93 protein-coding genes and 1 pseudogene (1 of these 94 running past the window's edge) are annotated in these 114,533 nt (G+C 64.1%); 57 read left to right on the forward strand and 37 right to left on the reverse strand.

Annotation, left to right across the window (positions count from 1 at the left end; all coding sequences use genetic code 11):
* Positions 1–61: 61 nt before the first annotated feature.
* Positions 62–703 carry a TetR/AcrR family transcriptional regulator gene (locus ACODS9_RS11535; RefSeq protein ID WP_102690704.1) on the reverse strand — a complete coding sequence of 214 codons (642 nt, stop codon included), beginning with the start codon at positions 701–703 and terminating at the stop codon, positions 62–64.
* A 172-nt stretch (positions 704–875) separates the two neighbouring features.
* Between ACODS9_RS11535 and ACODS9_RS11540 the strand changes: the two genes are divergently transcribed.
* Both ACODS9_RS11540 and ACODS9_RS11545 read left to right on the forward strand, forming a co-directional pair.
* Entirely contained in the window at positions 876–1,976 is a 1,101-nt protein-coding gene (locus ACODS9_RS11540; protein WP_489093932.1) for an efflux RND transporter periplasmic adaptor subunit, read from the forward strand.
* 6 nt (positions 1,977–1,982) lie between these two features.
* A complete protein-coding gene (locus ACODS9_RS11545) occupies positions 1,983–5,048 on the forward strand; it encodes an efflux RND transporter permease subunit (RefSeq protein ID WP_489093933.1) in 3,066 nt (1,021 codons plus the stop codon).
* A 130-nt stretch (positions 5,049–5,178) separates the two neighbouring features.
* Here ACODS9_RS11545 and ACODS9_RS11550 read toward each other — a convergent pair whose 3' ends face one another.
* Both ACODS9_RS11550 and plsB read right to left on the reverse strand, forming a co-directional pair.
* Entirely contained in the window at positions 5,179–5,865 is a 687-nt protein-coding gene (locus ACODS9_RS11550; protein WP_489093934.1) for a DUF4197 domain-containing protein, read from the reverse strand.
* Positions 5,866–5,929: 64 nt separating this feature from the next.
* Positions 5,930–8,419: a glycerol-3-phosphate 1-O-acyltransferase PlsB gene (plsB, locus tag ACODS9_RS11555; RefSeq protein ID WP_489093935.1), complete on the reverse strand. Its 2,490-nt coding sequence runs from the start codon at positions 8,417–8,419 to the stop codon at positions 5,930–5,932.
* 228 nt (positions 8,420–8,647) lie between these two features.
* Between plsB and ACODS9_RS11560 the strand changes: the two genes are divergently transcribed.
* The gene (locus ACODS9_RS11560) at positions 8,648–8,857 is read left to right on the forward strand and encodes a cold-shock protein (RefSeq protein ID WP_011535295.1); all 210 of its coding nucleotides are present in this window, start codon (positions 8,648–8,650) and stop codon (positions 8,855–8,857) included.
* Positions 8,858–8,921: 64 nt separating this feature from the next.
* Here ACODS9_RS11560 and ACODS9_RS11565 read toward each other — a convergent pair whose 3' ends face one another.
* From ACODS9_RS11565 to ACODS9_RS11580, 4 genes and pseudogenes are all read right to left on the reverse strand, one after another.
* Positions 8,922–9,299 (reverse strand): hypothetical protein, encoded by a 378-nt coding sequence (locus ACODS9_RS11565; RefSeq protein ID WP_367858073.1) that lies wholly within the window; start codon positions 9,297–9,299, stop codon positions 8,922–8,924.
* A 17-nt stretch (positions 9,300–9,316) separates the two neighbouring features.
* Positions 9,317–10,129, reverse strand: coding sequence for a putative RNA methyltransferase (locus ACODS9_RS11570; RefSeq protein WP_401110986.1), 813 nt, complete (start codon positions 10,127–10,129; stop codon positions 9,317–9,319).
* Positions 10,129–11,280, reverse strand: a complete 1,152-nt coding sequence (gene dapE / locus ACODS9_RS11575; protein WP_046854384.1) for a succinyl-diaminopimelate desuccinylase — start codon at positions 11,278–11,280, stop codon at positions 10,129–10,131. The genes ACODS9_RS11570 and dapE overlap by 1 nt, the downstream gene beginning before the upstream one ends.
* Positions 11,281–11,398: 118 nt before the next feature.
* Positions 11,399–11,557: pseudogene (locus ACODS9_RS11580) on the reverse strand (hypothetical protein); the annotation flags it as partial.
* A 196-nt stretch (positions 11,558–11,753) separates the two neighbouring features.
* Here ACODS9_RS11580 and ACODS9_RS11585 point away from each other — a divergent pair.
* Positions 11,754–12,029, forward strand: coding sequence for a hypothetical protein (locus ACODS9_RS11585; protein WP_401110983.1), 276 nt, complete (start codon positions 11,754–11,756; stop codon positions 12,027–12,029).
* 115 nt (positions 12,030–12,144) lie between these two features.
* Here the strand turns inward: ACODS9_RS11585 and ACODS9_RS11590 are convergent, their stop codons facing one another.
* Positions 12,145–14,745, reverse strand: a complete 2,601-nt coding sequence (locus ACODS9_RS11590; protein WP_489093936.1) for a glycosyltransferase — start codon at positions 14,743–14,745, stop codon at positions 12,145–12,147.
* 288 nt (positions 14,746–15,033) lie between these two features.
* Between ACODS9_RS11590 and tcdA the strand changes: the two genes are divergently transcribed.
* The gene (gene tcdA / locus ACODS9_RS11595; RefSeq protein WP_489093937.1) at positions 15,034–15,843 is read left to right on the forward strand and encodes a tRNA cyclic N6-threonylcarbamoyladenosine(37) synthase TcdA; all 810 of its coding nucleotides are present in this window, start codon (positions 15,034–15,036) and stop codon (positions 15,841–15,843) included.
* 19 nt (positions 15,844–15,862) lie between these two features.
* On the opposite strand, the gene ACODS9_RS11600 is transcribed toward tcdA, so the two are convergent.
* The 4 genes from ACODS9_RS11600 to ACODS9_RS11615 all read right to left on the reverse strand — a co-directional run bounded on the left by ACODS9_RS11600 (position 15,863) and on the right by ACODS9_RS11615 (position 18,980).
* Positions 15,863–16,273 (reverse strand): SufE family protein, encoded by a 411-nt coding sequence (locus ACODS9_RS11600; protein ID WP_401110977.1) that lies wholly within the window; start codon positions 16,271–16,273, stop codon positions 15,863–15,865.
* The gene (locus tag ACODS9_RS11605) at positions 16,270–17,475 is read right to left on the reverse strand and encodes a cysteine desulfurase (protein WP_489093938.1); all 1,206 of its coding nucleotides are present in this window, start codon (positions 17,473–17,475) and stop codon (positions 16,270–16,272) included. The genes ACODS9_RS11600 and ACODS9_RS11605 overlap by 4 nt, the downstream gene beginning before the upstream one ends.
* A gap of 80 nt (positions 17,476–17,555) precedes the next feature.
* Positions 17,556–18,590 carry a 2,3,4,5-tetrahydropyridine-2,6-dicarboxylate N-succinyltransferase gene (gene dapD, locus ACODS9_RS11610; protein ID WP_110701871.1) on the reverse strand — a complete coding sequence of 345 codons (1,035 nt, stop codon included), beginning with the start codon at positions 18,588–18,590 and terminating at the stop codon, positions 17,556–17,558.
* 42 nt (positions 18,591–18,632) lie between these two features.
* Positions 18,633–18,980 (reverse strand): ArsC family reductase, encoded by a 348-nt coding sequence (locus tag ACODS9_RS11615; protein ID WP_489093939.1) that lies wholly within the window; start codon positions 18,978–18,980, stop codon positions 18,633–18,635.
* Between the two features lie 283 nt (positions 18,981–19,263).
* Here ACODS9_RS11615 and ACODS9_RS11620 point away from each other — a divergent pair, with 283 nt between their 5' ends.
* Positions 19,264–20,910 carry a Na+/H+ antiporter gene (locus ACODS9_RS11620; protein WP_046854390.1) on the forward strand — a complete coding sequence of 549 codons (1,647 nt, stop codon included), beginning with the start codon at positions 19,264–19,266 and terminating at the stop codon, positions 20,908–20,910.
* 33 nt (positions 20,911–20,943) lie between these two features.
* Here the strand turns inward: ACODS9_RS11620 and dapC are convergent, their stop codons facing one another.
* From dapC to map, 3 genes are read right to left on the reverse strand one after another with little or no spacing between them, the layout of a single operon-like run.
* Positions 20,944–22,140, reverse strand: a complete 1,197-nt coding sequence (gene dapC / locus ACODS9_RS11625) for a succinyldiaminopimelate transaminase (RefSeq protein ID WP_489093940.1) — start codon at positions 22,138–22,140, stop codon at positions 20,944–20,946.
* Positions 22,141–22,161: 21 nt separating this feature from the next.
* Positions 22,162–24,861 carry a [protein-PII] uridylyltransferase gene (locus ACODS9_RS11630; protein WP_046854392.1) on the reverse strand — a complete coding sequence of 900 codons (2,700 nt, stop codon included), beginning with the start codon at positions 24,859–24,861 and terminating at the stop codon, positions 22,162–22,164.
* A gap of 25 nt (positions 24,862–24,886) precedes the next feature.
* Positions 24,887–25,669, reverse strand: coding sequence for a type I methionyl aminopeptidase (gene map, locus ACODS9_RS11635; RefSeq protein WP_489093941.1), 783 nt, complete (start codon positions 25,667–25,669; stop codon positions 24,887–24,889).
* A gap of 347 nt (positions 25,670–26,016) precedes the next feature.
* On the opposite strand from map, the gene rpsB reads away from it, so the two are divergent.
* The 23 genes from rpsB (at position 26,017) to ispD (ending at position 52,042) form a co-directional block, all read left to right on the forward strand.
* The gene (rpsB, locus tag ACODS9_RS11640) at positions 26,017–26,754 is read left to right on the forward strand and encodes a 30S ribosomal protein S2 (RefSeq protein WP_023629884.1); all 738 of its coding nucleotides are present in this window, start codon (positions 26,017–26,019) and stop codon (positions 26,752–26,754) included.
* A gap of 187 nt (positions 26,755–26,941) precedes the next feature.
* Complete coding sequence (gene tsf / locus ACODS9_RS11645; RefSeq protein ID WP_023629890.1) at positions 26,942–27,805, forward strand: translation elongation factor Ts; 864 nt, start codon at positions 26,942–26,944, stop codon at positions 27,803–27,805.
* Between the two features lie 178 nt (positions 27,806–27,983).
* Complete coding sequence (gene pyrH / locus ACODS9_RS11650) at positions 27,984–28,727, forward strand: UMP kinase (protein WP_023629889.1); 744 nt, start codon at positions 27,984–27,986, stop codon at positions 28,725–28,727.
* Positions 28,724–29,281, forward strand: a complete 558-nt coding sequence (gene frr, locus ACODS9_RS11655) for a ribosome recycling factor (protein WP_046854394.1) — start codon at positions 28,724–28,726, stop codon at positions 29,279–29,281. Before pyrH ends, frr begins: the two co-directional genes overlap by 4 nt.
* Before the next feature lie 16 nt (positions 29,282–29,297).
* Positions 29,298–30,053, forward strand: a complete 756-nt coding sequence (gene uppS / locus ACODS9_RS11660; protein WP_102684051.1) for a polyprenyl diphosphate synthase — start codon at positions 29,298–29,300, stop codon at positions 30,051–30,053.
* Positions 30,053–30,868: a phosphatidate cytidylyltransferase gene (locus ACODS9_RS11665; protein ID WP_038706689.1), complete on the forward strand. Its 816-nt coding sequence runs from the start codon at positions 30,053–30,055 to the stop codon at positions 30,866–30,868. Before uppS ends, ACODS9_RS11665 begins: the two co-directional genes overlap by 1 nt.
* Complete coding sequence (gene ispC, locus ACODS9_RS11670) at positions 30,865–32,055, forward strand: 1-deoxy-D-xylulose-5-phosphate reductoisomerase (protein ID WP_401110960.1); 1,191 nt, start codon at positions 30,865–30,867, stop codon at positions 32,053–32,055. The genes ACODS9_RS11665 and ispC overlap by 4 nt, the downstream gene beginning before the upstream one ends.
* Positions 32,056–32,097: 42 nt before the next feature.
* A complete protein-coding gene (gene rseP, locus ACODS9_RS11675) occupies positions 32,098–33,450 on the forward strand; it encodes an RIP metalloprotease RseP (protein WP_401110958.1) in 1,353 nt (450 codons plus the stop codon).
* A gap of 75 nt (positions 33,451–33,525) precedes the next feature.
* A complete protein-coding gene (gene bamA, locus ACODS9_RS11680) occupies positions 33,526–35,886 on the forward strand; it encodes an outer membrane protein assembly factor BamA (protein WP_046854398.1) in 2,361 nt (786 codons plus the stop codon).
* Positions 35,887–35,930: 44 nt separating this feature from the next.
* The gene (locus ACODS9_RS11685) at positions 35,931–36,434 is read left to right on the forward strand and encodes an OmpH/Skp family outer membrane protein (RefSeq protein ID WP_023629834.1); all 504 of its coding nucleotides are present in this window, start codon (positions 35,931–35,933) and stop codon (positions 36,432–36,434) included.
* 1 nt (position 36,435) lies between these two features.
* Positions 36,436–37,491 (forward strand): UDP-3-O-(3-hydroxymyristoyl)glucosamine N-acyltransferase, encoded by a 1,056-nt coding sequence (lpxD, locus tag ACODS9_RS11690; protein WP_489093942.1) that lies wholly within the window; start codon positions 36,436–36,438, stop codon positions 37,489–37,491.
* Positions 37,492–37,603: 112 nt separating this feature from the next.
* A complete protein-coding gene (fabZ, locus tag ACODS9_RS11695) occupies positions 37,604–38,044 on the forward strand; it encodes a 3-hydroxyacyl-ACP dehydratase FabZ (protein WP_003252314.1) in 441 nt (146 codons plus the stop codon).
* On the forward strand, positions 38,041–38,817 hold the full coding sequence (gene lpxA / locus ACODS9_RS11700) for an acyl-ACP--UDP-N-acetylglucosamine O-acyltransferase (RefSeq protein WP_046854400.1): 777 nt from the start codon (positions 38,041–38,043) through the stop codon (positions 38,815–38,817). The genes fabZ and lpxA overlap by 4 nt, the downstream gene beginning before the upstream one ends.
* Position 38,818: 1 nt before the next feature.
* Positions 38,819–39,946, forward strand: coding sequence for a lipid-A-disaccharide synthase (lpxB, locus tag ACODS9_RS11705; RefSeq protein WP_401110952.1), 1,128 nt, complete (start codon positions 38,819–38,821; stop codon positions 39,944–39,946).
* Between the two features lies 1 nt (position 39,947).
* A complete protein-coding gene (gene rnhB / locus ACODS9_RS11710; protein ID WP_489093943.1) occupies positions 39,948–40,571 on the forward strand; it encodes a ribonuclease HII in 624 nt (207 codons plus the stop codon).
* Positions 40,572–40,735: 164 nt separating this feature from the next.
* Positions 40,736–44,260: a DNA polymerase III subunit alpha gene (dnaE, locus tag ACODS9_RS11715; protein ID WP_401110947.1), complete on the forward strand. Its 3,525-nt coding sequence runs from the start codon at positions 40,736–40,738 to the stop codon at positions 44,258–44,260.
* Positions 44,261–44,365: 105 nt separating this feature from the next.
* Positions 44,366–45,313, forward strand: coding sequence for an acetyl-CoA carboxylase carboxyltransferase subunit alpha (locus tag ACODS9_RS11720; RefSeq protein ID WP_476260532.1), 948 nt, complete (start codon positions 44,366–44,368; stop codon positions 45,311–45,313).
* 98 nt (positions 45,314–45,411) lie between these two features.
* A complete protein-coding gene (gene tilS, locus ACODS9_RS11725) occupies positions 45,412–46,707 on the forward strand; it encodes a tRNA lysidine(34) synthetase TilS (protein WP_489093944.1) in 1,296 nt (431 codons plus the stop codon).
* Positions 46,708–46,977: 270 nt separating this feature from the next.
* On the forward strand, positions 46,978–48,606 hold the full coding sequence (gene pyrG, locus ACODS9_RS11730) for a CTP synthase (RefSeq protein WP_046854404.1): 1,629 nt from the start codon (positions 46,978–46,980) through the stop codon (positions 48,604–48,606).
* A 3-nt stretch (positions 48,607–48,609) separates the two neighbouring features.
* Complete coding sequence (gene kdsA / locus ACODS9_RS11735) at positions 48,610–49,455, forward strand: 3-deoxy-8-phosphooctulonate synthase (RefSeq protein ID WP_489093945.1); 846 nt, start codon at positions 48,610–48,612, stop codon at positions 49,453–49,455.
* 154 nt (positions 49,456–49,609) lie between these two features.
* Positions 49,610–50,899 carry a phosphopyruvate hydratase gene (gene eno / locus ACODS9_RS11740; RefSeq protein ID WP_060510066.1) on the forward strand — a complete coding sequence of 430 codons (1,290 nt, stop codon included), beginning with the start codon at positions 49,610–49,612 and terminating at the stop codon, positions 50,897–50,899.
* 157 nt (positions 50,900–51,056) lie between these two features.
* Positions 51,057–51,338 (forward strand): cell division protein FtsB, encoded by a 282-nt coding sequence (gene ftsB / locus ACODS9_RS11745; protein WP_011535259.1) that lies wholly within the window; start codon positions 51,057–51,059, stop codon positions 51,336–51,338.
* Entirely contained in the window at positions 51,335–52,042 is a 708-nt protein-coding gene (gene ispD, locus ACODS9_RS11750; protein ID WP_046854406.1) for a 2-C-methyl-D-erythritol 4-phosphate cytidylyltransferase, read from the forward strand. Before ftsB ends, ispD begins: the two co-directional genes overlap by 4 nt.
* A 19-nt stretch (positions 52,043–52,061) precedes the next feature.
* Here the strand turns inward: ispD and ACODS9_RS11755 are convergent, their stop codons facing one another.
* Complete coding sequence (locus ACODS9_RS11755) at positions 52,062–52,961, reverse strand: LysR substrate-binding domain-containing protein (RefSeq protein ID WP_401110936.1); 900 nt, start codon at positions 52,959–52,961, stop codon at positions 52,062–52,064.
* Between the two features lie 108 nt (positions 52,962–53,069).
* Here ACODS9_RS11755 and ACODS9_RS11760 point away from each other — a divergent pair, with 108 nt between their 5' ends.
* The 8 genes from ACODS9_RS11760 (at position 53,070) to rpoS (ending at position 60,212) form a co-directional block, all read left to right on the forward strand.
* Entirely contained in the window at positions 53,070–54,182 is a 1,113-nt protein-coding gene (locus ACODS9_RS11760) for an S-(hydroxymethyl)glutathione dehydrogenase/class III alcohol dehydrogenase (protein WP_031315222.1), read from the forward strand.
* Between the two features lie 10 nt (positions 54,183–54,192).
* Positions 54,193–55,041, forward strand: coding sequence for an S-formylglutathione hydrolase (gene fghA / locus ACODS9_RS11765; protein ID WP_489093946.1), 849 nt, complete (start codon positions 54,193–54,195; stop codon positions 55,039–55,041).
* A gap of 77 nt (positions 55,042–55,118) precedes the next feature.
* Positions 55,119–55,592 carry a 2-C-methyl-D-erythritol 2,4-cyclodiphosphate synthase gene (ispF, locus tag ACODS9_RS11770; protein WP_489093947.1) on the forward strand — a complete coding sequence of 158 codons (474 nt, stop codon included), beginning with the start codon at positions 55,119–55,121 and terminating at the stop codon, positions 55,590–55,592.
* Entirely contained in the window at positions 55,589–56,647 is a 1,059-nt protein-coding gene (gene truD / locus ACODS9_RS11775) for a tRNA pseudouridine(13) synthase TruD (RefSeq protein ID WP_401110929.1), read from the forward strand. Before ispF ends, truD begins: the two co-directional genes overlap by 4 nt.
* Positions 56,635–57,384 (forward strand): 5'/3'-nucleotidase SurE, encoded by a 750-nt coding sequence (gene surE / locus ACODS9_RS11780; protein ID WP_489093948.1) that lies wholly within the window; start codon positions 56,635–56,637, stop codon positions 57,382–57,384. The genes truD and surE overlap by 13 nt, the downstream gene beginning before the upstream one ends.
* Positions 57,385–57,422: 38 nt before the next feature.
* Positions 57,423–58,061, forward strand: a complete 639-nt coding sequence (locus ACODS9_RS11785) for a protein-L-isoaspartate(D-aspartate) O-methyltransferase (protein WP_162175259.1) — start codon at positions 57,423–57,425, stop codon at positions 58,059–58,061.
* 183 nt (positions 58,062–58,244) lie between these two features.
* Complete coding sequence (locus ACODS9_RS11790; protein WP_038706680.1) at positions 58,245–59,099, forward strand: peptidoglycan DD-metalloendopeptidase family protein; 855 nt, start codon at positions 58,245–58,247, stop codon at positions 59,097–59,099.
* 105 nt (positions 59,100–59,204) lie between these two features.
* Positions 59,205–60,212 (forward strand): RNA polymerase sigma factor RpoS, encoded by a 1,008-nt coding sequence (gene rpoS, locus ACODS9_RS11795; protein WP_011535249.1) that lies wholly within the window; start codon positions 59,205–59,207, stop codon positions 60,210–60,212.
* A 132-nt stretch (positions 60,213–60,344) separates the two neighbouring features.
* On the opposite strand, the gene lptF is transcribed toward rpoS, so the two are convergent.
* The 3 genes from lptF to ACODS9_RS11810 form a co-directional block, all read right to left on the reverse strand.
* Positions 60,345–61,133, reverse strand: coding sequence for a lipotoxin F family OmpA-related lipoprotein LptF (gene lptF / locus ACODS9_RS11800; RefSeq protein ID WP_046854412.1), 789 nt, complete (start codon positions 61,131–61,133; stop codon positions 60,345–60,347).
* Between the two features lie 49 nt (positions 61,134–61,182).
* Complete coding sequence (locus tag ACODS9_RS11805; RefSeq protein ID WP_046854413.1) at positions 61,183–61,596, reverse strand: DUF4398 domain-containing protein; 414 nt, start codon at positions 61,594–61,596, stop codon at positions 61,183–61,185.
* A gap of 255 nt (positions 61,597–61,851) precedes the next feature.
* The gene (locus ACODS9_RS11810; RefSeq protein WP_046854414.1) at positions 61,852–62,196 is read right to left on the reverse strand and encodes a hypothetical protein; all 345 of its coding nucleotides are present in this window, start codon (positions 62,194–62,196) and stop codon (positions 61,852–61,854) included.
* A gap of 143 nt (positions 62,197–62,339) precedes the next feature.
* Between ACODS9_RS11810 and ppc the strand changes: the two genes are divergently transcribed.
* From ppc to ACODS9_RS11845, 7 genes are all read left to right on the forward strand, one after another.
* On the forward strand, positions 62,340–64,967 hold the full coding sequence (gene ppc / locus ACODS9_RS11815; protein ID WP_489093949.1) for a phosphoenolpyruvate carboxylase: 2,628 nt from the start codon (positions 62,340–62,342) through the stop codon (positions 64,965–64,967).
* Between the two features lie 258 nt (positions 64,968–65,225).
* Positions 65,226–65,876: an adenylate kinase gene (gene adk, locus ACODS9_RS11820; RefSeq protein WP_023632584.1), complete on the forward strand. Its 651-nt coding sequence runs from the start codon at positions 65,226–65,228 to the stop codon at positions 65,874–65,876.
* A gap of 88 nt (positions 65,877–65,964) precedes the next feature.
* The gene (gene tsaB, locus ACODS9_RS11825; RefSeq protein WP_401110920.1) at positions 65,965–66,639 is read left to right on the forward strand and encodes a tRNA (adenosine(37)-N6)-threonylcarbamoyltransferase complex dimerization subunit type 1 TsaB; all 675 of its coding nucleotides are present in this window, start codon (positions 65,965–65,967) and stop codon (positions 66,637–66,639) included.
* A gap of 132 nt (positions 66,640–66,771) precedes the next feature.
* Positions 66,772–67,062: a hypothetical protein gene (locus ACODS9_RS11830; protein WP_038707592.1), complete on the forward strand. Its 291-nt coding sequence runs from the start codon at positions 66,772–66,774 to the stop codon at positions 67,060–67,062.
* 3 nt (positions 67,063–67,065) lie between these two features.
* Positions 67,066–67,935 carry a DUF72 domain-containing protein gene (locus ACODS9_RS11835; RefSeq protein ID WP_489093950.1) on the forward strand — a complete coding sequence of 290 codons (870 nt, stop codon included), beginning with the start codon at positions 67,066–67,068 and terminating at the stop codon, positions 67,933–67,935.
* 23 nt (positions 67,936–67,958) lie between these two features.
* Complete coding sequence (locus ACODS9_RS11840) at positions 67,959–68,789, forward strand: isocitrate lyase/PEP mutase family protein (protein ID WP_489093951.1); 831 nt, start codon at positions 67,959–67,961, stop codon at positions 68,787–68,789.
* 6 nt (positions 68,790–68,795) lie between these two features.
* Entirely contained in the window at positions 68,796–69,485 is a 690-nt protein-coding gene (locus ACODS9_RS11845; protein WP_401110911.1) for an extensin-like domain-containing protein, read from the forward strand.
* Between the two features lie 3 nt (positions 69,486–69,488).
* Here ACODS9_RS11845 and ACODS9_RS11850 read toward each other — a convergent pair whose 3' ends face one another.
* On the reverse strand, positions 69,489–70,109 hold the full coding sequence (locus tag ACODS9_RS11850; RefSeq protein WP_046854420.1) for a hypothetical protein: 621 nt from the start codon (positions 70,107–70,109) through the stop codon (positions 69,489–69,491).
* A 96-nt stretch (positions 70,110–70,205) separates the two neighbouring features.
* Here ACODS9_RS11850 and ACODS9_RS11855 point away from each other — a divergent pair, with 96 nt between their 5' ends.
* The 8 genes from ACODS9_RS11855 to ACODS9_RS11890 all read left to right on the forward strand — a co-directional run bounded on the left by ACODS9_RS11855 (position 70,206) and on the right by ACODS9_RS11890 (position 77,806).
* On the forward strand, positions 70,206–70,988 hold the full coding sequence (locus tag ACODS9_RS11855; protein ID WP_401110908.1) for a class I SAM-dependent methyltransferase: 783 nt from the start codon (positions 70,206–70,208) through the stop codon (positions 70,986–70,988).
* 137 nt (positions 70,989–71,125) lie between these two features.
* Positions 71,126–72,221 (forward strand): peptide chain release factor 2 gene (gene prfB, locus ACODS9_RS11860; RefSeq protein WP_156177510.1). Its coding sequence is split into 2 segments (ribosomal slippage): positions 71,126–71,197 and positions 71,199–72,221, totalling 1,095 coding nucleotides; the frame shifts between segments, so codons are not numbered across the junction.
* Positions 72,222–72,313: 92 nt separating this feature from the next.
* Positions 72,314–73,816 (forward strand): lysine--tRNA ligase, encoded by a 1,503-nt coding sequence (gene lysS / locus ACODS9_RS11865; protein ID WP_023630948.1) that lies wholly within the window; start codon positions 72,314–72,316, stop codon positions 73,814–73,816.
* Between the two features lie 130 nt (positions 73,817–73,946).
* On the forward strand, positions 73,947–74,651 hold the full coding sequence (locus tag ACODS9_RS11870; protein WP_046854423.1) for a TetR/AcrR family transcriptional regulator: 705 nt from the start codon (positions 73,947–73,949) through the stop codon (positions 74,649–74,651).
* Positions 74,652–74,680: 29 nt separating this feature from the next.
* Positions 74,681–75,229, forward strand: coding sequence for a LolA-like protein (locus ACODS9_RS11875; RefSeq protein WP_401110905.1), 549 nt, complete (start codon positions 74,681–74,683; stop codon positions 75,227–75,229).
* Positions 75,230–75,307: 78 nt separating this feature from the next.
* Positions 75,308–76,585, forward strand: a complete 1,278-nt coding sequence (locus ACODS9_RS11880; protein ID WP_489093952.1) for a flavohemoglobin expression-modulating QEGLA motif protein — start codon at positions 75,308–75,310, stop codon at positions 76,583–76,585.
* Positions 76,557–77,480, forward strand: a complete 924-nt coding sequence (locus ACODS9_RS11885; RefSeq protein WP_401110902.1) for an alpha/beta hydrolase — start codon at positions 76,557–76,559, stop codon at positions 77,478–77,480. The genes ACODS9_RS11880 and ACODS9_RS11885 overlap by 29 nt, the downstream gene beginning before the upstream one ends.
* A complete protein-coding gene (locus ACODS9_RS11890; protein WP_023632434.1) occupies positions 77,477–77,806 on the forward strand; it encodes a PA3694 family proteiin in 330 nt (109 codons plus the stop codon). The genes ACODS9_RS11885 and ACODS9_RS11890 overlap by 4 nt, the downstream gene beginning before the upstream one ends.
* A gap of 48 nt (positions 77,807–77,854) precedes the next feature.
* Here ACODS9_RS11890 and ACODS9_RS11895 read toward each other — a convergent pair whose 3' ends face one another.
* The 3 genes from ACODS9_RS11895 to ACODS9_RS11905 form a co-directional block, all read right to left on the reverse strand.
* Positions 77,855–78,616: a siderophore-interacting protein gene (locus tag ACODS9_RS11895; RefSeq protein WP_401110898.1), complete on the reverse strand. Its 762-nt coding sequence runs from the start codon at positions 78,614–78,616 to the stop codon at positions 77,855–77,857.
* Positions 78,613–79,146, reverse strand: a complete 534-nt coding sequence (locus ACODS9_RS11900) for a PadR family transcriptional regulator (RefSeq protein WP_038706671.1) — start codon at positions 79,144–79,146, stop codon at positions 78,613–78,615. Before ACODS9_RS11900 ends, ACODS9_RS11895 begins: the two co-directional genes overlap by 4 nt.
* A gap of 103 nt (positions 79,147–79,249) precedes the next feature.
* On the reverse strand, positions 79,250–82,369 hold the full coding sequence (locus ACODS9_RS11905) for a transglycosylase domain-containing protein (RefSeq protein ID WP_401110894.1): 3,120 nt from the start codon (positions 82,367–82,369) through the stop codon (positions 79,250–79,252).
* 425 nt (positions 82,370–82,794) lie between these two features.
* Between ACODS9_RS11905 and ACODS9_RS11910 the strand changes: the two genes are divergently transcribed.
* Positions 82,795–84,213, forward strand: coding sequence for an amino acid permease (locus ACODS9_RS11910; RefSeq protein WP_046854430.1), 1,419 nt, complete (start codon positions 82,795–82,797; stop codon positions 84,211–84,213).
* A gap of 94 nt (positions 84,214–84,307) precedes the next feature.
* Here ACODS9_RS11910 and ACODS9_RS11915 read toward each other — a convergent pair whose 3' ends face one another.
* Positions 84,308–85,927: an FMN-binding glutamate synthase family protein gene (locus ACODS9_RS11915; RefSeq protein WP_046854431.1), complete on the reverse strand. Its 1,620-nt coding sequence runs from the start codon at positions 85,925–85,927 to the stop codon at positions 84,308–84,310.
* A gap of 181 nt (positions 85,928–86,108) precedes the next feature.
* Between ACODS9_RS11915 and ACODS9_RS11920 the strand changes: the two genes are divergently transcribed.
* Entirely contained in the window at positions 86,109–86,366 is a 258-nt protein-coding gene (locus ACODS9_RS11920; RefSeq protein ID WP_046854432.1) for a type B 50S ribosomal protein L31, read from the forward strand.
* A 31-nt stretch (positions 86,367–86,397) separates the two neighbouring features.
* On the opposite strand, the gene ACODS9_RS11925 is transcribed toward ACODS9_RS11920, so the two are convergent.
* Positions 86,398–90,681: an Lhr family helicase gene (locus ACODS9_RS11925; RefSeq protein ID WP_489093953.1), complete on the reverse strand. Its 4,284-nt coding sequence runs from the start codon at positions 90,679–90,681 to the stop codon at positions 86,398–86,400.
* 163 nt (positions 90,682–90,844) lie between these two features.
* On the opposite strand from ACODS9_RS11925, the gene ACODS9_RS11930 reads away from it, so the two are divergent.
* A complete protein-coding gene (locus tag ACODS9_RS11930) occupies positions 90,845–91,258 on the forward strand; it encodes an NUDIX hydrolase (protein WP_367858103.1) in 414 nt (137 codons plus the stop codon).
* Here ACODS9_RS11930 and metR read toward each other — a convergent pair.
* Both metR and ACODS9_RS11940 read right to left on the reverse strand, forming a co-directional pair.
* Positions 91,242–92,159 (reverse strand): transcriptional regulator MetR, encoded by a 918-nt coding sequence (gene metR, locus ACODS9_RS11935; protein ID WP_401110883.1) that lies wholly within the window; start codon positions 92,157–92,159, stop codon positions 91,242–91,244. The genes ACODS9_RS11930 and metR overlap by 17 nt on opposite strands.
* A gap of 113 nt (positions 92,160–92,272) precedes the next feature.
* A complete protein-coding gene (locus ACODS9_RS11940; RefSeq protein WP_489093954.1) occupies positions 92,273–97,675 on the reverse strand; it encodes a hypothetical protein in 5,403 nt (1,800 codons plus the stop codon).
* 195 nt (positions 97,676–97,870) lie between these two features.
* On the opposite strand from ACODS9_RS11940, the gene ACODS9_RS11945 reads away from it, so the two are divergent.
* Positions 97,871–98,866: an alpha/beta fold hydrolase gene (locus tag ACODS9_RS11945; RefSeq protein WP_489093955.1), complete on the forward strand. Its 996-nt coding sequence runs from the start codon at positions 97,871–97,873 to the stop codon at positions 98,864–98,866.
* Positions 98,867–98,870: 4 nt separating this feature from the next.
* Here the strand turns inward: ACODS9_RS11945 and ACODS9_RS11950 are convergent, their stop codons facing one another.
* From ACODS9_RS11950 to ACODS9_RS11980, 7 genes are all read right to left on the reverse strand, one after another.
* Positions 98,871–99,206, reverse strand: a complete 336-nt coding sequence (locus ACODS9_RS11950) for a GlpM family protein (RefSeq protein ID WP_046854439.1) — start codon at positions 99,204–99,206, stop codon at positions 98,871–98,873.
* A gap of 27 nt (positions 99,207–99,233) precedes the next feature.
* Entirely contained in the window at positions 99,234–100,562 is a 1,329-nt protein-coding gene (gene aauR, locus ACODS9_RS11955) for a two-component response regulator AauR (protein ID WP_046854440.1), read from the reverse strand.
* A complete protein-coding gene (aauS, locus tag ACODS9_RS11960; RefSeq protein WP_367858108.1) occupies positions 100,559–102,463 on the reverse strand; it encodes a two-component sensor histidine kinase AauS in 1,905 nt (634 codons plus the stop codon). Before aauS ends, aauR begins: the two co-directional genes overlap by 4 nt.
* A 68-nt stretch (positions 102,464–102,531) precedes the next feature.
* Positions 102,532–103,266, reverse strand: a complete 735-nt coding sequence (locus ACODS9_RS11965; RefSeq protein ID WP_038706667.1) for an amino acid ABC transporter ATP-binding protein — start codon at positions 103,264–103,266, stop codon at positions 102,532–102,534.
* Positions 103,263–103,934: an amino acid ABC transporter permease gene (locus ACODS9_RS11970; protein WP_023629013.1), complete on the reverse strand. Its 672-nt coding sequence runs from the start codon at positions 103,932–103,934 to the stop codon at positions 103,263–103,265. Before ACODS9_RS11970 ends, ACODS9_RS11965 begins: the two co-directional genes overlap by 4 nt.
* Positions 103,935–104,681: an amino acid ABC transporter permease gene (locus ACODS9_RS11975; RefSeq protein WP_011532507.1), complete on the reverse strand. Its 747-nt coding sequence runs from the start codon at positions 104,679–104,681 to the stop codon at positions 103,935–103,937.
* A gap of 147 nt (positions 104,682–104,828) precedes the next feature.
* Positions 104,829–105,746 (reverse strand): glutamate/aspartate ABC transporter substrate-binding protein, encoded by a 918-nt coding sequence (locus tag ACODS9_RS11980; RefSeq protein ID WP_401110872.1) that lies wholly within the window; start codon positions 105,744–105,746, stop codon positions 104,829–104,831.
* Between the two features lie 330 nt (positions 105,747–106,076).
* Between ACODS9_RS11980 and ACODS9_RS11985 the strand changes: the two genes are divergently transcribed.
* Positions 106,077–110,381, forward strand: coding sequence for an NEL-type E3 ubiquitin ligase domain-containing protein (locus tag ACODS9_RS11985; protein WP_489093956.1), 4,305 nt, complete (start codon positions 106,077–106,079; stop codon positions 110,379–110,381).
* A gap of 26 nt (positions 110,382–110,407) precedes the next feature.
* Here ACODS9_RS11985 and glpD read toward each other — a convergent pair whose 3' ends face one another.
* From glpD to glpK, 3 genes are all read right to left on the reverse strand, one after another.
* Positions 110,408–111,934: a glycerol-3-phosphate dehydrogenase gene (glpD, locus tag ACODS9_RS11990; protein ID WP_489093957.1), complete on the reverse strand. Its 1,527-nt coding sequence runs from the start codon at positions 111,932–111,934 to the stop codon at positions 110,408–110,410.
* Between the two features lie 234 nt (positions 111,935–112,168).
* Entirely contained in the window at positions 112,169–112,924 is a 756-nt protein-coding gene (gene glpR, locus ACODS9_RS11995; protein WP_023629017.1) for a DNA-binding transcriptional repressor GlpR, read from the reverse strand.
* Between the two features lie 132 nt (positions 112,925–113,056).
* On the reverse strand, positions 113,057–114,533 hold the 3' portion of the coding sequence (glpK, locus tag ACODS9_RS12000; RefSeq protein ID WP_046854445.1) for a glycerol kinase GlpK. Its footprint extends 23 nt past the window's final position; 1,477 of the gene's 1,500 nt are visible here — the last part of the coding sequence; its start codon lies beyond the right edge, outside the window; it ends in the stop codon at positions 113,057–113,059.

Here is a 114,533-nt window from a genome sequence, read left to right on the forward strand (position 1 = left end):
CGAACCCGAACCCGAACCCGAACCCGAACCCGAACCCGAACCCGAACCCGAACCCGAACCCTTACCCCCGAAAAGCCCGAATAAAAACCCCCACCGCCTCCCGCACATGCGCCTCAGCCTCATCCCCCTCCAGCGCCGGCGAGCACCCCAACAGCAACCGATAATCCGGCGCCCCCTTCACCAGGCAGAAGAAATGCTCCGCCGCTTGCCAAGGGTTATCGATCCGCAGCAGCCCCCGCTGATCGACACAACGCAGCAACGCCTCCATCCCGCTCATCACCCGCTTGGGCCCCGCCGCGTAGAAGTACTGCCCAAACCCCGGATCCTGGCTGCCCAAGGCAAAGATCAGGCGGCTCAGCTTGACGGCCTCATCGCTGCTGATCAAAGCCTGAAAACCACGCGCAATGTTCAGCAGCACGTCTTCCACCGCCGCGCCTTCGGGATACTCGAACATCAGGTCAGGCAACTGGTTCTGGCAGGTGGCCATGACCGCCGCGCCGAACAACGTCTGCTTGTCGGTGAAGTGGCTGTAGACGGTGAGCTTTGAAACACCTGCCGCCGCAGCGACCGCATCCATGCTGGTGTTGGCATAACCAAGGCTGAGGAACAGGCGCTTGGCGGCTTCGAGGATGGCCTCGCGCTTGGCCAGGTCCTTGGGCCGGCCGGGGCCGATGGGTGCGTCGTTGGACATGAGGGACCGCATTCTCTGTGAAAGGGGCACATCTTACCGGGTCCGGGGGCGGTCGGCTGCAGCGTACGTCGCACCACTAAATATCGATTTTCTCTGAAGCGCCTGCTTCCCCGACCCGATTCGCTGACTTAATATACTCGCCAGTATAAATATTCGATGCGCCCTCTGCCAAAGGTCATTCATCATGTTGCGTCGTGCGTTGTCCCTCGCCCTGCCGGCCGTTGCCGTGCTGCTGCTCACCGCCTGCGGCCAGGAGGCCGCGCCACCCGCCGCGCCGCGTCCGGCACTGGTGGTCCAACCCCAGCCGGCCGGGGCATCCGCCGACAGCTACCCGGGCGAGGTGCGGGCGCGGTTCGAGCCTGAACTGGCGTTCCGTATCGGTGGCAAGGTCAGCAAACGCCTGGTGGAGGAAGGGCAGCGGGTCAAGGCCGAGCAGCCGCTGGCCGAACTCGACCCGCAGGACGTGCGCCTGCAACTGGAGGCCAATCGCGCTCAGCTGGCGGCGGCCGAGGCCAACCTGGCGTTGGTACGTGCCGAGCGCGACCGCTACCAGAAACTGCTGGATCGGCAGATGGTCAGCCATTCCCAGTTCGACAATGCCGAGAACCTCTACCGCGCCGGCATGGCCCGCTTGAAGCAGGCAAAGGCCGAGTACGAGGTGGCGGGCAACCAGGCCGAGTATGCCGTGTTGCGCGCCCCCCAGGCCGGCGTGATCGCCAAGCGCCAGGTCGAGGTGGGCCAGGTGGTGGCGGCAGGGCAGACCGTGTTCACGCTGGCCGCCGATGGTGAGCGCGAAGTGGCCATCGGCCTGCCGGAGCAGCAGTTCGCCCGCTTCGCCGTCGGGCAGACGGTCAGTGTCGAGCTGTGGTCGCATCCGAACCAGCGTTTCGAAGGGCGGATCCGCGAGCTTTCCCCGGCGGCGGACCCGCGTTCGCGTACCTTCGCCGCGCGCATTGCCTTTACCTCCAACGCCACCCCGGCCGAATTGGGCCAGAGCGCGCGGGTGTTCATCGACCATGCCGAACGCTCGGCGCTGGCGGTGCCGCTGTCGGCGGTGACCGCCGAAGCGGGGCAGGCCTATGTCTGGCGGGTTGGCAAGGACAACCGGCTGGAGCGGGCCGCTGTGCGTCTGGGTGCCTATGGCGCGGACAGCGTGCCGGTGCTCGAAGGCCTGCAAGCCAGTGATTGGGTGGTGGCAGCAGGCGGCCATGTACTGCGCGAGGGGCAACAGGTGCGGCCTGTGGACCGCAGCAACCGTGAAGTGAACCTGGCGGCCAAGGAGTAAGTCCCGATGGGTTTCAACCTTTCCGCCTGGGCGCTGCGCAATCGCCAGATCGTGTTGTTCCTGATGATCCTGTTGGCGGCGATAGGCGCCATGTCCTACACCAAGCTGGGGCAGAGCGAGGATCCGCCCTTCACCTTCAAGGCCATGGTCATCCGTACCCTGTGGCCAGGCGCGACCGCCGAGGAGGTGTCGCGCCAGGTCACCGAGCGTATCGAGAAGAAACTGATGGAGACCGGCGAGTACGAGAAGATCGTCTCGTTCTCCCGGCCCGGTGAGTCCCAGGTCACGTTCATGGCCCGTGACGCGATGCATTCCAAGGATATCCCCGAGCTGTGGTACCAGATCCGCAAGAAGGTCGCGGACATCAAGCACACGCTGCCCCCCGAGGTGCAGGGGCCATTCTTCAACGACGAGTTCGGCACCACCTTCGGCAATATCTACGCCCTGACCGGCGCCGGCTTCGACTATGCGGTGCTCAAGGACTACGCCGACCGTATCCAGATCCAGCTGCAGCGGGTCAAGGACGTGGGCAAGGTGGAGCTCATCGGCCTGCAGGACGAGAAGATCTGGATCGAGCTGTCCAACGTCAAGCTGGCCACCCTCGGGGTGCCGCTCGCCGCCGTGCAACAGGCACTGCGCGAGCAGAACGCGGTGAGTACCGCGGGCTTCTTCGAAACCCCCAGCGAGCGCCTGCAACTGCGGGTCAGCGGGCGCTTCGACAGCGTCGAACAGATTCGCCAGTTCCCTATCCGCATCGGTGACCGTACCTTCCGCATCGGTGATGTCGCCGAGGTGCAGCGCGGTTTCAACGACCCACCCGCGCCGCGCATGCGCTTCATGGGCGAGGACGCCATCGGGCTGGCGGTATCGATGAAGGACGGCGGCGACATCCTGGTGCTCGGCAAGGCCCTGGAAGGCGAGTTCGCCCGGCTCGCGCAGAGCCTGCCGGCGGGCATGGAGCTGCGCAAGGTGTCCGACCAGCCGGCGGCGGTGAAGGCCGGGGTCGGTGAGTTCGTCCAGGTGCTGGTCGAGGCCCTGGCCATCGTCCTGCTGGTGAGCTTCTTCTCGCTGGGCCTGCGCACCGGCCTGGTGGTGGCGCTGGCGATCCCGCTGGTGCTGGCCATGACCTTCGCCGCCATGCATTACTTCGGCATCGGCCTGCACAAGATATCGCTGGGGGCGCTGGTGCTGGCCCTGGGCCTGCTGGTCGACGATGCGATCATCGCGGTGGAGATGATGGCGATCAAGATGGAACAGGGCTACGACCGACTCAAGGCCGCTAGCTACGCCTGGACCAGCACGGCGTTCCCGATGCTCACCGGCACCCTGATCACCGCGGCGGGCTTCCTGCCGATCGCCACGGCGGCTTCGAGTACTGGGGAATACACCCGTTCGATCTTCCAGGTAGTGACCATTGCCTTGCTCACGTCCTGGGTAGCGGCGGTGGTGTTCGTGCCCTACCTGGGCGAGCGCCTGCTGCCGGACCTGGCCAAGCTCCACGCTGCTCGCCACGGCGCCGACGGGCACGCCCCCGATCCCTATGCGACACCGTTCTACCAGCGTGTCCGGCGCGTGGTCGAGTGGTGCGTGCGGCGGCGCAAGACGGTGATCGTGCTGACCATCGCCGCGTTCGTCGGCAGCATCCTGCTGTTCCGCTTCGTGCCGCAGCAGTTCTTCCCCGCGTCCGGGCGGCCGGAGCTGATGGTCGATCTGAAGCTGACCGAAGGGGCTTCGCTGAACAACACCGCTGAGCGGGTCAAGCAATTGGAGGCGCTGCTCAAGCAACAGGACGGTATCGCCAACTATGTCGCCTATATCGGCACCGGTTCACCGCGTTTCTACCTGCCGCTGGACCAGCAACTGCCGGCGGCGAGCTTTGCCCAGTTCGTGGTGCTGGCCAAGTCGCTGGAAGACCGTGAACGCCTGCGCAGCTGGTTGATCGGCACCCTGGACCAGCAGTTCCCCGACCTGCGTTCGCGGGTCACGCGCCTGGAAAACGGCCCGCCCGTAGGTTATCCAGTGCAGTTCCGTGTCACCGGCGAACACATCGAGAAGGTTCGCGCCCTGGCCCGCGAGGTGGCGGCCAAGGTGCGCGAGAACCCGCACGTGGTCAACGTGCACCTGGACTGGGAAGAACCGAGCAAGGCGGTGTACCTGGATATCGACCAGGACCGTGCCCGGGCGCTGGGCGTGAGCACCGCGCACCTGTCGAGCTTCCTGCAGAGTTCGCTGACCGGCAGCAACGTCAGCCAGTACCGCGAAGACAACGAGCTGATCGAGATTCTCCTGCGCGGTACGCCAGAGGAGCGCCGTGAACTGGGCAACGTGGGCAGCCTGGCGGTGCCCACCGACAACGGTCAGAGCGTGGCCCTGTCGCAGGTGGCGACCCTTGAGTACGGCTTCGAGGAAGGCATCATCTGGCACCGCAACCGCCTGCCCACGGTCACCGTGCGCGCCGATATCTACGACAAGGAACAGCCGGCGACCTTGATCAAGCAGATCCAGCCGACGCTGGCGCAGATCAAGGACGAGCTGCCTGATGGCTACTTGCTCGAAGTGGGCGGCACGGTGGAAGACTCCGAGCGTGGCCAGCGTTCGGTGAACGCCGGCATGCCGCTGTTCATCGTGGTGGTGCTGAGTCTGCTGATGATCCAGCTGCGCAGTTTCTCGCGGATGTTCATGGTGTTCCTCACCGCGCCCCTCGGGCTGATCGGCGTGACCCTGTTCCTGCTGGTGTTCCGCCAGCCGTTCGGGTTCGTCGCCATGCTCGGGACCATCGCCCTGGCCGGCATGATCATGCGCAACTCGGTGATCCTGGTGGACCAGATCGAACAGGACATCGCCGGGGGGATGGAGCGTTGGCAGGCGATCATCGAGGCCACGGTGCGGCGCTTCCGGCCGATCGTGCTGACTGCGCTGGCGGCGGTGCTGGCGATGATTCCGTTGTCGAGGAGTGTGTTCTACGGGCCGATGGCGGTAGCGATCATGGGTGGATTGATCGTCGCCACGGTGCTGACCCTGCTGTTCCTGCCGGCGCTGTATGCGGCGTGGTTCAGGGTCAAGAAAAACTGAGGAACGAGCGGGAGGGCTTTGCCCTGCTATCGCCGGCAAGCCGGCTCCCACACGAGTTGCGCAGTACCTGTGGGAGCTGGCTTGCCAGCGATAGGGCTGCACAGCAGCCCCACTGGTTTTCAGCTCAACATCACAGCGCGCCGAACACCTTCTTGGCCAGGCTGGTGGCCGCACCGGCCGGGTTCTGGCGAATGCTTTCTTCCTGCTTGCCGATCATTTCGAACAAGCCGTCCAGCGCCTTCTCGGTCACATAGTTCTCGATATTGGCGTCATCCTTGATCAGGCCCAGGCCTTTGGCCTGCCCGGCAAAGCTGTTGTACTGCTGGGCCAGGCCGACCTTGTCGGTGGCCTGCTTGACGATCGGCAGGAACTTGGCGCGGATCTGCTCGCGGCTGCTCTTGTTCAGGTACTGGGTGGCCGAGTCCTGGCCGCCGCTGAGGATGCCCTTGGCGTCGGTCACGGTCATCTTCTTCACCGCGTCCACCAGGATCGCCTGGGCTTGCGGCACGGCAGCCTCGGCGGCCTTGTTCATGCTGGTTTCCAGGGCATCGACCTGGTCACCTTTGCCGAACATCTTCATGGCCTTGGCCGCTTTGCCGAGGTTGCCCGGCAGCTCGATGCGCACGACCGGGTTGTTGCTGAAGCCGCCGGGGGTGCTCAGTTGCTTGACGGCGATCTGCGCGCCTTGGGTAAGGGCGTCCTTCAGGCCGCCGGAGGCGTCGCTCTGGGACAGGTCGCCGAGCGACAGGGCCAGGGCGCTGGCCGACATCAGCAGGCCGGCGCACAGGGTGGTGAAGCGCAGGGAGGAGCGGATCATGGGGCTTTCCTTATGGGCAGAATGGAGCAGGTTCAGCGTATCGTTTAGTCCGTGATCGGGCCAGTCAGGCAGTCGCCGCAGGGTCCGGTGTTTCATCGCGGTGCAAGGCCACCTGGCGGATCGACAGGCGCAGCTCGGCCGACAGCACGCGCTTGGCCACGCCTTCGGCCAGCTCGGCGAGCTTGTCGTGGTAGCCCAGCTTACCGGCGCTGTCGGGTCGCAAGACGCCTTCACGTACCAGCGTCTGGATGAAGTGGCGGAACAGGGTCTTGTCGAAGAACTCGGGCGCATTCAAGCCATGCAGGATCGACAGGCGCTGGGCCATCATCACGCACAGCTCCTCCAGCTCTTCGGCGCTCAGCGTGTGCTGGCCGCTGTTGAGCAGCAGCGAAGTGGCCATGTAGAAGCGCTGCAGGGTCTGGGTGATGGTGCGGGCCAGCAGCGTCAGCAGCACGAACTGGCGCGAGCTGGGCGCGGGGCGCATGTAGATGTCTTGTTCCTTGCGCAGCAGCCCCTGTTCGACCAGCGCCGCCAGCCACTGGTCGATCACCTCGTCCAGTTGCTCGGGCGTCCAGCGCAGGAACAGTTCGGCCTGCAGGTACGGATACAGCGCCCGCACGTACTGGCCCAGCAGTTCGCGGCTCATGCGCGAGCTGCTGAGGAAGAAGCTCGCCAGCAGCCCCGGCAGGGCGAAGATGTGCAGCACGTTGTTGCGGTAGTAGGTCATCAGTACCGCGTTGGCTTCGTCCAGGTACAGGATGCGACCCAGCGCATCCTTCTGCTCGGCCAGCAAATCCATGCCCAGTACGTGCTCGATAAGTGCCTTGCCGTCACCCTCGGGCAGGGTGGTGTGCGGCGAGTAGGGCACCTGGCGCAGCAGGGCCAGGTACAGGTCGAGCACGCGGGTCAGGGCACGTTCGTCCAGGGCCAGGCGGCTGGTCGACAACAGGGCCAGCGCCACCAGGTTGACCGGGTTGATTGCTGCAGCCTCGTTGAGGTGGCGGGCAACGGTCTCGCCCAGGCGGGTGGTGGTCTCGTTGAGCCAGTCCGGGCGGAACTGCGGGGCCAGCGCCTGTTCGCGCCAGCCGGGTTGCTGCTGGTCGAGGAAGCTGTTCAGGCGGATCGGCTCGCCGAAGTTGACGTACACCTGGCCGAAGCGCTGCTTGAGCGCGCCGATGACCTTGAAGATGTCGAAGATCGATTCCTTCTTCTTGCTGGCGCCGCGCAGCTCGCCCAGGTAGGTGCGGCCTTCGAGCACCCGCTCGTAGCCGATGTACACCGGCACGAAGACGATCGGCGTGCGCGAGGAGCGCAGGAAGCTGCGCAGGGTGATCGCCAGCATGCCGGTGCGCGGTTGCAGCATGCGTCCGGTGCGCGAGCGCCCGCCCTCGACGAAGTACTCCACCGGGAAGCCCTTGGTGAACAGGGTGTGCAGGTATTCGTTGAACACGGCGGTGTACAGCGGGTTGCCCTTGAACGTGCGGCGCATGAAGAACGCCCCGCCGCGGCGCAGCAGGCCGCCGATCACCGGCATGTTGAGGTTGATGCCGGCAGCGATGTGCGGCGGCGTCAGGCCGTTGCGGAACAGCAGGTAGGACAGCAGCAGGTAGTCGATATGGCTGCGGTGGCAGGGCACGTAGATCACTTCGTGGCCGGGGGCGATGCCCTGCACCTGCTCGATGTGGTTGACCTTGATGCCGTCGTAGATCTTGTTCCAGAACCAGCTCAGCACCACTTCGAGGAAGCGGATCGCGGTGTAGGTGTAGTCCGAGGCGATCTCGTTGCCATAGTGCAGCGCCTTGGCCTCGGCCTTGGCGTAGGGGATCTTCTCGCGGTCGGCCTCGTCGCTGATCGCCTGGCGCACCAGAGGATCATGTACCAGCCCTTTGACCAGGTTGCGACGGTGCGAGATGTCCGGCCCGATGACCGCGGTCTTCAGGTTGCGAAAATGCACGCGCATCATGCGTTGGGCCATGCGCACGGTGCGCTCGTGGCCCTTGTTGTGCTGCACCAGCTCGCGCAGGTGGATCGGCGCGGAGAACTGCACCCGGGTCTTGCGCCCGAGGATCAGCACGCTGAGCAGGCGGCGCAGGCGGCCGGTGACGGCCCAGCTGTCGGCGAACAGCAGCTTCCACGGGCTCGACTCGCTGGCCGGGGTCTGGCCCCAGAACACGCTGACCGGGATGATCTGCGCGTCTTCCTCGGCATGTTGGCTGATTGCCGCGACCAGGCGCTCGAGGGTGGGCGGCGCGCCGCGTTTGTCCTGGCGCCCGAGCCAGTCGGGGTCGGGGGTCAGGTAGAAGAACGCCGCGGGCTCCTGCAGAAGGCCGACGGCCACTGGCAGTACCGGGCGCGGCAGCCCTGCCTTGGTGCACTCGTGGTCGACCACGGCCAGGTCGGTGAGCGACGGCGAGGAGAGGGCATAGAACACCGGTCGGCTGCGGTCGAGATTGAGCGTCAGCGAGGACTGGTTGATGGTTTCGGAGCGCACCCACAGGTAGAGAACGCGACGCAGGGCGCCGAAGATGAGGCGGCGCAGGGGAGAACGGGTCATGGGGTGGGCCCTGGGTGGAAGTAACGGTGTTTTTTCAGCGCGTTAGTCTGCCGTATCTGCGTAAGTTCAGCAAAATTCCGCCATAAATGCCCCTGTCATGATTTTTTTTTGTTCCCTGTCATATACTCGGCCTGCCGCTTGCAGGATATTCGTGCAAGCTGCGTCGGCGTGGGCGGTGAGCCCATGCCAGCAAGGCGATCTTCAAAATAAAAATCCGGAGTAGTTCAGATGTCGTCTCGTGAGACTGGGAATGTGAAGTGGTTCAACGATGCCAAGGGTTATGGCTTCATTCAGCGCGAAGGTGGTGCGGACGTGTTCGTCCACTATCGGGCTATCCGCGGTGAGGGGCATCGCACCCTGGTCGAGGGACAGCAGGTGGAGTACGCACTCGTGCAGGGCCAGAAAGGCCTGCAGGCAGAGGATGTAGTCGGGCTCTGAGCCTTCCGGCTGCACGCTCAAGCTGCAAGTTGGCCGTGGAACTTGCAGCCTGATGCGAACGGCCTCAGCTGGTACGCCAGGTGATTTCCTCTTCACCGTCGGCGCTGATGCGGATCCAGCGATCGGCATCTTCTTCCCCGTCTTCTTCCGCCCAGCTACCTGGCGCGCAACGCACTTCGACGTTCAGCGCGGCGAATGCCGCACGGGCGCAGGCGATGTCGTCGGCCCAGGGGGTCTGGTCGCTTTCCAGGTACAGGCTGTTCCATTTCCCCACAGCTTTCGGTAACCAGGTGACCGGGATGTTACCGGCCGTGCACTTGAAGGTCTGGCCTTTCTGCTTCCATTCGCTGCACGGGCCAAGGGCCTGGGCCAGCCAGTCGGCGATCTGCTTGTGATCGACCTCGGCGTCCTTGAGGTAGATCTCGATATCGGGTTGACGCATGGGAGGCTCCAGTGTGCTCAGTCTTGGCGCACGAAATAGTCATAACGCATGGAAACGGTGACCACGAAGGGTTCGGGCTGTTCGATCACTTGTGCGCGCTTCTCGGCGCTGGCTCGCCAGCCGTGTGGGGTCATGGCCAGCAGGTCGGCGCGGGCCTTGGCCTCGACCAGGCTCAGGCGGAACTCGAGGATCTCGCTGTGGGCGTGGGTCATGCCTGCCGGGACCAGGGCCAGGTGCTTGTCGTCGGCGTAGGGGCGCACTTCATCGTAGAGCACCTCGCGCAGCTCCATCAGATGACCGCTGGTCGGGCCGACCCGCATCAGGCCACCGCCCGGGGCCAGCAGGCGCCTGGCTTCCTGCCAGTCGAGCGGGCTGAACACGCTGGCAATGAAGCCGCAGCTGGCATCGGCCATGGGCACGCGGGCCATGCTGGCCACCATCCAGGTCACCTCGGGCGCACGGCGGCAGGCACGCTTGACCGCTTCGCGGGAGATGTCCAGGGCGTAGCCGTTGGCCGTTGGCAGGGCCTGGGCGATCTGCGCGGTGTAGTAGCCTTCGCCGCAGCCGATGTCCAGCCAGGCCTGCGGCTGGCGCTCGGCCGCCAGTTGCGCCAGGCGACTTGCCACTGGAGCGTAATGGCCGGCGTCGAGGAAGTCGCGACGGGCTTCGACCATGGCCTGGTTGTCGCCCGGGTCGCGGCTGTTCTTGTGCTGCACCGGCAGCAGGTTCAGGTAGCCCTGGCGGGCGCGGTCGAAGCGGTGGCCGGCGGGGCAGGCCACGCCATTGTCGAGCTGCGCCAGCGGCGCCTGGCAGAGAGGGCAGGCGAGCATCAGGCGAGCAACCGCACCAGGGTCTGGTAGTAGATCTCGGTCAGCAGGTCGAGATCGCTGGCCAGGATACGCTCGTCCACTTGGTGGATGGTGGCATTGACCGGGCCGAGCTCGACCACCTGGGTGCCCATGGTGGCGATGAAGCGGCCATCGGAGGTACCGCCACTGGTCGATGGTCGGGTCTCGCGGCCAGTGACGGCCTTGATGCTCGAGGACACCGCATCGAGCAATTCACCCGGCTCGGTGAGGAACGGCAGGCCCGACAGCGCCCAATCGATGCTCCATTCCAGCTGGTGTTTGTCGAGGATCGTCGCGACGCGTTGCTGCAGGCCTTCGACCGTCGATTCGGTGGAGAAACGGAAGTTGAACAGCGCGGTCAGCTCGCCTGGGACCACGTTGGTGGCGCCAGTGCCGGAGTTGAGGTTGGAGATCTGGAAGCTGGTTGGAGGGAAGAACGCGTTACCTTCGTCCCAGTGCTCGGCGGCAAGTTCCGCCAGGGCTGGCGCGGCCAGGTGGATCGGGTTGCGCGCCAGGTGCGGGTAGGCCACATGGCCCTGCTTGCCGCGCACGGTCAGCTTGGCGCCGAGCGAGCCGCGCCGGCCATTCTTGACCACGTCACCGAGCAGGGTGGTGCTGGACGGCTCGCCGACGATGCACCAGTCCAGGCGCTCGTTGCGCGCCTTCAGGCGCTCGACCACAGCCTTGGTGCCGTGGTGGGCCGGACCTTCCTCGTCGCTGGTGATCAGGAAGGCGACCTTGCCGCGGTGGTTCGGGTAGTCGTGCACAAAGCGCTCGCAGGCCACCACCATCGACGCCAGGCTGCCCTTCATGTCGGCGGCACCACGGCCGCAGAGCATGCCGTCGGCATCGATCAGCGCTTCGAACGGCTCATGCTGCCACTGCTGCACCGGGCCGGTGGGCACCACGTCGGTGTGGCCGGCGAAGCACAGCACAGGGCCGTCCTGGGTGCCATGGCTGGCCCAGAAGTTGTCGACGTCTTCGATGCGCATCGGCTCGAGCTGGAAGCCGACGGCGCCCAGGCGGTTCATCATCTGGGCCTGGCAGTCGGCATCGACCGGGGTGACCGACGGGCGGCGGATCAGGTCGCAGGCCAGTTGCAGGGTAGGCGAAAGCTCGGCAGGGGCCGTCATTGCAAGACTCCGGGGGCAAGGCAGGGCGGGAAACTGGGGCGTTATCTTATATCAAATGATGTCCGCGGACACGATGTGCTTCGCGGGAGCGGCGGCGCACCGCCGCTTCCACGCTACATCAAACGACCTGTGCTTCGCTTGCCTTCTCCGCCGGCTTGGGTAGCGACGACAGCAGCGCCATCACCAACGCTGCCAGGTATGGCAAGGACTGCACCAGCAGCATCGCTACCCAGAAGCGTATGTCCGAACTCGGCAGACCCTGCACCAGATAGATCCCCAGCGTGCTACAACCGGTCCGCGTGGCTGTGGAACTTCGAGCGTCGGGCCAGTCATGGCAGTGACGAAATCCCATAATATCCGTGCTGACGGTGCACTAATGCAACTGCCAGAAATGCCAGTTTCCTTTTATCTGAATTGCGCCAATAAAGGCCCGGTGGGTAATAAAACCATTGGATGTCAGAAGGGAGCTGTTTATGGAACTAGTCGATAGAGTTGCCGAGCGTCTGAAACCCAAAGATCGTTTGCGATCCGGTTCCTTTGATCGCGTCGATAATATCTATGTGTATCTGAGTCCTATGGGGCTGGGGTTTGAGTTGAAAACCGACCAGGGGGTGATGCACATCAACATACCCAATGAAGAGGAGCAACGCATGCTCTACGGATTACTGGCCAAGCTGGAGATTTCTGGCAAGCCGGTAGAGGTTATGGGCGGGGTCCAAAACGGAAAGTTTTTTTATCTGTCCTATTAGTCCATGCGTAATCAACGTGGGCAATGGCTCTGTTGACCTGCGCCCACGTTGTATCTTCATGCCAATGTCATGGCCCGGGTCCACCATGACACGGGCTGGATGGCAGCCCACTTGATCATGAAGTTTCCGACGCTTCGTCGCGGTAGCCCATATCGTTCGGCTTGGGCAATGACGACAGCAGCGCCATCACCAATGCCGCCAGGTACGGCAAGGACTGCACCAGCAGCATTGCCACCCAGAAGCGCATGTCCGAACTCGGCAGCCCCTGCACCAGGTAGATCCCCAGCGCCGCGCCCCACAGCATCAGCATGATGAACAGCTCTTCGCGGGCCTCGGCAATCGCCACCAGCAGACCATGGCTGTCGGCATTCTTCGGCGTGCGGAAGAACGGCATGCTGCTGGTGAAGAAACCGTACAGCACCGCCTTGGCGATGGTATGCGACAGCGCCAGCCCCGCCAGGGCGGCGGCGAAGGCATCCTTCAGGTCGACCCCCACCGCGCGGCGATAGAGGAACAGGATCTTGCCGACCTTGAAGAAGAACAGCGCCAGCGGCGGAATGGCGAACATCATCAGCGGCGGGTCGACCCGATGCGGCACGATGATCATCGCCGCCGACCACAGCAGGGCGCCCACGGTGAAGAAGATGTTCATGCCATCGGCGATCCATGGCAGCCAGCCGGCCAGGAAGTGGTAGCGCTGGCCGCGGGTCAGCTCGCTGCCCTTGCCGCGAAGCAGGGCGCCGGCGTGGTGCTTGATGATCTGGATGGCGCCGTAGGCCCAGCGGAAGCGCTGCTTCTTGAAGTCGATGAAGGTGTCGGGCATCAGGCCCTTGCCGTAGCTGTTGTGGGCGTAGGCCGCCGACAGGCCTTTCTCGAACACCCGCAGGCCCAGTTCGGCGTCCTCGCAGATGCACCATTCGGCCCAGCCGAGTTCCTCGAGCACGCTGCGCCTGGTCATGGTCATGGTGCCGTGCTGGATGATCGCGTCACGGTCGTTGCGGGTGACCATGCCGATATGGAAGAAGCCCTTGTACTCGCTGTAGCACAGCTTCTTGAAGGCGCTCTCGTGCTGGTCGCGGTAGTCCTGCGGCGACTGCACCACGGCGATCTTCGGGTCGGCGAAGTGCGGCACCATGTGCTTGAGCCAGTTGCGGTCGACGCAGTAGTCCGAGTCGATCACCGCGATCACCTCGGCGTCCTTGGCGGTGTGCGGGAGCAGGTAGTTCAGGGCGCCGCCCTTGAAGCCCGCCAAGGGCGCGACGTGGAAGAACTTGAAGCGCTCGCCGAGCTTCTCGCAGTGGGCCTTGAGCGGTTCCCAAACGGCCGGATCCTTGGTGTTGTTGTCGATCACCAACACTTCGTAGTCCGGGTAGTCCAGTGCGGCGAGGGCGTCGAGGGTCTGCTTGACCATCTCCGGCGGCTCGTTGTAGCACGGCACATGCACCGAGACCTTGGGCCGATAGGCGCTGTCGCCCTGAACGGGCAGGAACTCGCGTCGGCGCTTGTGGATCCACACCGCCTCGGCCAGTTCGTGGGCCTCGGTCAGCAGCACGATGAATACCCCGAGGGCGCCCAGTGCCAACAGCACGCCCACGGTCAGGCTGAACCAGGTGCTGTACTGCTGGCTGTAGTCGTAGGCGATCCATACCAGCACCGACCCGCACAGGAAGGTGATGAAGGTGAGGAAGGTGCGCCCGCGCTGGCGCAGGGCCGAGCCGTCGATCAGCAAGATGGCCAGGGCGATCATCGCCAGCACCACCGAGGCCACGGCCAGGGCGCGCCATTGCGGGATCGCCACGATCGGCCCCTCGAAGTTGAACTTCTGCTGGCGCTCGGCGTTGTACACGCCCCAGTAGGCGCCCACCGAGCCTTCGTCGCTGGCTTTCCATGGCTGGTCGTAGGCCTCGATGACGAAGTAGTTGTAGCCACGACGGTTGAGGGTGTTGACCAAGGTGCGCAGGTAGATGGCCTGGTCGGCCTGGGTGGCGTCGGCGCCACCGCGCATGCGGCCATTGCTCGGCCAGCCGACCTCCGAGAGCAGCAGCGGTTTGCGTGGGAACTGCTTGCGCAGCTCGCGGGCACGGTCGAGGACGAACTGCACCGAGTCCTTCATGGGCACGAATTCCCAATAGGGCAGGATGTGCGCGGCGATCAGGTCGACGTGTTTCGCCAGCTCCGGGTGTTCCTTCCAGATGTGCCACTGCTCACTGGTGGTCACTGGCACCTTCACCGCAGCGCGCACCCGGTCCAGGTAGCCGATCAACTGTTCGGCGGTGACTTCCTCGCGGAACAACGCTTCGTTACCGACCACCACCCGCACCACGCTGCGTGAGGTATTGGCCAGGCCGATGGCCTTTTCGATCTCGCGCTCGTTGCGCTCCTGGTCGTTGCTGATCCAGATGCCCAGGGTCACGCGCAGGCCGAGCTCTTCGGCCAGGCGCGGTACCTCGGCCTGGGTGCCTTCGACGGTGTAGATACGCACGTTGTCGGTCAGTTTGTTCAGTTGCTCGAGGTCCTGGCGGATCTCGTCCTCGCTGGGGTACTGGCCTTTTTGCGGGCTCTGCCCCAGGCGGAAGGGCGAATAGGAGAAACCGGAAATCTGTTCCGGCCAGGCGGGGGCGGACACCGGGCGGTTGATCAAGGCCCAGAACCCGGTGAACAGCGCGGCAATGGCCAGGACCACTACCAGGTTGAGACCGAATTTACGTGATGACATAGGTGTTCGAGGTTCCGAAGAGGGGAGCGAGGTTCGCTGTCGCAGGCCGTGGGTCCTACAAGTGCCGGAGAAGGTAATCCGTTGGATTATCGGCAAGTGATGTAGTTCTGAGGCCGCTCGCTTGTCGTCCAGATATATTTGCTTGATAGGACATTAAAGCAGGCTAGGTAGGTTTTGTTCCAACCCCGAGCCGCTCTGCCACGCCGTTGCGGCGTGTTCACGCGCTGTGCTCCCCCCGGAGCGCATGCCTTGGCATATAATGCGCGCCGGTTTTTTCGAGGTCCCCACATGAGCACAGAAGATCCACGCTTCGCCGGCGTCGCCCGGCTCTACGGCGACGACGGCTTGCAGCGCCTGCGCCAGGCCCATGTGGCCATCGTCGGCATTGGCGGGGTCGGCTCGTGGGCGGCCGAGGCCCTGGCCCGCAGCGGCGTGGGCGAGATCAGCCTGTTCGACCTCGACGATGTCTGCGTGAGCAACACCAACCGTCAGGCCCACGCCCTCGAAGGGCAGGTGGGCCGCCTCAAGGTGGAGGTGATGGCCGAGCGTCTGCGGGCGATCAACCCGGCCTGCACGGTGCACGCGGTGGCCGACTTCGTCACCCGCGAGACCATGGCCGAGTACATCACCGAGCAGATAGACTGCGTGATCGACTGCATCGACAGCGTTATGGCCAAGGCCGCGCTGATCGCCTGGTGCCGCCGGCGCAAGATCGCCATCGTCACCACCGGTGGCGCCGGTGGGCAGATCGACCCGACCCAGATCCAGGTCGGCGACCTCAACAAGACCTTCAACGATCCGCTGGCTTCACGGGTGCGCTCGACCTTGCGCCGCGACTACAACTTCTCGCGCAACACCAGCCGCAACTATGGCGTGCCGTGCGTGTTCTCCAGCGAACAGCTGCGCTACCCCAAGGGAGACGGCAGTGTGTGCCTGCAGAAGAGCTTTGTTGGTGAAGGTGTACGCCTGGACTGCGCCGGTGGTTTCGGCGCGGTGATGATGGTGACCGCGACCTTCGGCATGGTGGCGGCGAGCAAGGCCGTTGAAAAGCTTGTGGCCGGGGCGCGGCGTCCTTCGGAGCGGGTCAAGGCTGATTAGGCTGTCGCGGGGCAGTGATTCAGGCCTGGGTGGCGAGTTCGGCCATCCTCAGTAGCACCGCATGCAGCCCATTGCTGCGCGACGGCGACAACTGCCGCTCCAGCCCCAGTTGGGTAAACCAGGTGCTCAGGTCGAGCGCTGCCAACTGATCGCTGGCCAAGCCTTGTACTCGCACAAGAAGAAGTGCCAGCAACCCCCGCAGCATCCGCGCATCGCTGCCTGCCTTGAACCGCCACTGTCCGTCGTCCTGCACCGCCACCAGCCATACCAGGCTCTCGCAGCCATGCACCCGGTTGGCTTCGGTCTTGTCGCTGTCGCCCAGTGGCTCCAGGCGGTCACCCCACTGCATCAGCAACCGCGCCCGCTGCTCCCAGCCACGCGCCTGTTCGAAAGCTTCCAGCGCTTGGCTGGCCTCTGGCGAAAGGTTCATCGCAACAGCTCCAGGCCTTTGTCGAGCGCCTCGAAGAAGCGCTGCAGGTCGTCGCTATCGGAGTACAGCCCCAGCGATACGCGGATCGCGCCATCGAGCCCCAGGTGCCTGAGCAGTGGCATGGCGCAATGGTGCCCGGCGCGCACGGCGATACCCTGTTCGGTCAGCAGGTGGGCGATATCGGCGTTGTGCACGCCATCGATGACGAAACTGGCCAAAGCCGCCTCGGGTGAGCCGAGCAGGCGAACCCCCTCGCGATCGGTCAGGCCCCGTACCAGGTACTGGTGCAGGCTGGTTTCATGGGCAGCCACGGCATGTACGTCGAGGCTGGCCAGGTAGTCCAGGGTGGCGCCCAGGCCGATTACCCCGGCAATTGGCGGGGTGCCGGCTTCGAAACCCAGTGGCGCGGGGCGGAAGCTGGCGCTCTGGTAGTCCGCCATCTGCACCATTTCTCCGCCGTATTGCCAGTGACGCAGCAACGCCAGCGCATCCTGGCGGCCGTAAAGTACGCCCACTCCGTCGGGACCATAGAGTTTGTGGCTGGAGAACACATAGAAGTCGCACGCCAGTTGCTGCACGTCATGCCGGCCATGGACCACGCCCTGGGCGCCATCGACGACGCTCAGCGCGCCCTGGGCGCGGGCATGTGCCAGCAAAGGCGTCAGCGGTTGCCAGGTACCCAGCACGTTGGACAGTTGGCTGATCGCCAGCAGGCGAGTGCGCGGGCCGATCAGTTGCAGGGCCTGCTCCAGGTCGACATGCCCCTGGTCGGTGACCGGCAGGACCACCAGCCGCAGGTTGCGGCGATGCGCCAGTTGTTGCCAGGGCAGCAGGTTGGCGTGGTGCTCCAGGCCGCTGACGGCGATTTCGTCGCCTGCCTCGAAGCGATGTTCCAGGCCATAAGCCAGCAGGTTCAAGGCCGAGGTAGCGCCGTGGGTGAATACGACCTGGCGCGCATCGGCTGCATTGAGCCAGGCGGCGACCTTGTCCCGTGTACCCTCGAAGGCCTGTGTCGCCAATGCGCCGGGCAGGTGTTGGGCGCGGTGCACGTTGGCTGCGCCATGGCCGTAGTAATGGCTCAGGGCATCGAGCAGGGCCTGGGGTTTCTGCGTGGTGGCGGCGCTGTCCAGGTAGGTCTGGTGCTGCCGTTGCAGGGCGGCGATGGCCGGGAAGTCGGTACGCCAGGGGGAGGGCTGGAACATGTTCGCGGGGCCTGGAATGAAAAATCGGGTCTGCCCGTAGGAGCAGACCCGATCTTATCACCTCAAACCCAGGCAGAGCCTCAGTTGTGAGCGTGCAGTGCCTCGTTCAGCTCGATGGCCGACTTGTGGGTCTTGCACTCCACGGCGCCATTGAGTGAGTTGCGGCGGAACAGCAAGTCGGTCTGGCCGGCCAGATCGCGCGCCTTGACCACCTTGACCAGCTGGTTGTTCTCGTCCAGCAGGTTCACCTTGGTGCCGGCGGTGATGTACAGGCCGGCTTCGACGGTGTTGCGGTCGCCCAGCGGGATGCCGATACCGGCATTGGCGCCGATCAGGCAACCTTCGCCGACCTTGATGACGATGTTGCCACCGCCGGAGAGGGTGCCCATGGTCGAGCAGCCGCCGCCCAGGTCGGAGCCCTTGCCGACGAACACGCCAGCGGAGACGCGGCCTTCGATCATGCCCGGGCCTTCGGTGCCGGCGTTAAAGTTGACGAAGCCTTCGTGCATGATGGTGGTGCCTTCGCCGATGTAGGCGCCCAGGCGCACACGTGCAGTGTCGGCGATGCGCACGCCGGCTGGCACCACGTAGTCGGTCATCTTCGGGAACTTGTCCACCGAGAACACTTCCAGCAGTTCGCCTTTCAGGCGCGCTTCCAGTTGCCGCTCGGCCAGCTCCGCCAGATCGACCGCGCCCTGGTTGGTCCAGGCGACGTTGGGCAGCAGCGGGAAGATGCCGGCCAGCGACACACCGTGCGGCTTGACCAGGCGGTGCGACAGCAGGTGCAGCTTGAGGTAGGCCTCGGGGGTGGAGGCCAGGGCGCCGTCTTCGGCCAGCAGGGTGGCGACCAGCGGCTTGTGGCTTTCGGCCAGGCGGGTCAGCAGGGCGGCCTGGGCGGCGTCGACGCCCTTGAGCGCGTCGGCCAGCTGGGCGGCCTGGGCGGTGCTGAAGGCGATGGCCTGGTTGCCACCTTCATAACCGAGGACCGGCGCGATGGCCGCGACCAGTTCGGCGGACGGCTTGAGCACAGGCTGTGCGTAGAAGACTTCCAGCCAGGCGCCCTGGCGGTTCTGGGTGCCGACACCGAAGGCCAGGCTGAACAGCGATTGAGACATGCGATTACCTCATGCGAAAAGGGGATGGAGCGTAATGCGTGATCAGGCCAGCGCCGCCGCGTACAGGTCGGGCTTGAAGCCGACCAGCGTGCGCTCGCCGAGGTCGAGCACCGGGCGCTTGATCATCGACGGTTGGGCGACCATCAGTTCGACGGCCTTGGCCTGGTCGAGGTCGGTCTTGCTGGCGTCGTCGAGCTTGCGGAAGGTGGTCCCGGCGCGGTTCAGCACGACTTCCCAGCCATGCTCGTCGCACCAGCGGTTCAGGCTGTCACGGTCGATGCCCTGGGTCTTGTAGTCGTGGAAGTCGTAGCCAATGGCCTTTTCTTCAAGCCAGGTACGGGCCTTTTTCATGGTGTCGCAGGCTTTGATGCCGTAGAGAGTGTAAGCCATTGAAATGCCTGGGGCTGCCGGGCTTGGCCTGGCGTCCCCGATACTCCTTGAAGATTGGGTGGCAGCGATTATGCGGTATCGATGGGGTTGGCGCCACGGCTGCGGGCCCGAAGGTATGGGGGGATGTATGTCACATCGTCTCAAGTAGCATTGTGTTACATATTCGCCGGTGGGTTGCGACTAACGTGCAGCGGTCCACAATAGAAGGTCCTCGCTAACATATTGTTTCAATGGCGATGTTTCGCCTTGCTGTTGTTTCTCCGATTACACAGGAAGCTTGCCGATGCAGTCAGCCTATACCGTTCTTATCCTGCTGATGCTGGTGAGCGTGTCGAAACTGGTGGGGCGCGTGTTGCCGCTGCCGCTGCCGCTGGTACAGATTGGCGCGGGCGCCTTGCTGGCATGGCCAACCCTCGGCCTGCATGTGGCACTCGACCCGGAGCTGTTCCTGTTCCTGTTCTTGCCGCCGTTGCTGTTCGCCGATGGCTGGCGCATGCCCAAGCGCGAGCTGTGGCGCATACGCGGGCCGGTGGTGGCCCTGGCGGTGGGGCTGGTGCTGTTCACCGTGGTCGGCGCCGGGTACTTCATCCACTGGCTGCTGCCGAGCATTCCCCTGCCGGTGGCCTTTGCCCTGGCGGCGGTGTTGTCGCCCACCGATGCGGTGGCGGTCTCGGCCATCACCCAGGACCGCCTGCCCACGCCGCTGATGCACATGCTGCAGGGCGAGGCGCTGATGAACGACGCCTCGGGCCTGGTGACCTTCAAGTTCGCCCTGGCCGCCGCCATCACCGGCGTGTTCTCGCTGACCGAGGCCAGCCTGACCTTCGTGCTCGTCGCCCTTGGTGGCCTGGCGGTGGGCGTGGCGCTGAGCTGGCTGGTGGGGCGCCTGCGCATGTGGATGATCACCCGCGGCTGGGACGATCCGGCCACCCACGTGGTGTTCATGCTGCTGCTGCCATTCGCCGCCTACGTGCTGGCCGAGCGCCTGGGCGTGTCGGGCATCCTCTCGGCGGTGGCCGCGGGCATGATGCAGAGCTGGCTCGACCTGCTGCCGCGCCAGACCAGCACCCGCCTGCTCAATCGCAGTGTCTGGTCGTTGCTGGAGTTCGCCTTCAATGGCCTGATCTTCCTGCTGCTGGGCCTGCAGTTGCCGGACATCATCAAGGCGGTGGTCACCGACGAGGCAACTGTCTGGCCGACCCTGGCCTGGCGCTGCCTGGACGTGGTGGCGATCTTCGCCGCGCTGGTGCTGCTGCGCTTTGTCTGGGTGCAGAGCATCTGGCGCGCTATCGGCGTGGTGCGGCGCTGGCGCGGCAAGCCGACGCTGGTACTGATGCCGACCGCGCGCTCCTGCTGGCTGCTGACCTTCGGTGGCGTGCGCGGGGCGGTGACCCTGGCGGGCGTGATGTCGGTGCCGCTGCTGATGGGAGCGGGCAAGGCCTTCCCCGAGCGCGACCTGCTGATCTTCATCGCCGCCGGGGTGATCCTGCTGTCGCTGGTCAGCGCGGTGATTGCCTTGCCGATTTTGCTGCGTGGCGTTACCAAGAGTCCCGATGAGCGCTTGCACCAGGAGGTGCAGGAGGCCTGGCGGCGCACGGCCGAAGCGGCTATTCACGCCCTGGAAGCCGAGGAGGTGATCGATGCCAATGCGCCCCAGGACGCCGCCCAGGCCACCTTGGCCACCGAGCTGAAAGCGCGGTTGATGGCCGAATACCGGGATGAACTGGACAGCTACAACGACACTGCCGAGGCTCGGGCGCTGGCAGAGCAGATGGATCTGCTGGAGCGTCGCCTGCGCCTGCGGGCATTACGTGCTCAGCGCCTGGAGCTGTACGAGCTGCATCGCCAGCATCTGGTGGGTGATGAGGTGGTGCGACAGGTGCTGGGGGAACTGGACATGAGCGAGGCGAACCTGGGGCAGGTTCGCTAGTGAAGCAGGGGGCGCAGGGCGCCCCCTTGCAACTCAACGGTTGCGCAGGAAGTCGCGAATCCTCTCGGCGGCCTCGATGCACTCGGCCAGCGGCGCTACCAGTGCCATGCGCACGCGCCCGGCGCCCGGATTGACCCCGTCCACCTCGCGTGAAAGGTACGAACCCGGCACCACGGTCACATGTTCGGCCTCGAACAGGTCGCGGGTGAAATCGGCATCGCTGCCCGGCACCTTGGCCCACAGGTAGAAACTGCCATCCGGGCGCTGCACATCCATCACCGGCTGCAGGATGTCGAGCACCGCGTCGTACTTGGCGCGGTACTGGTCGCGGTTTTCGCGCACGTGGTCCTCGTCCTGCCAGGCAGCGATGCTGGCCAGCTGGGTCTGCACCGGCATGGCGCAACCGTGGTAGGTGCGGTACAGCAGGAACGGCTTGATGATCTCGGCGTCGCCAGCCACGAAGCCCGAACGCAGGCCTGGCAGGTTGGAGCGCTTGGACAGACTGTGGAACACCACGCAGCGCTTGAAGTCACTGCGACCAAGCGCAGCGCAGGCGCTCAGCAGGCCCGGTGGCGGCGCGTCCTCGTCGAAGTACAGCTCGCTGTAGCACTCGTCGGCGGCGATCACGAAGTCGTGCTTGTCGGCGAGGGCGATCAGCTTCTTCAGGGTGTCCATCGGCACCAGGGCGCCGGTGGGGTTGCCCGGGGAGCACAGGAACAGGATCTGGCAGCGTTCCCAGGTCTCGGCCGGAACGGCATCGAAGTCGGGGTTGAAACCGTTGTTTTCCAGGCATGGCAGGTAGTGCGGGGTGGCACCGGCCAGCAGGGCCGCGCCTTCGTAGATCTGGTAGAACGGGTTGGGGCTGACCACCAGGCCGTCGTCGTCGCGGTTGACCACGGCCTGGGTGAAGGCGAACAGCGCTTCGCGGGTGCCATTGACCGGCAGGATATGACGGTCGGCGTCCAGCCAGCCCGTCGGTACGCCGAAGCGCCGTTCGCACCACTGGCCAATGGCCTGGCGCAGGGCCGGCAGGCCGATGGTGCTGGGGTAGACCGCCAGCTTGTCGAGGTTGTCGGCCATGGCCTTGGCGACGAACGCCGGCGATTCATGCTTCGGCTCACCGATCGACAAGGCGATGGCGCGCTTGTCGGCTGCCGGTTTCACGGTGCCCAGCAGGGCGCGCAGTTTCTCGAACGGGTAGGGCTGGAGCTGGGTCAGGGCGTGGTTCATCGGCGCAAGGTCTCGTTAGCGTCAAAAGGTCATGCGGGTAGGGCTGGCGTCGCTGGCCTGGCCGGCCTGCAGCTGCTGGACGATGGCTTCCTGCAGGCGGCTGCATAGCTGCGGGTCGGACAGCGGCTGGTTGTCGGCGTCGGTGATGAAGAACACGTCTTCCACGCGCTCGCCGAGGGTGGCGATCTTGGCGTTCTGCAGCGAGATGTCGAATTCGAGGAAGATCCTCCCGATCCTGGCCAGCAGGCCGGGGCGATCGGGCGCGGTGATCTCGAGGATGGTCACCGGGCGTTGGGCGTCGTTGAGGATGGTCACCTGCGGCGGGAAGTCGAAGTGCTTGAGCTGACGCGGCACCCGACGCTGGATGATCGCTGGGTAGTCCTCGGGGTTGCGCAACGCGTCGGTCAGGCCGTCGCGGATCTGCCTGACCCGCTGTGGATTGTCGCCGATCGAGCCGCCGTCGTTGTCTAGCACGATATAGGTGTCGAGGGTGAACTGGCTGCTCGAGGTGATGATCCGGGCATCGTGGATGTTCAGGTTGAGCTGGGCCATGGCGGCCACGGTCACGGCGAAGAAGTCGTGCTGGTCGGGGGCGTAGATGAAGATCTGCGTGCCGCCCTCGAACTCGCGCTGGGTGGTCTCCTTGATCAGCACCAGCGGGCCGCCATCGGCCGGTTGCTGGAGGATCGCATCGCTGTGCCAGGCCACATCGGCGGCGTTGTGCTTGAGGAAGTAGTCGTCACCCAGCTGCGACCAGAGCTGCTCGACGTCATCCGGGTCGGTGCCCTCGCGCACCAGGATATCCAGCGCCGCGCTCTGGGTCTGGCGGATCTGCTCTTCGCGGTCCAGCGGGTTTTCCAGGCCACGGCGCAGGGCGCGCTTGGTCTCGGTGTAGAGCTGGCGCAGCAGGCTCGCCCGCCAGGAGTTCCACAGGCTGGGGTTGGTGGCGTTGATGTCGGCCACGGTCAGCACGTAGAGGTAGTCCAGCCGTGTCTCGTCACCGACATGCAGGGCGAAATCGTTGATCACCTGCGGGTCGGAGAGGTCCTTGCGCTGGGCGGTGGTGGACATCACCAGGTGGTTCAGCACCAGCCAGACGATCAGGCGGCTGTCCCAGGCCGGCAGTTGGTGCCGTTCGCAGAACTGCTGCGCATCCACCGCGCCCAGTTCGGAGTGATCGCCCTGGCGACCCTTGCCGATGTCGTGGTACAGGCCAGCCAGGTAGATCAGCTCGGGCTTGGGCAGGCGGCCCATGAGCTTGCTGGCCAGCGGGAATTTCTCCGAGACCGGCGTGTATTGCAGTTTGCGCAGGTGCTTGATCAGGTTGAGGGTGTGGGCATCGACCGTATAGATGTGGAACAGGTCGTGCTGCATCTGCCCGACGATCAGGCCGAACTCCGGCAGGTAGCGGCCAAGGATGCCGTAGCGATTCATCCGCCGCAGGTTGCGGTGGATGCCGATCTCGCACTTGAACAGCTCGATGAACAGGCTGGTGTTGCGGATATCGTGGCGGAACTTGTCGTCGATCAGGTGGCGATGTTCGCGCAGCAGGCGCACGGTGTCGGCACGCACGCCCTTGATTTCGGGATGCTGGGCCATCAGTACGAAGATTTCCAGCATGGCGAACGGGGTGCGCCGGAAAACGTTCGGGTTGACCGCTTCTATATAGCCATCGTGCAGGCGGAACCGCGCATTGACCGGCTGCGTGGCGCCGCTGTCATCGGCCAGGATCACCTCTTCGAAATGCTGGATGATCAGGTCGCACAGCTGGCTGATGCTCATCACCACCCGGTAGTACTGCTGCATGAACTGTTCGATGGCGCGCTTGGGGTTTTCGTCGGTGTAGCCCAGCAGCGCGGCGATGCTGCGCTGGTGGTCGAACAGCAGGCGGTCTTCGGCGCGCCCGGCGAGCATGTGCAGGGCGTAGCGCACACGCCAGAGGAAGGCCTGGGACGAGGCCAGCAGCTCGTTTTCGCTCTCCAGCAGGAAGTCCTCGCCTGCCAGCGCGTGCAGGTTCAGCGTGCCGTACTGGCGCCTGGCTACCCAGAGCACGGTCTGGATGTCGCGCAGGCCACCCGGGCCGCCCTTGACGTTGGGCTCGAGGTTGTACTCGGTGTCGTTGTACTTGTGATGGCGGGCCTTGAGTTCGGCACGTTTGGCCAGGAAGAACTCTTTGCTGGGCCACATGTGCGCGGTGCTGGTGGCGTCGAGCATGCGCTGACGCAGCGCCTCGGGGCCGGCGATGGTGCGGCTTTCCATCAGGTTGGTGATGACCGTGAGGTCGGCCCGGGCCTGCTCGGCGCACTCGTCTACGGTGCGCACGCTCTGGCCGACCTCCAGGCCGATGTCCCAGAGCAGGGTGAGGAAGCGCTCGATGGCATCGCGGTACTGCTCGTGCTCGGCGGCGTCGAGCAGGATTAGCAGGTCGATGTCCGAATACGGATGCAGCTCGCCACGGCCGTAGCCGCCCACCGCCACCAGGGCGATGCCGCCTGGCGCGCCCCAGCTGAACTGGTGCCATGCCTGTTGCAGGATGTTGTCGACGAACCAGGCGCGGTCCTCGATCAGCCGGCGGATCTCGCGGCCTTCGCGAAAACGCTTGTCGAGCACCTCGCCGGCCATGCGTATGGCCTTCTTGAAAGCAGCGATGGGGCTTGCCTTGAGGGCCAGTTCCGCCTGGAACTGGCCACGGTCGAACAGCTCGGGATCCACCTGGGGCATCGAGTCGCGTTCCTGTCGTTCAGTGTCAGGCCGAGGTGCGCGGGATGGTGTCGTCCTTGCGCAGGGTGAAGATCTCGTAGCCGGTGGCGGTCACCACCAGGGTGTGCTCCCACTGGGCCGAGAGCTTGCGGTCCTTGGTTATGGCGGTCCAGCCGTCGCCCAGTACCTTGGTGTCGGCCTTGCCCTGGTTGATCATCGGCTCGATGGTGAAGGTCATGCCTTCCTTGAGCTCCATGCCGGTGCCGGCGCGACCGTAGTGGACGATCTGCGGCTCTTCGTGGAACACCTTGCCGATGCCGTGGCCACAGAACTCGCGGACCACCGAGAAACCGTTCTTTTCGGCGTGCTTCTGGATCACCTCGCCGATGTCGCCCAGGCGGCAGCCGGGCTTGACCAGCTCGATGGCCTTGTACAGGCACTCCTGGGTGATCTTGGACAGGCGCTCGGCCCACGGCGCGACGTTGCCGACATGGAACATGCGGCTGGTGTCGCCGTGGTAGCCGTCCTTGATCACGGTCACGTCGATGTTGATTGTGTCGCCATCCTTGAGTGCCTTGTCATTGGGGATGCCATGGCAGACCACGTGGTTGATCGAGGTGCAGATCGACTTGGGGAAGCCTTTGTAGTTCAGCGGCGCCGGGATGGCCTTCTGCTCGTTGACGATGTAGTCGTGGCAGAGGCGGTCGAGCTCCTCGGTGGTGATACCGGGCTTGACGTATGGCTCGATCATTTCCAGCACTTCGGCGGCCAGGCGGCCGGCGATGCGCATCTTCTCGATGTCTTCTGCGGTCTTGATGGTGACGGTCATTACAGGCTCTCTACGGCGCCGCGCGCGGCGCGAACAAACGGGAAAGGCCGGATTCTACCAGAGCGCGGCGGCGATCTGTCGGGATAGTCCAGCAGATCCGGTGGTCTATTGAGGGCATTCTGGCCCCAAAAGGCGGGGGCTGCAAAAGCCGCTGACGGACGAAGCATCATCCGGGTTCCGTTCGCTCGCCGGCTGTGGTATAAAATGCGCCGCTTTCGGGGGATGTCCTCCGTCAGCTCAAACCCACACACGTGTCGACACGATGGCCTGGGTGCCCGGTTTCCCTGGAAACACGGGTTGGTCATTGGGATACGTGGAGGCCCAACCCGACTTATCAAGGAACTATCATGTCCCAAGTCAACATGCGCGATATGCTGAAGGCCGGTGTGCACTTCGGCCACCAGACCCGTTACTGGAACCCGAAAATGGGCAAGTACATTTTCGGCGCGCGCAACAAGATCCACATCATCAACCTGGAAAAAACCCTGCCGATGTTCAACGAGGCTCTGTCCTTCGTAGAGCGCCTGGCCCAGGGCAAGAACAAGATCATGTTCGTCGGCACCAAGCGTTCCGCCGGCAAGATCGTCGCCGAGCAAGCAGCTCGTTGCGGTTCGCCATACGTTGATCACCGTTGGTTGGGCGGCATGCTGACCAACTACAAGACCATCCGCGCTTCGATCAAGCGTCTGCGTGACCTGGAAACCCAGGCCGAAGATGGTACTTTCACCAAGCTGACCAAGAAAGAAGCTCTGATGCGTTCGCGCGATCTGGAGAAACTGGACCGCAGCCTGGGTGGTATCAAGGACATGGGCGGCCTGCCTGATGCCCTGTTCGTGATCGACGTCGACCACGAGCGCATTGCCATCACCGAAGCCAACAAGCTGGGCATCCCGGTTATCGGCGTTGTCGATACCAACAGCAGCCCTGAAGGTGTTGACTACATCATCCCAGGTAACGATGACGCCATCCGCGCTATCGAGCTGTACATGACTTCGATGGCCGACGCCGTCATCCGCGGCCGCAACAACGTTGCCGGCGGCACTGAAGTCTATGTTGAAGAAGCGGCTGCACCTGCTGCCGAGTAATTGACGCTTAGCGTCTACTTGGCACGCAAAAAGGGGGCTTTGCCCCCTTTTTGCCACCTTGAAATCCTGCTGTCAGCGAAGGCCCCGCATCATGGGCCGGCTGAGGTATAAAACAGCGGATTTGCAGAATTTAACGCCCGTGACGAACGGGTGGAATGGTTGAAAAACTTTCCAAGAGGATTTTGAAATGGCAGCAATTACTGCAGCGCTGGTCAAAGAACTGCGCGAGCGTACCGGCGAAGGCATGATGGATTGCAAGAAGGCCCTGGAAAAGGCCGGCGGCGACATCGAGAAAGCCATTGACGACATGCGTGCCTCGGGCGCCATCAAGGCCGCCAAGAAGGCTGGCAACGTTGCCGCCGAAGGCGCCATCGCCGTCAAGACCGACGGTAAATCCGCCGTCCTGCTGGAAGTGAACTCGCAGACCGACTTCCTGGCCCTGCAAGACGACTTCAAGAACTTCGTTGCCGAAAGCATCGAACAGGCCTTCGCCGAGAAGCTGACCGATGCCGCTCCGCTGATCGCTTCGCGTGAAGCCGCTCGTGAAGCCCTGGTCGCCAAGTGCGGCGAGAACGTCAACATCCGTCGCCTGGTGCGCGTTGAGGGTGACGTTGTCGGTGCCTACCTGCACGGTAACAAGATCGGTGCAGTTGTTGTCCTGAAAGGCGGTGACGTCGATCTGGCCAAGAACATCGCCATGCACGTTGCCGCTTCGAACCCAGAGTTCCTGGACGCGTCGGAAATCTCCGCCGAGGCCATCGAGCGCGAGAAGAACGTCTTCCTGCAGCTGAACGCCGACAAGATCGCCGGCAAGCCGGAAAACATCGTTGAAAACATGATCAACGGTCGTATCTCCAAGTTCAAAGCCGAAGCCTCGCTGAAAGAGCAAGCCTTCGTGATGGATCCGGAAGTCAAAGTTGGCGCGCTGGCCAAGAAAGCCGGTGCCGAAATCGTTTCCTTCACCTACTTCAAGGTTGGCGAAGGCATCGAGAAGCCGGTTGACGACTTCGCTGCCGAAGTTGCCGCCCAGGTAGCTGCCGCCAAGCAGTAAGACGGACTCGTCTGTCGCCCCAAAGAGGCTGCCCGCTCACGCGCGCAGCCTCTTTGTCAAAGCGGGAGTGGTTTACCAGACCGCTGCTCGCTGACGCAGTAGCTGCGTCACGCTAGAGTTACGCGCAGGCTGAAAACAGCCCGCCAGATTTTTACAAACGCCGCAGGAGAGATTCGCAATGGCTCAGCAGGGCAGTGGTCATCAGGCTCGCTATAAACGCATTCTACTCAAACTTAGCGGCGAGGCCCTGATGGGCTCGGAAGAGTTCGGGATCGACCCCAAGGTCCTGGATCGCATGGCGCTGGAAGTCGGCCAACTGGTCGGCATCGGCGTCCAGGTCGGCCTGGTGATCGGTGGTGGCAACCTGTTCCGTGGTGCGGCGCTCAGCGCAGCCGGCATGGATCGGGTCACTGGCGACCACATGGGCATGCTGGCCACCGTGATGAACGCACTGGCCATGCGCGACGCGCTGGAGCGGGCGAACATCACCGCGATCGTCATGTCGGCCATCTCCATGGTCGGTGTGACCGATCACTATGATCGCCGCAAGGCCATGCGCCACCTGAACTCGAAAGAAGTCGTGATCTTCGCTGCCGGTACCGGCAACCCGTTCTTCACCACCGACTCCGCCGCTTGCCTGCGTGCCATCGAAATCGATGCCGACGTGGTATTGAAGGCAACCAAGGTCGATGGTGTATACACTGCAGATCCATTCAAGGACCCGCATGCCGAGAAGTTCGATCATCTGTCCTACGATGAAGTGCTGGATCGCAAGCTGGGTGTAATGGACCTGACGGCAATCTGCCTGTGCCGCGATCACAAGATGCCGTTGCGCGTCTTCAACATGAACAAGCCCGGCGCCCTGCTGAACATCGTGCATGGCGGCGCGGAAGGAACTCTGATCGAGGAAGTTCAAAAATGATCAACGAAATCAAGAAAGACGCCCAGGCGCGCATGCAAAAGTCGCTGGAGTCGCTGATCCACGCCTTTGGCCAGATCCGCACCGGCAAGGCGCACCCGAGCGTCCTGGGTAGCGTGATGGTGCCTTACTATGGCACCGACACCCCGCTGACCAGCGTGGCCAACGTGACCGTGAAAGACAACCAGACCCTGCAAGTGGTGCCTTTCGAGCGCAACATGCTGGGCGCCATCGACAAGGCCATCGGCAGTGCCGGCTTGAACCTCAACCCGACCAACCTGGGTGAGTTGCTGCTGGTCAATATGCCTCCGCTGACCGAAGAAACCCGCAAGGGCTTCACCAAGCAGGCCCGCGCCGCTGCCGAAGATGCCCGCGTTGCCGTGCGCAACATTCGTCGTGACGCCATGGGTGACCTGAAGAAGCTGTCCAAGGACAAGGAAATCAGTGAAGACGAAGAGCGTCGTGCCAGTGCCGACATCGACAAGCTGATCAAGGATTTCGAGGCGCAGATCGCCAAGGCCACCGAAGCAAAAGAAAAGGACCTGATGGCCATCTAAGGGTCAGGACACCTTCATGGAAAAGACCAAGCAGACTGTGCCCTCCGTGGTGCCGCGTCACGTGGCGATCATCATGGATGGGAATAATCGCTGGGCGAAGAAGCGCTTCATGCCCGGCGTTGCCGGGCATAAGGCGGGTGTCGATGCGGTGCGCGCCGTGATCGAAGTGTGCGCCGAGGCCAAGGTCGAGGTGCTCACGCTTTTTGCGTTCTCCAGTGAGAACTGGCAGCGACCGGCGGATGAAGTCAGTGCCCTCATGGACCTGTTCTTCAAGGCGCTGCGCCGCGAGGCCAAGCGCCTGAACGACAACAACATCAGCCTGCGCATCATCGGCGACCGCTCACGCTTCCACCCTGAACTCCAGGCTGCGATGCGCGAGGCCGAGGCCGCGACTGCCGGCAGCAACCGCTTCATCCTGCAGATCGCCGCCAACTACGGTGGTCAGTGGGATATCGCCCAGGCTGCCCAGCGCCTGGCGCGTGAAGTGCAGGCCGGCCATCTGCGCCCGGAAGACATCACCCCGGATCTGCTGCAGACCTGTCTGGTGACGGGCGACCTGCCATTGCCTGACCTGTGCATCCGCACCGGTGGCGAGCACCGCATCAGCAATTTCCTCTTGTGGCAGCTGGCCTACGCCGAGCTGTACTTCTCCGACCTCTATTGGCCGGACTTCAAACACGAGGCCATGCGCAATGCGCTGGCCGATTTCGCTTCGCGCCAGCGCCGCTTCGGTAAGACCAGCGAGCAGGTCGAAGCCGGAGCCCGTGCTTAATGCTTAAACAACGCATCATTACCGCGCTGATCCTGCTGCCGATCGCGGTGGGTGGTTTCTTCCTGCTCAATGGTGGGGACTTCGCCCTCTTCATCGGTTTCGTGGTGACGCTCGGTGCCTGGGAGTGGGCGCGCCTGGCCGGCCTGGTGGCGCAACCGCTGCGCATCGCCTATGCCGCCGTGGTGGCGGGCGGGCTGATGCTGCTCTACTTGATGCCCGACCTGGCGCCCTGGGTGCTGGGCGCTTCGGTGATCTGGTGGGCGCTGGCCACGTGGCTGGTGCTGACCTACCCGCGCAGCGGCGAGCTTTGGAGCAGTGCCGCCTGTCGCCTGCTGATCGGCCTGCTGGTGTTGCTGCCCGCCTGGCAGGGCCTGGTGCTGCTCAAGCACTGGCCGCTGGGCAACTGGCTGATCCTGGCGGTCATGGTGCTGGTCTGGGCGGCCGACATCGGCGCTTATTTCTCCGGTCGTGCCTTTGGCAAGCGCAAGCTGGCGCCACAGGTCAGCCCGGGCAAGAGCTGGGAGGGCGTGTATGGCGGCCTCGCGGTCAGCCTGCTGATCACCCTGGGCGTGGGCATTGCCCGTGACTGGAGTGTCGGCCAGGTGCTGCTGGGCTTGCTGGGCGCCGTGGTGGTGGTGATGTCCTCGGTGGTCGGCGACCTGACCGAGAGCATGTTCAAGCGTCGTGAAGGCATCAAGGACAGCAGCAACCTGTTGCCGGGCCATGGTGGCGTGCTTGATCGCATCGACAGCCTGACCGCAGCGATTCCGATGTTTGCCGTACTGTTGTGGGCGGCTGAGTGGGGTGTGATGTGAGTCGCATGCAACGCATTACCGTGCTGGGGGCCACCGGCTCCATTGGCTTGAGCACGCTGGACGTCATCGCTCGCCACCCTGACCGTTACCAGGTGTTCGCCTTGAGCGGCTATTCGCGCATCGACGAACTGCTGGCCCTGTGCGAGCGCCATCGCCCGGCGTACGCCGTGGTGCCGAGCGCCGAGGCGGCCGGGCGGTTGCGCGCGGGGCTGGCCAAGGCTGGATGCGCCACCGAGGTGCTGGAAGGTGAGGCCGGGCTGTGCCAGGTCGCCTCCGCATCGGAGGTCGATACGGTGATGGCGGCCATCGTCGGCGCTGCCGGCTTGCGTCCGACCCTGGCCGCGGTCGAGGCGGGCAAGAAGGTGTTGCTGGCCAACAAGGAAGCCTTGGTAATGTCCGGGGCCCTGTTCATGCAGGCGGTGCAGCGCAGCGGCGCGGTGCTGCTGCCGATCGACAGCGAGCACAACGCGATATTCCAGTGCATGCCCGGCGACTATGCCCGTGGTCTGGGCGCTGTTGGCGTGCGCCGCATCCTGCTGACGGCCTCTGGCGGCCCGTTCCGCGAAACCCCGGCCGAAGCCTTGCTGGATGTCACGCCGGAGCAAGCCTGCGCCCATCCGAACTGGTCCATGGGGCGCAAGATCTCGGTCGATTCGGCGAGCATGCTGAACAAAGGCCTGGAGCTGATCGAGGCCTGCTGGCTGTTCGACGCCAAGCCTTCGCAGGTTGAAGTGGTGGTGCACCCGCAGAGCGTCATTCACTCGTTGGTGGACTATGTCGATGGCTCGGTGCTTGCCCAGTTGGGCAACCCCGACATGCGCACGCCGATCTCCAATGCCCTGGCCTGGCCGGAGCGCATCGATTCGGGCGTGGCGCCGCTGGACCTGTTCGCCATCGCCCGTCTGGATTTCCAGGCCCCCGACGAACAGCGCTTCCCATGCCTGCGCCTGGCGCGTCAGGCTGCCGAGGCGGGCAACAGTGCGCCGGCGGTGCTCAATGCCGCCAACGAAGTGGCTGTCGAAGCGTTTCTCCAGCGGCGTATCCGCTTCCCGGAGATCGCGGGTATGATCGAACAGGTGCTCGACCAGGAGCCTGTGGTGGCATTGCCCACGCTTGACGCGGTATTCGCCGCCGACCAGCGTGCCCGGGAGCTGTCCCGGGAATGGTTGCGACGCCACGGCCGCTGAAGCCTGCGGCCGGCTCCGCCGAATGTCATCCGGAGATAGGACATGACTGCGCTCTACATGATTGTCGGCACGCTGATTGCGCTCGGCGTGCTGGTCACCTTCCACGAGTTCGGCCACTTCTGGGTGGCGCGGCGTTGCGGGGTCAAGGTCCTGCGTTTCTCGGTGGGCTTCGGCACACCGTTGCTGCGCTGGCACGATCGCCAGGGCACCGAGTTCGTCGTCGCTGCGATTCCCTTGGGCGGCTACGTCAAGATGCTCGACGAGCGTGAGGGCGAGGTGCCGCCGGCGCTGATCGAGCAATCGTTCAACCGCAAATCGGTACGCCAGCGCATCGCCATCGTGGCGGCGGGTCCGGTCGCTAACTTCCTCCTTGCCATCCTGTTCTTCTGGGTGCTGGCCATGCTCGGCTCGCAGCAGGTGCGCCCGGTCATCGGCGCGGTCGAGGTGGGCAGCCTGGCGGCCAGCGCCGGCCTGGGCGTCGGCCAGGAAATCGTTTCCATCGATGGCAAACCGACCAATGGCTGGTCGGCGGTCAACCTGCAGTTGGTGCGCCGCCTCGGCGAGAGCGGCACGCTGCGCGTGGGCGTGCTCGATGAAGGCGCAACGGTCGAGCGCCAGTTCGACATTACCCTGAACAATTGGCTCAAGGGCGCCGATGAGCCTGATCCGATCCAGTCCCTGGGCCTGCGCCCGTGGCGACCTGCGATGGTTCCGGTGCTGGCGGAAATCGATCCGAAAGGGCCGGCCGCTGCCGCCGGGCTCAAGACTGGTGACAAGCTGCTGGCGCTCGACGGCGTGGCGCTGGGCGACTGGCAGCAGGTGGTCGACGCGGTCCGTGCCCGCCCCGAGCGCACGGTGAACCTGCGCGTCGAGCGCGACGGCGCAACGCTCGAAGTACCGGTCACCCTGGCGCGCAAGGGCGAAGGCCAGGCATCCGGTGGTTACCTCGGTGCCGGGGTCAAGGCCAGCGAATGGCCGGCGAAGATGCTCCGCGAGGTCAGTTACGGGCCGCTGGAGGCGGTGGGCGAGGGCTTGTCCCGCACTTGGAACATGAGCGTCCTGACCCTCGAATCGCTGAAGAAAATGCTGTTCGGAGAGCTCTCGGTAAAAAACTTGAGCGGACCGATAACCATTGCTAAAGTGGCGGGCGCTTCAGCCCAGTCGGGCGTTGGGGATTTCCTGAATTTCCTGGCCTACCTGAGCATAAGCCTGGGGGTTCTGAACCTGCTGCCCATCCCAGTACTGGATGGGGGGCATTTGCTGTTCTACCTGATCGAGTGGGCGCGCGGTCGTCCGCTCTCGGATCGGGTGCAAGGTTGGGGGGTCCAGATCGGTATCAGTTTGGTCGTCGGGGTGATGTTGCTCGCCCTGATCAACGATCTGGGTCGACTATAAAAGCTTCGCTCAATCGCGAAACCTGCCGCCTTCTCGCGGCGGGTTGTTTATTGCCAGTTGGAATAAAAGGACTTCATGAAACGTCTGCTGCTAACTGCGGTGCTCTCCGCACTGATGATCGCTGAAGTTCACGCCGAGTCCTTCACCATCTCCGATATTCGTGTCAACGGCCTGCAGCGGGTTTCCGCCGGCAGCGTGTTCGGCGCGTTGCCGCTGAACGTCGGTGACCAGGTCGACGACCGCCGTCTGGTCGAATCCACCCGCTCGCTGTTCAAGACCGGCTTCTTCCAGGACATCCAGCTGAACCGCGACGGCAATGTCCTGATCATCAACGTGGTCGAGCGCCCTTCGGTGTCGAGCATCGAGATCGAAGGCAACAAGGCGATCAGCACCGAAGACCTGATGAAGGGTTTGAAGCAGTCGGGCCTGGCCGAAGGCGAGATCTTCCAGCGCGCGACGCTGGAAGGCGTGCGTAACGAGCTGCAGCGCCAGTACGTGGCCCAGGGCCGCTACTCCGCCGAAGTCGACGCCGAGGTCGTGCCGCAGCCGCGCAACCGTGTCGGCCTGAAGATCAAGATCAACGAAGGCACCGTCGCCGCGATCCAGCACATCAACGTGGTGGGCAACACGGTCTTCGACGACGAGACCCTCGGCCAGCTGTTCGAGCTCAAGACCACCAACTGGCTGTCGTTCTTCAAGAACGACGACAAGTACGCCCGCGAAAAACTGTCCGGTGACCTGGAGCGCCTGCGTTCCTACTACCTGGACCGCGGCTACATCAACATGGACATCGCCTCCACCCAGGTGTCGATCACTCCGGACAAGAAGCACGTCTACATCACCGTCAACATCAATGAAGGCGAGAAGTACACTGTTCGCGACGTCAAGCTGTCCGGTGACCTGAAAGTGCCGGAAGACCAGGTCAAGTCGCTGCTGCTGGTGCAGCCGGGCCAGGTGTTCTCGCGCAAGGTGATGACCACCACGTCCGACCTGATCACCCGTCGCCTGGGTAACGAAGGCTATACCTTCGCCAACGTCAACGGCGTGCCGCAACCGAACGACCAGGATCACACTGTCGACATCATGTTCGTCGTCGATCCGGGCAAGCGTGCCTACGTCAACCGCATCAACTACCGCGGCAACACCAAGACCGAAGACGAAGTGCTGCGCCGCGAAATGCGCCAGATGGAAGGCGGCTGGGCTTCGACCTACCTCATCGACCAATCCAAGACCCGCCTCGAGCGCCTGGGCTTCTTCAAGGAAGTCAACGTCGAGACGCCGCCGGTGCCGGGCACCGACGACCAGGTCGACGTCAACTACAGCGTCGAAGAGCAGGCCTCCGGCTCGATCACCGCCAGCGTCGGTTTCGCCCAGAGCGCGGGCCTGATCCTCGGTGGCTCGATCAGCCAGAACAACTTCCTGGGTACCGGTAACAAGGTCTCCATCGGCCTGACCCGTTCCGAATACCAGACCCGCTACAACTTCGGCTACGTCGATCCCTACTTCACCCCCGATGGTGTGAGCCTGGGTTACAACGCCTTCTACCGCAGCACCGACTACGATGACCTCGACGTCGACGTGGCCAGCTATGCGGTGGACAGCCTGGGTGCCGGTGTCAGCCTCGGCTACCCGATCAGCGAGACCTCGCGCCTGACCTACGGCCTGACCGTGCAGCAGGACAAGTTGAAGACCGGCCGCTATACCGTCGATGAGATCTTCAAGTTCATCCAGGACGAAGGCGACAACTTCCTCAACTTCAAGGCTTCGATCGGCTGGTCCGAGTCGACCCTGAACAAGGGCGTGCTGGCCACCCGTGGTCACTCGCAGAGCCTGACCCTCGAGACCACCGTGCCGGGCAGCGACCTGTCGTTCTACAAGCTCGACTACCGTGGCCAGCTGTTCAAGCCGATCAACAACGACTACACCCTGCGCCTGCACACCGAGCTGGGCTACGGTGACGGCTACGGCTCGACCAATGGTCTGCCGTTCTACGAGAACTACTACGCGGGCGGCTTCAACTCCGTGCGCGGCTTCAAGGACAGTACCCTGGGCCCACGCAGTACGCCGAGCCGTGGCGCGGCCGTGACCGGCAACCAGGGCACCATTGCCGACCCGGACCAGGATCCGCTGCCGTTCGGTGGCAACGTCCTCGTCCAGGGTGGCGTGGAGCTGCTGTTCCCGCTGCCGTTCGTCAAGGACCAGCGTTCGCTGCGCACCTCCGTGTTCTGGGACGTGGGTAACGTGTTCGACACCAACTGCGGTTCCAAGCCGGACTGCACCAAGGTCGGTTTCTCGGACATGGCCAGTTCCGTCGGTCTGGGCGTAACCTGGATCACCGCGCTGGGCCCGCTGAGCTTCAGCCTGGCGATGCCGATCAAGAAGCCGGACGACGCCGACACGCAAGTGTTCCAATTCTCTCTGGGCCAGACCTTCTGAGGTCGGCCCTTGCATAACGACAACGGATTATCCAGGAGTGCATCGTGCGTAAGTTGACCCAACTGGCCCTCGTGGCCGCGGCGCTGGTCGCCACCCCGGCTTTCGCCGAAATGAAGGTTGCCGTGCTGAACTATCAGATGGCCCTGCTGGAATCCGACGCGGCCAAGAAATACGCCGTCGACGCCGAGAAGAAGTTCGGTCCGCAACTGACCAAGCTCAAGGGCCTGGAAAGCAGCGCCAAAGGCATCCAGGATCGCCTGATCAAGGGCGGCGACAAGATGCCTCAGCCGGAGCGCGAGCGCCTCGAGCTCGAGTTCAAGCAAAAGGCCCGCGACTTCCAGTTCCAGTCCAAGGAACTCAACGAAGCCAAGGCCGTGGCCGATCGCGACATGCTCAAGCAGCTCAAGCCCAAGCTGGATGGCGCCGTCGAGGAAGTGATCAAGAAGGGTGGCTTCGACCTGGTGCTCGAGCGTGGCGCGGTCATCGATGTCAAGCCGCAGTACGACATCACCCGCCAGGTCATCGAGCGCATGAACCAAGCCCGTTGATATGACCGTGACCATGACACTCGGCCAGCTGGCCGAAGCCCTCGGCGCCGAGCTCAAAGGCCCCGAGGCGCTGGAAATCACCGGGTTGGCCACCTTGCAGGAGGCCGTTTCCGGGCAGCTGAGTTTCCTGGCCAACAAGCAGTACCGCAAGTTCCTGGACGACTCCACGGCCAGCGCGGTACTGCTCAAGGCCGAGGACGCCGAAGGTTTCGCCGGTAACGCCTTGATCGTCGCCGACCCGTACCTGGCTTACGCGCGCATCTCGCACCTGTTCGATCCGAAGCCCAAGGCTGTGGCGGGAATCCATCCCAGCGCCGTGGTTGCCGAGGATGCCCAGGTGGATGTCAGCGCCAGCATCGGCCCGTTTGCGGTGGTCGAAAGCGGTGCGCGGATCGACGCCAACGTGACGATCGGCGCGCACTGTTTCATCGGTGCCCGTTGCGTCATCGGCGAGGGTGGCTGGCTGGCACCCCGTGTCACGCTGTATCACGACGTGACCATCGGCAAGCGCGTGGTCATCCAGTCCGGCGCGGTGATCGGTGGCGAGGGCTTCGGCTTTGCCAACGAGAAGGGTATCTGGCGCAAGATCGCGCAGATCGGCGGCGTCACCCTGGGCGACGATGTCGAGATCGGCGTGAACACCGCGGTGGACCGCGGCGCCCTGTCGGATACGCGCATCGGTGATGGCGTCAAGCTCGACAACCAGATCCAGATCGCCCATAACGTGCAGGTCGGTGATCACACGGCGATGGCGGCCTGCGTCGGCATCTCCGGCAGTACCCGTATCGGCAAGCACTGCATGATTGCCGGTGGTGTCGGGATGGTCGGTCACATCGACGTCTGCGACAATGTTTTCGTCTCCGGCATGACCATGGTGACCCGTTCGATTACCGAACCGGGTGGCTATTCTTCCGGAACGGCCATGCAACCTTTGGCCGAATGGCGCAAGAGCGCCGCTCGCATTCGCCAGCTGGACGAGATGTCCAAGCGTCTCCAGCAGCTGGAAAAGCGTGTCGACACCGTGACCTCAGGTGGCCAGCCGACATCAGAAGGCTGATACCATTTACTGAGCGAGCGTTACAGTCGCTAGCTGGCTCCTCTTTGGATCTGCAAAAGGAGCGTGTGGTCAGCACCTGCGCTCCCTATTCTTATACAGGCTTCCCCCCGAAATGATGGACATCAACGAGATTCGCGAATACCTGCCTCACCGTTACCCGTTCCTGCTGGTGGACCGGGTGACGGACCTGGACTTCGAGGCCCAAAGCATTCGTGCCTACAAGAATGTCAGCATCAACGAGCCGTTCTTCAATGGCCACTTCCCGGCGCATCCGATCATGCCGGGCGTGCTGATCATCGAGGCGATGGCCCAGGCGGCCGGAATTCTCGGATTCAAGATGCTCGACGCCAAACCGGCTGACGGCACGCTTTACTACTTTGTCGGCTCCGACAAGCTGCGTTTCCGCCAGCCAGTGCTGCCGGGCGACCAGCTGGTCCTGGAGGCCAAGTTCCTCAGCCGCAAGAGCATGATCTGGAAATTCGAATGCCGTGCCCTGGTGGACGGCAAGCCAGTCTGCTCGGCCGAGATCACCTGCGCGGAACGCTCCCTATGAGTTCGATTGACCCACGGGCGATCATCGATCCCTCGGCCAGGTTGGCCGAGGGTGTCGAGGTTGGCCCCTGGTCGATCGTAGGCCCCGATGTCGAAATCGGGGAGGGCACCATCATTGGCCCGCACGTCGTGCTCAAAGGGCCGACTCGCATCGGCAAGCACAACCGCATCTACCAGTTCTCCTCGATCGGTGAAGACACCCCTGACCTGAAGTACAAGGGTGAGCCGACGCGCCTGGTCATCGGTGACCACAACGTGATCCGCGAGGGTGTCACCATCCATCGCGGCACCGTGCAGGACCGTTCGGAAACGACGCTGGGCGATCACAACCTGATCATGGCCTATGCCCACATCGGCCATGACAGCGTCATCGGCAACCACTGCATCCTGGTCAACAACACTGCGTTGGCCGGGCACGTGCACGTGGGCGACTGGGCGATCCTGTCGGGCTATACGCTGGTGCACCAGTACTGCCATATCGGCGCTCATGCCTTTTCCGGCATGGGTACCGCGATCGGCAAGGACGTGCCGGCCTACGTGACGGTGTTCGGCAGCCCGGCCGAGGCGCGCAGCATGAACTTCGAAGGCCTGCGCCGTCGCGGTTTCAGCGACGAGGTGCTGCATGCACTGCGTCGCGCCTACAAGATTGTCTATCGCCAGGGCCTGACCGTCGAAGAGGCGCTCAAGGAGCTGGACGAGCTGGTGAGCCAGTTCCCGGAAGTCGACCTGTTCCGTCAATCGATCGCCAACTCTGCCCGCGGCATCACGCGCTGACATGGCCCAGCTTTGCGTGGCGCTGGTCGCGGGCGAGGCCAGCGGCGACATCCTCGGTTCCGGCTTGATGCGTGCCATCAAGGCGCGCCACCCCGATGTACGGTTCATCGGCGTCGGCGGGCCCTTGATGGAAGCCGAAGGCATGACCTCCTACTTCCCGATGGAACGCCTGGCCGTCATGGGCCTGGTCGAGGTACTCGGGCGTCTGCGCGAGCTGCTCAAGCGGCGCAAGCTGCTGATCGAGACACTGATCGGTGAAAAGCCCGACGTGTTCATCGGTATCGATGCACCTGATTTCACCCTGAATATCGAACTCAAGCTGCGCCAGGCCGGGATCAAGACGGTGCATTACGTCAGCCCGTCGGTCTGGGCCTGGCGGCAGAAGCGTGTGCTGAAGATCCGCGAGGGGTGCGACCTGATGCTCACCCTGCTGCCGTTCGAGGCGCGCTTCTATGAAGAGCAGGGTGTGCCGGTGCGCTTCGTCGGCCACCCGTTGGCGGATACCATTCCCCTCGAGGCTGACCGTGGCGCGGCGCGTGCCGAGCTGGGCCTGGGCGATGGCCCGGTGATTGCCCTGATGCCCGGCAGCCGTGGCGGCGAAGTGGGGCGCCTGGGCGCCCTGTTCCTCGATGCGGCCCAGCGCCTGCGCGAGCTGGTGCCTGGCGCACGTTTCGTGCTGCCGTGCGCCAATGCCGCGCGTCGCGCCCAGGTCGAGCAGATGCTCGAAGGGCGTGAGTTGCCGCTGACCTTGCTCGATGGCCAGTCGCACAAGGCCTTGGCGGCGTGCGACGCGGTGCTGATTGCCTCGGGTACCGCCACCCTGGAGGCGATGCTGTACAAGCGGCCGATGGTGGTGGCCTATCGCCTGGCACCGTTGACGTACTGGATCCTCAAACGCATGGTCAAGAGCCCCTACGTGTCGCTGCCCAACTTGCTCGCCCAGCGGCTATTGGTGCCCGAGCTGCTGCAGGACGCCGCGACCAGCGAGGCCTTGGCGCAAACCCTGGCGCCGTTGGTCAAGGATGGCACGCAGCAGACCGACAGCTTCGACCAGATCCACCGCACCCTGCGCCGCGACGCCTCCAACCAGGCGGCCGACGCGGTGCTTGCCCTGTTGAAGGACCGCTGACATGCAGATGGGACTTGATTTCAACCTGGTCGAGGAGCTGGTGGCCGGCGTCGACGAAGTGGGCCGTGGTCCGCTGTGCGGCGCGGTGGTCACCGCAGCGGTGATTCTCGACCCGCGCCGGCCGATCCTCGGCCTGAACGACTCGAAAAAACTCACCGAAGCCAAGCGCGATGCGCTGTTCGACGAGATCTGCGAGAAGGCGCTGAGTTTCTGCATCGCTCGCGCCGAGGTCGAGGAAATCGACCGTCTGAACATTCTCCATGCGACCATGCTGGCCATGCAGCGTGCCGTCGAAGGGCTGCACGTCATGCCGAAGCTGGCACTGATCGATGGCAACCGCTGCCCGAAGCTTTCGGTACCGGCTGCCCCTGTGGTCAAGGGTGATTCGCAGGTGCCGGCGATCGCCGCCGCATCGATCCTGGCCAAGGTCACCCGTGACCGCGAGATGAGCGCGTTCGAGCTGATCTACCCGGGTTATGGGATCGGCGGGCACAAGGGGTATCCGACTCCAGTGCACCTTGAGGCCCTGGCCCGTCTTGGGCCGACGCCCATTCACCGGCGCTCGTTCGCGCCTGTTCGAGCTGCCTGGGAAGCCCGTGAGGGCGTTTCTACCCAGCTGATCTGATCGTCGCCATTCATCGCGGGGCAAGCCCGTTCCCATGCCTAGTATGGGAGCGGGCTTGCCCCGCGATGCATTCTGCAATCAACCGCTGACCTGCAGGCGAGGCAAGCGCAGAGCAATACGCTACAATCCCGCCCTTGTCGTTCAGCACTGCTACAGGATCCTCCATGTCGGTCTCCTTCGTTCACCTTCGCGTGCACTCCGAATTCTCCCTGGTCGATGGCCTGGTGCGGATCAAGCCGCTGGCCAAGGCCCTGGCCGGGATGAACATGCCGGCGGTGGCGATCACCGACCAGAGCAACATGTGCTCGCTGGTGAAGTTCTACAAGACCGCCATGGGCGCCGGCATCAAGCCGATCTGTGGCGCCGACCTGTGGCTGGCCGGGGTCGATCCGGAGGCGCCACTGTCGCGCATCTGTTTCCTGGCCATGAACCCCAAGGGTTACCGCAATCTCACCGAGCTGATCTCGCGTGGTTGGACCGATGGCCAGCGCAATGGGCTGGTGATCATCCAGCGCGAATGGATCGCCCCGGCCAGCGAAGGGCTGATTGCCCTGTCCGCCGGCAAGGAAGGCGACATCGGCATGGCGTTGATGGCCAATCGTCAGGACGAAGCCCAAGTCCTGCTCGCCGACTGGATGAGCATGTTCCCCGAGCGCTTCTACGTCGAGGTGCAGCGTACCAACCGCGCCGGCGACGAGGAGTACGTGCACGCTGCCGTGGCCTTGGCCGATAAGCTTGGTGCGCCGCTGGTGGCAACCAACGACGTGCGTTTCGTCAAGCAGTCGGACTTCGATGCCCACGAGACCCGCGTGTGCATCGGCGAGGGCTGGACCCTGGACGACCCGCGCCGCCCGCGTGGCTACAGCGACCAGCAGTACCTCAAGTCCGCCGAAGAGATGGCCGAGCTGTTCAGTGACCTGCCGGACGCCATTGCCAACACCGTGGAGATCGCCAAGCGCTGCAACATCACCGTGCAGCTGGGCAAGTACTTCCTCCCCGACTTCCCGACGCCCAACGGCATGGGCATCGACGACTACCTGCGCCATGTCTCCCACGAAGGCCTGGAGGAGCGCCTGGCGGTGCTCTGGCCGAAGGAGACCACGCCCAATTACGAAGAGAAGCGCCAGGTCTACCTGGACCGCCTGAAGTTCGAGCTGGATATCATTATCCAGATGGGCTTCCCCGGTTACTTCCTGATCGTTATGGACTTCATCAAGTGGGCCAAGAACAACGACGTGCCGGTCGGCCCGGGCCGGGGTTCGGGTGCCGGTTCGTTGGTGGCCTACGTGCTGAAGATCACCGACCTCGACCCGTTGGCCTACGACCTGCTGTTCGAGCGCTTCCTCAACCCTGAACGTATTTCCATGCCCGACTTCGACGTCGACTTCTGCATGGATGGCCGCGACCGGGTGATCGACTACGTGGCCGAGGCCTACGGGCGCAACGCGGTGAGCCAGATCATCACTTTCGGCACCATGGCCGCCAAGGCGGTGGTGCGTGACGTGGCGCGGGTGCAGGGCAAGTCCTATGGGCTGGCCGACCGCCTGTCGAAGATGATTCCGTTCGAAGTGGGCATGACCCTGGAGAAGGCCTACGAACAGGAGGAAATCCTGCGAGACTTCCTCAAGGGCGACGAGGACGCCCGCGAGATCTGGGACATGGCCCTCAAGCTCGAAGGTGTCACCCGTGGTACCGGCAAGCACGCCGGTGGCGTGGTAATCGCGCCGACCAAACTCACCGATTTTTCGCCGATCGCCTGTGACGAAGAAGGCGGCGGCCTGGTGACCCAGTTCGACAAGGACGACGTCGAGGCCGCGGGCCTGGTGAAGTTCGACTTCCTCGGCCTGCGTACCCTGACCATCATCAAGTGGGCGATGGAGATCATCAACCGCGAGCAGGCCAAGAAGAACCTGCCCGACGTCAACATCGACTTCATCCCGCTGGACGACCGCAAGACCTACGAGCTGCTGCAAAAAGCCGAGACCACGGCGGTGTTCCAGCTCGAATCGCGCGGCATGAAGGAGCTTATCAAGAAGCTCAAGCCCGACTGCCTGGAAGACCTCATCGCACTGGTGGCGCTGTTCCGCCCCGGCCCGCTGCAGTCGGGCATGGTGGACGACTTCATCAACCGCAAGCACGGTCGCGCCGAACTCGCCTACCCACACTCCGACTACCAGTACGAAGGCCTCAAGCCAGTACTGGCGCCCACCTACGGCATCATCCTGTACCAGGAACAGGTGATGCAGATCGCCCAGGTGATGGCGGGCTACACCCTCGGCGGCGCCGACATGCTGCGCCGGGCCATGGGTAAGAAAAAGCCCGAGGAAATGGCCAAGCAGCGCGGTGGTTTCATCGAAGGCTGCGTGGCCAACAACATCGATGCGGACCTGGCCGGTAACATCTTCGACCTGGTAGAGAAATTCGCCGGCTACGGCTTCAACAAATCCCACTCCGCTGCCTACGGCCTGGTGTCGTACCAGACCGCCTGGCTGAAGACCCACTACCCGGCGCCGTTCATGGCCGCGGTGCTGTCGGCGGATATGCACAACACCGACAAGGTGGTGGTGCTGGTCGAGGAAGTACGCAGCATGAAGCTGCGCCTCGACGCGCCGGACGTGAACTTCTCCGACTTCAAGTTCACCGTCAACAACGATGGCCGCATTGTCTATGGCCTGGGTGCGATCAAGGGCGTGGGTGAAGGCCCGGTGGAGGCGATCGTCGAGGCGCGTGCCCAGGGAGGTCCGTTCAAGGACCTGTTCGATTTCTGCGAGCGCATCGATCTCAAGCGCGTCAACAAACGTACCCTGGATGCGTTGATCCGCAGTGGAGCGCTGGATCGTCTCGGGCCGCACTTCCATGACGAGATCAAGGCCTACCAGGCCAACATCGACATCAACCGCGCGATCCTGCTCTCGGCACTGGGTGAAGCCGTCAAGGCTGCCGAGCAGGCGGCCCATACCGCCGACAGTGGCCACGTCGACCTGTTCGGAGGCATGTTCGACGCTGCGGATGTCGACGTCTATGCCAATCACCGCAAGGTGCGCGAACTGACGCTCAAGGAGCGCCTGAAAGGCGAAAAGGACACCCTCGGCCTGTACCTCACCGGGCATCCGATCGATGAGTACGAGACCGAGATCCGCCGTTTCGCCCGCCAGCGCATTGTCGACCTGAAGCCCGCGCGGGATACCCAGACCATCGCCGGGATGATCATTGCCCTGCGCGTGATGAAGAACAAGAAGGGTGACAAGATGGGCTTCGTCACCCTCGACGACCGTTCCGGGCGCATCGAGGCCTCGTTGTTCGCCGATGCCTTCATGGGCGCCCAGGCCCTGCTGCAGACCGACGCCATGGTGGTGGTGGAAGGGGAGGTCAGCAACGACGACTTCTCCGGTGGCCTGCGCCTGCGGGTCAAGACGGTGATGACCATGGAGGATGCCCGTACCAAGCTGGCCGAAAGCCTGCGCCTGAAGGTCGCCCACGACGCGCTTAAGGGTGACCGCCTGAACTGGCTGGGCGAGCTGATCACCCGCCACCGTGGTGGCTGCCCGATCACCCTGGAGTACACCGGCAGCGACGCCAAGGCCATGCTGCAATTCGGCGACCAGTGGTCCATCGACCCGGCCGACGGCCTGATTCAGGCACTGCGTGACCAGTTCGGACGTGAGAACGTCTTCCTGCAATACCGTTGAAACGACGAATTTTAATCTCGACCTATATGCGCCTGATCCCTTAAGGTAGGGCGCCAAACGGATCAACCGGCCGGCCGCCTGGCCGTAGACCCAAGACGGAAGCCTATGAACCCGAATTTCCTCGATTTCGAACAGCCGATTGCCGACCTGCAAGCCAAGATCGAAGAGCTGCGCCTGGTGGGTAACGACAACTCGCTGAACATCAGCGATGAAATTGCCCGTCTGCAGGACAAGAGCAGCACCCTGACCGAGAGCATCTTCGGCAACCTGACCAGCTGGCAGATCGCCCGCCTGGCCCGTCACCCGCGCCGCCCGTACACCCTCGACTACATCGATCACCTCTTCACCGAGTTCGAAGAGCTGCACGGCGACCGTCACTTTGCTGACGATGCCGCCATCGTTGGTGGCACCGCGCGCCTGGACGACAAGCCGGTGATGGTCATCGGCCACCAGAAGGGCCGTGAAGTGCGCGAGAAGGTGCGCCGCAACTTCGGCATGCCGCGCCCTGAAGGCTACCGCAAGGCCTGCCGCCTGATGGAAATGGCCGAGCGCTTCAAGATGCCGATCCTGACCTTCATCGACACCCCGGGTGCCTATCCGGGCATTGACGCCGAAGAGCGCAACCAGAGCGAGGCGATTGCCTGGAACCTGCGCGTGATGGCGCGCCTGAAGACGCCGATCATCGCCACCGTGATCGGTGAGGGTGGTTCCGGCGGCGCGCTGGCCATCGGCGTGTGCGACCAGCTGAACATGCTGCAGTACTCCACCTACTCGGTGATCTCGCCGGAAGGCTGCGCCTCGATCCTGTGGAAGACCGCCGACAAGGCCGCCGACGCCGCCGAGGCCATGGGCATCACCGCCGAGCGCCTGAAGAGCCTGAACATCGTCGACAAGGTCATCCAGGAGCCGCTGGGCGGCGCCCACCGTGATCCGGCCAAGATGTCCGCGAGCATCCGCGCCGACCTGATCGAACAGCTGGACATGCTCGGCAAGCTCGACAACGACGCGCTGCTCAAGCGCCGTTACGATCGCCTGATGAGCTACGGTCTCTGATCGTAGTCTGACGCCCTCGATCGCGGGGCAAGCCCGCTCCCACGTTCTGTAGCGTGGGAGCGGGCTTGCCCCGTGATGCGATTTGAAGAGGGACTACTATGCTCGACCTCACTGCGCAACTCTCTCCCTGGCTCAACGCCCCCGCCTGGTACGTCGCCTTCTCCGGCGGCCTGGACTCCACCGTCCTCCTGCACCAGCTCGCCGATTACACCCGCAACCATTCAACGCCGCCCCTGCGCGCCATCCATGTCCATCACGGCCTGCAAGCCGCCGCCGATGCCTGGCCCGATCACTGCCGAGCGGTATGTGCCGTCATGGGTGTCGAACTCGATGTGGTCCCTGTCCAGGTCGCCCCTGGCGCCAGCCTCGAACAGTCGGCCCGCAACGCCCGCTACGACGCCTTCGAAAAACGGCTGGGCGTAGGCGAAGTGCTGTTCACCGGCCAGCACCGTGACGATCAGGCCGAAACCTTGCTGTTCCGTCTGCTGCGCGGCGCCGGCTTGCGTGGTCTGTCGGCCATGCCCGAGGTGCGCTCGTTGGGGCAGGGCAGGCTCGTGCGCCCGCTGCTGAAGGTTTCGCGCGAGCGTTTGCACGCCTATGCCCAGAGCAGGGGGCTGGTGTGGGCTGACGATCCCTCCAATACCGACACTACCTTCGCCCGCAACTTCCTGCGTTCAGAGGTCTTCCCGTTGTTGCGCGGTCGTTGGCCCCAGGTTGAGGGCAACCTCGCGCGCAGCGCCGAGCATCTAGGCGAGGCCCTGGGCCTGCTTGACGAACTGGCCGCCACCGACCTGGCCCCGGCCTGCGACAATGCGCCGCTGCCCTGGCTCGGCCTTGCCTCCCTCGACCTCGCCGTACTCCAGGCGCTGTCACCGGCGCGCCAGCGCAATGCCCTGCAATACTGGCTCGGCCGCCGCACGCGCCTGCCGGACAGCCGCCACTGGGCCGGTTGGGATGACCTGCGTGACGCGGCAGGCGATGCCTGCCCGATCTGGCGCCTGACCGACGGTCAGTTGCAGCGCAGCCACGGGCGCATCTGGTGGCTGGACGGGCAATGGCTCCAGGCTCCGACGGGTGAGTGGGCGTGGCCGAACCCGTCCAGGCCCTTGGCGCTGCCGGGCAACGGCCAGGTGTGGCTGGAGGGCTGCGTGGACGACGCAGGCCTGCGCATCGCCTACCGTCAAGGCGGCGAAGTGCTGGAGGTCGGCGGCCGTGGCCGGCGCGACCTCAAGCGTCTGCTCAACGAGCTGCAGGTCCCGCACTTCGTGCGTCCGCGCCTGCCGTTGCTGTACCGCGGCGAGCAATTGCTGGCGGTGGCCAATCTGCCTGGACTCGCTCAGGCCGAAGGCCAACTGCACTGGCAACCGCCGACGAACGTGCAAGGTTTGAGCTGAAGGGTACATTCCGGTAGACTACCCTCCCTTCTTGATACAACTTCTGTGGGTTCCGCGAAAACACAGAGGTTGCCGATTACCAAGCAGTTTTTTGCTGGGCTGATTTCTTAAAATGACGAGCGAGCTCCATGCCGGGGATACCCCTGGTCTGTACAGACGCGGCAGTTTTTCGAGATGCACTGTGATTGACGCAGGTGATCGGGGGCTTCGGCCTTCCTTCGCTTTCTCCGGCGGCGCTGGCCGCCTTAACGCAGACTTCTAGGGTTTTTCATGACGCGCTACATATTCGTCACGGGCGGTGTTGTTTCTTCATTGGGGAAAGGCATTGCCTCGGCTTCCCTGGCGGCCATCCTGGAAGCGCGGGGGCTTAAAGTCACCATGCTCAAGCTGGACCCGTACATCAACGTCGACCCGGGCACCATGAGCCCGTTCCAGCACGGTGAAGTGTTCGTCACCCACGACGGCGCCGAGACCGACCTCGACCTGGGCCACTACGAGCGGTTCATCCGCACCACGATGACCCAGAACAACAACTTCACCACCGGCCGTATCTACGAGCACGTGCTGCGCAAGGAGCGCCGTGGTGATTATCTGGGCGCGACCATCCAGGTCATCCCGCACATCACCGACGAAATCAAGCGCCGCATCATCAAGGGCGCCGGCGATGCCGACGTCGCGCTGGTCGAGATCGGTGGCACCGTGGGCGACATCGAGTCGCAACCGTTCCTCGAGGCCATCCGCCAGCTGCGTGTCGAAGTGGGCTCCAAGCGCGCCATGCTGATGCACCTGACCCTGGTGCCATACATCGCCACCGCCGGCGAGACCAAGACCAAGCCGACCCAGCACTCGGTCAAGGAACTGCGCTCCATCGGCCTGCAGCCAGACGTGCTGATCTGCCGCTCCGACCACCCGGTCGACGCCTCGTCGCGCCGCAAGATCGCGCTGTTCACCAACGTCGAAGAGCGTGCGGTGATTTCGCTGGAAGACGTCGACACTATCTACAAGATCCCAGGCGTGCTGCATGCCCAGGGCCTGGACGACTTCGTCGTCGAGCGCTTCGGCCTGCAGTGCAACAGCGCCGACCTGTCCGAGTGGGACAAGGTCGTCGACGCCAAGCTCAACCCTGAGCAGGAAGTGACCATCGCCATGGTCGGCAAGTACATGGAGCTGCTGGACGCGTACAAGTCGCTGATCGAAGCGATGAGCCACGCCGGCATCACCAACCGCACCAAGGTCAACCTGCGCTACATCGACTCCGAAGACATCGAGAACCAGGGCACCAGCCTGCTCGAAGGCGCCGATGCCATTCTGGTCCCGGGCGGTTTCGGCCTGCGCGGCGTCGAAGGCAAGATCACCGCGGTGCAGTACGCCCGTGAGAACAAGGTCCCGTACCTGGGCATCTGCCTCGGCATGCAGGTGGCCGTGATCGAATTCGCCCGTAACGTGATGGGCTGGAAAGACGCCAACTCCACCGAGTTCGACCGCAACAGCGGCCACCCGGTCGTTGGCCTGATCACCGAGTGGGCCGATGCCACTGGCGCGGTCGAAACCCGTACTGAAGCGTCCGACCTGGGCGGCACCATGCGCCTGGGCGCTCAGGACTGCCAGTTGGCAGCCGGCTCCAAGGTGCACGACTGCTACGGCAAGGACATCATCACCGAGCGTCACCGCCACCGCTACGAAGTCAACAACAACCTGCTGCCGCAGCTGGTCGAAGCTGGCCTGCAGGTGTCCGGTCGCTCCGAAGACGGCGCGCTGGTTGAAGTGGTCGAGTCCAAGGACCACCCATGGTTCGTCGCCTGCCAGTTCCACCCGGAGTTCACCTCGACGCCACGTGACGGTCACCCGCTGTTCAGCGGTTTCGTCAAGGCTGCCCTGGCACAGAAGAACAAGGCCTGATCCATGACTCAGAAGATCATTCGCGTCGGTAACATCGAGATCGCCAACGACAAGCCGTTCGTCCTGTTCGGCGGCATGAACGTCCTGGAGTCCCGTGACCTGGCCCTGAAGGTCTGCGAGGAGTACGTGCGGGTTACCGAGAAGCTCGGTATCCCTTACGTGTTCAAGGCCAGCTTCGACAAGGCCAACCGTTCGTCGGTCAGCTCGTACCGCGGCCCAGGCATGGAAGAGGGCCTGAAGATCTTCGAGGAGATCAAGCAGACCTTCAACGTGCCGGTGATCACCGACGTGCACGAACCCTACCAGTGCGAACCGGTGGCCAAGGTGTGCGACATCATCCAGCTGCCGGCCTTCCTGTCGCGCCAGACCGACCTGGTCGTGGCGATGGCCAAGACGGACGCTGTGATCAACATCAAGAAGGCGCAGTTCCTGGCGCCCCACGAGATGAAGCACATCCTCGCCAAGTGCGTCGAGGCCGGCAACGACCAACTGATCCTCTGCGAGCGTGGTTCGAGCTTCGGCTACAACAACCTCGTCGTGGACATGCTCGGCTTCGGCATCATGAAGGAGTTCGAGTACCCGGTGTTCTTCGACGTGACCCACTCGTTGCAGACCCCGGGCGGTCGCGCCGACTCCGCCGGTGGCCGCCGCGCCCAGGTCACCGACCTGGCCAAGGCCGGCATGAGCCAGGGCCTGGCCGGCCTGTTCCTCGAGGCACATCCGGACCCGGACAACGCCAAGTGCGATGGCCCGTGCGCCCTGCGCCTGGACAAGCTGGAACCGTTCCTCAGCCAGCTCAAGCAGCTGGACGACCTGGTGAAAAGTTTTCCGACGGTAGAAACCGCGTAAAGCTCATTTCTCGGGTAAAGTACCGCCCGTTCCACCCCCTGACCTATCGGTCAGGGGCTCCCTTCGCCAGGCCTGCCCGTGCCATGTCGCCTGGTGAACGGCAAGAATTCCCAAAAGTTGCGTTCGTTTCGTCAATTCTGGAGTGCTTACAACAATGGCAAAGATCGTCGACATCAAAGGTCGTGAAGTTCTCGATTCCCGTGGCAACCCCACTGTGGAAGCCGATGTACTGCTCGACAACGGCATCATCGGCAGCGCCTGCGCGCCGTCGGGTGCTTCCACTGGCTCGCGCGAAGCGCTGGAGCTGCGTGATGGCGACAAGAGCCGTTACCTGGGCAAGGGCGTGCTGAAGGCCGTCGCCAACATCAACGGCCCGATCCGCGACCTGCTGCTGGGCAAGGACCCATCGGACCAGAAAGCCCTGGACCGCGCGATGATCGAGCTGGACGGCACCGAGAACAAGGCCAAGCTGGGCGCCAACGCCATCCTCGCCGTGTCCCTGGCAGCCGCCAAGGCTGCCGCCCAGGACCAGGACCTGCCGCTGTACGCGCACATCGCCAACCTCAACGGCACGCCGGGCCAGTACTCCATGCCGGTGCCGATGATGAACATCATCAACGGCGGCGAGCACGCCGACAACAACGTCGACATCCAGGAGTTCATGGTCCAGCCGGTTGGCGCCAAGACCTTCTCCGACGGCCTGCGCATGGGCACCGAGATCTTCCACCACCTCAAGGCCGTACTGAAGGCCCGTGGCCTGAACACCGCCGTCGGTGACGAAGGTGGCTTCGCGCCGAACCTGGCTTCCAACGAAGACGCCCTGGCCGCCATCGCCGAAGCTGTCGAGAAAGCCGGCTACAAGCTGGGCACCGACGTGACCCTGGCCCTGGACTGCGCCGCTTCCGAGTTCTATGAAGACGGCAAGTACAACCTGTCCGGCGAAGGCAAATCGTTCGACGCCGAAGGTTTCGCCGAGTACCTGAAGGGCCTGACCGAGCGTTTCCCGATCATCTCGATCGAAGACGGCCTGGACGAGTCCGACTGGGCTGGCTGGAAGATCCTCACCGACAAGATCGGCAAGAAAGTCCAGCTGGTTGGCGACGACCTGTTCGTGACCAACACCAAGATCCTGAAGGAAGGCATCGAGAAGGGCATCGGCAACTCGATCCTGATCAAGTTCAACCAGATCGGCTCGCTGACCGAAACCCTCGAAGCCATCCAGATGGCCAAGGCCGCTGGCTACACCGCGGTGATCTCGCACCGTTCCGGTGAAACCGAGGACTCGACCATCGCCGACCTGGCCGTGGGTACTGCCGCTGGCCAGATCAAGACCGGCTCGCTGTGCCGCTCCGACCGCGTCAGCAAGTACAACCAACTGCTGCGCATCGAAGAGCAACTGGGCGCCAAAGCCGTGTATCGCGGTCGTGCCGAGTTTCGCGGCTGAGCAAGAGATGGTAAAAAGGCAGCAGCCGGGGCCCGCTGAACGTTCGTACTGATCGTTTGGCTGTCTCCACGGGTTTCTGTCGACGAAGCCTGGCCTCGGCCAGGCTTCGTGCTATCGGAAGCTCGCTGCGGCGGCCTTTTTTACCCTGGATATCTTCATGCGCAGTCCCTATTGGTTGTTCCTCGTCCTGCTCCTGCTGCTCGGCGGCCTGCAATATCGCCTTTGGGTAGGTAATGGCAGCCTCGCGCAAGTGACCGAACTCAAGCAGCAGATCGCCGACCAGCATGCGGAAAACGAGCGCCTGCTGGAGCGCAATCGTGTGCTCGATGCCGAGGTCCTGGAGTTGAAGAAAGGTATGGAGACCGTGGAAGAACGGGCTCGTCATGAACTGGGGATGGTCAAGGAGGGTGAAACCCTCTACCAGCTGCCACAGAAATGACAAACGAACTGCCGGCCTTCTGGGCCGTGATTCCCGCCGCGGGCATTGGTGCCCGCATGGCTGCCGACAGGCCCAAGCAGTACCTGCAACTGGGCGGGCAGACCATTCTTGAGCATAGCCTCGACTGTTTCCTCGACCATCCCATGCTCAAGGGCGTGGTGGTCAGTATTGCCGAACACGACCCTTACTGGCCCGGCCTGCGCTGTGCCAGCGATCCGCGTATCCAGCGTGCCCCGGGTGGTGACGAGCGCGCTGACTCGGTGCTCAATGCGCTATTGCTGCTGCACGCCCAGGGCGCGTCGGATGACGACTGGGTGCTGGTGCACGACGCCGCGCGGCCGAATCTGGCGCGAGGCGATCTGGACAAGTTGCTGTCAGCCCTGGCTGAAGATCCCGTCGGTGGATTGCTCGCCGTACCCGCTCGGGACACGCTCAAGCGTGCCGACGGCGAGGGCAGGGTGGCGGCGACGGTCGACCGCAGCACCGTCTGGCAAGCCTACACCCCGCAGATGTTCCGCCTCGGCATGTTGCACCGGGCGCTGGCCGAGTGCCTGGTGTCCGATGTAGCAGTCACCGATGAGTCGTCCGCCATCGAGTGGGCCGGGTATGCGCCGCGCCTGGTCGAAGGGCGCAGCGACAATATCAAGGTGACCCGGCCAGAGGACTTGGAGTGGCTGCGCCAGCGATGGGCTGGGCGTCGCTGAAACAAGCGCTCCCAGGCTGTTATCCGACGACCCTGTACTCCGGCAGTTGCGCTAACCCATCTTTCAGGTAATCCACCAGCCTACGTACCTTCGGCGACAGATGCCGCTGCTGAGGATACAGCGCCCACACTGCCGTGTTCGGTGGCTGGTGTCCCTCCAGCAACGACACCAAGGCGCCACTGTGCAGGTGCTCGAGCACGTAGTAGTCCGGCAACTGGCACAAGCCCATCCCCAGCAGCGCCGCATCCAGCACCGCCTGGCCGCTGTTGCAGCGCCAGTTGCCCTGCACCCGCTGGCTGATCTCGCGACCCTCCTGCTGCAGCGCCCATAGGTCGGAGCTGCCGACCAGGCAATTGTGCCGCGCCAACTCCGACACGCTGTGCGGCCGACCATAGCGTTCCAGGTAAGCCGGCGAGGCGCACAGGTACATGCGCCGCGGCGCCAGGCGCGTGGCTACCAGCCGGGAATCCTGCAGGCGGCCCAGGCGGATCGCCAGGTCCATGCCTTCGTGTAGCAGGTCGAGGGTACGGTTGCTCAGTTCCACGTCCACCCGTAGCTGCGGATACAGCGCCATGAACCGCGTCACCAGCGGCACGATGAAACGCTCGCCATAGGCCACCGCGCAGGTCATGCGCAGCAGGCCCTTGGGTTCGCTGGCCAGGTCGCCCATCGCGCGCAGCGCTTCCTCGCGGCCATCTTGCAGGCGCTGGCAGTGCTGGAGGAAGGTCTGCCCGGCTTCGCTGAGGGTCACCCGCCGCGTGCTGCGGTACAGCAGGCGGGTCTGCAAGCGTTCCTCCAGGCGGGCGATCTGCCGGCTGATGTGCGAGGACGACACGCCCAGGCGTTCGGCGGCGGCGGTGAACTGGCCCGCCTCCGCCACTGCGACGAATTCGTCGATGCCTTCCCAGCGACTGCTCATGGATTATCCCTGCATGGCAATAATGTTTTGTGAATGCCTGGATTATTCACAAAAAGTCAGTGAATTACACTGGCAGCCTGCAATCGACATCTTCTCTGGAGACCCTTGATGATCAAGTCCCGTGCCGCCGTCGCCTTCGAGGCCAAGAAACCCCTGGAAATCGTCGAAGTCGACGTAGCCATGCCCAAGGCCGGTGAAGTCCTGCTGCGCGTTGTCGCCTCCGGTGTCTGCCACACTGACGCCTACACCCTGTCCGGCGCCGACCCGGAAGGCATCTTCCCTTCGATCCTCGGCCATGAGGGCGGGGCGATCGTCGAGGCGATTGGCGAGGGCGTGACCTCGGTGGCGGTGGGCGACCATGTCATCCCGCTGTATACCCCGGAATGTGGCCAGTGCAAGTTCTGCCGCTCGGGCAAGACCAACCTGTGCCAGGCCATCCGCGCCACCCAGGGCAAGGGCCTGATGCCCGACGGCACCACCCGTTTCAGCTACAAGGGCCAGCAGCTGTTCCACTACATGGGCACCTCGACCTTTTCCGAGTACACCGTGCTGCCGGAAATTTCCGTGGCCAAGATCCAGAAAGAGGCTCCGCTGGAGAAGGTCTGCCTGCTCGGCTGCGGCGTGACCACCGGTATTGGCGCGGTGCTCAATACCGCAAAGGTCAAGCCGGGTGACACCGTTGCCATCTTCGGCCTCGGCGGCATCGGTCTGTCGGCAGTGATTGGCGCGGTCAAGGCCAAGGCTTCGCGCATCATCGCCATCGACATCAACCCGGCCAAGTTCGAGATCGCCCGCCAGCTGGGCGCCACCGACTGCATCAACCCGAAAGACTACGACCGGCCGATCCAGGAAGTGATCGTCGACCTCACCGACGGTGGCGTGGACTTCTCCTTCGAGTGCATCGGCAATGTGCAATTGATGCGCGCGGCGCTGGAGTGCTGCCACAAGGGTTGGGGCGAGTCGGTGATCATCGGCGTGGCCGGTGCCGGCCAGGAAATCGCCACCCGTCCGTTCCAGCTGGTCACCGGTCGCGTCTGGCGCGGTTCGGCCTTCGGCGGTGTGCGTGGCCGCAGCGAGCTGCCGAGCTACGTGGAAATGTCCGAGAAAGGCGAGATCCCGCTGGACACCTTCATTACCCACACCATGGGCCTGGAGGACATCAACAAAGCCTTCGACCTGATGCACGAAGGCAAGAGCATCCGCAGCGTGATCCACTTCTGAGGCCCTCGCCATGACGCTGGAAAACATCTCCTGCCAGAAAAGCTTCGGCGGCTGGCACAAGCGTTACCGGCACAGCTCCAAGGTGCTTGGCTGCGACATGGTGTTCGCGGTGTACCTGCCGCCCCAGGCCGAGCAGGGCGAAAAGCTGCCGGTGCTGTATTGGCTCAGTGGCCTGACCTGCACCGACGAGAACTTCATGCAGAAGGCCGGCGCCCAGCGCCTGGCCGCGGAGCTCGGGCTGATCATCGTCGCCCCGGACACCAGCCCGCGTGGCGAGCAGGTGCCGGGCGATCCGGACGGTGCCTGGGACTTCGGCCTCGGCGCGGGGTTCTACCTCAATGCCACCCAGCAGCCCTGGGCCAGGCATTATCGGATGCACGACTACGTGGTGGAGGAGTTGCCGGCCTTGATCGAGGCGTCTTTCCCGGCGTCCGACCAGCGCAGTATCAGTGGCCACTCGATGGGCGGGCATGGCGCGCTGGTCTGCGCGTTGCGCAACCCGGGGCGCTACCGCTCGGTGTCGGCGTTCTCACCGATCAGCAATCCAATGGATTGCCCGTGGGGCGAGAAGGCCTTCAGCCGCTACCTGGGCGAAGACCGGGTGCAGTGGCGCGAGTGGGATGCCAGTGTGCTGCTGGCCGAGGCGGACGAATGCCCGCCGCTGCTGGTGGACCAGGGGGATCGCGATGATTTCCTTGAAAAGCAGCTCAAGCCAGAGGCGCTGGAGCTGGCGGCGCGCAAGGGCGGCCATGGGCTGACCCTGCGTCTGCAGCCAGGCTACGACCATAGCTACTACTTCATCGCCAGCTTCATCGATGAACACCTGCGCCATCATGCGGTGGCACTGGGCAGGGTCTGAGCCGCAGGGCCGTGAAGCAGCCCCATTACCGCAAAAGCAGGTAGAATCACGCCCTGACTCAATCAGGGCGTTCTTCTATGCGTATTGGCCACGGCTACGATGTCCATCGTTTCTGCGACGGTGATTTCATTACCTTGGGCGGGGTGCGTATCCCCCACAAGTTCGGCCTGCTGGCCCACTCCGACGGCGACGTGCTGTTGCACGCCCTGAGCGATGCCTTGCTGGGCGCCGCGGCGCTGGGCGACATCGGCAAGCATTTCCCCGATACCGACCCGCAGTTCAAGGGCGCCGACAGCCGGGTGCTGCTGCGCCACGTGGTCGCTGTCGTGCGTGACAAGGGCTGGAAAGTCGGCAACGTCGACGCCACCATTGTCGCCCAGGCACCGAAGATGGCCCCGCACATCGAGACCATGCGCCAGCAGGTCGCCGCAGACCTGCAGGTCGAGCTCGACCAGGTCAACGTCAAGGCCACTACCGAAGAAAAGCTGGGCTTCACCGGTCGCGAGGAGGGCATCGCCGTACACGCGGTCGCCCTGCTGCTGCCAGCATGACCGAACTGGAACTGCTGGGCCCTCGGGCCTCGGGCGATGTCTTGGGCACCGCGGTGCTCAAGGCGGTGGCTGAAGACTTCCAGGTCGATGAAGTCCTGGATATCCCGCTGTCCGGCCAGGGCGAGCACCTGTGGCTGTGGGTCGAGAAGCGCGACCTCAACACTGAGGAAGCGGCTCGCCGCCTGGCCCGTGCCGCTGGCGTGCCGGTGCGCGCCATCAGCTATGCCGGCCTCAAGGACCGCCAGGCCCTGACCCGCCAGTGGTTCAGCCTGCACCTGCCGGGCAAGGCCGACCCAGACCTGTCCCGTGCCGAGGACGACACCCTGCGCGTGCTCAAGCAGGTGCGCCACCAGCGCAAGCTGCAGCGTGGCGCGCATTCGGCCAATGGCTTCACCTTGCGCCTGACCGCGCTGCAGGCCGACCAGCAGGCCCTCGATGCCCGCCTGGAGCAACTCAAGCAACAGGGCGTGCCCAACTACTTCGGCAGCCAGCGCTTCGGCCATGCCGGTGGCAACGTGCACGACGCCCAGGACTGGGCCGCTCGCCAGGCGCTGCCCGAGCAGCGCAACCTGCGTTCGCGGCTGCTGTCGGCCGGGCGCAGCTACCTGTTCAACCAGGTGCTGGCCGCCCGTGTCGCCGACGGCAGCTGGCAGCGCGCCCAGGTCGGCGACCTGCTGGCCTTCACCGACAAGCGCAGCTTCTTCGTGGCGGGCGAGGCCGAGTGCAACGACCCGCGCCTGGCCATTCTCGACCTGCACCCGACCGGCCCGCTGTGGGGCGCCGGTGCGGCACCGAGCCAGGGCGCGACCCTGGACCTCGAGTCCACGGTGGCCGGACGTCATCCGGCGCTGTGCGATTGGCTGGCGCGAGCGGGCATGGATCACGAACGGCGCATCCTGCGGCTCCCTATTGGGCGGCTGACGTGGCATTATCCCGAGCCTGATATCCTGCAACTGGAATTCGTCCTTCCGGCCGGATGCTTCGCCACCGTGGTGGTGCGCGAACTCGTCGATCTGGTGCCGGCAGGGCAGACGGACAGCCCATGCGTATTCTGATTTCGAATGACGACGGTGTTACCGCACCCGGCATCGCCGCGCTGCATGAAGCGTTGGTGGACTATGCCGAGTGCGTGGTGATTGCCCCGGATCAAGACAAGAGCGGTGCCGGCAGTTCGCTGACACTGGACCGGCCGCTGCACCCGCAGACCTTGGCCAACGGCTTCATCAGCCTCAACGGCACGCCCACCGACTGCGTGCACCTGGGGCTCAACGGCCTGCTGCCGGAAACCCCCGACATGGTGGTGTCCGGCATCAACCTGGGTGCCAACCTGGGGGATGACGTGCTCTATTCGGGCACGGTGGCTGCGGCGTTGGAGGGGCGCTTCCTCGGCGGCACCTCGCTGGCCTTCTCGCTGCTGTCGCGCCTGCCCGACAACCTGCCGACCGCCGCCTACATCGCCCGGCGCCTGGTCGAGGCGCAGTCGCGCCTGGAGTTGCCGCCGCGCACCGTGCTCAACGTCAACATCCCCAACCTGCCGCTGGAGCATATCCGTGGTATCCAGCTCACCCGCCTGGGCCATCGCGCACGGGCCGCGGCGCCGACCAAGGTGGTCAATCCGCGGGGCAAGGAAGGCTACTGGATCGCCGTGGCCGGCGATGCCGAAGACGGCGGCCCGGGCACCGACTTCCATGCCGTGATGCAGGGTTACGTGTCGATCACCCCGTTGCAGCTGGACCGCACCTTCAACGATGCCTTCGAGCGCCTCGACGGTTGGCTGGAGGGCCTGCTCTGATGCGCGAACAGGACGATCTGCAGCGCCGCGGCATCGGCATGACCTCCCAGCGTACCCGGGAGCGGCTGATCCAGCGGCTCTATGAGGAAGGTGTGTCGAACGCCAAGGTGCTCGAAGCCATTCGTCGCACCCCGCGTCACCTGTTCGTCGATGAAGCCCTGGCCCATCGCGCCTATGAAGACACGGCGCTGCCGATCGGCCACAACCAGACGATTTCCCAGCCGTTCATGGTCGCGCACATGAGCGAGTTGTTGCTCGAGGCAGGCCCCTTGGACAAGGTGCTGGAGATCGGCACCGGTTCGGGCTACCAGACCGCGATCCTCGCCCAGCTGGTCGAGCGGGTGTTCTCGGTGGAGCGCATCAAGGTGCTGCAGGACCGGGCCAAGGAGCGCCTGGTCGAGCTCAACCTGCGCAACGTGGTGTTCCGCTGGGGCGACGGCTGCGAAGGGTGGCCGGCGCTTGCGCCATACAACGGCATCATCGTCACCGCGGTCGCGCCTGAAGTGCCACAGGCATTGCTCGATCAGTTGGCGCCGGGTGGGCGCATGGTGATCCCGGTCGGGCCGGCGGGGGAGACCCAGCAACTGATGCTGATCGTGCGCGAAGAGCATGGTTTCTCGCGCCGGGTACTTGGGGCCGTGCGCTTCGTGCCGCTGCTCAATGGCCCGCTGGCCTGAGCGGCGTCACGGAATATTTGCGCCGACGACGAATTCTTGCGTCTGGGCCCTGTCTATCTGGCGTGGCGCTTTTCGTACACCGAGCAGGCCAACAGCGAGTCACCCCAAGCAGGGTGGCTCGGTTATAATTGAAACAATATTGCATTTTGTATCGTCATTTTTGACAGCATGAGGGGAGCGCGGGTGGGTCACACAGGCATGCGGCAGCGCAAGGATCGGTCGGTATTGAAGCTTCTGGTGATCGCGCTGGCCATGGGGACCCTGCTGGCTGGCTGTTCCAGCACCAGCTCGAACGGCGCCCGCGTGGTCGACCGCAACAACGCCGCGCCCAAGCGCCCGACCGTCACCTCCGGGCAGTACATCGTCAAACCCGGCGACACGCTGTTCTCCATCGCCTTCCGCTACGGTTGGGACTACAAGGAGCTGGCGGCGCGCAACAATATCCCCGCCCCCTACACCATCCGCCCGGGCCAGCCGATCCGTTTCAGCAGCGGCGCGGGGGGCAGCACGACGGTCGTCGGCAGCACTTCGTCGTCGAGCCGGACCACCGTGATCCGCCGGCCGGTCGCCACCACGGCACCGGCGACCAGCAATGGCAAAAGTGCCACAACTGCCCCTTCCACCACCTCGCAAACGGTTGCCCAGGTGCCCGCCGCAGAGCGCGCCGTCGGCGGTTGGACGTGGCCGGCGAACGGCGTGCTGATTGGAAAATTCGCTTCAAACGGTAGTTTGAATAAAGGCATTGATATCGCCGGTGATTTGGGACAGCCTGTTTTTGCTGCGTCTGATGGAGCGGTGGTCTACGCCGGCAGTGGCTTGAGGGGCTATGGCGAGCTCATCATCATCAAACACAGCGATACCTACGTCAGTGCCTACGGTCACAACCGCAGGCTTTTGGTTCGGGAGGGGCAGCAGGTCAAGGCAGGGCAGACGATCGCAGAAATGGGGTCCACGGGCACTGATCGGGTGAAGCTGCATTTCGAGATTCGCCGCCAGGGCAAACCCGTCGATCCTCTCCAGTTCCTGCCACGCCGTTGATCATTGTCCCGGCCTGTTCCTTGGATGTAGAGGGGACAGGCTCCAGCGCTGCCATGGAAGGGTGACGCTCGAGTCTGAGTTCGAACTCAGCAAAGGACTATAACAATGGCTCTCAGTAAAGAAGTGCCGGAGTTTGACATCGACGATGACCTGCTTCTGATGGAGACGGGCATCGTTTTGGAAACGGATGTGGTGTCAGACGAACCTGCTGTACCTTCGGTTCGGACCAAGTCGAAACAGGGCGCATCGCTCAAGCAGCACAAGTACATCGACTACAGTCGGGCACTTGATGCGACCCAACTGTATCTCAACGAAATCGGCTTCTCGCCCCTGCTTTCGCCAGAGGAAGAAGTGCATTTCGCGCGCCTGTCGCAAAAAGGCGACCCTGCCGGGCGCAAGCGCATGATCGAAAGCAACCTGCGCCTGGTGGTCAAGATCGCCCGCCGTTACGTCAATCGTGGCCTGTCGCTGCTCGACCTGATCGAGGAAGGCAACCTGGGCCTGATCCGTGCGGTGGAGAAGTTCGACCCCGAACGCGGTTTCCGCTTCTCGACCTACGCGACCTGGTGGATCCGCCAGACCATCGAGCGGGCGATCATGAACCAGACCCGCACCATCCGCCTGCCCATTCACGTGGTCAAGGAGCTCAACGTCTACCTGCGCGCCGCGCGTGAACTGACGCAGAAGCTCGACCACGAGCCGTCGCCCGAAGAGATCGCCAGCCTGCTGGAGAAACCGGTGGCCGAGGTCAAGCGCATGCTTGGCCTGAACGAGCGGGTGTCCTCTGTGGATGTCTCGCTGGGGCCGGACTCCGACAAGACGCTGCTCGACACCCTCACCGACGATCGTCCCACCGACCCATGCGAACTGCTGCAGGATGACGACCTGTCGCAGAGCATCGACCAGTGGCTGGGCGAGTTGACCGATAAGCAGCGTGAGGTGGTGGTACGGCGATTCGGCCTGCGTGGGCATGAAAGCAGTACCCTGGAGGATGTCGGGCTGGAGATCGGCCTGACCCGTGAGCGGGTGCGGCAGATTCAGGTCGAAGGCCTGAAGCGCCTGCGCGAGATCCTCGAGAAGAATGGCCTGTCCAGCGAGTCGCTGTTCCAGTAGTCAGTGACGTGCGCCAGGCAGACGCCCCGACTTTGTTCGGGGCGTTTGCGTAAGTGGCTTGGCGAACGCTTTGATCGATACCAACGAAAAACCCCGCCATCAAGGCGGGGTTTTCGTTTAGCCAGCAACGGTTTACTGGATCTGGCTGACCGAGCGTGGTGCAACCGGCTGGTTGTCGTTGGAGATGGTCACTTCCACACGACGGTTCTGCGCACGGCCGGAGTTGCTGCCGTTGTCCGCTACCGGATACTCCTTGCCATAGCCCTGGGCGACGATGCGCGCAGGGTCCACGCCGGCACGCACCAGTGCCATGCGCACTGCAGCGGCGCGACGTTCGGAGAGGGTCTGGTTGTAGTTGGCCGAACCGACGCTGTCGGTGTAGCCCTCGACGATCACCTTGCGCTCAGGGTTTTCCTGGAGGAACTGCGCCAGCTTGGTGACGTTCGGGTAGGCGCTGCTCTTGAGCTCGGCCTTGTTGAAGTCGAACAGCACATCGCCGAAGGTCACCAGGGTGCCACGGTCGGTCTGCTTGGCGTTGAGGCTGTCCTGCAGTTTCCTGATCTGCGCGTCGCGGGCGTCGAGCTTGGCCTGGGCGCGTTGCGCCGCGGCATTTTTCAGCTCGCCTTCGGCGGTGCGCAGGGCGATGGTCTGCTTGGCCACTTCGACGCGTTGATTGGTGAGGTAGGCGAGCTGGTCGACCTTCTTCTCATCCTCGCGATCCATGTAGGCCTTGTCGGCCTTGTTCAGCCAGTCCTGGGCGTCCTTGGTCTCGAGCGCGGCCACCTTGCTCGACTGCGGATCGCTCTGCAGGGCGGAGAAATTGGTGCGGGCCGACTCGAGGTTGGCGTTCGGGTCGTGGGAGCAGGCGGCAAGGCCGACGCTCAGGGCCAGCAGGGCGGGAATCATGACGTAGTTGCGCATAGTGTTCATCCTTTGATCTTTAAACGAAGGCTATAGAGGCAAGGCAGGCTTACTCAGCGCTGCGCAGGCCTTCCTCACGTACGTCCTGGACGCCCTGGCGGGCATCCTGCACGGCCTTCTGGGCCTTGGCCGCCTGGGCTTTGCGCTCGGCAAGGCGGGCGTCCCATTCGGCCTGCTCGGCCAGCAGCTTGGCATCGTCATACTTCTTGTCGTGCATGGCGATTTCGGCCTTCTTGAACTTGTCCTGGGCAGCCTTCATTTCCACAGCTGCGAACTCGGTGCCACCGGCGCTGACTGCCGAGTTGACCGCCGATTGGGTCACGGCGTACTGCTCGGTAGGCGGCTTGCCCGCGCAGCCGGCCAGCACCAGGCTGCTGCCCAGGGCCAGCGCGGCCAGCTTGAGCCCGCGCAGATGAGTGGAGGAAGGTTGTGCGATGCGGGTCTTCATGGTGGTCAACTCCATTGGGTCACTCCTGTTAAACGACGATGCCACGCAGTGACAATCGCTGTTCCCCTGTTGCCAGCGTCGGGCGCAAAGGCCCGTGTTTACAGGGTTTTGCCGTGATGGCTATTGGCTGTGACCGAAGCGTTTTTTGAATAGTTCAGAAAAATTTGCACGCTAAAGGTATTTTTTTCTGACTAATCAGTCAGCGGATTTCGCCTGGAACTTCCGCTGTAAATGACGGTATGCCGGGCAGTGCCCGGCACCCGAAGTGGCTCAGTGCGAGGGGTCTTTCTGTACCCGGCCAAGGGCCTGCAGGTGGCGCCGGGACAGGGCCAGAAAGCGCGGCGTAGGGCCGATGTCCTCGTACAACGGGTCGCCTTCCTCATCGGTGGCGATCACCTGCTGGCCCTTGACGTAGGGGAAGCTGGCCTCGAGTTCTTCCAGTGCCGCCGCCACCAGCTCGCCCAGGAGTTCCTCGGGGCTGCGCTTGGGGTACATGTCGATCAGCGCGGCCAGGCGCGCTTCGGCTTCCATGTCCAGGTGCAGGACATGGCCGGTGGGGCTCAGGCGGCCGGCGGCGTTCTGTTCCCAGTGCTGGGCGAGTTGGCGAATTTTCATGATGACCTCTGTCAAAGCCTGGAGTGGCATTGCTTCGGATGACCTGTGTTTACTTTAGTTGCTTTGGCGGCTTGCGGCTTGCCAGGGGCAGGCGCGAGTGGGCACTCTTGGGCGCATGCGGTTTCCTGGAGTGGAGAAGGCTGATGAGTGATATCGATCTGCGCTTGCGCGAGGATGTGCACCTTTTGGGAGAACTGCTTGGCGAGACCATCCGCCAGCAGCATGGCGAGGCGTTCCTGCAGAAGATCGAGGACATCCGCCACAGCGCCAAGGCCGACCGGCGCGGGGCGGGCGAGCAACTGAGCTCGACCCTGGGCGATCTGGCCGAGGAGGACCTGCTGCCGGTGGCGCGGGCGTTCAACCAGTTCCTCAACCTGGCCAACATCGCCGAGCAGTACCAGCTGATCCGCCGCCGTGACGCCGGCCAGCCCGAGCCGTTCGAGGCCCAGGTGCTCCCCGAGCTGCTGGCGCGCCTTAAAGCGGCTGGCCATGGCAATGATGAGCTGGCTCGGCAACTGGGCAAGTTGCACATCGAGCTGGTGCTCACCGCGCACCCCACCGAGGTGGCCAGGCGCACCCTGATCCAGAAGTACGACGCCATCGCCGCGCAGCTGGCCGCGCAGGATCACCGCGACCTGATCCCGGCCGAGCGCCAGCAGGTGCGTGAGCGCCTGCGCCGGTTGATCGCCGAGTCCTGGCACACCGAGGAAATCCGCAGGACCCGGCCGACGCCGGTGGACGAGGCGAAGTGGGGCTTCGCGGTGATCGAACACTCATTGTGGCAGGCGGTGCCCAGCCACCTGCGCAAGGTCGATGCGGCACTGTTCGAGGCGACCGGGCTGCACCTGCCGCTGGAGGCGGCGCCGGTTCGCTTTGCCTCTTGGATGGGCGGTGATCGTGACGGCAACCCCAATGTCACGGCGGCGGTAACCCGCGAAGTGCTGTTGCTGGCGCGCTGGATGGCCGCCGACCTGTTCCTGCGCGATATCGACTACCTGGCCGGCGAGCTATCCATGCAGCAGGCCAGCGCCGCGCTCAAGGAAAAGGTCGGGGACAGCGCCGAACCTTACCGGGCGCTGCTCAAGCAGTTGCGCGACCGTCTGCGTGCCACCCGCGCCTGGGCCCACGCCTCGTTGGCCGCGACGCAGCCGGCCAGCGCGACGGTGCTGGCGGACAATCGCGACCTTATCGCGCCGCTGGAGCTGTGCTACCAGTCGCTGCATGAGTGCGGCATGGGCGTGATCGCCGACGGCCCGTTGCTCGACTGCCTGCGCCGGGCGGTGACCTTTGGTCTGTTCCTGGTGCGCCTGGACGTGCGCCAGGACGCTGCCCGTCATCGCGATGCGCTGTCGGAAATCACCGACTACCTCGGCCTCGGCCGCTACGCCGAGTGGGACGAAGAGCGACGCATCACCTTCCTCCAGACCGAACTGAAGAACCGCCGCCCCCTGCTGCCGGCGCATTTCCAGCCCCAGGCCGAGACCGCCGAGGTACTCGCCACCTGCCGCGAAATCGCTGTGGCCCCGGCGGCGTCGCTGGGGTCGTACGTGATTTCCATGGCCGGCGCGGCGTCCGACGTGCTGGCGGTGCAGCTGTTGCTCAAGGAGGCCGGGCTGACCCGGCCGATGCGCGTGGTACCCCTGTTCGAGACCCTGGCCGACCTGGACAACGCAGGCCCGGTCATGGAGCGCCTGCTCGGGCTACCCGGCTATCGTGCCGGCCTGCACGGCCCGCAAGAGGTAATGATCGGCTATTCCGACTCGGCCAAGGATGCCGGCACCACGGCGGCGGCCTGGGCCCAGTACCGCGCCCAGGAAAACCTGGTACGTATCTGCCGTGAGCACCAGGTCGAGCTGCTGCTGTTCCATGGTCGCGGTGGCACCGTCGGACGTGGCGGCGGCCCTGCCCACGCGGCAATCCTGTCGCAGCCGCCGGGTTCGGTGGGCGGCCGTTTCCGCACCACCGAACAGGGCGAGATGATCCGCTTCAAGTTCGGTCTGCCGGGCATCGCCGAACAGAACCTCAATCTCTACCTGGCCGCGGTGCTGGAGGCGACCCTGTTGCCGCCACCGCCGCCAGAGCCGGCCTGGCGCGCACTGATGGACCAGCTGGCCGCCGACGGGGTCAAGGCCTACCGCGCCGTGGTGCGCGAAAATCCTGACTTCGTCGAGTACTTCCGCCAGTCCACCCCAGAGCAGGAGCTTGGCCGCCTGCCGCTGGGCAGTCGCCCGGCCAAGCGCCGCGCCGGCGGCATCGAAAGCCTGAGGGCGATCCCTTGGATCTTCGGCTGGACCCAGACACGGCTGATGCTGCCGGCCTGGCTCGGCTGGGAGACCGCGCTGAGCAATGCCCTGGCACGCGGGCAGGGCGCGCTGCTGGCGCAGATGCGCGAACAATGGCCGTTCTTCCGTACCCGCATCGACATGTTGGAGATGGTCCTGGCCAAGGCCGATGCGCAGATCGCCGAGGCCTACGACGAACGTCTGGTGCAACCCGAACTGCTGCCGTTGGGCGCGCACCTGCGCGACCTATTGTCGCAGTCGTGCCAGGTGGTCCTGGGTCTGACCGGGCAGTCGGTGCTACTGGCGCACAGCCCGGAAACCCTGGAATTCATCCGCCTGCGCAACACCTACCTGGACCCGCTGCACCGCCTGCAGGCCGAGTTGCTGGCACGCTCGCGCAGTCGCGAAGCCGCTCTGGACAGCCCGTTGGAACAGGCCTTGCTGGTGACGGTGGCCGGGATCGCGGCCGGGTTGCGCAACACCGGTTGAGTTCACCCCACGGCGGTCGCGGCGTGAGGCGGGGCTGGCCGTGGCCGCGCCCTCCACGGCCGGTTGCGCCCGGCGCAACCTGTCCCCCGGCAAGCCGCAAGTGGCGCATTCCTGCCACTTTGGGACGCTTGTCGGGGGGGCGGGCGCTGTGTATCTTGAGCAGCCTTTTGACCGATTTTGCGGTCTCGACCGATTTTTCCGGAGTTGGCCTTGTGCGCCGAATCCGTTGATTTGCATAAAAAATATGAGGAGCACAAGATGCGCGTAATTCTGCTGGGAGCTCCCGGGGCCGGTAAAGGTACTCAGGCAAAGTTCATCACCGAGAAGTTCGGTATTCCCCAGATCTCCACCGGTGACATGCTGCGTGCCGCCGTCAAGGCCGGTACCCCACTGGGCCTGGAGCTGAAAAAGGTCATGGATGCCGGCCAGCTGGTCTCCGACGAGCTGATCATCAGCCTGGTCAAGGAGCGCATCGCGCAGGCTGACTGCGCCAACGGCTGCCTGTTCGACGGCTTCCCGCGCACCATCCCGCAGGCTGAAGCCATGGTCGCTGCTGGCGTCGACATCGACGCAGTGGTCGAAATCGCCGTGGACGACGAAGAAATCGTCGGCCGCATGGCTGGCCGCCGCGTGCACCTGGCATCCGGCCGCACCTACCACATCCAGTACAACCCACCGAAGGTGGAAGGCAAGGACGACGTCACCGGCGAAGACCTGATCCAGCGCGATGACGACAAGGAAGAAACCGTGCGTCACCGCCTGTCGGTCTACCACAGCCAGACCAAGCCGCTGGTGGACTTCTACCAGAAGCTGTCGGCCGCCAACGCCGGCAAGCCGAAGTACAGCCACATCGAAGGCGTTGGTTCGGTCGAATCGATCACCGCCAAGGTGCTGGCAGCCCTGAGCTGATCCATCACCGTGCGTCACGACGGCCCGCTTGCGGGCCGTTGTCGTTTATACTGCCGCTCTTTTCCCTGTTGCCTGGATACCTTGCTCGATGACCACCTTGCTGGCCCTGGATACCGCTACCGAAGCCTGTTCCGTCGCCCTGCTGCATGACGGCAAGGTGACCAGCCATTACGAGGTGATCCCGCGCATGCACGCGCAGAAGCTGCTGCCGATGATCAAGCAGTTGCTGGCCGAATCGGGCGTGGCGCTGAGCGCGCTGGATGCCATCGCCTTCGGCCGTGGCCCGGGCGCCTTCACCGGCGTGCGTATCGCCATCGGCGTGGTCCAGGGCCTGGCCTTCGCCCTGGAGCGCCCGGTGCTGCCAACGTCCAACCTGGCGGCCCTGGCCCAGGGCGCCTTGCGTGAGCGGGGCGTGCAGCAGGTGGCCGCGGCCATCGACGCGCGCATGGACGAGGTGTACTGGGGTTGCTACCGCGCCGAACAGGGCGAGATGCGCCTGATCGGCCAGGAGGCGGTACTGCCGCCGGAGCGCGTGGCCCTGCCGCAAGCCCCGGGCGAGGCATGGTTTGGCGCCGGTACCGGCTGGGGCTACGCCGAGCGCCTGGCCGTGCAGGTTTCTGCCAGCGATGCGGCCGCGTTGCCCAGCGCCCTGGATATCCTCACCCTGGCCGGCTTCGCCTGGGCACGGGGCGAGGCGGTGGTCGCCGAACAGGCGCAACCGGTCTACTTGCGCGATAATGTGGCTACGCCCAAGGCGCGTTGAAGGCATTTCGTCGGCTATCGCCGTTCACGATAAAACCTTTTGCGCGAACTGTGGTCCAGTTATCAGTTCGGGCATTAGCGAAGGATTCCTGATGCTGCTAAATTGCCATCATTGATCCTGAGTGCCTTTGTCATGCGTATCGACGGCTTCTCCTCACAGAGCTACCCCATCAAGCGTGCGCCACGCAAGGCGCCGGCGCGTGACGAAGCCATCGACGAAGCCGATGCAGAGATCATCGAGGACATCGACGCGCAGATCAGCCGCGCCAGCCGTCGCGGCGAGAACCTGCCGGCCCGCCAGCAGGACCTGATCTTCCCCCGCGCCCGCAACCGCCGTACCTCCACCGCCCTGGCCAGCTACCTGACCACCGCCGGCTTCACCGACTGGGAGATGGAAGTGCTGGGGCTGGACCTGTACATTTGATGGATGACGCAATCACCCCTCCCTTATTTCCTCGGTTGCCCGTCCTGGGCTGAAAACGCCTGGCGCGAGTACCTCTATCCCGCCGACGCCCGTAGCGGCGAGTTCCTCGGGCTCTACAGCCAGGTATTCAACGCCGTTGAAGGCAATACCACCTTCTATGCCCGTCCCGCGCCGGCGACCGTCGAGCGTTGGGCGCAGATCATGCCGTCGGGGTTTCGCTTCACCGCCAAGTTTCCGGGCGATGTAAGCCATGCCGGCGACCTGCGTGAACAACTCGATGCGGCCGTCGACTTCACCCGGCTGATGGCGCCCCTGGGCGAGCGCGTGGCGCCGTACTGGCTGCAGTTGCCGGCAATGTTCGGCCCGTCGCGGCTGGGCGAGCTGGCGCATTTCCTTGATGAGATCGGTGTGGCGGTAGCGGTTGAGGTGCGCAACGACGCCTTCTTCGCCCGGGGCGAAGAGGAGCGTCAGCTCAATCGCCTGCTGCATGAACGTGGAGTCGAGCGTATCTGCCTGGATCCGCGTGCGTTGTTCAGTTGCACCTCGCGCGAGCCCGCGGTGCTCCATGCCCAGGCCAAGAAGCCCAAGGTGCCGCCGCGGCCAGCGGCCTTCAGCCAGTCTCCGCAGGTGCGCTTCATCGGCCACCCGCAGCTCGAGGCCAACGAGACCTTCCTCACCCCGTGGATCGACAAGGTCGCTGCATGGATCGAAGAGGGCCGCAGCCCCTACGTGTTCCTGCATACTTCCGACAATCGCCTTGCGGCGGCGCTGGCCCAGCGTTTTCACCAGCGGCTGATGGATCGCCTGCCGGGCCTTGCAGCGCTGCCTGAATTGCCCCGCGCCCCTGAGGTCGAACAACTGGGGTTACTTTGATCTGACTGCCGGGAGGTTGAACCATGGATGTGCAAACCCTGCGAGCCGAAGCCTTCAAGGCGCTGCATGAGCGAGATGGCGCGTTCGTCATCCCCAACCCGTGGGATGCCGGCTCCGCCCGGCTATTGGCCAGCCTGGGATATGAAGCGCTGGCCACGACAAGCGCGGGGCTGGCGTTCAGCCTGGGGCGGCCGGATGCCGAGGGCGCGCTGACGCTCGAGGAAACCCTGGGCAACGCCCAGGCGATCGTCGATGCCACGCCATTGCCGGTGGCGGCGGACCTGGAAAACGGCTTCGGCGATTTGCCCGAGGACTGCGCACAGACCATTCTGCGCTCCGCCGAGGCGGGGCTGGTGGGTGGTTCGATCGAAGATGCCAGTGGCCGCAGCGAAGCGCCGATCTACGACTTCGACCTGTCCGTGGCGCGTGTGCGCGCCGCCGTGCAGGCTGCCCGCGGCCTGCCGTTCCCCTTCACCCTTTGCGCGCGCGCCGAGAACCTGCTGCACGGGCGTCTCGACCTGGATGACACCATTCGCAGGCTGCAAGCCTATGCCGAGGCTGGCGCCGATGTGCTGTATGCCCCGGGGCTGCGCAGCGTCGATGAGATCCGTGCGGTGGTGCAGGCCGTGGCGCCAAGGCCGGTGAACGTGCTGATGGGCATGGCGGGCGTGCCCTTGAGCGTGAACCAGTTGCAAGATCTGGGCGTCAAGCGCATCAGTGTCGGCTCATCGCTGGCGCGTGCCGCCCTGGGCGCTTTGCAGCGGGCCGCGCTGGAGATCCATGAACAGGGCACTTTCAGTTATGGCGAACAGGCGTTGCCATTCGCTCAGCTCAATGACCTCTTCCGTCGCTGAGGCCGCATGGGCAAAACGTTGACCGTACTGGCCAGCCTGCTGCTGGCCGTGCTTGTTGCCTGGTGGCTCGGTTGGCGCCCGGCGGATGCCTGGAACCCATGGGCGGTGCTGGATGTGCGGCAGCCGCCGAACCTGCTGACACCCTACAAGCTGTCGCGCCTGCGCGCCGACCCCGAGCTGTGCCGCCAGGCCTTGCAGACTTCGTCATTGCGCTATCGGCCGCAAAGCGACAGCCCGGCGGCGGCCAACTGCCCGTTGCGCAACGTCTGGCGCGTCGAAGGGGGGCAGGCGCGGCTCAGCAGCAGCTTCCTCGCCAGTTGCCCGCTGGCCGTGGCCTATGCGCTGTTCGAGGTGCATGGGTTGCAACCGGCGGCGCAGCGGGTGTTCGGCCAGCCAGTGACCCAGGTCGATCACCTGGGCAGCTTTGCCTGCCGCAACGTCTACCATCGCAAGCAAGGGCGGCTCAGCCAGCATGCCAGCGCCAATGCCCTGGATATCAGTGGTTTTCGCCTGCAGGACGGCCAGCGCATCGTGCTGGCGCGGGACTGGCAGGGAGATGGACGCAAGGCGGACTTCCTGCGTCAGGTGCAGGAGGCGGCGTGCGCAAGTTTCAGCACGGTGCTGGGGCCGGACTACAACGCCGCCCACCACAATCACTTCCATGCGGACATGGGTTTCTGGCAGATCTGCCGCTGAGGTTCAGGCGTGCAGGCGCACGTTGTTCAACACTACCGGGCGCGCCCAGTGGATATCGAACTCCAGGTCGTTCTGCTGCTTGGCCAGCGTGCTGTCGTCGAAGGGCTCGGGCGCAGGGTCGAGCAGGCCGGTCTCGAACTCGGCGATGGGCAGGAACAGCGGGCGTGGCGTTGGGCCAGGGCCGGGCTCGGCGATGGGGTGGCCCTGGCTCATGACCACTGGACGCACCCAGCTGTTGTCGATGTCGAGCTGGCGTTGCTGCTCGATCAGCTCGACGGTGTCGAAGGGCTCGGGGGCAGGGGGCAGCAGTTTGGCCTCGAGTTCCGCCTTGGGCAGGAACAGCGGCTCGGGTGGTGCCACCTCGGTGTCGTGAACCGGCAGGGCGCGCTGGGCATCGATCAGGGCCAGGGCACGGGCGCCGCCGATCGGTTCGCCGCTCTCCTGGTCGCACTGCATCAGCGCCTGGCTGAAACCGTCGACTTCGCCTTCCTGTTGCTCTGCCATGGCGCGGGCAAAGAAATCCTGCCACAGGTGGCTGACACCACCCAGTGCCTGGGTATTCTGTCGACCGTAGTTGCCGACGGGCGACAAGTAGGTCAAGCCAATGGGAAGAGTGTCTGACATGGCAGTCGCGGGCGTTGTGCTCTGGCAGAATAGCGGGATATTGCCTGTATCGGCTCTGGCCGGGGTTACATTAATTTTTTTCGAGTGCGCGAATCGATGTTAGAGCAACAACAGGCGGCGGGTATCAGGGTCGAGGCGTTGGCCGCGCAATTCCAGGCGCAGGCCGAGGCATGGGCGCAGCGACTGGGCTTGCCGCTGGTTGACGAAGCGGCGGAGTTTGCCGTGCAGCTGGGCGAAGAGGGCCTGCAGATCCAGCAACTGGGGCCGCAGGCGCCCGGGCCTGTGCGGGTGGATTTCGTCGAGGGGCAGGCGGCGCATCGACGGCTGTACGGCGGTGGCAACGGGCAGATGATCGCCAAGGCGGTCGGCATCGCCCAAGGCGTGCGGCCGCGGGTGCTCGATGCCACGGCGGGGCTGGGCAAGGACGCGTTCGTGCTCGCCAGCCTGGGCTGCGAGATGACCCTGATCGAGCGCCAGCCATTGATTGCCGCGCTGCTGGAGGACGGTTTGGCGCGGGCGCGGGGGGATGCCGAAATCGGCCCGATCGTCGCGCGCATGCAACTGCTGACGGGCAATGCCATCGAGCGCATGCGTGCGTGGGAGGGGGAGGCGCCGCAGGTGATCTACCTCGATCCGATGTTCCCGCATCGCGACAAGAGCGCGCTGGTGAAGAAGGAGATGCGGGTGTTCAGGCCGCTGGTCGGCGATGACCTCGATGCGCCTGCCCTGCTCGAGGCCGCCCTGGCGCTGGCCACCCACCGGGTGGTGGTCAAGCGGCCGCGCAAGGCGCCGATCATCGAGGGGGGCAAGCCTTCTCATAGCCTCGAGGGCAAGTCCAGCCGGTACGATATCTATCCCAAGAAGGCGCTGAAGGGGTGAATGTCGCTCGTTGATTCAATCTGTGGGCAATGGCGGCCCCTGCGCCCGGCGATACCGCCCGGCGGGTCTGCCGCCGTGGCGCAGACTCGGTTATACTCGCGGGCTTTTCACCGAATTCGCACGAGAGCTGCCCGCCCATGGAAATCCAACCGATCCTGAACACCATCAAGGACCTCACCGAGCGTTCCCAGTCTATTCGGGGGTATCTTTGACTACGATCACAAACATGATCGTCTGGTCGAAGTAAACCGCGAGCTGGAAGACGCCGCCGTCTGGAACAAGCCCGAGTACGCCCAGGCCCTGGGCCGCGAGCGCGCCATGCTGGCGCAGGTGGTCGAGACGCTCGACAAACTGTCCAACGGCCTGGGTGACTGCAAGGACTTGCTCGACATGGCGGTCGAGGAAAACGACGAAGGCGCCGTCAGCGATGTCGTGACCGAGCTGCAAGGGCTGGAGGAATCCCTCGCCCTGCTCGAGTTCCGTCGCATGTTCAGCGGCGAGATGGACCCGAACAACGCCTACCTGGACATCCAGGCCGGCTCCGGCGGCACCGAGGCCCAGGACTGGGCCAACATACTGCTGCGCATGTACCTGCGCTGGGCCGACAAGCGCGGCTTCGACGCGACCATCATCGAGCTGTCCGAAGGCGAAGTCGCCGGCATCAAGGGTGCCACCGTGCACATCAAGGGCGAGTACGCCTTTGGCTGGCTGCGCACCGAGATCGGCGTGCACCGCCTGGTGCGCAAGAGCCCGTTCGACTCCGGCGCCCGCCGCCACACCTCGTTCTCGGCGGTATTCGTCTCGCCCGAGATCGACGACAAGGTCGAGATCGAGATCAACCCGTCCGACCTGCGCATCGACACCTACCGCTCCTCCGGCGCCGGTGGCCAGCACGTCAACACCACCGACTCGGCGGTGCGGATCACCCACGTGCCGACCAACACCGTGGTGGCCTGCCAGAACGAACGTTCCCAGCACGCCAACAAGGACACCGCCATGAAAATGCTGCGGGCCAAGTTGTACGAGCTGGAAATGCAGAAGCGCAACGCCGCCTCGCAAGCCCTGGAAGACAGCAAGTCGGACATCGGCTGGGGTCACCAGATCCGCTCCTATGTACTCGATGACTCGCGCATCAAGGACCTGCGTACCGGTGTCGAGCGCAGCGACTGCCAGAAGGTGCTCGACGGCGACCTCGACGAGTACCTGGAAGCGAGCCTCAAGCAGGGGCTGTAAGCATCACCGCCGTGGCGGGCCCGTGGGAGCGGGCTTGCCCCGCGATCCCTCACCCGCGAGGGCAACGAATACCTGATGGAAAGAATGACGACATGAGCGACCTCAAGACCGAAGCGCAAGACCTGCAACAGGAAGAAAACACCCTGATCGCGCTGCGCAAGGAAAAACTTGCCGCCGAGCGCGCCAAGGGCAATGCCTTCCCCAACGACTTCCGTCGCGACAGCTACTGCAACGACCTGCAGAAACAGTACGCGGACAAGACCAAGGAAGAGCTGGAAGCAGCCGCCATTCCGGTCAAGGTTGCTGGTCGCATCATGCTCAACCGTGGATCGTTCATGGTCATCCAGGACATGACCGGCCGCATCCAGGTCTACGTCAACCGCAAGACCCTGCCGGAAGAGACCCTGGCCGCGGTCAAGACCTGGGACCTGGGCGACATCATCAGCGCCGAAGGCACCCTGGCCCGTTCCGGCAAGGGCGACCTGTACGTCGAGATGACCAACGTGCGCCTGCTGACCAAGTCGCTGCGCCCGCTGCCGGACAAGCACCACGGCCTGACCGACACCGAGCAGCGCTACCGCCAGCGCTACGTCGACCTGATGGTCAACGAGGAAACCCGCCACACCTTCCGTGTGCGTTCGCAGGTGATCTCGCACATCCGCAAGTTCCTCATCGAGCGCGACTTCCTCGAAGTGGAAACCCCGATGCTGCAGACCATCCCCGGCGGCGCCGCGGCCAAGCCGTTCGAAACCCACCACAACGCGCTGGACATGGCCATGTTCCTGCGCATCGCCCCGGAGCTGTATCTCAAGCGCCTGGTGGTCGGTGGTTTCGAGAAAGTGTTCGAGATCAACCGCAACTTCCGTAACGAAGGCGTTTCGACTCGTCACAACCCAGAATTCACCATGCTCGAGTTCTACCAGGCCTACGCCGACTACCGCGACAACATGGACCTCACCGAGGAACTGTTCCGCGAGCTGGCGCAGCTGGTGCTGGGCAGCACCGACGTGCCGTACGGCGACAAGGTGTTCCACTTCGGCGAGCCGTTCGTGCGCCTGTCGGTATTCGACTCGATCCTCAAGTACAACCCGGAGCTCACCGCTGCCGACCTGCAGGACGTCGACCGCGCCCGCGAGATCGCCAAGAAGGCCGGCGCCAAGGTGCTTGGCCACGAGGGCCTGGGCAAGCTGCAGGTGATGATTTTCGAAGAGCTGGTCGAGCACAAGCTGGAGCAGCCGCACTTCATCACCGAGTACCCGTTCGAAGTCTCGCCGCTGGCGCGTCGCAACGACGACAACCCGGCCGTTACCGACCGCTTCGAGCTGTTCATCGGTGGCCGCGAGATCGCCAACGCCTACTCCGAGCTCAACGATGCCGAAGACCAGGCCGAGCGCTTCCTGGCCCAGGTGGCCGAGAAGGACGCCGGTGACGACGAAGCCATGCACTACGACGCCGATTTCGTCCGTGCCCTGGAGTACGGCATGCCGCCGACCGCCGGTGAAGGCATCGGCATCGACCGCCTGGTGATGCTGCTGACCAACTCGCCGTCGATCCGCGACGTGATCCTGTTCCCGCACATGCGTCCACAGGCCTGAGTGATCTGAACAAGCCGCCTTTCGAGGCGGCTTTTTCTTGCCTGAAGCTTTATGTTGTTTCTACGGGCCCCGCGATGAGGCCGGTACAGGCAACCCACTGTTCGTGAGGTAAACCCGAGTGACCCCCGCCATGCCCCACCAGGGCGCCGCCGGCATCGCCACCGCCGTCGCCGAAAGCGTGCAGTACCAAGGTCGCAAGACCGCCCGACAGGGCAGCGAGCAACGCCGCCAGCAGATCCTCGACGCCGCCATGCGCATCGTCGTGCGCGATGGCGTGCGCGGCGTGCGCCACCGCGCCGTGGCCGCCGAGGCCGGCGTGCCGCTGTCGGCCACCACCTACTACTTCAAGGATATCCAGGACCTGCTGGCCGACACCTTCGCCCAGTACGTCGAGCGCAGCGCGGCCTACATGGCCAAGCTCTGGACCAACACCGAAGGCGTGCTGCGCCAGTTGCTGGCCCAGGGCGACGGCAGTCACGAGGCGCGGGCGCACCTGGCCGATGAAGTGGCGCGCATGCTGGCCGACTACGTGCTGCGCCAACTGAACAACCGCCGCGACTTCCTCATGGCCGAACAGGCTTTCCGCCAGGAGGCGCTGCTGTGCCCGCGCCTGGCCGAGCTGGTGCAGGCCCACGAGCAGATCCTGCTGCATGGCGCGCGCCAGATACTGCAGGTGGTCGGCTCGCGCCAGCCGGAACAGGATGCCCAGATGTTGACGGCGATTATCGAGCAGATGGAATATCAGGGCCTGCTCAAGGATGCGAATGCGCAGGCCGATGAGCAGATGCTCGCTATCCTTGTCCGATACCTGCAGATGGTGCTGGCCTCGGCCTGAGTGGCGAAAGATTTTTCAAGGAGAACTTGATGAAAGCCTGGCGTGTGGTGTTGTTGACCTTGTCATTCCTCCTGCTGGGCGGTTGTCTGGTGACCTTCGACGAACCGCTGCCGGCCAACCAGCCAGCGCCTAAGGCCCTACTCGGGCAGTGGAGCAGCAAGGACGCCTGGGGCCAGCCGCTCAAGCTGAGTATCAGCCGCGCCGGTGGCAACACCTACAAGGCAGTGGCCCGTGCCCAGGGCAAGGCGCCCGAGGAATACGTCTTCACCGTGGCTCGGCACGGCAACCGCTGGTACCTGTCGGCGGGCGTGCCCAAGCGGCTGGGTGGCAACTTCCTGATTGGCGGCTTCGAGGTAATCGACGGCAAGCAACTGGTGGTCTACAACCTCGATGTCGAGCAGGTCCAGCAGGCCGTGGACGAGAAGGAGTTGAGCGGGCGCAGCACCCAGGTGCCCGAGGACAACGGCCCCGGCGTGCTGATCGACAGCCCGACGGAGCGTGTGCTGGCCTACCTGGACGACCCGGCCAACTCCGACCTGTTCGTCGAAGTGGCACGCTTCCAGCGTTCCGCCAAATAGCACTGAGCATACCGGCCTCCTCGCGGGGCAAGCCTACTTCCACGCAACCTCGCGACAGGCTTCAACAAGGAGTCCCCGGTGGACGAATACCAGCAAACCATCCGCAGCCTGTCCGATCGCATTGTCGCCACGCAGACCCCGATCCGCGTGCTTGACGCAGTGAAATGGGACGACGGCATCCGCCAGGGCTTCCTCAAGGCCAAGGGTAAGGAGCCGCCTGCGGTGGATCGCGTCTATTACCAGAACCGGCCGTTGTCGTTCGATTCCAACGCGGTGAAGGCCGAGTTCCAGAGCATCGAGCGCGACATCACCCGGCAGCTGGGCCAGTTCAACCCGGTCGGCCAGATCATGCGGCGCATGTGCAAGGAGTACCGCATGGTGGTGCGCATGCTCGAGGCGCGAGGCACCGAGGATTTCGGCCTGATCTCCCAGGAGCTCTATGGCGCCGCCTCCGATGCCTTCCACGCCGGTGACCCGACCCTGGCCGACCTGGGCCTGATGCTCTCGGACTACCTGAACAACATCGACGGCCGCGGCGACCTGAAGGACGAGCCAAAGAACCTCACCGCCAAGGAAGCGGTGGAGATTCTCCAGCGGCGCCTGAACAAGGTGTTCGGCGAAGCCGAGGAAACCATCCGCGTGTTCGAGTCCGACGGTATCGTCGCCGACGCGGCGGCCGGCGCCGACTACATCAAGGTACGCGCCGACGCCATGTTCAACAGCCGCGACGTGCGGGCGCTGGAGGTGCACGAAGGGCTGGTGCATGTCGGCACCACCCTCAATGGCCTGAACCAGCCGATCTGCACCTTCCTGGCCAAGGGCCCGCCCTCGTCGACGGTGACCCAGGAGGGCCTGGCGATCCTCATGGAGGTGATTGCCTTCGCCTCCTACCCGAGTCGCCTGCGCAAGCTCACCAACCGTACCCGGGCCATCCACATGGTCGAGGAGGGCGCGGACTTCCTGCAGGTCTTCGAGTTCTTCCGCGGCCAGGGCTTCGAGATGGGCCAGAGCTACAGCAACGCCAGCCGGGTGTTCCGTGGCTCGGTGCCCAACGGCCTGCCGTTTACCAAGGACTTGTCCTACCTCAAGGGCTTCATCATGGTTTACAACTACATTCAGTTGGCCGTGAAGAAGGGCAAGCTCGAACAGATCCCGTTGTTGTTCTGCGGCAAGACCACCCTGGAAGACATGCGCACGCTGCGCCAGCTGGTCGAAGAGGGGTTGGTGGAGCCGCCCAAGTACCTGCCGGAACAGTTCCGCGACCTCAACGCGCTGTCGGCGTGGATGTGCTTCTCCAACTTCCTCAACCACCTGAGCCTGGACCGTATTGAAGCCGACTACGCGAACATTCTCTGACGCCTGCCGTCACCTCGCCTTCGGCCTCGGCTTACTGCTGCTGGGGGGCTGCAGCAGCCTGCTGTTCTATCCCGAGCCGGGCCAGCCGTTCACCCCGGCACAGGCACATTTGCAGTATCAGGACGTGAGCCTCACCGCCGCCGACGGCACGCGCCTGCACGGCTGGTGGATCCCGGTGCCGCAGGGTGTCGAGGTCAAGGGCACCGTGCTGCACCTGCATGGCAACGGCGGCAACCTGGCCTGGCATCTGGGCGGCAGCTACTGGCTGCCGAAAGAGGGCTATCAGGTACTGATGCTCGACTATCGCGGGTATGGGCTGTCCCAGGGCAAACCGACGCTGCCCGATGTGTATGGCGACATTGGCGCGGCCCTGGACTGGCTGCGCGCCGCTCCCCAGGTGCAAGACAAGCCGCTGGTGCTGCTGGGCCAGAGCCTCGGCGGGGCGATGGCCATTCACTATCTGGCACAGCATCCCGAGCAGCGTCGGCGTTTCAGCGCCCTGGTATTCGACGGTGTGCCGGCCAGCTACCGGGCCGTGGGGCGTTATGCCCTGAGTACCTCGTGGATGACCTGGCCGCTGCAGGTGCCGCTGTCGTGGCTGGTGCCCGATGGCGACAGCGCGATCTACTCGATCGAGCGCTTGGACAGCCCGCCAAAGCTGTTCTTCCACAGCATCGACGACAACCTGGTGCCGCTGGACAACGGCCTGCGCCTGTACCGGCATGCACCGCCGCCGCGGGTGCTGCAACTGACCCGTGGCGATCATGTGCAGACCTTCGCCGACCCGACCTGGCGCCAGGTGATGCTGCGCTTCCTGGACGATCCCACGCACTTCAACGGCCTGCGTCGTCTGGCCGAAGTACCCAACTATCCTGACGAGAAGAACAAGCAATGAGTGAAGAACGCAACGCCATCCCGCTGATCCTGACCGGTGTCGGCAGCATCATCGTGACGGTGGGAGCCCTCTGGTACTACGGCTACCTGCATTTCGCCAAGCCTGAGGACGCCCTGTTGCTGCAGGACTTCACCATGCTCAAGACCATTCCCGGCGAGGACTACAAGCTCTCGCTGACCCCGGCGCCGCAGGTGGCGCAATGCATCGACGGCGTGTTGGTGCTGTTCGATACCCAGCAGAAAGGGCTGACCGGCGTGCTGGTGGACAACCGCAAGCGCGCGGTGCGCTGCGCCGGGCAGGAGACGCCGCAGCAGGAGCTGCAGTAACAGGCCTCCTGGCAACGGGCTTGCCCGCTGCCACAGGCCCGGCCGGCGTCATTCGTCGTCGGCAGTGCCGTCGGCCCGCCAGTAGGCGACAGCCTTGAGGGCGTCTTCCTGCACGCCCTTTTCCAGCAGCAACGCCTTGGCCTGCCGGGTCAGTGCCTTCTCCAGCGCCACCCAGCCATACAGCCGGCCCTGGGGCAGCGCCAGGTGTTTGACCCGCTCCAGCAGGTCTTCTGCATGCCGGCGCACCCAGATCACCTCCACTTGCGCCTTGCTGGCCAGTGCCTGGCGCTCTTGCTCGTCCTCGATCTGGATTACCGCCAGTACCTGGCGCCCCGCCGGTAACTCTTCCAGGCGTCGGGCGATGGCCGGGATTGCGGTTTCGTCACCGATCAGCAGGTAGCTGTCGAAGATGTCCGGCACCACCATCGACGCGCGTGGGCCGGCAATGTCCAGGGTCTGCCCTGGCGCTGCTTGCGCGGCCCAGGTGGAGGCGGGGCCGTCGCCATGCAGGACGAAGTCGATATCCAGTTCAAGGTTCGTCAGGTCGATGCGCCGTGGCGTGTACTCGCGCATGGTTGGTCGGGCGCCGCCGTCGCGGCCGAGGTTGCGGGCGTCGATGGCCTGCTGTTCTTCGGGCGTGCAGGCGAACAGCAGCTTGATGTGGTCGTCGCTGCCGACGCTGGCGAAGCCCGCCAGCTCCGCGCCACCCAGGGTGATGCGGCGCATGCGTGGGGTCAGGTCGGTGACCCGCAGCACGTTCAGGCGGCGTTGGCGGATCTCGTGGTTGACGCGGTGGATGGTGTCGCTCATGGGGTGTTCTCCGTAACAGGGATGGCCGGCCCGGAGGCGATGGCCTTGGCGGTTTCGTTGAGCAGGTTGCGCACCCGCTCGATCTCTTCGGCGCTCCAGCGGCCGCTGTGCATGTGCAGGGCATGGCGCAGGTTGCCGACGGCTTCGTGGATTTCCGCGGGGCGGTCGTGGCCGCGCAAGGCACGCTTGCTTACCTCGATGCGCATGCGCACGCCGTCGAGGGCGACGGCCTGTTCTGCCAGGGCGCTGCGACCGGCATCCGTGATGGCGTAAAGGCGCTTGCTGCCCTGGATGGCGCCGGTGACCAGCTCGGCTTCCTCGAGGTAGCTGAGGGTTGGGTAGATCACCCCGGGGCTGGGGCTGTAGCTGCCGTCGAAGAGGCTCTCGATCTGGCGGATCAGGTCGTAGCCGTGGCCCGGTTGCTCGGCCAGCATCGACAGCATCAGCAGTTTCAGGTCGCCCGGGGCGAATACCCGTGGGCCACGTTCGCCGCGGCCGGGGCGGCGTTCGAAGGGGTCATGGTCACGCATGGAGAGGGCTCCGTCTGTTTAGATATATCGCAAGATATTACTCAAGATATATCTAAAGACAAGCCTTCAAATGCAGATGATTATCATCTGATTTTTTGATGATTCACGACTGGCCCGCCACCTGCGGCGCCTTGCAGGCGGTCGGGTTGCCTGGTTCCAGGTATGGCATGAGGATCGGCGCCATGCCCTTGAGCACCTGCACCGGCAGTGCCGAGGTGAAGGTGAAGGCCTCGGCCGTGCGCCCCGGAACGAACGCGGTGAGGGTGCCGAAGTGGTTGTCGCCAAGGAAGAACACGAAGGTGGCGGTGCGGTTCAGCGAGCGCGAGCCGATCAGCCGGCCGCCGGCGCCGAAGCTTTCGATGCGGTTGTCGCCGGTACCGGTCTTGCCGCCCATCACCAGCGGCGTGCCGTCGTGCAGTTTGAAGCTGCCGGAGATGCGCCGCGCGGTACCGGCATCGACCACCTGCGACATGGCGCCCTTGAGCGCCCGGGCGACCTCGACGGGCAAGATCCGCTGACCGCGGTCCGGGTCGCTGATCAGTTGCGTCTCGTACGGGGTGTTCTGGGCGAAGTGCAAGGTGTCGATACGCAGGGTCGGCAGGCGCACGCCATCGTTCTGGATGATCCCAACCAGTTCGGAGAGGGCGGCCGGCCGGTCGCCGGAGCTGCCGATGGCGGTGGCCAGCGACGGTACCAGGTGGTCGAACGGATAACCCACGCGCTTCCAGCGTTGGTGAATGTCGGTGAACGCCTCGATCTCGACCATGGTGCGGATGCGGCTGTCGCGAGCGCCCTGGTGGCGGCTCTTGAACAGCCAGCTGTAGACCTCCTGGCGTTCGAAGCGGCTGGCGTTGAGGGCGTCCTTGAGCGAGGCGCCAGGGTTTTTCAGCAGGTAGCCGAGCAGCCACAGGTCCAAGGGGTGGACCTTGGCGATGTAGCCCTGGTCGGGCAGGTCGTACTTGCCCGGGCCATAGGCCTCGTACATCTCCACCAGGCGGCCATCGGTGAGCTTGGCCATGGCCTTCTTGTCGTCCTTGCTGTGGGCGCGGACGAAGGCGTTGAAGGTTTCCTGGCCGGCCTCGGGGAACAGGTAGCGGTGCACCGCGGCCAGGCGCTGCGGGGTCACGCGCATGCTGTCGAGGAAGGTGTCCAGGCGCTGCTGCGAGGTCTTGCGCTGGTATTTCTTCCAGAAACGCATGGTGTAGTTGGAGCCTTCGCGGTCGGCGAAACGCGCCAGGTATTCCTGGCGGCGTGGGTCGCTGTCGTCCCTGAGCAGCGGTTCGCGGTTGAACGGCTGCTGGTAGGTGACGTAGCGCACGATGTCGCGCATCAGGCGGATGAATGGCAGGTTGATCGACTCGCGCAGGGCATCCTTGAGGGTCGGGTTGCGGTTGTTGTCTTCCTTGCGGAAGTTGTTGAACACGTGCATGCCGCCACCGGTGAAAAAGGCCTCGCCGGTGTTGGCCGAGTACTTGCGCTCAAGGGCTGCGTCGAGCATGGCGTCCAGGCTCTGGTTCTTGCCGTTCAGCATCAGCCATTCCAGTGACCACTGGCTGATGCGGTCGAGCTCGGCCACCGGGACTTTCTTCAGTTCTGCGGCAGGTTTGCCGGCGTATTTGTCGTGCAGCTCGGCAACGATTTCCAGGTAGGTGGTAAGCACCCGCAGCTTGGCGGTGGAGCCCAGTTCAAGCTTGCTGCCTTCGTTGATGTCGAAGGGCTGGTTGGTGCTGTCGGTCTGCACCCGTACCCGCGAGCCGTCGGCGGTGCGTTCGAACAGGGTGAAGCTGTAGCTGACCTGGTCGGTGGTCTTGCTGGTCAGCAGGCGTTCGCCGATCAGGCCGAGCTGTGCGGCGAACGCCGGGTCGGCGAGGTTCTTCAGGTACTGGCTGACCTGCACCTGCAGGTCGGCCTGCAGGGTGCTGGTGGCGGACAGGTCGAGGCGGTCGAGGTCGTACAGCGGCCGGTTGAGCATTGCTGCCAGGCGGTTGCGGGCCAGGCTGATGCCCTTGTTGGTGATGATCGGCACGATGGTCGGTTGGGCTACCCAGTCGCGGTACACCGCCTTGCTGGCCAGGGCGGCGTCGGCCAGTGGTTGGTCGATGACTGCGTTGGCGGCGAGTACGCGGATGTGCGAATCGGTCAGTTCCGCCAGTTCGATGCGGCCCTTGGACAGGTAATGCGAAGGCCGGCGCTGGGCGATCATCAGCGACAGCACCTGGCGCAGTGCCAGTCCGCGCTCGGCCATGCTCTTGTCGTCGGTGGCGGTGGAGGTGAGGGCCTGGTTGACCTGGTCGAAGTCGGCGCCGTACCACACCCGCAAGCCTTCGGCCATGCCGTGCACCTCACCGTGGCCAGGGACCGCCGACAGCGGCACGCTGTTGAGGTAGTCGCGCACGATGCGTTCGCGGGCCTCGGTGGTGTCGGGGCCGCCCTGGTAGGCGCGCACGCTGGCGGAGATCATCTGGCGGATCTTCTCGGCGCCGGAGACGGTCAGCCCGTCCGGCGAGTGGCGATACTTCTCAAGTTGGGTGGCCAGGGTGCTGCCACCAGCCGACTGGCCGGGCAGGGCCAGGTACTTGGCAACCTGGCTGTAGGCCGCCTTGGCGAAGCGCGGCCAATCCACCGCCGGGTTGTTCTGTGGGTCCTTCGGGTCGAGCAGGTCGCGGTTTTCGATGAACAGCAGGCTGTTGACCATCACCGGCGGGATCGCTGCGAAATTCGGGTACAGGTGCTGCGGGTAGTTGTACTGGTAGAGCATGTCGCCGCGGCAGTCGGTGATCGACAGGCCGGCCTGGATCTTCTCCACGTAGGGCACGAACAGGCCGTGATCGACGTAGTTCATCAGCGCCGGGGAGAAGCGCACCTGCTGGTTGATCAGGTAGTCGCGCTTGAGCAGCCGTGGCAGGAACTCGCCCAGGGCGCTGTAGCCCAGGCGTTTGTCGAACGGGCCGTCGCCCGGGTAGACGATGGCATCGCTCGGGCCGGGCTCCAGGGCATAGGTCAGGGTGCCGGCCAGGCGGCTGAATTCACGGGACTGCAGGCGCGAGGTCTGGAATTCGTCGTAGGCGGCCAGACCTACCGCCACCAGTGCCACCAGCAGGATAAGCAGGATCAGGCGCCACCACAGGCGGCGCTGACGTGGAGTCTTGGACAAGGGGGCTTCAGCCTGAGCTTCTTTGGGTGCTTCCGTTCTGGTTGGTTCCGATTGCCACAGTGCGCCCATAGTCTTGAGTCCGGCCAGGTGTTTTCGCGTTGCTTGTCTGAAGCTTAGACGGTGGCCGAGTTTGGTGAAAAATTTGTAAGAAGCTTCGGGGAATCACGTATGAACATGCGCCTTTGGTGCGACTTCCATTCTTCGGCAATGTTGCTAAGGTAGCTGCCCCATTCCTGTGCATGGGCGGAGCGAGGCCAGGATGCCCCTCCGTTGAGGGGGATTTGGCCGAGAATTCTCGCCAAATTTCCCGCTGTATATAGTGAAAAGCCCTGCAAGTGGCTTCCTATACTGCTCGCCCCCTTCGAACCACCGGTGCTGTGTGCCCGGTGGACAGGCCCGCCCACAAGGCGGCCTGGCGAGACGACGCCCCGCCTATCGGCGCGGCCGGTGCTGCACGAAGGTCAAATCCAATAACAAAATGAGGTTGTATTGCTATGCCAGTCGGCAACCACCCTGCCCAGGGCGAGTCCGCCCAGGGCGGCCCGCTCAAGCGCGAGCTGGGCGAACGGCACATCCGTCTGATGGCCCTCGGCGCCTGTATCGGCGTCGGCCTGTTCCTCGGTTCGGCCAAGGCCATCGAAATGGCCGGCCCCGCCATCATGCTCTCCTACATCATCGGTGGCCTGGCCATCCTGGTGATCATGCGCGCCCTTGGTGAAATGGCCGTGCACAACCCGGTCGCCGGGTCGTTCAGCCGCTACGCCCAAGACTACCTCGGCCCGCTGGCGGGCTTTCTGACCGGCTGGAACTACTGGTTCCTGTGGCTGGTGACCTGCGTCGCCGAGATCACCGCGGTGGCCATCTACATGGGCATCTGGTTCCCCGACGTGCCGCGCTGGATCTGGGCATTGATGGCCCTGGGCAGCATGGGCGCGATCAACCTGATCGCGGTCAAGGCATTCGGTGAGTTCGAGTTCTGGTTCGCCCTGATCAAGATCGTCACCATCATTGCCATGGTGCTCGGTGGCATCGGCATCATCGCCTTCGGCTTCGGCAATGACGGCGTGGCCATGGGCGTCTCCAACCTGTGGAGCAACGGCGGTTTCATGCCCAACGGCGTGACCGGCGTGCTGATGTCGCTGCAGATGGTGATGTTCGCTTACCTGGGCGTGGAGATGATCGGCCTGACCGCCGGCGAAGCGCGCAACCCGCAGAAAACCATCCCCCAGGCCATCGGCTCGGTGTTCTGGCGCATCCTGCTGTTCTACGTGGGCGCGCTGTTCGTGATCCTGTCGATCTACCCGTGGAACGAGATCGGCAGCCAGGGCAGCCCGTTCGTGATGACCTTCGAGCGCCTCGGCATCAAGACTGCCGCCGGCATCATCAACTTCGTGGTGATCACCGCCGCGCTGTCGTCGTGCAACGGCGGCATCTTCAGCACCGGGCGCATGCTCTACAGCCTGGCGCAGAACGGCCAGGCCCCGGCTACCTTCGCCCGCACCTCGAAGAGCGGCGTGCCGCGCAACGCCTTGCTGCTGTCGATCGGCGCGCTGCTGCTGGGCGTGCTGGCCAACTACCTGGTGCCGGAGAAAGTGTTCGTCTGGGTAACCTCGATCGCCACCTTCGGCGCGATCTGGACCTGGGTGATGATCCTGCTGGCGCAGCTGAAGTTCCGCGCCGGGCTCACCACCGCCGAGCGCAACGCGCTGAAATACCGCATGTGGCTGTGGCCGCTGAGCTCGTACCTGGCGCTGGCATTCCTGGTGCTGGTGGTGGGCCTGATGGCGTACTTCCCGGACACCCGCGTGGCCCTGTACATCGGCCCGGCGTTCCTGGTGCTGTTGACGGCGCTGTACTACACCTTCCGCCTGGCGCCCAAAGAGGCGCAGGGTACGGTGAGTACCGCCTCCTGATGAACAAAGCCCCGGCCAGTGCCGGGGCTTTGTTTTCATGTGGTGACCATCGTGGCCTGGCGTGGGAGCGGGCTTGACCTGCGATGAAGTCTGATCAGGCCGCTACCTCGCTGTGCGGCTCGAAGCTGTCCGCCCGGGCCAGCTGCCACATCCGCGAATAGAACTGCCCGTTCACTTCGCCGGTGAGCAACTCACCCGGCTTGAGGAATACATGCATCTGCGAGAACAGCTTGATCTCGGTAGCCGAGATACGCCGCACCAGGTGCTTGGCCTCTAGTTGCGCTGGGTGCTCCAGCCCTGCGGCGGCAAGCATTTCGGCCAGGGCGCGCAGGGTGTTGTGATGGAAGTTGAACACCCGCTGGGCCTTGTCCGGCACCACCAGCGCGCGCTGGCGCAGGGCGTCCTGGGTGGCTACGCCGGTCGGGCACTTGTTGGTGTGGCAGCTCTGCGACTGGATGCAGCCGATGGCGAACATGAAGCCGCGCGCCGAGTTGGCCCAGTCGGCGCCGATGGCCAGCACGCTGGCGATGTCGAAGGCGCTGACGATCTTGCCGCTGGCGCCGAGCTTGATCTTGTCGCGCAGGTTCAGGCCGACAAGGGTGTTATGCACGAACAGCAGGCCTTCGCGCAGCGGCACGCCGATATGGTCGGTGAACTCCACCGGGGCGGCGCCGGTGCCGCCTTCCTTGCCGTCGACGACGATGAAGTCGGGGAGGATGCCGGTTTCCAGCATGGCCTTGGCAATGCCCATGAACTCCCAGGGGTGGCCGAGGCAGAACTTGAAGCCCACCGGCTTGCCGCCGGACAGTTCACGCAGTTGGGCGATGAACTGCATCATTTCGATCGGCGTGGAGAAGGCGCTGTGACGCGACGGCGAGATGCAGTCCTCGCCCATCAGGATGCCGCGGGTCTCGGCGATCTCCTTGGTCACCTTGTGCTTGGGCAGGATGCCGCCGTGGCCGGGTTTGGCGCCCTGGCTCATCTTGATCTCGATCATCCGCACCTGCGGGCTCTGCGCCTGGGCGGCGAAGCGCTCGGGGTCGAAGCGGCCATCCGCGGTGCGGCAGCCGAAGTAGCCACTGCCCAGCTCCCACACCAGGTCGCCGCCGTGCTCGCGGTGGTAGGGGCTGATGCTGCCTTCGCCGGTGTCGTGGTGGAAGTTGCCCAGCTTGGCGCCCTGATTGAGGGCGCGGATGGCGTTGGCGCTGAGCGAGCCGAAGCTCATGGCCGAGATGTTGAAGATCGACGCGGAATACGGCTGCGTACATTGCGGGCCGCCGACCACGACACGAAAGGCGGCCGGGTCGGCCAGCGGCGCGGGGCGCATGGAATGGCCGATGAATTCGAAGCCCGACTCGTACACATCGATCAGGGTGCCGAAGGGTTTGTCCGAGGCCTCGTTCTTGGCACGGGCGTAGACCAGCGAGCGCTGGGCGCGGGAGAAGGGCAGTGCATCGCTGTCGGACTCCAGCAGGTACTGGCGGATCTCCGGGCGGATGCCCTCGACCAGGTAGCGGATATTGCCGAGGATCGGATAGTTGCGGCGTACCGCATGGCGTTGCTGCAGCAGGTCGAACACGCCGATCAGGCTCAGTACGCCAGTGGTCAGGGCGAACGGCCACAGCCAGTCGTGGGCTAGGAACGGCAGGCTGGCGAGGGTGAACAGCACGCAGGCGGCGAAGAAGGCGTAACGGCTGAGAAGTGACAGGCTCATACGGGGTCCTTGCGGATGGCTCGGTCAGGCTCAGGGGCCTGGGCAAAGGCCGACCATAGCCCGGTTGGGCGGCGTTTTGCCAGCGAACCGGGCGGCAGAAAAATGAAAACTCGGGTATCGAAAATCATTCGCATTGTGATACGTTATAAAGTATCACTATTGCTTCCCAGGAGATTGCGTCATGAAAGCTGGCATTCACCCCGACTATCGCCCGGTGCTGTTCCACGATACCGCTGCCGATGTGTACTTCCTGATCGGTTCCACGGTGGATACCGACCGCACCCAGGTGCACAGCGATGGCCAGACCTACCCCTACGTCGCGCTGGATGTCTCCAGCGCCTCGCATCCGGTGTACACCGGGCAGCAGCGCAAGACCACGGTGGAAGGGCGGGTGGCCGGGTTCAACAAGCGCTTCGCCGGGTTCCAGGCCAAGGGCTGAGCCTGCGGGAGCGGCGGTACTCCACGGTTCTCTAGGTTGCTGTATCGCGCAACAGAAGCTGGCGCCAACGGTCCTGTTCGCTGGCCGCTGCCTCGACCGCAAACAGGTACTTCCCTGCCACGCGACTGGCGACTGGCACCCCGTCGCGGTACAGCAGCCGATTGCCCGCCACCGCCGGCACTTTCGTCCCCGGCAGCAGTGTGCCGACCAGGTTCAGGGGGTCGCAGCCGCTGACTACCACCAGTTCCCCGCCTGGCGCTCGGTTGCGCACCTGGCGCAGCAACCCTACCGCTTCGGGCAGGGCGAACTGCTCGCCCGCCAGCCCGGCAATGAAGCGCCCCCCGCGGATCTCGCCTCGCGCCTCGAGACGCTGATAGCAGCGCAGCAGTGCGCGCCACGGGGGCAGCACATCGCTCTCGCGCTCCAGCAAGCGCCAGCACACCACGCCATAACGACGCAGCAGGCTGCGGGCCACATGTTCCAGGCGCTGGTCGCTGTCGACGGTGGTGGCCGAGCGGCGCAGCAAGGCCCAGCGCCCGGCATGGACCATGCTGCTCGACAGTGCAGGGTGCCCGCGCCGGCTGGTGCGCGGCCTGCGCCTGGCCGCCGGGCTGATGAGGCTGCGCAGGCCGCTGAAACCGTCGGCGCTGGCCAGGCCCGAGCCCACCAGTTCCTGCAGCGCCGATTCCAGTTCGCTGGGCAGCAGGTGGGCTTCATGGGCCAGTTCGTCGAAGAACAGCGCCCCTTGCTCCTGCAAGGTCTGCAGGACCCGCTGCGCGCGGGCACCCAGCTGTTCGAGGTCGGGCGCGGGGGTGAGGCTGCGCCACAGCCCCAGGTGTTCGCGCGGCAGCAGCACCAGGGGCGTGCTGGCCAGGGTGCTGGCCGCCAGCGTCGCGGCCAGCCGACTCCAGGACCACTGGCCGCTGCGGCAGGCCTCATCGAGCCAGTGGGGGCTGTAGTCCTTGATTCGCGCTGGCAGCAGGTCGCCCTCCCAGGCCCCGGCGGCGACGGGAAAACCTTGCAGCTGGGCGAGCACCTCGGATACCGCCTGCGGCCCACGCAGGCGGGTTTCGCCGCTCACGTGCTGCCAGTCGAACAGGAAGCGCAGGTAGTCCTGCAGGCTGACCGGTTCGATCTCCTGGCGCAGGCGTTTGACCGTGTAGCGATGAATGCGCGCCAGCAGGTGCCGTTCGCACCATTGCAGGCGCGTCTGGCCGGGACTGAAATGGCCACGCATCACGAGGCCCTGGCCCTCCAGGCGGGCCAGGGCCTGTTCGCAGTCGCCGGCCTTCAGCGCCAGAGGTGTCGCGATCTGCTCCAGCGTCATCGGGCCAAAGCCATCGAGGCGGCAGCGCAGCAGTTCGGTGAGGGCGGTATCGCTGTCGACGGGGACGTCATAGCCCGGCAACAGCGGCATGTCCGGTTCCAGGCGAGCATCCGGGTACAGCGTCAGCAGCGCCTGCTGGCGCTCGCGGGCCAGCCACAGACGGTGTTCGCCCGTACCCAGGCGACAGGCCCGGCCCGCCTTGGCCAGTTGCTGCAACAGGTCGCGCCAGGCGCCATTGGCATCTACTTCGTGCTCGGTTACGGCCCCCAGGCTCATCAGCGCCTCATGCATTTCGTCGGGGTTGCGAGCCTGGGGCCAGGCTTCGGCCTGCACCGCGACAATGGCGTCGGCGTCCAGCGCGCCCAGGTCGTCGGCGCTGTGCACGTCGCTCCAGCGTCGGTTGAGCACGGCCTGGGTGCGTCGCTCTTCCAGCGGCGCGTCGTCGAGGAAGGTGTAGGGGCGGGCATTGAGTATCGCCGAGGCCAGCGGTGAGGGGGCCGGCAGTTCGCGACAGAGCAGGTCTACTTCACCGCGCTCCATGCGCCGCAGCAACGCCAGCCAGCCCTCGCTGTCCATGGCTTCGTGCAGGCAGTCGTCTAGGGTCTGCTCGACCAATGGATGATCGGGGATCTGCCGCTCGCCGACGATGTTCTCCAGGCAGGCGAGCTGGTCGGGGAACACCGAGGCGACCAGGTCCTCGCTCTTCATGCGCTGGATCTGCGGCGCCACCTTGCGACCGCCCACGTAACGCGGCAGGGCCATGGCCACCGCGGCATTCCAGCGCCAGCGCACGCCGAACAGTGGGGCGTCGAGCAAAGCCTGGATCAGGATCGTTTCGGCACTGCGGCTGTTCAGGTAGCGCCACACCTCGTCCAGGTCGAAACTGTGGCTGGTGGACAGTGACAGCACGATGGCGTCCTCGCTGGCCGCCGCCTGCAGTTCGAAGTTGAAGGTGCGGCAGAAGCGCTTGCGCAGGGCCAGGCCCCAGGCGCGGTTGATACGGCTGCCAAAGGGCGAGTGGATGATCAGCTGGGTGCCGCCGGACTCGTCGAAAAAGCGCTCCATCACCAGCGTCTGCTGCGAGGGCAGGGCGCCGAGTACCTGCCAGGTACGGCCGAGGTAGTCCAGCAGTTGGCTGGCGCAAGCTTCGTCCAGTTCATAAGTCGCCTGGAGCCAGGCCTGCACCTGTTGAGCGTCGCCGTCCTGCAATCGTTGGTCGAGACGCTGCTGCAGCCGGGCTACCGCAGCAGACAGCTCGTCACTGCGCCCAGGCGCCTCGCCGAGCCAGAACGGAATGGTCGGTGGCAAGCCGTGCGCGTCCTCGACCCGCACCCGCCCAGGCTCGACGCGCTGGATGCGGTACGACGCGTTGCCCAGCTGGAAGATATCGCCGGCAATACTTTCAACCGCGAAATCCTCGTTGACGCTGCCGATGTTCAGCGCCTGGGGTTCCAGTAGCACCGCATAGTCGGCCGTCTCGGGAATGGTGCCGCCGCTGGTAAGCGCGGTCAGCTGGCTGCCGCGACGCCCACGCAGTGTGCCGTTCACCGCATCGCGGTGCAGGTAGGCGCCACGCACCCCCTGGCGGCCGTTGTAGCCCTCGGCGAGCATGCGCAGCAAGGCCTGGTAATGGCCCTCGTCCAGCTCGGCATAAGGCGTGGCCTGGCGCAGCAGGTCGAACAGCGCGCGTTCGGACCACGGCTGGTTGCTGACCTCGGCGACGATCTGCTGGGCCAGCACGTCAAGCGGCGCGTGAGGGATGTGCAGGGCGTCCAGCTCGCCCTGGCGCACGCAGTCGAGCAACGCCACGCATTCGATCAGGTCATCCCGCGAGGTGGGGAACAGGCGGCCCTTGGGGATGCCCTCGACCTGGTGGCCGGAGCGTCCGACCCGCTGCAGGAACGCGGCAATCGAACCGGGCGAGGCGATCTGGCAGACCAGGTCGACATCGCCGATATCGATGCCCAGCTCCAGCGACGCGGTGGCCACCAGCACCTGCAGTTCGCCGGCCTTGAGTCGCTGCTCGGCGACCAGGCGATGTTCCTTGGCCAGGCTGCCGTGATGGGCGGCGACCACATCGTTGCCCAGGCGCTCGCCCAGGTGGCGCGTCAGGCGCTCGGCCAGGCGTCGGGTGTTGACGAACACCAGCGTGGTGCGATGCTCGCGGGCGAGGACAGCGAGGCGGTCGTAGACCAGGCTCCAGACATCGGTGGCCATCACCGCGCCCAGTGGCACAGGCGGCACTTCCAGAGCCAGGTCGCGTTGGCGGACATGACCGATATCGACGATGGCGCAGGGCCGTCCATGGCCCACCAGAAACTGCGCCACGCGCTCCACCGGTCGCTGGGTCGCAGACAGGCCGATACGTCTCAAAGGTCGGCCAGCGAGGGCCTGCAGGCGTTCCAGGGTCAGCGCCAGGTGGCAGCCACGCTTGTTGCCGGCCAGGGCGTGGATCTCGTCGACGATCACCGTGTGCACACTGGCCAGCCCCTGGCGACCGGAGGCCGAGCCCATCAGCACATACAGTGATTCCGGCGTGGTCACCAGGATGTGCGGCGCCAGCTTGCGCATGGCGGCGCGCTCCTTCTGGGGCGTGTCGCCGGTGCGCACGGCAGTGGTGATGCGCGGCGCCTCGAGGCCGAGTTGTGCGAACTGCTGGCCAATACCCGCGAGCGGGGCGTCGAGGTTGAGGCGAATGTCATTGGACAGCGCCTTGAGCGGCGACACATAGACCACCTGGGTTTGCGCGGGTAGCTCGCCGCCCTGTTGCAACCCTTGGCGGAACAACTCGTCGAGCACCGCGAGGAAGGCGCTGAGGGTCTTGCCCGAGCCGGTCGGCGCGGCCAGCAGCATCGACTGGCCAGCATGGATCAGCGGCCAGGCGTCGGCCTGGGCTTCGGTGACGGTGGCGAAGCGTTGGCGGAACCAGGTGGCGACGGCGGGGTGGAACAGGTCGAGCACCGGGTGCAGGGGGGCGGGCAGGTTCATGGGTTGGTTATGGCGGGTAAGCAGGGGAATGGCAAGGGGCCGTTCGTCTGCCTGTTCTGGCCCTGTCGAGTACTCGTGGGAGCGGCGGTTCGCCGCTGCGACTTGTCCCGCGACAGGGCCCTGTCAGGTATCCTGCGCAACCTCAGCAAACCGAGTGTCCAGCATGCCCAAGACCATCCGAATCGCCGCCGCCCTGCTCATTGACTCCCAGGGGCGGACCCTGCTGGTACGCAAGCGCGACACCCTGGCCTTCATGCAACCGGGTGGCAAGATCGACCCGGGCGAGTCGCCGGCTCAGGCGCTGGTGCGTGAGCTGCACGAGGAACTGGGGTTGCGCGTAGATCCCGCCCAGGCCGTCCACCTGGGCCGCTTCAGCGCCCCGGCTGCCAACGAGCCGGGCTTCGAGGTACAGGCCGAACTGTTCCGTGTCGAGTGCCACGAGGCCGTTGTCCCAGCGGCGGAAATCGAAGAGGTGACCTGGCTGGCCGTCGACCAGGCGAACACGCTGAACCTGGCGCCGCTGACCCGCGACCTGATCCTGCCGCTGTGGCGCGCAGGCCTCAACGCACCGCGCTGACCCCGTCGAGGGTGGCGAACGAGGTGTCCTTGGCGGTCAGCAGGAAGTCACGCATGTACGGCGCATCGAGCATGTCGGTGCGCACCGCCGCGTAAAGGGTGGCGAACAACCCTTTGTCGCCCAGTCGTTTGCCCTTCACATAACCCCGCGAGCTGTACTCGTGCAGCGCCCAGTGCGGCATCCCGCACACGCCCCGGCCGCTGGCCACCAGTTGCATCATCATCACCGTCAGCTCCGAGGTGCGCACCGCGGCCGGCTCGATGTCGGCCGGCTCCAGGAAGCGGGTGAAGATGTCCAGGCGGTCGCGCTCCACCGGGTAGGTGATCAGGGTCTGGTCGAGCAGGTCCTCGGGCACGATGAAGGGCTTGCCGGCCAACGGGTGCTGGTTGGCCACGGCGAGCATGGCTTCGTAGGTGAACAACGGCACGTAGGTGATGCCGGCCAGGTCCACCGGGTCGGAGGTCACCACCAGGTCGAGGTCGCCACGGGCCAGGGCCGGCAACGGGGCGAAGGCAAAGCCCGAGGCCAGGTCCAGCTCCACTTCCGGCCAGGCGTCACGGAACTGGTCGATGGTCGGCATCAGCCACTGGAAGCAGCTGTGGCACTCGATGGCCATGTGCAGGCGCCCGGCGGTACCACCGGCCAGGCGGGCGATATCGCGCTCGGCCCCCCGTAGCAGCGGCAAGGTGGCGTCGGCCAGTTGCAGCAGACGCAGGCCGGCGCTGGTGAAGCGGATCGGCTTGGTCTTGCGCGTGAACAGTGGCAGGCCCAGGCGCTCCTCCAGTTCCTTGAACTGGTGGGAGAGCGCCGATTGCGTGAGGTGCAGCCGCTCGGCGGCCTCCACCAGGCTGTCAGCTTCGCGCAGGGCATGAAGGGTTTTCAAGTGGCGTATTTCCAGCACGACGATGCTCCAGCGAACAGCAGGCTTAGATTGATGGGGTGTTGAGTTTCCCTCATGTTGGTGGTGTATGTCGATGCACGATAGACGGGGCCCGGTCCGGGCCCCTGCTGGAATCAATAGGATGCCGCGAAGTGCTTGCGGGCTAAGGGGCGTGCCAGCTCGCCTCGCCAGATCTGCTCGATGTGACTGTCCTGCCATTCACGCCCCAAGTGGCGTTGGGCGGCAGTCTTCAGATGGCCCTTGATGAACTTGTCGAATAACGCGCCTTCCTTGTCGAAATGGAAATGGGCATACCAGAGTGGCCGTGGCTGCGTCAGGCGTGTGTCGAGCACCACGAACTCCTGCAGAAAGTCCCTGCGGCCATCGACGGTTCGTCGCAACTCTACCAGCCCACCTACCTTCTCGATGCGAACCAGCCCTTCTTCGAGCAAAAACTCTAGCTGTGCGCCGTTAGGTTGGCGCGTGCCCAGGATGTAGTCCACGCGCAGTGCCCTGCCTTGCCCCGTGACTTCCCGAGCGGCGTCGCGCAGCCGGTAAACCAGGCTGTCGTCACTTGCCTGATCGGCGATTCGCGAGGCGAGGTAGTCCAGGTCGGTTGCCTTGAAGAGCATGAGGTCTTCAAGGCTCGCGCCGTTCATGCCTTGGTCGGCGTACCGCTGCACCTTGCGGCGATACGCTTGCAGCTCATCCAGTTGGCGTCGAGCCTCGCTTTGCAGCTCTGCGAGGCTCACGTTGCGAGCCCTGGCAGGTGACGTGTCGGGGTTGGTCAGGGTGAATTTGCCCGAACGATCCTGATGATAGATCTCGGTGCGCCCATTCACACCGGTGATGCGGTAGACATTGGCGCTGTGCAGGTCGGGCTCGCCGACCAACAAGCGGTTATCGGTCGTCTCGAATACCCGCGGTTGGACAGTGCCTTTCTTGGGAGGCTGCAGCGAGGGTTTGGTCTTGTTGAGCAGCAGGCTTCTGAAGTGTTCTTCATAGGCCAACAGTGATGATCCCAAGCGCTGCGCGCTGGCAGTGTCGATGAATGGTTCGTAGCTGCTCTGCCAGTAGTTCAAATGGCGACGGAAGCGCTCGGAACATTGCAGTGAGGCCGTCACGATGCTGTTGCGCTGCGCGGCGGATGCCCTGGTCTCGCCCAATTGATGCAGGGCATACATCGCACGGTCGAGTTCGGTGCGCGGGTCTTTCATCAAGAATTGCAGGCGGATGCCGCCGCTGCTCAAGGCTTGCCCTGGTTTGAGCACGAGCGCGGTCAGTTGGGCAACAGCCATGTAGTTCAACATGGCTTCGCCAAAGGTGTTCAGGGTTTGGTCAATGGTGTTGAACAGATCGCGCTGATCGCCGACCTGTTTGACCTGCCTGCGCCAGGACTTCAGCTGGCTGACTTGCTCACGGATGTCGTCGACGGCGGCGAGCGCCTCGACTCGGGCTCGTCTCATCTCCTTCTTGTATTCTGAAACCTGCTGAAGGATGAGTTGCCGCCGCATGTCGTCGAGCTCGGGTACGAGTTCGAGGGAATTTTGATGGAGAAGGTGCCTGAGCTGGTCGATTTCGTCCAGCGCGTGATTGAGCTGAAAACGGGCGTCGCTGGTCAGGCGTTGACGACCGTTGCAGATGAGTATGGCCAAGTCGTTGGCCTGATCCTGGGCCCGTTTGCGCATACGCCCGGCGGAAACCTGCTGGAAGGCTTGGCAGTCCCCATGGATCCGCTGTGCGTCGGCAAGCATGGTATTCAACGTGGTCGTCAATGACACGTCGAGTTGCCCGTGTTGCTCGAGGGCGTGCTTCATCTGTTGGTTTAGCTGGTCGGTACGCGGCTGTAACTGACGCATGTCCCGAGTGATGCTGTCACGCAGGCGGTTGTGCTGACGATAGGCGTGGTCCCGCCACCAGCGGGGCAGGCGCTCACGTATTGCGGCGGGCCAGAGGGGGTCGAGGGTGTCGGCGATATGCCCGAGGGCTTGTCCGCCACCGACACCTGCGCCTCGACGGTGTACACCATAGAGGGCGAAATGGGTGTCCCACTCGCCCTGTTCGTCTTGGGCGATAGCGCGCTTCCAGGTGTGTCGGGCGTTGCCGTCCAACTGCCAGGTGCGGGTGGCCGCGTCCCAGCTTACCTTGTAGGGGGGGTCGGCGATCAGGATGAAGTTACCCTGCGCGTGTCGATAGATACCTCGATACATGCCGTGATTGGCGGGTCGCAGGCCCTCCAGTGACAGGGGTTGGTCATGCTCCAGTCCGGAAAAACGCTGGGTGCTGCGATGAATCGGCTTACTCAGGCTTGGCCCGCTTGTGCCTTGGTGCAGGCTTTGCAGTCGAGGCGATCTGATTGATCGACGTATCGCGGCGCCATTGACGCCGACACCTCCACCAAGCGTGTCCGTTGCAATATCGATCAGCGATACCAGCAAGTCGTTGAAGGCCTGCAAGATATCGGCGGTCGAGCCTGTGGATAGCGCCTGGACCACCTCTGTCGCACTGACGAATGCGTCGTAGACGCTGACAGGCAGCCCCAGGAACGGTATTGCTCCCAGGGCGATCTTGAATCCAATGAGCACACCTGCGCTCTGCGCGGCTAAGTGCTCGAAATACAGGTCCAGATTGGCGCGTGCTGTCGCACGATGACGCATTACCAGGCGGCCGCGGTGCGCCGCGAGCAAGTGCGCGGCCAGTGATGTGGTGGATGGCCAAGGGGTACCTACACCGATCATGCCGTCGAAGCGGCGGGTGCGCGCTTCACGCAGGCGTGCTCGGTGGGCGTTCGGGGTACCGCTCAGCGCCCGGCTGACCAGATACTCGTCAGTGTCATCGAACAGTGCCTGGCGCGCTTGCTCGAGGTTGTCGTACTGGCGTAGCACCTGGGTCGGATGATCCGGTCGATAGAGCAGCGTTACCTGGCTGATACGATCCTCGATGAAGGTAACGCCGGAGAGTGTCGTGGCGTGTTCTTCGGTGTCTTCGCCACCTGCCGTGAAATGGGCCGGCAACAGGCGAATATCATGGCCATCGACTTGATAGGCCGCTTGGCTGTCGGCATCGATTGCCACGGACAGGATTTTCTGGCCGGCGCTGCTCAAGTGCCCGCTCTGGTGAAGCAGCAGACTCTGTAGCGCCAACATCAGGCGATAGGGTGCCAGCAGGCACTCGCGGCGATAAGCCTGCGCATGCTCGGACTCGGCTGCATTGTCGAATGCGCCATGCAGGGTCGATTCGTAGTGTTTGCCGAGGTCCAGGCTGTGGGCCAGGCCTAGCAGGTAATCGCGATCAAGACCTTGGGCGACCGACGGGGCAAGTGGCTTGCCGTCGGCGCCTTTGGGCTTGACGAAGCTGAGGCGCTCCAGCATGGCGCTGTCGATGTTGTGCAGCATGAGCGTTACCAGGTCGATGTCCTCGGTCTCCTCGCTCGCCGTCAATACAGGCTTTGTGGGGGGCCCTGGGGTGCCTCCGCCAGCGATCGGATGGTTGCGCCAACTTACCGAAACCGGGAGTTGCAGCTGAATTAACCTGCCATCGAAGTCGTCGAAGTCTCGTCTCAGCGCTTTTGATACCAACCGCTGGCAGAATTGGGTGCGCTCGGGCAGGTCGCGTTCGATCAACTCCTGGCTGTCGTGCAAGGCCGCGAGGTAATCGTTGGCCAGGACGGTGAACGCTGCGCGGGTATCCTCAGCCATTCGCGCAAAGGCGGTCGCTGTACTGCCCAGGGTGACCGCCAGCTGTTCCTGACGGCGGACGAGGGCCGATGCCACCTCCCGGGCTTCGTGCCAGGGAACCTGCAGCTGTTGGCCCAGGCTCTGGCTTGCCTGCGGCAGGCTGGACGCCGCCGCCTCGATACCCCTCTCATCCTGTAGTGCCTGCCGGGCTCCATGCGCTCGAGCCAGTTGGGTATTGAGGGCATGGGCCAGACCATCACCGTATAGAGGCTCGAATCGCAGGGACAAGGTAGCATCGTGCTGGCCCAGATACCCGGCGAGCGCGGCCAAGTCGTCACAGGGCAACATGCCTCCCGTCTCGCCGCACCAGTACAGAATGAAAGGCTGGCTGGTGTCCGGGGTGCCGAGCAGGGTACGCCTGCTTATGACGATTGCTTCGTACAAGACCTGCTCTTGGGCGCTGCCCGCAACGGCGTCCGGACTCGATTGCAGCACGGGTGAAGACGTCAGCACGCTTGCATCATCTTGTTTGAACAGCGCTTCAACCAAGTCGAAGGCCGCAGGTTCCAGCTCTCTCAATAGATACTGGATGCGGGCATGGGCGAGCAGGGCCTGGCGATGGGCCCGCAGCAGCGCGGGGGAGGCAGTGACCGGGTGGGCATCGGAGTGCCATTTCGCCGACGCCAGGATCGCGTCGATCTGTACTTGGGCGTCGCTGCGTGCGGCAAGCAGGATGTCTTGTTGTTGCCGGTATACCTTCGACTCGTGCTCGGAAAGTTTCGCCAGAGCGTCCAGTTGCCGTTCGACAAGTTCGACGCGTGTCGACCAGGGAACCTCGTTGCCGAGCCGGCCGAACTCGAACAGGGAGGGAGGGCCGCGTTCGTCGCGCTGAGCGGTTTCCAGCGCGAATGGCATGGCGAAGATGCCCGGGGCACGCCAGCTGGCATGGAGCAGGTCCGCGGGCACTAGCGCGGTGGTCGCGTCGATGACAGTTGCGCCCGGGTCATGGTCAAGGGTCGCGAGGAGCTGGTCGCTCAGGTTGTCGAACAGGCCATCGAAACCTTGGTCGATCGAGTCCAGTGAGTTGAAGGCGGTTGGCCCTGGCGAAATCGGCAGGGCAGCCTCGAGTGCTTCACGTGAAACGTGATAACTCAGTACCTCGGTTCTACCAGGCGAATAGAGGGTATACCCCGGCTCGCCCTCGATGCTGAAGACCAGCGAGCCTGGGGCACTGGCGGGGGCTTCGATACACAGCTGTCGTTGATCGATGCGTAGCCACTCAGGGTTGTCCATGACCGCCAGGACTGGCCGTAGAGCCGCTGCCGAGGGATCGCTGGCGAACGCGATGTCCACGGCGGCTTCGAGGTGACGTCGGTATTGCGCGCGTGCATGTTCCTTGCGACTCAGGGGCGTCCCCGTGGCGCGGTCGCTCCAGTAGCGGGTCCAACCCTGGCGCACGAGGCTAGCGAGATCCAGCTTGGCGAGGCGCTTGAGTAACTGGCTGGGCAGCAGCCGCAGCGACGCGGGGTTGCCGGTGATGCGTGCGCAGGTATCAAGCATGGGGCTGTCGGCATGGTGTTGGGCCCAGGCCGTTAATCGGACAAGGTCGATGTGGTATGACTGCCGCGCCGTTTCAATCAGCAGACCCACCTCCTCTGGGGCGACGGCGAGCGTGTCCTGGAGCCAGGCAGCGATGACCATCCGCACGCTGGGTGCATGGTGCAGCAATGTGTCGAACTTACATCGCAGGTCCTCGCACTTCTCCCTGGCCCGTTGAACCACCGGCATGTCCGGGGGAACGGCATCGAGGGCCAGGGGGGGCAGTGAAAAGGGAGGGAGAGGCAGTGTCTGTTCAATCATCGAGCGATCCTTCATAAGAGTGGCCGAAACGGACAACGCTATTGAAGGGGCAATGGAGGCCAGTAGGTCGTAGTTAGTTACCGCGTCGACCACCCGGCAAAATTCATCAAATTGTCATGGTTTTGTGGCAGCACTCTGGCAGTAAGTTCATCAGACTCGCGCTCTACTGGGGATTTGCATTCTGGTGTTTCTTTCATGCGCGTTTTCTTTCTTTTCTTCCTTCTATTGCTGAGTGTGCCGGCGAGCTTCGCCGAGGGCCGTTGTGACGTCCATGCGCCGGTGCAACGGGCCGAGCTGGGCGAGCTGAGCCTGGTTTACCAGAGCGTCGGTGCGCCCCGTGACCCTGCGCTGCTGTTGGTGATGGGCCTGGGCGGACAACTGATCCACTGGCCCGATGATGTGGTCGAGGCATTGTGTCGCCAGGGTTTTCGGGTAATCCGTTACGATAATCGCGATGTCGGCCTGTCGCGCTGGAACCAAATGCCGGCTTCGGCGAGCCTGACCATCGAACTGCTGCGTTACAAGCTGGGGTTGCCGGTTGCGGCACCCTACAGCCTGACGGACATGGCCAATGACGGCGTGCGCCTCATGGATGCCCTCGAGATTCGTCAGTTTCACGTGCTGGGGGTAAGCATGGGCGGCATGATCGCCCAGCACATCGCCGCCATGGCGCCGCAGCGGGTGCGCAGCCTGACCCTGGTGATGTCCAGTTCAGGCGCCGTCGGCCTGCCGACGCCGGCCCCGGCGCTGGTGCAACTGCTGGCGCGGCGCAGCGCGCCGAGTCGGGAAGTGGCCATCGAGCAGCAGGCCGACTTGTTGGCGGCGTTGGGCAGCCCCGAGGTGCACGATGAGCGTGCCGTACTGATCGAGCAGGCAACCGTGGCTTATGACCGGGCGTTCAACCCGGAGGGTGTCAAACGCCAGATCATGGCGATCATCGCCGAACCCAGCAGGGTTGCATTGCTCAACCAGCTGCGGGTGCCGACGCTGGTGGTGCACGGGACCGCCGATCCGTTGCTGCCGGTGATGCATGGGGTGCATCTGGCGGCGCATATCCAGGGTAGCCAGTTGCGCCTGATCCCGGGGTTGGCGCACCGGTTCCAAGAACCGTTCAAGGCGCCGCTGCTGGGGGCGGTACTGCCTTACCTGCAAGCGCACCGGCAGGACGTGACGCATATCGCCGGGCTCTAGGGTTTCAATGCATCCGCACCCACAGGGTCACCAGCACGGTCGCCGCCACCAACCAGGCCACCGTGGCCAGGGCCAGCGAGGCCTCCAGGCGCATGCGCTCGACCAGCAGGTACAGCGTGGCCAGGTACACGAAGTAGGGAATGATCGACCACATCCCGAACAGGATGGTGGTCTTCAGGTCTGCCAGTGAACGGCCCTTGCCGACGATGTAGTGGGCAATCAGGGCGAAGGTGGGAAACAGCGGTACCAGACCGGCGATGTAGTAGTTGCGGGTCTTCGACAGAATCGCCAGGAGCACCACCACGCCGGCGCCCAGGGCCGCTTTGAATACCAGGTCCACGTTGTCTTTCCAGGTTCGGGTTGCAGGTCAGCCGAGGCCGTATTTCTTCACTTTGTCGAATAGCGTGGTCTTGGCCATGCCCAGTTCCTGGCTGGCCTGGCTGAGGTTGCCGCCTGTGCGTTGCAGAGCATCGCTGAGCAGGTTGCGCTCGAATGCCTCCACCGCTTCGGCGAAGCCAAGCCCCTGGCTGGCGCCGGCACTGGTGCCCTTCTTGAACGCGGGCAGGCCCAGGGCATGGCGCTCGGCGACGTTGCGCAACTCGCGCACGTTGCCTGGCCAGTCATGGGCCATGAGCTGCGACAGGGTCTGGCTGTCGAGGGTCGGTGCTTCGCGGTCGAAGCGCAAGGCCGATTGCTGCAGGAAGTGTTCGAACAGTTGCAGGATGTCCTCGCGACGTTCGCGCAGTGGCGGCAGCTCGAGGGTTACGACGTTAAGACGGTAGTACAGGTCGCTGCGGAACTGGCCGCTCTGGCCCAGGGTGGCGAGGTCGGCCTTGGTCGCGGCGATCACCCGGCAGTCCACCGGGATGCTCTGGTTCGAGCCCAGACGCTCCAGGGTGCGCTCCTGCAGCACGCGCAGCAGTTTGATCTGCAGATTGATCGGCATGCTCTCGACTTCGTCGAGGAACAGCGTGCCGCCGTTGGCGTGCTCGATCTTGCCGATGCGGCGCTTGCCCGCGCCGGTGAAGGCGTTGGCTTCGTGGCCGAAGATCTCGCTTTCGAACAGGTTCTCCGGCAGGCCGCCGCAGTTCAACGCCACGAATGGTTGGCCCTGGCGCCGGCTGAAATCATGCAGGCAGCGGGCGACCAGTTCCTTGCCGGTGCCGGTTTCACCTTCGATCAGCACGTTGGCCGAGGTATCGCCGACGTTGGCGATCAGCTCGCGCAGATGTTCCATGGCCGGCGAGCGGCCGATGATGCGGCCTTCCAGGCTGCTCTGCTCGGCCAGCTGGCGGCGCAGCGCGAGCACCTCGCGGGACAGCCCGCGTTGCTCCAGGGCGCGGCGCACCACATCGACCAGGCGCTCCGGCGAGAAGGGCTTTTCCATGAAATCGTAGGCGCCGTTGCGCATGGCGCCGACGGCCATGTCGATATCGCCGTGGCCGGTGATCAGCACCACCGGCAGGCTGCGGTCGCGGGCCTTGAGGCGGTTGAGCAGCTCCAGGCCATCGATGCCCGGCAGGCGGATATCGCTGACGACGATGCCGGCGAAGTCGTCGCCGATGCGCTCGAGGGCCTGCTCGGCGCTGCCGACGCCTTCACAGGCGATATCTTCCAGGGCCAGCGCCTGCTGGCAGCCGAGCAGCACGTGCGGATCGTCTTCGACGATCAGGACGGTGAGAGGTGCTTGATTCATAGAGGCTCAGCCAATTCGCTAGGGGGCGTGACCAGGGGCAGGGCAAGCACGAAAGCAGTGCCGCCACCGCTGGGGTGTTCGACGCTCAGTGTACCCTTGGCCGCGGTGGCAAGGCTTGCCGACAAGGTCAAGCCGAGGCCCAGGCCATGCTCGCCCGGTTTGGTGGTGAAGAAGGGTTCGAACAGGTGCTTGCGCGCCTCGGCGTCGATGCCGTGGCCATTGTCGAGCACCCGCAGGCGGTACTTGTCGCCCTGGACTTCGCCTTCGAGCCACAGTTGCGGCAAGGGCTGGGTGGCCATGGCGTCGAGGGCGTTGCCGATCAGGTTGACCAGGATCTGTTCCAGGCGGGTCTGGTCGATGGCCAGCAGCGGGTCGTCGAACTGCCGGTGCAGTTGCAGGTGGCAGGCACTGATGCGGTTGGCCAGCACCTGCAACGTGGCTTCCACGGCCTTTTCCAGCGAGGCCTGGCCGCTGTCGTCGCCGCGTCGGGCAAACGAGCGCAGGCTGGCGGTGATACGGCCCATGCGATCGATCAGGTCGTTCATGGTGCGCAGGTTGGCGCTGGCGGTTTCCAGCGCGCCGCGTTCGAGGAAGCGTACCGTGTTGCCGGACAGGGTGCGCAACGCCGCCAGCGGCTGGTTGAGTTCGTGGGCGATGCTGGTGGACATCTGGCCGATGGCCGCCAGCTTGCCGGCCTGGACCAGTTCGTCCTGGGCGTGGCGCAAGGTCTGTTCGGCATGGCGGCGTTCGCGGATCTGGCCCTTGAGGCGTTCGTTGCTGGCGCGCAGGTCGGCGGTGCGCTCGGTGATCTTGCGCTCCAGCTGGCTGTTGGCCTCTTCCAGTGCCTCGCGGGCCGCCAGGCGGGTGGCGATCACTTTGCGTCGCTCATTCCAGGCGATGGCCAGGATCGCCAGCAGGGCGAATGCCACCCCGACCAGGATGCCCTGCACCATCGACTCGCGGCGCAGGTCCTGCAAAGGGGTAAGCAGGGTGAAGTGCCAGGGCGTGTCGGCCAGGCGCCGGGTCTGGGCCAGGTAGGAGACGTCGCGCTGCTTGCCGTGCTCGGTCTCGCTGTTGGCCGGGAAGGTCAGCTTCTCCACGCCATCGGCGAGGGTTTCCCGGGCCAGCGGTTGCAGCTCGTTGAGCGGCCACCAGTAGTACTGCAGGCTGCGCGCCAGGCGTTCCTTGATCTGCGGGTTGAGCGGGCGCACCGATTTCAGGCGCCGGGACGGGTCGCTGGAGAGGATGATGATGCCGTTCTCGTCGCTGACGAAGGCCTCCAGGCGGGCACGCTGCCAGCGCTCCTCGAGGGTGTCGAGGCGCACCTTGATCACGGCCACGCCGATGATCTTGCCGTGTTCCTCCAGGCCGTGGGCCAGGTAGTAGCCAGCCTCGCCGGTGGTGCTGCCGATACCGTAGAACCGCCCGGGTTCGCCGCGCACGGCGACCTGGAAGTAGGCGCGAAATGCCAGGTCCTCGCCGAGGAAGGAGTCGGCGTCGCGCCAGTTGCTGGTGGCCTGGACCCGGCCATTGGTATCGAGGACGAAGATCGCCCGGCTGCGGCTGCGCCGGTTCAGGCCTTCGAGGTATTCGTTGACGGCCTGGCGGTCGCCGGCGTCAGGGTCGGTGAGCAGGCGCGAGACGCTGTCTTCCAGCTCAAGCAGGCTGGGCAGGTAGGTGTACTTGCTGATTTCACTTTCGACGGTGCGCGCATGCAGCTCCAGCTGGCGCTCGCCGTTTTCGCTGAGCGTGCGGATGCCGTTGCTTTCGCTGATCAGGAAGCCAGACATCCCTAGACCGACCATCAACAGGATGACCAGGGGCGGGACGAGCAATTGGCGAATCAGGCGGGTTTTCACGGTGGGCTGGGCGGGGCGAAGGAGCGAAGGGTCGCATTTCATCACAGTGGCCTTGTCACGACCAGCTTCCGCTGCCCGGCAAGTGGCCGGGCAGCGTCACTGTGGCCGACTTAGTGTTGCAGGATCTTGCTGAGGAAGTGCTGGGTACGTTCGTGGCGGCCTTCGGGGTTGCCGAAGAAGTCTTCCTTCTGGCAGTCCTCGATGATGTTGCCCTTGTCCATGAAGATCACCCGGTTGGCGACCTTGCGGGCGAAGCCCATCTCGTGGGTCACGCACATCATGGTCATGCCTTCGTGGGCCAGTTCGACCATCACGTCCAGTACTTCGTTGACCATCTCCGGGTCCAGCGCCGAGGTCGGTTCGTCGAACAGCATGACGATCGGGTCCATCGACAGGGCGCGGGCGATCGCCACGCGCTGCTGCTGGCCGCCTGACAGCTGGCCGGGGTGCTTCTTGGCGTGGGCGCCAAGGCCGACGCGGTCGAGCAGGGCCAGGCCCTTCTTGGTGGCTTCGGCCTCGCTACGGCCGAGCACCTTGCGCTGGGCGATGGTCAGGTTTTCGGTGATCGACAGGTGCGGGAACAGCTCGAAGTGCTGGAACACCATGCCCACCCGCGAACGCAATTTCGGCAAGTTGGTCTTCGGGTCGGCGATGGAGGTGCCATCGACCACGATGTCGCCTTTCTGGAACGGCTCCAGGGCGTTGACGCACTTGATCAGCGTCGACTTGCCCGAGCCGGACGGGCCGCAGACCACCACCACTTCACCTTTCTTGACCTCGGTGCTGCAGTCGGTCAGTACCTGGAAGTCCCCGTACCACTTGTTGACGTTCTTGATGGAAATCATACGGCGATCCTTTTTTGCAGGCGCTTGACCAGCCAGGAAGCGGAGAAGCTGATGAGGAAGTAGACGACACCGGCGAAGATCAGGAACTCGTGGGAGCGCCCGATGATGTCGCCGTTGGCGCGGGCCGAGTTGAGGAAGTCGATCAGGCCGACGGTGTAGACCAGCGAGGTGTCCTGGAACAGGATGATGCTTTGTTGCAGCAGCAGCGGGGTCATCTTGCGAAACGCCTGGGGCAGGATGATCAGGCGCATGCACTGGCCGTAGCTCATGCCCAGCGCTTGCGCGGCGCCCATCTGGCCCTTGGAGATCGACTGCACGCCGGCACGCACGATTTCGCAGAAGTACGCCGCCTCGAACATCATGAACGCCACCACGCAGGAGGTGAACGCGCCCACGGGGGTGTCTTCACCGGTAATCCAGCGCAGCACGAAGGGCACCGCCAGGTAGAACCAGGTGATCACCAGCAGCAGCGGGATGGAGCGGAAGTAGTTGACGTAGGCGCCGGCGACGTTGGCCAGCAGCTTGCTCGACGACAGCCGCATCAGGGCCAGGACGGTGCCTAGGGCGATACCGCCAACCACACCCATGACCATCAGTTGCAGGGTCAGCAGCATGCCGTCCCACAGGGCGGGCAGCGCGGGGATGATTTCGCTGAAATCCATTTCCATTTACTTGCCCCCCACGGAAATCAGGCCAGGCACGGCGACTTTCTTCTCGACCATGCGCATGAGCAGCATCAGGCCCATGTTCAGGGTGAAGTAGATCAGCGTGGCCAGGGTGAACGCCTCGAACAGGTTGGCGGAAAACTCGGCGGTCTGCTTGGTCTGCGCCAGCAGCTCCATCAGGCCGATCAGCGAGGCCACCGAGGAGTTCTTGAACACGTTCAGGAATTCCGAAGTGAGCGGCGGAATGATGATCCGGTAGGCCTGGGGCAGCAGCACGTTCATGTAGATCTGCGGCAGGCTGAAGCCCATCGCGCGCCCGGCCGACTCCTGGCCGCGGGGCAGCGCCTGGATGCCGGTGCGCACCTGCTCGCAGACACGGGCGGCGGTGAACAGGCCGAGGCAGATGACCACGCTGATCAGCGCCGAGGTGGTCGGGTTGAGGTCCTGCTTGAACCACTCCTGCAGGCCTTCGGGCAGCAGGTCCGGCACCAGGAAGTACCAGATGAACAGCTGCACCAGCAGCGGTACGTTGCGGAACAGCTCGACGTAGGCGGTGGCGATCCCTGACACCAGACGATTGGGTACGGTACGCATCACGCCGAGCAGCGAGCCCAGCAGCAAGGCGATGATCCAGGCGGAGATGGCGATGGCGATGGTCCAGCCCAGGCCGGTGATGTACCAGTCCAGATAGGTTTCGCTGCCCACGCCGGTGGACTTGAAGAACACGCCCCAGTCCCAGTTGTAATTCATCGGGATTTCCCCTCAGACGGTTGTTTCACGGGCACCTCGATACATCCGGGGGCGTTCGACGCCCTCGGATGTAAAGGTTAGACACTAACTAGGTGGCCTGTTGGATGGATTCGCGCGGATGCGCTTCAGGCCACTATTTGCTGGAGGTCAGGACTTCTTCTCGTCCGCGGCCTTGTCGGTCGGCTCGGCGATCAGCTTCTTCAGTTCGTCGCTCATCGGGAACTGCAGGTTCAGGCCCTTTGGCGGAATTGGCTGCTGGAACCACTTGTCGTAGCTCTTGTTGACTTCACCCGACTTGAAGTAGGCGACGATGGCTTCGTCGACCGCTTTCTTGAACGCAGCATCTTCCTTGCGCACCATGCAGCCGTAGATTTCGTACGACTGTGGCGTGCCGGTGATGACCCAGTCGGCAGGCTTCTTGGCCTTGGCCATTTCACCGGCCAGCAGGGCGTCGTCCATCATGAAGGCCACGGCGCGGCCGCCTTCGAGCATGTTGAAGGCTTCGCCGTGGTCCTTGGCGGAGATCACGTTCATCTTCATCTGCTTGTCGGCGTTCATCGCCTTGAGGATGCGCTCGGAGGTGGTACCGGCGGTGGTCACCACGTTCTTGCCGGCCAGGTCCGGGAAGTCTTTATAGGATGGCTGGCCATCCTTGACCTTGGTCAGCAGGCGGGTGCCGACTTCGAAGATGCCCACCGAGAAGCCGACCTGCTGCTGGCGCTCGACGTTGTTGGTGGTGGAGCCGCATTCAAGGTCCACGGTGCCGTTCTGCACCAGCGGGATGCGGGTTTGCGAGGTGACCAGGTTGTACTTGACCTTGATGTCGGTGCCCAGTTGCTTCTTCAGGGCTTCGACCACAGCGAGCTGGATGTCGTGGGAGTAACCCACGGGCGCAGTGCTGCCTGCCAGGTAGGAAAACGGAATGGAAGAGTCGCGGTGGCCCAGGGTGATGGTGCCTGAGTCCTTGATCTTCTTCAGAGTACCGGTCAGCTCTTCAGCCATGACCGGCGATGCGATGACAGCGGCCGCGATGGCGGCGCCCAGCAATTGACGAACGATGCGCATCAAATTTTCCTCGACGTGTTTGTTTTTTTTATGGAGCCGTTGGCGGACTCTTTCGTTCAACGAATACAGCATGAAGCGGGTGCATTCGGCTACCAAGTGTAGAGCATGACTCGTGCCAAGGCTGGATGTCGACCGTGGCGACCTGTGTTCGTGCGGGTTTGTCGGTTCCAATTGATCTTGGTGGTGTTCGGTAATCCGAACGAATCCCTGGAAATCTATTCGGTTATCCGAATAAGTGTCTTTGCAGATAACCTCTAGGGCGTAATTATGCAACGCGTTGGATAAACCGTGTCGTGCTGTGCTGGTCTTTTCGCAAGGAGATGTCAGCGCATGAGCGACACACAGCCTACGATCCACGTCATCGACGATCTAATTGCACAGCGCTTGCCAGCGTGGCTGCTTGATCATGCGCAGCCGCAAAGGCTCGATGGTCTGCGTAAAGCACTACACCGCCAAGAGGATTGCAATGCTCGCCTTTCCCCTATCTTGCAGGGTATCCCCACCCTACATACTTTCGGCGCAGGGTTGCTGGAGGAGAAGCTGCGCCAGATGGGCGTGAGCAATCCCGATGTGAAGTACGCCGTTGTGCGCTTGTCCGAACGAGTGACTTTGCCTACTGCGGCGCCTGCCCTGCCGTTGCCCGGGTATGTTCGTCGCACGAAACGATCACTTCTGGCCGCGGCGCTGCATAACTATCATCGCAGCGAAACGCGTCCGGGATTTCTGCGCAAGGGCGAACTGATCGACCGTCGCGGTAACCGCCTGCCAATAAGCTTCCCAGCTTTTGCCGCCGTATGCCGTGAGGTGGACGTGGGTGGCAAATATCAGACTTTGCTTGAACAGCACCTGGAGCCCGATGGCAAATCGGGGCATGCCACCTTGCGTGTGCATGCGCTGGTTGAACAGAGTTTCAAGGCTCACTTCGAGGTTGCCATGCGCATGGCGGCGTTCAAAGGCGATATCGATGAACGCACTTACCTATTGATGCTGCCTGAAGTTGCCGACAAGCCGGTTGTGCCTGCCGTGACTGGAAGTGTCAAGCAGCGCCAGTTGTATATGTTGGGACGCCTGGTCCACGGCGTGCTGACACTGGAAATCCGGGCAGCGATCAATGATTCGCTGGAGTCGGTGATCCTCTGGGTGCCCAATGATCCACAAGCGCCGGTGACCCGTCACGCTGACTGGGGAGCGCTCAACCGTTATCTGGGTGAGCGGTTTCGCAATCCGTCGTATCGCAGGTTTTTCGCACGCTTCATTACCGAACGCGAGCGTGTCAATTTCTACCGGGTGCTGGAGGCGCGCGTCGGTGAGGCGCAGACGGCGGGCGTGGAGCTCGATACCCGTCACGCATCGCTGACCGTAGCGCCGTTCCAGCACCTGCGCTCGCAATTCCTGGCCAAGATCATCGATGACGCCAAGGTGCTCGCCGTGCCCACTGGCGTTGAAGATAGTGAGGATCGAGAGGCACGGCTGCAGGGCTATCTGGAACTGGGCTTGGACCTGTTGAACGTCGCCAGCTTCTTTGTGCCGCTCTTGGGGGAAATGCTTCTTGTGGCTAACGTCCTGCAGATTGCCGACGAAGTCTATGAAGGCTACCAGGATTGGCGTATTGGCGACCGTGAGGGGAGCATGAATCATCTGTTCAACGTTGCGGAGAATGTGGTCCTGGGGGTGATGATTGCCGGGGGAAGCAAGGTAGCAATGCGTGCTGTGGAACGCGTCGCCTTTGTGGATGAACTGGTACCGGTGCGCAACTCTGCCAGTCAAGTCAAACTCATTGCTGCGGAACTGCCAGGGTACCAGGCTGAGCCGAGGCGTGGCGTTGGTGCCCAGGAGTGGCTCTGGCATGTCGACGAGAAGTCTTACCGGGTGGTTCAAGGGCAGCACGATGAAGCCTCCAGGATTCACCACCCAGGCCGTGCCAGCGCTTACCGGCCGTTGGTCGAGCAGAACGGCAGCGGAGGTTGGCGACATGAGTTGGAATCTCCCCAGCTCTGGGCCGGGAAGGCCAATCTTGTTCGTCGCCTGAGTGCGCACCTGGCGGAGCTGCCAGAGGCCACATGCGAGTACCTGCTCCAGGTGACTGGGCTGACAGAGGCGCAGGTCCGCCGATTGCATGTTGAGCATGCGGGCGCCCCTGCCCGTTTGCTGGATGCCCTGGAGCTGCATCAGGTCCACGCGTCGCATCCGGATTTCAGTGCTGCGCGGCTGGCCCAGCACATTGCGCGGCGACAAACACGCCCGAATGGCATCGAGCGCTTGCTGCAGCGAAACTTTCAGGGCCTTTCGGCGCGTTGTACGCGTGAGGTCGTACAGCAAGCCACTGGGGCGCAGCTTGACCTGCTCAGCAATGAACAGCGTATTCCACTGGCCGTGGCGCAGCGCGCACGCTGGCTGCAGCGCGAGAGTCGCTTGGACAGGGCTTGTGCCGGACTGCGTCTGTCCGGTTGTGTCAACGTCGATACCGAGCGACTGGCGCTGGGCTTGCTCAGCCGTCGTTTATCCTTGCCGGACGACTGGCATATCGAACTGCGCGATGGCAGCTCTAGCGGACGGATTCTAGCCAGCATTGGTGAGGGGGATGATGTGCGCTTTATCGTCCGGCGACTTGACGGCTATCGCTACGGTGATCAAAAGACGTCCGTCACTTACCTGGGGGCACTCCTGGCAGCGCTGGACGATACCCAGAAAATCGAGCTCGGCGATGCCGCTGTGAGTCCAGCCGCTTTGGGCTATTTCCTGGCTGAGGCAGCTTTTGCCGATCGGATGCAGGCCGCTGAACTCTGCGGCATGGCGCGTCACGGCGCCGGCCTGCGTCCACCTAGCCGACTGGGTGACGGGCGCCTGGGCTATCCGCTGAGCGGGCGAGGCGAAAGCAGTCGTCGCGCCATCGGTCGCGGCATTCAACAAGTTTTTCCGACACTGACCGACGAGGAGCTGGAGGCCTATCTGCTGGACCTTGCGGCGCGGCGGGTGGGGTTGTGGGAACACTACAGCCAGCTCACGGAGCAGCTCGCTCACTTGCGCGATAGTTTGCGCCAATGGCGCCGAGATGCCGGCAACCCACTCGAGGCCCTGCGCCGCCGCCGGGTCGCTACCGCGCTGCGGCGCAGCTGGCGACGCAAGATTACCGACTTGGCGGGTGATTATGTGCTGGTCATCGAAGGTGAGCGGGTTGGCAGCCTCCCCGACTTGCCCGACGGCGTGCGTTACGATCACGTCCGTCGCCTGGTGTTGAGTAATCTCGGGCTGACGGAAATTTCTGCTGATTTTCTCCGGCGTTTTCCCAATCTGGTGGAACTTGATCTATCCGGTAATCACCTTGTTGCCATTCCTCAGGGCATTGACGAGATGCCGCGTCTGAGGCACCTGAACTTGCGGGACAACCGGATCGTCATGGATGAAGCCGGTGAGTTGCGCCTTGCCCGAATAAGTGCGCTGCAGCGCCTGGACCTGAGTCACAACCCGCTGGGCAGGGCACCGGTGTTGACGCGCCTTGCCAACCTGCGCGAAGTGAATCTGCGTTCTGTTGGTTTGGAAATGTTCCCGGAGCGGATCTCGTTCCGTGCGTATGTGGACCTGCGCGACAACAATATTCGCGAACTGCGTCGCGAGATTGAGCGTTTGCGATTGCAGGTGCGGCAGCTGTCGCTGCATGACAATCCGCTGAATGAATCCGCCGAAGCGTTACTCGATGAAGCAAGGGGCACTTCTCCAGGACGATGGGGCTCGGCTTCCGCGAGTCACCAGCAGGTCGACGGCGATCTGTTCGAAACCTTGGCTGGCAGCGCAGTGGCGACGGAACGGGATGCTTATATGGCGACCTGGACTGCATTGCACCAGGAGTCCCAGTCGTCCGGCTTGTTTCGGTTCCTGGCCGACTTTGTCCGCTCCACGGACTATGAATCGCACCCCGGACATTTTCGCGGCCGCATCTGGCGAATCCTGCAGGGCTGCGAGCAGTACGAGCAGTTGCGCGAGCGCCTGTTCCTCGAGGCATCCGGCCCACGTAGCTGTGAAGACAGGCTGTTGTTGGTTCTTGAGCAACTGGAGCTGGGCGTCACCGTGGAGCGTGCCGTCGAGGATGCTAGAGGCAATCAGATCGAGGCTCGGTTGCTCGGCCTGGGGCGCGGGCTATCTCGGTTGGATGAGGTCGATCGTCTGGCTTCGCTGCACCTGCGCCAGATGCGCAATGAGCAGGTCCCGCTTGTCGATGACATCGAAGTGAGGTTGTTCTACCGTCAGCGGCTTGCGCGTGCGCTGGGACTGCCGATTGAAATCGACGACATGCATTACCCCGGTTTTGCCAATGTGAACACCAGCGATCTGATAAGAGCGCAAAATCAGGTGTTGAAGAATGAAACGGCTGAAACGCTGATCGCTTCACTGGCGCAGAGGCCGTTCTGGGAGCGTTATGTGCGGGAGTTCTATGCCGAGCGTTTCGAGGAAATTCTGCAACCGTTGCATGCGCGCTTCGAGGCATTGCAAGCGCAGGTGGATGGGGAGGTGATCAACGAACAGGAGTTCATCGACCGTTATAAGGCATTGAGAGAGAGTTACGAACGTAGCGAGCGGGCGCTGATCGAACGCCTGGCACGGGAAGCCCATGACCGTTGGAGGGGCACCCCCCCCTGAGTATCCTAGGGGAGGGGCAAGGCACTTCAGGCTGCGCGGGCCTTTGCGTTCTGCTGCAGGTAGTCCCGTAGTGCCTGTTGCTCCTGCACGGTCATCGCCAGGCCAAGCTTGCCACGACGCCACAGAATGTCATCGGCATGCTCGGCCCATTCTTCTTGCAACAGGTAGTCCACTTCGCGGGTGAACAACCCGGCACCGATCGCCTGGCCCAGGTCCTCTGGACCCTGGACACCGTCGAGAAGTTGCCATATGCGGCTGCCGTAGGCCAGCGCCCAGCGTCGTGCGATGTCGACTGGCAACCAGCCATGGCGTGCCAGCACGGCATCGACCAGAGCCTGTACTGTCGTCATGTTCTCGCCCCCTGGCAAGGGAGCGGTGGCGGTCCAGCTGCCGCGCATCTGGGTGAAGAACGGCTTGAGTTCGGCCATGGCCGATTCGGCCAGCTTGCGGTAGGTGGTCAGCTTGCCGCCGAACACCGACAGTAGCGGCGCCTGCCCTTCACTTGCGGACAGCGCCAGCGTGTAGTCACGGGTTACCGCCGACGGGTTGTCCGACTCGTCGTTGCACAGCGGGCGTACGCCGGAGTAAGTGTGCAGGATGTCGGCACGGCTCAGTTGGTGGTTGAAGTGGGCGTTCACCACCGTGAGCAGGTAGTCGGTTTCCTGCTCGGTGATCGCCACCTTGGCCGGGTCGCCGTTGTATTCGCGGTCTGTGGTACCGATAAGTGTGAAACGGTCCAGATACGGGATGCAGAAGACGATGCGCTGGTCTTCGTTCTGCAGGATGAAGGCATGTTCGCCCTCGTACAGGCGAGGCACGATGAGGTGGCTACCTTGGATCAGGCGGATGCCGTAAGGCGCGTCGAGCTTCAGGTCGTCCTTGATGAAGCTCGCCACCCAGGGACCGGCAGCATTGACCAACGCTCGGGCGTGGATGGTCTGCAGGCTGCCATCGGCGTGCTGCAGTTCCACCTGCCACAGGCCATCGACGCGTTCGGCACGCAGGCAGCGGGTGCGGGTACGGATCTGCGCGCCCTGTTCACGAGCGGCCATGGCATTGAGTACCACCAGGCGGGCGTCATCCACCGCGCAGTCGGCATATTCGAAGCCACGGGTGATGGCGGGCTTGAGCGGGTAACCCGGGCCAAAGCGCAGGCTGCGCGAAGCACCCAGGCGCTTGCGCTTGCCGAGGTGATCGTAGAGGAACAAACCAGCGCGGATCATCCAGGCCGGGCGCAGATGCGGGCGGTGCGGCAGCACGAAACGCATGGGCTTGACGATGTGCGGCGCCTTGGCCAGCAGCACTTCGCGCTCGGCCAGGGCTTCGCGTACCAGGCGGAATTCGTAGTGCTCCAGATAGCGCAGGCCACCATGGATCAGCTTGCTGCTGGCCGAGGAGGTGTGCTGTGCCAGGTCATCCTTTTCACAAAGGAACACCTTGAGGCCGCGCCCGGCGGCATCGGCAGCGATGCCCACGCCATTGATGCCACCGCCGATAACGGCGAGGTCGTAGCAGTCTTGGAGGGGTGGCTGGGACGAAACGGGCTGGGACACGGGCAAGGCCTCCTGGGGCTGTTCACATCGAAAGTGAACATCAATGTTCGTTTCCGAAAATATTAGCCTAATGAACAGGCGGCTGCCAGTCAGTCTTTATAGAAAAAACTGATCGGATGACAGGGAAATGAACATTTGCGAAAAGGCAGGGTGATCGATTTACAAGGCAGGTAGATCAAGCGCCGCCAGGGCGGTGCTCGACCCAACGGCTTGCATGGGGCGAGGTCAGCAGCCTCAAACCACGTCGAGGCGGATCTTGTACTGGTTGAGCAACTGGGTCAGGGCCGGGGAAGGGGCCTGGTCGGTCACCAGGCAGTCGACCAGGCTGATCGAGCCCAGGCGAACCATGGCATTGCGCCCGAACTTGCTTGAGTCCGCCGCCAGCAGCACCTGGCGGGCATTGGCGATGATGGCCTGGGATACCCGTACTTCCTGGTAGTCGAAGTCCAGCAGGCTGCCGTCCTCGTCAATGCCGCTGATGCCGACTACGGCGAAATCGACCTTGAACTGGTTGATGAAGTCGACGCTCGCCTGGCCCACCACGCCACCGTCGCGGCGGACCGTGCCGCCGGCCACGAGCACTTCGAAGTCGTCCTTGGCCGCCAGGATCGCCGCCACGTGCAGGTTGTTGGTGATGACTTTCAGGTGATTGTGGTTGAGCAGGGCGCGGGCGATGGATTCGGTGGTGGTGCCGATGTTGATGAACAGCGAGGCATGGTCGGGAATCTGCCGGGCCACGGCGTCGGCGATGCGTTGCTTCTCGTCGCGCATCTGGTCTGCGCGCATGGCGTAGGCGGTGTTTTCGATGCTCGAGTCGTAGGCGGCACCACCGTGGTAGCGGCGCAACAGGTTGGCTTCGGCGAGCTGGTTGATATCGCGGCGGATGGTCTGCGGGGTGACGACGAACAGCTGCGCCATTTCCTCGATGCTGACATAACCGCGTTCGCGGACAAGCTCGAGGATTTGTTGTTGGCGTGGAGGCAGATTCATGGGCGGTCCTTTGGGGCAGCCGGACAAATTCTGCAATGATGCCGTAGGTCGTGGTGTAGGACCAGTCTGGTTGATGCGTAAAGGACCATCGCGGGGCGTGGTAAGGGGGCTCGCCCCGCGATGCTTTCGCTATCAGGCGTCGTGATCTTCCCAGTCGCGGGTGCGGTCAACAGCCTTGCGCCAGCCCTTGTACAGCTTCTCCTTGGCCGCTTCGTCCAACTGCGGACTGAACTCTCGCTCGATGATCGCCTTGTCGCGCAGCTCGTCCAGGCCGCTCCAGAAACCGCAGGCCAGGCCCGCCAGGTAGGCGGCGCCCAGCGCTGTGGTTTCGCGCATTTTCGGACGCTCGACGCAGGTGCCGAGAATGTCGGCCTGGAACTGCATGAGGAAGTTGTTGGCCACCGCGCCACCGTCCACGCGCAGTTCGGACAGGCGCTGGCCGCAGTCCTGCTGCATGGCGTCGAGTACGTCACGGGTCTGGTAGGCGATCGACTCGAGGGCGGCACGGATGATGTGATCGACCTTGACGCCACGGGTCAGGCCGAACAGCGCGCCGCGGGCGTACGGGTCCCAGTAGGGCGCACCCAGGCCGGTGAAGGCTGGCACCAGGTAGACACCGTTGCTGTCCTTGACCTTGCTGGCAAAGTACTCGGTGTCGTAGGCATCGTTGACGATCTTCAGTTCGTCACGCAGCCACTGCACGGTGGAACCACCGTTGAAGACCGCGCCCTCAAGGGCGTAGGCCACTTCGCCACGCGGGCCGCAGGCAATGGTGGTGAGCAGGCCGTGGGACGATTGCACCGCCTTGTCACCGGTGTTCATCAGCAGGAAGCAGCCGGTGCCGTAGGTGTTCTTGGCCTGGCCGGGCTCCACGCACATCTGGCCGAACAGCGCCGATTGCTGGTCACCGGCGATACCGGCGATGGCAATGCCGCTCTTGGTATGGCCATAGACTTCGGACGACGGGCGAACTTCGGGCAGCATCTGGCTTGGGATGCCGAGGATATCGAGGAGCTTTTCGTCCCATTGCAGGCTGTGGATGTTGAACATCAGCGTGCGCGAGGCGTTGGTGTAGTCGGTGACATGCACCTTGCCACCGGAGAACTTCCAGATCAGCCAGGTATCGATGGTGCCGAACAGCAGCTCGCCACGCTCGGCGCGCTCGCGCACGCCCTCGACGTTATCGAGGATCCACTTGAGCTTGGTGCCGGAGAAGTACGGGTCGGTGACCAGGCCGGTTGCCTCGCGGATGTACTGCTCATGGCCGTCGCGCTTGAGCTGGGCACAGATCTCGGTGCTGCGCCGGCATTGCCAGACGATGGCGTTGTACACCGGGCGCCCGGTTTCCTTGTCCCAGACGACGGTGGTCTCGCGCTGGTTGGTGATGCCGATGGCGGCGACCTGGGCGTGGCTGATGCCGGCCTGGGCCAGGGCCTCGACCATGGTCGCGCTCTGGGTGGCGAAGATTTCCATCGGGTCGTGCTCGACCCAGCCCGCCTGTGGGTAGTGCTGGGCGAATTCACGCTGCGAGGTGCCCACCACGTTGGCGTCGCGATCGAAGATGATGGCGCGCGAACTGGTGGTGCCCTGGTCCAGGGCGATGATGTAG

The sequence above is a fragment of the Pseudomonas sp. FG36 genome (assembly GCF_057809275.1).

What these genes read in the sequence shown, in the direction of transcription:
- ACODS9_RS11535 (WP_102690704.1), bottom strand. Translation starts at nt 703, where the DNA reads ATGCGGTCCCTCATGTCCAACGACGCACCCATCGGCCCCGGCCGGCCC.
- ACODS9_RS11540 (WP_489093932.1), top strand. Translation starts at nt 876, where the DNA reads ATGTTGCGTCGTGCGTTGTCCCTCGCCCTGCCGGCCGTTGCCGTGCTG.
- ACODS9_RS11545 (WP_489093933.1), top strand. Translation starts at nt 1,983, where the DNA reads ATGGGTTTCAACCTTTCCGCCTGGGCGCTGCGCAATCGCCAGATCGTG.
- ACODS9_RS11550 (WP_489093934.1), bottom strand. Translation starts at nt 5,865, where the DNA reads ATGATCCGCTCCTCCCTGCGCTTCACCACCCTGTGCGCCGGCCTGCTG.
- plsB (WP_489093935.1), bottom strand. Translation starts at nt 8,419, where the DNA reads ATGACCCGTTCTCCCCTGCGCCGCCTCATCTTCGGCGCCCTGCGTCGC.
- ACODS9_RS11560 (WP_011535295.1), top strand. Translation starts at nt 8,648, where the DNA reads ATGTCGTCTCGTGAGACTGGGAATGTGAAGTGGTTCAACGATGCCAAG.
- ACODS9_RS11565 (WP_367858073.1), bottom strand. Translation starts at nt 9,299, where the DNA reads ATGCGTCAACCCGATATCGAGATCTACCTCAAGGACGCCGAGGTCGAT.
- ACODS9_RS11570 (WP_401110986.1), bottom strand. Translation starts at nt 10,129, where the DNA reads ATGCTCGCCTGCCCTCTCTGCCAGGCGCCGCTGGCGCAGCTCGACAAT.
- dapE (WP_046854384.1), bottom strand. Translation starts at nt 11,280, where the DNA reads ATGACGGCCCCTGCCGAGCTTTCGCCTACCCTGCAACTGGCCTGCGAC.
- ACODS9_RS11585 (WP_401110983.1), top strand. Translation starts at nt 11,754, where the DNA reads ATGGAACTAGTCGATAGAGTTGCCGAGCGTCTGAAACCCAAAGATCGT.
- ACODS9_RS11590 (WP_489093936.1), bottom strand. Translation starts at nt 14,745, where the DNA reads ATGTCATCACGTAAATTCGGTCTCAACCTGGTAGTGGTCCTGGCCATT.
- tcdA (WP_489093937.1), top strand. Translation starts at nt 15,034, where the DNA reads ATGAGCACAGAAGATCCACGCTTCGCCGGCGTCGCCCGGCTCTACGGC.
- ACODS9_RS11600 (WP_401110977.1), bottom strand. Translation starts at nt 16,273, where the DNA reads ATGAACCTTTCGCCAGAGGCCAGCCAAGCGCTGGAAGCTTTCGAACAG.
- ACODS9_RS11605 (WP_489093938.1), bottom strand. Translation starts at nt 17,475, where the DNA reads ATGTTCCAGCCCTCCCCCTGGCGTACCGACTTCCCGGCCATCGCCGCC.
- dapD (WP_110701871.1), bottom strand. Translation starts at nt 18,590, where the DNA reads ATGTCTCAATCGCTGTTCAGCCTGGCCTTCGGTGTCGGCACCCAGAAC.
- ACODS9_RS11615 (WP_489093939.1), bottom strand. Translation starts at nt 18,980, where the DNA reads ATGGCTTACACTCTCTACGGCATCAAAGCCTGCGACACCATGAAAAAG.
- ACODS9_RS11620 (WP_046854390.1), top strand. Translation starts at nt 19,264, where the DNA reads ATGCAGTCAGCCTATACCGTTCTTATCCTGCTGATGCTGGTGAGCGTG.
- dapC (WP_489093940.1), bottom strand. Translation starts at nt 22,140, where the DNA reads ATGAACCACGCCCTGACCCAGCTCCAGCCCTACCCGTTCGAGAAACTG.
- ACODS9_RS11630 (WP_046854392.1), bottom strand. Translation starts at nt 24,861, where the DNA reads ATGCCCCAGGTGGATCCCGAGCTGTTCGACCGTGGCCAGTTCCAGGCG.
- map (WP_489093941.1), bottom strand. Translation starts at nt 25,669, where the DNA reads ATGACCGTCACCATCAAGACCGCAGAAGACATCGAGAAGATGCGCATC.
- rpsB (WP_023629884.1), top strand. Translation starts at nt 26,017, where the DNA reads ATGTCCCAAGTCAACATGCGCGATATGCTGAAGGCCGGTGTGCACTTC.
- tsf (WP_023629890.1), top strand. Translation starts at nt 26,942, where the DNA reads ATGGCAGCAATTACTGCAGCGCTGGTCAAAGAACTGCGCGAGCGTACC.
- pyrH (WP_023629889.1), top strand. Translation starts at nt 27,984, where the DNA reads ATGGCTCAGCAGGGCAGTGGTCATCAGGCTCGCTATAAACGCATTCTA.
- frr (WP_046854394.1), top strand. Translation starts at nt 28,724, where the DNA reads ATGATCAACGAAATCAAGAAAGACGCCCAGGCGCGCATGCAAAAGTCG.
- uppS (WP_102684051.1), top strand. Translation starts at nt 29,298, where the DNA reads ATGGAAAAGACCAAGCAGACTGTGCCCTCCGTGGTGCCGCGTCACGTG.
- ACODS9_RS11665 (WP_038706689.1), top strand. Translation starts at nt 30,053, where the DNA reads ATGCTTAAACAACGCATCATTACCGCGCTGATCCTGCTGCCGATCGCG.
- rseP (WP_401110958.1), top strand. Translation starts at nt 32,098, where the DNA reads ATGACTGCGCTCTACATGATTGTCGGCACGCTGATTGCGCTCGGCGTG.
- bamA (WP_046854398.1), top strand. Translation starts at nt 33,526, where the DNA reads ATGAAACGTCTGCTGCTAACTGCGGTGCTCTCCGCACTGATGATCGCT.
- lpxD (WP_489093942.1), top strand. Translation starts at nt 36,436, where the DNA reads ATGACCGTGACCATGACACTCGGCCAGCTGGCCGAAGCCCTCGGCGCC.
- fabZ (WP_003252314.1), top strand. Translation starts at nt 37,604, where the DNA reads ATGATGGACATCAACGAGATTCGCGAATACCTGCCTCACCGTTACCCG.
- lpxA (WP_046854400.1), top strand. Translation starts at nt 38,041, where the DNA reads ATGAGTTCGATTGACCCACGGGCGATCATCGATCCCTCGGCCAGGTTG.
- lpxB (WP_401110952.1), top strand. Translation starts at nt 38,819, where the DNA reads ATGGCCCAGCTTTGCGTGGCGCTGGTCGCGGGCGAGGCCAGCGGCGAC.
- rnhB (WP_489093943.1), top strand. Translation starts at nt 39,948, where the DNA reads ATGCAGATGGGACTTGATTTCAACCTGGTCGAGGAGCTGGTGGCCGGC.
- dnaE (WP_401110947.1), top strand. Translation starts at nt 40,736, where the DNA reads ATGTCGGTCTCCTTCGTTCACCTTCGCGTGCACTCCGAATTCTCCCTG.
- ACODS9_RS11720 (WP_476260532.1), top strand. Translation starts at nt 44,366, where the DNA reads ATGAACCCGAATTTCCTCGATTTCGAACAGCCGATTGCCGACCTGCAA.
- tilS (WP_489093944.1), top strand. Translation starts at nt 45,412, where the DNA reads ATGCTCGACCTCACTGCGCAACTCTCTCCCTGGCTCAACGCCCCCGCC.
- pyrG (WP_046854404.1), top strand. Translation starts at nt 46,978, where the DNA reads ATGACGCGCTACATATTCGTCACGGGCGGTGTTGTTTCTTCATTGGGG.
- kdsA (WP_489093945.1), top strand. Translation starts at nt 48,610, where the DNA reads ATGACTCAGAAGATCATTCGCGTCGGTAACATCGAGATCGCCAACGAC.
- eno (WP_060510066.1), top strand. Translation starts at nt 49,610, where the DNA reads ATGGCAAAGATCGTCGACATCAAAGGTCGTGAAGTTCTCGATTCCCGT.
- ftsB (WP_011535259.1), top strand. Translation starts at nt 51,057, where the DNA reads ATGCGCAGTCCCTATTGGTTGTTCCTCGTCCTGCTCCTGCTGCTCGGC.
- ispD (WP_046854406.1), top strand. Translation starts at nt 51,335, where the DNA reads ATGACAAACGAACTGCCGGCCTTCTGGGCCGTGATTCCCGCCGCGGGC.
- ACODS9_RS11755 (WP_401110936.1), bottom strand. Translation starts at nt 52,961, where the DNA reads ATGAGCAGTCGCTGGGAAGGCATCGACGAATTCGTCGCAGTGGCGGAG.
- ACODS9_RS11760 (WP_031315222.1), top strand. Translation starts at nt 53,070, where the DNA reads ATGATCAAGTCCCGTGCCGCCGTCGCCTTCGAGGCCAAGAAACCCCTG.
- fghA (WP_489093946.1), top strand. Translation starts at nt 54,193, where the DNA reads ATGACGCTGGAAAACATCTCCTGCCAGAAAAGCTTCGGCGGCTGGCAC.
- ispF (WP_489093947.1), top strand. Translation starts at nt 55,119, where the DNA reads ATGCGTATTGGCCACGGCTACGATGTCCATCGTTTCTGCGACGGTGAT.
- truD (WP_401110929.1), top strand. Translation starts at nt 55,589, where the DNA reads ATGACCGAACTGGAACTGCTGGGCCCTCGGGCCTCGGGCGATGTCTTG.
- surE (WP_489093948.1), top strand. Translation starts at nt 56,635, where the DNA reads ATGCGTATTCTGATTTCGAATGACGACGGTGTTACCGCACCCGGCATC.
- ACODS9_RS11785 (WP_162175259.1), top strand. Translation starts at nt 57,423, where the DNA reads ATGACCTCCCAGCGTACCCGGGAGCGGCTGATCCAGCGGCTCTATGAG.
- rpoS (WP_011535249.1), top strand. Translation starts at nt 59,205, where the DNA reads ATGGCTCTCAGTAAAGAAGTGCCGGAGTTTGACATCGACGATGACCTG.
- lptF (WP_046854412.1), bottom strand. Translation starts at nt 61,133, where the DNA reads ATGCGCAACTACGTCATGATTCCCGCCCTGCTGGCCCTGAGCGTCGGC.
- ACODS9_RS11805 (WP_046854413.1), bottom strand. Translation starts at nt 61,596, where the DNA reads ATGGAGTTGACCACCATGAAGACCCGCATCGCACAACCTTCCTCCACT.
- ACODS9_RS11810 (WP_046854414.1), bottom strand. Translation starts at nt 62,196, where the DNA reads ATGAAAATTCGCCAACTCGCCCAGCACTGGGAACAGAACGCCGCCGGC.
- ppc (WP_489093949.1), top strand. Translation starts at nt 62,340, where the DNA reads ATGAGTGATATCGATCTGCGCTTGCGCGAGGATGTGCACCTTTTGGGA.
- adk (WP_023632584.1), top strand. Translation starts at nt 65,226, where the DNA reads ATGCGCGTAATTCTGCTGGGAGCTCCCGGGGCCGGTAAAGGTACTCAG.
- tsaB (WP_401110920.1), top strand. Translation starts at nt 65,965, where the DNA reads ATGACCACCTTGCTGGCCCTGGATACCGCTACCGAAGCCTGTTCCGTC.
- ACODS9_RS11830 (WP_038707592.1), top strand. Translation starts at nt 66,772, where the DNA reads ATGCGTATCGACGGCTTCTCCTCACAGAGCTACCCCATCAAGCGTGCG.
- ACODS9_RS11835 (WP_489093950.1), top strand. Translation starts at nt 67,066, where the DNA reads ATGACGCAATCACCCCTCCCTTATTTCCTCGGTTGCCCGTCCTGGGCT.
- ACODS9_RS11840 (WP_489093951.1), top strand. Translation starts at nt 67,959, where the DNA reads ATGGATGTGCAAACCCTGCGAGCCGAAGCCTTCAAGGCGCTGCATGAG.
- ACODS9_RS11845 (WP_401110911.1), top strand. Translation starts at nt 68,796, where the DNA reads ATGGGCAAAACGTTGACCGTACTGGCCAGCCTGCTGCTGGCCGTGCTT.
- ACODS9_RS11850 (WP_046854420.1), bottom strand. Translation starts at nt 70,109, where the DNA reads ATGTCAGACACTCTTCCCATTGGCTTGACCTACTTGTCGCCCGTCGGC.
- ACODS9_RS11855 (WP_401110908.1), top strand. Translation starts at nt 70,206, where the DNA reads ATGTTAGAGCAACAACAGGCGGCGGGTATCAGGGTCGAGGCGTTGGCC.
- lysS (WP_023630948.1), top strand. Translation starts at nt 72,314, where the DNA reads ATGAGCGACCTCAAGACCGAAGCGCAAGACCTGCAACAGGAAGAAAAC.
- ACODS9_RS11870 (WP_046854423.1), top strand. Translation starts at nt 73,947, where the DNA reads ATGCCCCACCAGGGCGCCGCCGGCATCGCCACCGCCGTCGCCGAAAGC.
- ACODS9_RS11875 (WP_401110905.1), top strand. Translation starts at nt 74,681, where the DNA reads ATGAAAGCCTGGCGTGTGGTGTTGTTGACCTTGTCATTCCTCCTGCTG.
- ACODS9_RS11890 (WP_023632434.1), top strand. Translation starts at nt 77,477, where the DNA reads ATGAGTGAAGAACGCAACGCCATCCCGCTGATCCTGACCGGTGTCGGC.
- ACODS9_RS11895 (WP_401110898.1), bottom strand. Translation starts at nt 78,616, where the DNA reads ATGAGCGACACCATCCACCGCGTCAACCACGAGATCCGCCAACGCCGC.
- ACODS9_RS11900 (WP_038706671.1), bottom strand. Translation starts at nt 79,146, where the DNA reads ATGCGTGACCATGACCCCTTCGAACGCCGCCCCGGCCGCGGCGAACGT.
- ACODS9_RS11905 (WP_401110894.1), bottom strand. Translation starts at nt 82,369, where the DNA reads ATGGGCGCACTGTGGCAATCGGAACCAACCAGAACGGAAGCACCCAAA.
- ACODS9_RS11910 (WP_046854430.1), top strand. Translation starts at nt 82,795, where the DNA reads ATGCCAGTCGGCAACCACCCTGCCCAGGGCGAGTCCGCCCAGGGCGGC.
- ACODS9_RS11915 (WP_046854431.1), bottom strand. Translation starts at nt 85,927, where the DNA reads ATGAGCCTGTCACTTCTCAGCCGTTACGCCTTCTTCGCCGCCTGCGTG.
- ACODS9_RS11920 (WP_046854432.1), top strand. Translation starts at nt 86,109, where the DNA reads ATGAAAGCTGGCATTCACCCCGACTATCGCCCGGTGCTGTTCCACGAT.
- ACODS9_RS11925 (WP_489093953.1), bottom strand. Translation starts at nt 90,681, where the DNA reads ATGAACCTGCCCGCCCCCCTGCACCCGGTGCTCGACCTGTTCCACCCC.
- ACODS9_RS11930 (WP_367858103.1), top strand. Translation starts at nt 90,845, where the DNA reads ATGCCCAAGACCATCCGAATCGCCGCCGCCCTGCTCATTGACTCCCAG.
- ACODS9_RS11940 (WP_489093954.1), bottom strand. Translation starts at nt 97,675, where the DNA reads ATGATTGAACAGACACTGCCTCTCCCTCCCTTTTCACTGCCCCCCCTG.
- ACODS9_RS11945 (WP_489093955.1), top strand. Translation starts at nt 97,871, where the DNA reads ATGCGCGTTTTCTTTCTTTTCTTCCTTCTATTGCTGAGTGTGCCGGCG.
- aauR (WP_046854440.1), bottom strand. Translation starts at nt 100,562, where the DNA reads ATGAATCAAGCACCTCTCACCGTCCTGATCGTCGAAGACGATCCGCAC.
- aauS (WP_367858108.1), bottom strand. Translation starts at nt 102,463, where the DNA reads ATGAAATGCGACCCTTCGCTCCTTCGCCCCGCCCAGCCCACCGTGAAA.
- ACODS9_RS11965 (WP_038706667.1), bottom strand. Translation starts at nt 103,266, where the DNA reads ATGATTTCCATCAAGAACGTCAACAAGTGGTACGGGGACTTCCAGGTA.
- ACODS9_RS11970 (WP_023629013.1), bottom strand. Translation starts at nt 103,934, where the DNA reads ATGGAAATGGATTTCAGCGAAATCATCCCCGCGCTGCCCGCCCTGTGG.
- ACODS9_RS11975 (WP_011532507.1), bottom strand. Translation starts at nt 104,681, where the DNA reads ATGAATTACAACTGGGACTGGGGCGTGTTCTTCAAGTCCACCGGCGTG.
- ACODS9_RS11980 (WP_401110872.1), bottom strand. Translation starts at nt 105,746, where the DNA reads ATGCGCATCGTTCGTCAATTGCTGGGCGCCGCCATCGCGGCCGCTGTC.
- ACODS9_RS11985 (WP_489093956.1), top strand. Translation starts at nt 106,077, where the DNA reads ATGAGCGACACACAGCCTACGATCCACGTCATCGACGATCTAATTGCA.
- glpR (WP_023629017.1), bottom strand. Translation starts at nt 112,924, where the DNA reads ATGAATCTGCCTCCACGCCAACAACAAATCCTCGAGCTTGTCCGCGAA.